The sequence below is a fragment of the Mesorhizobium subarcticum genome, from assembly GCF_055456085.1.
This window is the reverse complement of record NZ_CM144237.1, coordinates 4,016,119-4,129,765: the sequence shown is the minus strand read 5'-3', so window position 1 is coordinate 4,129,765 and position 113,647 is coordinate 4,016,119. Positions and strand designations below refer to the sequence as shown.

The window sequence follows — 113,647 nt, the reverse complement described above, 5'->3', positions numbered from 1 at the left end:
ACGGTCACATCCTTCGTCGACATGCCGGCCTTGTTCAGCACCCAGGCCAGCATGAAATAGGGCGATGTGCCCGGTGCCGAGGAGGCGACATTCTTGCCCTTGAGATCGGCGACGGTCTTGATGTCGTTGCGGGCGACAATACCGTCGGCGCCATAGGATTTGTCGAGCTGGAAGATCTGCTTGGTGGTCACCCCGCTGGCGTTCCACACCAGCCAGGTTTCGACCGTGGTAGCGGCGCATTGCAGGTCGCCGCTGGCAATGGCAAGCGGACGGCTCGCCTGCGGCACCTTCTTCAAGGTCACGTCGAGCCCGTGCTTCTCGAAGAGGCCTGCCTGCTTGGCAAGTGTCAGTGGCGCGAAGCCGGTCCAGCCGCTGATGCCGATGGTGACCGATGTGGCGGCCATCACCGGCACGGACAGACCGGCGGCAAGCGCTAAAGTTGTGGCGAAGACGGTGATCCTGTTCATGTGAGTTCCCCTTTTGTTTTCTCTGGGGAAATTGTTCACAGACGCCAATGGGCTTGTCAATCAACAGGAACGTGTTTGGCGGCGGGAAGCACGCTCACCTCGTCGCCGGCACTCGGCAGGGCCAGCGCCCCGCCTCGTCAATACCCGTCGCAGACGCACTCGGCCGATGAGATGCGGTCGTTCCAGTAGTCTCCGAGCTCACGGGCCCTGCGCCGGATTTCGATCGAACGGCCGCCCATTCGCGTATCCTCATAGGCAACGAGGCTGCAGCCGCGGCGAACGAAGACCGACGACACGCGGTCATTCCAGAACTGGCCGCCGCGAAAACTGACCGAATCGTCGGCCTGCATCTCGATCGAGCGCCCGCGAAAATTCACGTGCTCGAACATGACGCAGGCGGGCTGATCATTGTATTGGGCGCTGGCGCCGTCGGCAAAAAGCACGGACGCGACAGCCGTCAGGATGGCAAGGCGTTTCATCTGATGTTTCCTCGGTTGGACCGCGGCCCCCAGCGGCTGGATAGCGCGATCCAGCCAATTTGCCAATGCTGCGATCGCAAGAAGAGCCTAGCGGCTGTCGCGCATCCAGCTGCGGTTGCGCCACATCTTCTCGCCGATCTGGCAGTCGCTGGCGGGCTTGTCCTGCGCCAGCACCACTGGCGGATGATCAGCCTCTTCCGCCTCCGCCGCCCATTGCGGCGACGCCGAGCCGGCGAGTTCAAGCACCAGCTTGCGGCGTATGGCTTCGGGAAATTGCGTCCAGTCGTTGACCGGGATCATGAAGGCTCCGGGGCCGCCAATGACGCAGTCGCTGTAGTAGCGGTCGAGATTGTTGACGTCGTAGGCGCCGGAAAATCCGCCTCGCGTCATCAGCGGCAGGCCGTTGATGATGATGCCTTGCCTGACCACGCCGTCGCGGACGAGATTGACCGGCGAGCCCTGGTTGTTGGGTCCGTCGCCGGAAATATCGATGACCCGCTTGGTCCCCTGGTAGCCGCTTTCGGCGAACAGATCGGCGCCGAACTCCATCGCTCCGGAGATCGAGGTGCGCCGCGCGCTGTCGGGAGGATGGGCATCGAGCTGCGCCACCACTTTTTCCGCATCGGCCCGGCTGGCAATCACCGTCCAAGGCACGATGACCTTCTGCCAGCCGGTGCCGGCCCATTCGACATAGGTGACGGCGATCTTGCCATAGGCGCCATCGGCGATCGCCTGCAGCACATTGTCATGCGTCAGTGCCGCCGCGTAGCCATGCCGCTGGATCTCGAGCTCATCCGCCGACATCGACAGCGAAACATCGACCGCCAGCACCAGCTCGACATCAACCGGCTCGTCGGCGCGTGATCCCGACGCCAGCCAGAGCATCAGCGCCAGCGCGGCACAGCCGAAAAGGAGATGTCTTGCGCGGGCGAAAGCAGACATGCCGCGAGGGTAAGCGAAAACAGCCCGGTTAAAAAGACAAAAGCCCGGCTCGAAGCCAGGCTTTTGCGATCAGTCCGTTACTCCGCTCGTTGCTCAACTGCGCGGCTTGAGGTTCTCCGGGTCGTAGAGCGGCTTGTAGCCGACGCCGGCGACTTCGACCGGATAGGTCTCGCCGAAATACTCGACATTGAGCTTGCGGCCTTCCTGCGCATAGGCGTGCGGCAGATAGGCAAGCGCGATGTTCTTGCCGATGGTCGGGCCATAGGCGACCGATGTGGTGAAGGAGCGCCGGCCGAGCTCGTCGACCAGCGTCTCGCCGGTGGCGGGATCCAGCACCGGCATGATGCCGACCGGATAACGCGCCACGCCCTTTGAATCGGTGTTTTCGGTCATCACCAGCGTGCACAGGGTCGCCGGCTGGTGCTCGCGGGCACGGTATTCCGTGTGCTTGGCCTTGCCGCAGAAATCGTTCTCCTTGACCTTCGGACGCGCGAGATCGGCTTCCAGCAGATTGTACTCAGTCAGAAGGTCGGCGTTCTGCAACCGCAGGCTCTTTTCCATACGACGCGTATTGGCATAGGTCTCGACGCCGAACGGCATCACGCCAGTCGAGCGCAGCGCATCCCAGACGGCAAGCCCGTCCTCGTAACGCATATGCAGTTCCCAGCCCTGCTCGCCGACATAGGAAATGCGGAAAGCGGTGACGTCCTTGCCGCCGATCCTGACCGGTTTGATTGCCGCGAACGGGAAGTTCTCCAGCGACAGGCCATCCGGATTCTCGACCACCTTCTGCAGCGTCGTGCGAGCGTTCGGCCCCCAGATGCCGATGGTGACGTATTTCTCCGTCACATCGGTGATGGTGACGTTAAAACCTTTGTCCTGCGCGGTGCGTTGCATGTAGCGGAAGTCGCGCGGACCGGCATCGGCGCCGTCGATCAGGCGACAGCGGTCAGCCATGCGGATGACGGTGAAGTCGGCGCGCACCATGCCCTCCTCGTCGAGGAAGTGGGTGTAGATGCCCTTGCCGATGTTGTTGTCGCCGCCGACCTTGGCCGCGCACAGCCATTCCAGCAGCGCGACATGGTCAGGCCCCTCGATGTCATACATCGAGAAGTGCGAGAGATTGACGATGCCGCAATCCTCGCTCATCGCCAGATGCTCGGCATTGGAGACGCGCCAGAAATGGCGGTTGTCCCATTCGTTCTCGCGTACGGGAACCCGGTTGCCATACTTCTCCAGCAGGTGCTCGTTGGCGGCATAGCCATGCGCGCGCTCCCAGCCGCCCAGCTCCATGAAATAGCCGCCAAGTTCCTTCTCGCGCTCCCAGAACGGCGAGCGCCTGATGTTACGGCCCTTGGAGAACGGCTCGCGCGGATGCACAGCCGGATTGTAGACCTTCATCGCCGTCTCGGTGCAGCGATCCCAGATGAACCGCTCCTTGGTCTGGTGCGGATAGAAACGCGCATAGTCGATGGCGTGGTGGTCGATCGCTGTGCGGCCGTCCGTCATCCAGTCGGCGATCAGCTTGCCCATGCCGGGGCCGTCCTTGACCCAGATGGCCACGGCGTACCAGAGGCCCCTCACCTTCTGGCTTTCGCCCATCGACGGGCCGCCATCGGCGGTCACCTGCAGCAAGCCGTTGAAGGAATGGCTCTCATTATAGCCGAGTTCGCCCAGGATCGGCGTCAGTTCCATGGCGCGTTCGAGCGGCGCCAGGATCTGTTCCATGTCGAGGTCGCGTTGCGAGGGCGACAGCCGCGCCTCATGCTTTTCCAAGAGGTCGCGCGGATGGCAAAGCCGCGGGTTGTTTTCTTCGTAATAGCCCCATTCGATCTGGCCACCCTCGGCGGTCTTGGGATCGCCAGTGTCGCGCATATAGGCCGAATTGCCCTGGTCGCGCAGCAGCGGCCAGCCGATCTCCTTGCCGGTGCCGGCAAACTCGTTGTAGGGGCCGAAGAAGGTCAGCGGATGGTCGATCGGCATCACCGGCAGGTCCTCACCCACCATTTCGGCGATCAGCCGGCCCCAGATACCGGCGCAGACGATGACGTAGTCGGCCTCGATCGTGCCGCGATCGGTCACGACACCCGTGATACGGCCGTCCTTGACGACCAACGACCTGGCCGACGTGTTGGCGAAGGGCTTCAGCTTGCCCGACGCTTCCGCCTGGTCGACCAGCTTGCCGGCAACGGTCTGCGAGCGCGGGATGACCAGGCCTGCATCCGGATCCCACAGGCCGCCCTGCACCATCCCCTCTTCGATGAGCGGGAATTTCTCCTTGATCTCGGCCGGCTCGATCAGACGCGCGCGTGTGCCAAAAGCCTTCGCCGACGCGATCTTGCGCTTGATCTCGTCCATGCGGCCGTCGTCGCCGACACGGGCGACTTCGAGGCCGCCGATGCGGGCATAATGGCCCATCTTCTCGTAGAAATCGATGGAATAGAGCGTCGTCCAGCAGGACAGAAAATCATGGCTGGTCGTGTAGCAGAAGTCGGAAGCGTGCGCGGTCGAGCCGATGTCGGTCGGGATGCCCGACTTGTCGATGCCGACGATGTCATCCCATCCGCGTTCGATCAGATGATGGGCGATCGATGCGCCGACGATACCGCCGAGGCCAATGATGACGACCTTCGCCTTTTTCGGAAACTCTGCCATTGCCCGCGACTCCAAAGCGTTTTGCGGGCGGACTATAGGGCGGAGCGACAGGCCTGATGAAGCCTGTTTGCGACATTGGTAAAAAGCCGAGCGACCAGACGGCGGAATGCTTCATGTCCCTGGCCTTGGCTGATGCGGATCTAGCTGGAACACGAGCAGTCTCAGGCGAAGGCCCAGATATCCTCGGCCTGGAAGCCGACCTGGTAGCCCGCCGTCTTCAACTTGACCACGACCTGGCCGATCTCGGCTGCCGGCAGCGCGCCAACCTCGACCTTGATCATGCCCGGACGGTAGCGTTTCAGATCGAGCTGTTCGAAGACGATCCAGTCGGCCCCCTCGCAATCGACGAGGAAGGCATCGATATGGGTGATGCCGTTGCGGTCGAGCAATGATTGCAGCGTCTCCGACGGCACCTCGATGTCTTTCAGGTGCGGCGCGAATTTGTTGAAGTTGGCGTCGGCCTCGCCCCAGGCATTCTTGCCCGACATCAGATTGGTGTCGGTGACCGAGGAGCAGCCGATGAACTCGATCGGCAGCGTGCCGGCCTCAAGTGCTGCGGCGTCGAACGTGTGGACGGTGATCGTGCCCTTGGCCCTGGTCACTGCCACCGGCTCGATGACGAAGCGGTCCGTGTCGGGATAGTTGGCGCGCAGCCGCTTCTGATTGTACGGGATCGGCTCGACCAGCATGGCGCGGGCACCGGGGATTTTATGCAGCCATGGCGTAACGTCGTCGAACAGCGCGCCATCGCAGGCGCCGACATTGACCATCTGGAACCGCTGCCCTGATCCACCGAAGCGCGCTTTCAGCGCCGCCTTGGCCAGGAATTTCGTGCCGCGCAGCGACGGCCCGCGATCGAGCAAGCCTGAGGGAAGACCGAGCGACAAGGCGATGCGCGCCAAGTTGGATAGCGAACTCATGGCTTGTCTCCGGGAATGATATGAAAGGCGGCGCGATGCTGACCGCGCGCCACGGCTGTCCACAGCGCCATGAAGGGCGTCGCCAACAGCAGGAAGAGCGGGATCAGGTGTGGGAAATAAATGCGCGTGTCGTGGATAGGGAAGACCGTGAACTTCGCCAGGGCGCCGAGCACCAGTGCGGCGAACAATATGCCGGCACGGCGGTCGAGGCGGAAGCCGGCCCGGCCAGCCGCAAACCAGCCGGCCAGCGCCAGCACCGAAACGCCGATCCAGCTGTTCAGATTGACGGCGCGCAGCAGCGAGACGGCAAACGCCCTGAGATAGGCGGCGGCCGAAAACGCCGGTTCGAACCCGTCCATATTGTAGTGCTGCTCGATGCTGGAGAACCAAAGATGCGGCCACCAGCCGGGATGATGGGCCCAGTGCGAAATGGCGAAATAGGCGACGAAGGACGCGGCAAAGCCGGCCAGCGCACCCCAGGCCTTCTGCCGGAAAGTGACCAGCAGCACGGCGAAAGCCGCAAGGAAAACAATATTGTCCGGCCGCACCATGAAGGCAAGGAAGAGCAGGATCGCCGTCGCCACCTCGCGGCCTCTGATATAGGCGTAGAGCCCGCCGAGCAGCAGTGCCGACGTCAGCAGATCCGGCGTCGACGCACGCGCCGCATCGCCGAAATCAGCCATGATCAGCAACGCGCCGACCACTGGCGCCAGCGCCAACGCCTTTTCCCTGCGCAGCCAGAGCAAAGTGATCGCGCCAAACAGCAGCACCGAGAACACCTGCACCAGCCGCATCGCCTCCACCGGCGACATCACCGCGCTCAGCGTCGACAGGATCTCGGCATAAAGGAACTTGATTCGGTACATGCCGAGCAGCGAATGGAAATCAGCGGCATTCTCCGTCATGTGGCTGCGGAAGCCGCCGCTATCGTCGGTCAGCGTCTTGTAGTCACGGGCCGAAACGCCCGATTTGACGGTGCTGTAGGCATAGTCATGCAACGCCTGCGCATCGGGATAGGTGCCTTCCTCCGCTATTGCGAGATAGGGCAGCATGTCCCAGTTGGCATCAGGCATCACCCAGGCCGTAAACGCCGTCAGCAGAATGTAGAGCGCGAAGGCCGCGGCACCGATCGGTGCCGCCAGCCGCGCATAGGTCCCCTCGCCCCACGCGAGGCCGGCCTCGGTGAGCCGGTCGAGCGGGTTTTTCGCAGCGGGAGACTTGGTCAGCATCGTGGTGCTCAACGAACTTTCGTTTTAACTTTGCGTTTTAACGAACCTGGCTTTTGACGAAATCCTTGACGATCGACACGATGCCCCGCGACAGCAGGCTGTCGAAGGCATCGACGAAGCGGTCGACATGCTCGCGCTGGCAGATCAGCGGCGGCTCGAGCCGGATGACGTTGCGATTGTATTCGGTGAAGGCGACGAGCACATCATAGTCGCGCAGCAACAACGCGCCGACGAAGCCGGACAGCGAGCCCTTCAGCTTGTCGTCGAGAACGCTGACGATCGGGCGTAGCACCATCGGCAAGGTCTGCGAGAAGTCGTGAAACTCCAGCCCGACCATGAAGCCCTTGCCGCGCACATCCTTGATGATCTTGGGGTACTTGTCCTTGAGCGCCTGCAGACGCGCGAGCAAATAGTCGCCCGTGACGGCGGCGTTGTCGATCAGCCCCTCGTCATAGAGCACGTTGATACCCTCGATCGCGGTGACGCAGGCCTCGCCCATTCCGCCGAAGGTTGCCATGGCATGGATCATCGCCGTTTTCGGCGTGCCATAGGCCTTCATGTAAACCTCGCGGCGCGCAATCATCGCGCCGACCGCCGCCTTGCCGGCGCCAAGCGACTTGGCCAGCGCGGTCACATCAGGCACGACGCCGTAATGCTCGAAGGCATAGAAACGGCCCGAGCGGCCATAACCGCACTGCACTTCGTCGGCCACCCACAGCACCCCAAACTGGTCGCACAGTGCGCGCAGCTTCTGCCAGTATTGCGCTGGAGCCTGGATGATGCCGCCGCCGCCCTGAATGGTTTCGAGCACGATGACGCCGACCTCCGGGTCGGAACGGAACAGGCGCTCGACCGCCTCGATGTCGCCAAAGGGGATGCGCACCGTATTGTCCGCCATCTTGAAGTCGGCGCGGTAGAGCTGGCCGTCGGTGATGCCGAGCACGCCCTTGGTCTTGCCGTGGAAGGAATTCTCGGCATAGACGATTTTCGGCCGCTTCGGGCCGGCGGCGCGCTCCGCAAGCTTCACCGCCGCTTCCATCGCTTCCGAACCGGATGAGCCCAGGAATACCATGTCGAGATCGCCGGGCGAACACTTGGCGATGTTGTGCGCAAGCGCTGCCGCATATTGCGACATGAAGGCGATGGCGATTTCCTGGCGCTTCTCCTCCTGGAACTTTTTGCGCGCTTCGAGGATGCGCGGATGGTTGTGGCCGAAGGCCAGCGAACCGAAACCGCCGAAGAAGTCGAGGATCTTGCGGCCGTTCTGGTCGATATAGAACATGCCTTCGGCGCGCTCGATCTTGATCTTGTGGAAGCCAAGCAGCTTCATGAAATGCAGCTGGCCGGGGTTGAGATGCGCCTTGAACAAATCGGTCATCACAGCGACATCCATCGACTTGGCCTGCTCGACGCTGATCAGATCGGGTTTGGCGATGGTGGCGGGCGACAGCGCCGGCGCGCTGACCATGGTGCGCGCATTCGTCTGTTCGGGCTTGGCCATGACGGTCATTTCAAATCTCCTGTCCGCGCTTACGACCAACGTCGTGCGCCATAAAACTGTTTGGCAGGCCCGCTATTCGGCAGGCACATGTTTGGTGGCCACAGCGGGACCGGCCTTCTTGGCGCAGTACTCGCTGTAGGCGGCGATCAGCATGTCCTCGTCGCGATATTGCGGCACCCAGCCGAGCTGACGCTCGGCCTTGGAGACGTCGAGCACACACTCCTCGTCGGCGATCAGATATTGTTCCGGATCCATAATCGGCATGTTCAAGAGGTCGAGCAGGTCGAGCGTGCGCTTGACAGCCCATCCGGGTGTCGGGATCAGCAGCGATTTCGAACCGGCATGCCGGATCAAGTCGCCGAGCAATTTCTTCACCGGCGGCGGATTGAGCGAGCCGAGATTATAGGCTTCGTTGGGCACGCCGGCTTTCCAGGCGGCGCGGGCAGCTTCTGCACAATCAAAAACAGAGATGAACTGATAGGGGTTGCGGCCCGAACCGATCATCGGCACCGGAAGATTCCAGTCGATCAGCTTGAACAGCTTTTCGAGAATGCCGAGCCGGCCCGGTCCGATGATCAGGCGCGGGCGAAACAGCGAGATCGACATGCCGCGCTTGCGCCATTGCGCGGCCAATTCCTCGGTCTTCTGCTTCGACCAGCCATACTCGCCAAGCGGTGCGACCGGGTGCTCTTCGGTCATCGGCTGGGTGACCGTGTGGCCGTAGATCATGTCGGTCGTGTAATGGACGAGTTTTGGCGCGCCAGCCTTGTCCATGGCCTGCATGATGTGCTCGGTACCGTGGAAATTGACCGGAAAGAAGAAGTCGTGCCGCTTGGCCCGGACCTGGATCGGCGACAGCATCTTGGCCGACAGATTGTAGACCATGTCGTCGGCCTTGAGCCCGACCGCAGCGACCGACGCCGGATCGGTGACGTCGCACTTGATAAAGCGGACGTTGCGATAGTGCGCAAGGTCGCTCTTGACGACGTCGGCAACGACAATGTCTTCGCCATCGGCCACAAGCTTCGGGGCAAGATGACGGCCGACGAAGCCGTCACCGCCGAAAATCACATGTCTCATCGAACGGTCTCGTTTGCAGGGATCTTGTCGGGCGTGATGGAAGCGGTCTGGTCTTCATGCACCCGCCCACTTTGCGCGATCAGCACGGTGCCGACGCAGATGAAGGCGATACCGGCGATGCGCCAGCCATTGAGGTCCTCGCGGAAGACGAAATAGGCGAAGATGGCGACGGCGACATAGGCGAGGCTGAGGAACGGATAGGCAAAGGAAAGCTCGACCTTGGACAGCACATAGAGGTGCGAGGCCATGGAAATCACGAAGGTGCAGAGCCCAAGGAACACCCAGGGGCTGAAGATGATCTGCAGCAGCTTGAGGAGCGGATTGACGCCCTCGAACGAGATCGGTCCAAGCGACATCATGCCTTGCTTCAGCATCAGCTGCGCTGCGGCATTGGTCATGACCGTAAAGAGAATGAAGACGATATATTTCATGCCTGCTCACCCACCCCGTGTCATCAAGTAATACAAACCTGAAAAGATTTCGTGAACTCACAAGAATGTTTTGAGTAAAACTTACGATTAGTCATTTACTAACCACGATTAATTCCAATTTCATCTATTCGCCCTATTTCATCTATTCGGCAGCCTCGGCGCCGCGCCGCCTCAGGTCGATGCTGCTAGCCGTGCGGGCCCAGAAATCGGACATGAATGAGGGGTCGCGCAGCGCCTCCAGCCGCGGCCAGTCGCCAAAGGAGGCGGCGAAGGTCGCAGCACTCATGCGCGCATCCTTGTAAGGGTTGACCGCCCCGCCGGCCGCGACGGTGATGCGGTCGAGCTCACCAAGCAGGGCAAGCGTCGCCGCTCCCCTGTTGGGAAAATCCAGCGTCAGCGTATAGCCCGGGCGCGGGAACGACAGCAGCGCCGGCGAGCGGATTGAACCGAAGCGTTTCAGCACGGTGAGGAAGGACCCCTGCCCGGCCCGCCGGGCCGCCGCGAGCAACTCGGGCACAGCGATGCGCGCAGCCTCTTCCGGCACCACGCTCTGGTGTTGGAAGAGCCCATTGGGGCCATAAAGCCGGTTCCAGTCACGCACGCCGTCGAGCGGGAAGAAAAAACCGAGGTAGCCGGTGTGACGCGGCACGGTCGCACGGCCTTTCTTCCACCGGTAGGCTGCATTGAAAGCGGTCAGGAACGGCCGGTTGAGCACATTGAACGGCGGTTGGAACGGCACCGCGAAATTGCCGCCGGTACGCGAAGCCGCATGCGAGCCATGTTCGGCATGGTTGCCGGTGAACAGCAGCCCTCGCCCGCTGTTGCGGCCGCCGGCGAGTTGGTCGATCCAGGCGACGGCATATTCATTGGCCTCGTCGGCCGTTTCGGCGAGGTCAAAGAATTCGCCGAGGTCGCGAAACGGCGTCGTCTTCTCGACGATGTCAAGCGAATGCACGCGCATCAGCCGGATCGAGGCCGACAGGATCAGGCCGGTCAGCCCCATGCCGCCGATGGTCGCCGCAAACAGGCGTGGATTGTCTGATGCCGAGCAGCGATAGGTCTTTCCATCGGAACGCAGCAGCGTGAAGCTTTCGACATGGCAGCCAAACGTGCCGCGCCGGTGATGGTTCTTGCCGTGCACATCGTTGGCGATGGCGCCGCCAAGCGTGACGAATTGCGTGCCCGGAACCACCGCCGGGAAGAAGCCGTAGGGTGCCGCATGGGCGATGATATCGGACAGCAGCACGCCGGCATCCGCTTCGCACACACCGGTCTCGGCGTTGAAGGCGCGGATATGGTTCAGGGTTCGCATATTCACGACCGCGCCGGCCTGGTTCTGGCAGGAATCGCCATAGGAACGCCCGTTGCCATAGGCCAGCAGCGACGCTTCCTTTGCCCGACCGCCTTTCAGCAGCGCAATGGCATCGTCGGCGTGGATCACCCGTGGCGCAGGCGGCGTGGCAAGGCCAAAGCTCTGGAATCGTCCAGCCATGCCTACCAGCCTCCGATGACCAGCAGCACAGCGCCGATCAGCACCACGATCTGGCTGCGCCAGTCGCGGATGATGAAGACAACCGGGTCGTCATGCATCTCGTCGCGGCGCGCCAGGATCCAGACGCGCATGGTGAGGTAGAGCACGATCGGCGGCAGTGGCCAGATCAGCCATGGATGCGGATAGAGTTCGCGCACCGCGACACTGTCCATGTAGAGCGCCAGCACCAGCGCCGAGGAGAAGGCAGACGCCATGCCGGCCTGGGCGACGATCTCCTGGTCCTCGGTGCGATAGCCGCGGCCGGCAATGCGTTCACCGGGCGGAATGGCAGTAGTGCGCAGTTCGACAAAGCGCTTCACCAGCGCCAGCGACAGGAAGAAGAAGATCGAAAAGGCGAGCAGCCAGAACGACACGGCGACGCCGGTCGCAGCAGCACCGGCGATCACGCGGATCGTGTAAAGGCCGGCAAGCGTCAGCACGTCGACCAGCAGCATGCGTTTGAACGACAGCGAATAGGCCGTCGTGACAACCATGTAGCCGCCGAGGACGGCCAGGAATTCGGGCGAGAGAAAGAGCGCTGTGCAGACACCGATCGCCAGCAGCATCACAATCGCGCCAAGCCCGAACGGGATCGACAGCGCACCGCTGGCGAACGCCCTGTTGCGCTTGGTGGCGTGTTTGCGGTCGAGCGCGAGGTCGAAGAAGTCGTTGAGGATGTAGATCGCCGACGCAACCGCGCTGAACGAGATGAACGCCAGCAGGCATTCCCAGATCATGTCCGAATTGAAATATTCGTGCGACAGCACCATCGGCACGGCGATCAGCGAGTTCTTCAGCCACTGGTGCACGCGCAGCATCTTGACGATGGTCCGCAAGGTCGGCTTCGGCGCCGGCATGGTTTCGGCGCCATGCGCCGCTTGCCAGCGCGCGGCATGACGGTCGGGCGCAACGACAATTGCATTGCGCGCGGCGTCGAAGACCTGGAGGTCATGGCGGCTGTTGCCAGCATAGTCGAAGCCGCCATCGCCATAGGCCGCGACCAGCGAGGCACGCTTCTTGCCGGAGGTGAGATTGTCGAGGCCGTCGGTTGCCAGCACCCGATCGAAAATGCCGAGATGGGCTGATATGGCTTCGGCAAACTTCCGCGGCGTACCCGTCGCCAGCACGATCTTGCGGCCTTCGGCGTGTTCAGCACGGAGCCGGTCGAGCAACGGCGCTCGATAGGGCAGCGTCGCAGGGTCGATGTCGATGCGCTGCGCGATCGCTTGCTTCAGCCGCGCCGGCCCGCCGGCCGCCCAGAAAGGCACCAGGAAAATGTAGAGCGGGTTCTTCTTGAGGAGGAGGAACAAGCCTTCCCACAAAAGGTCGGTCGCGATGAGCGTACCGTCGAGATCGACCGCAAGCGGTATTGCGTTCCTGTCCGACCGCGCATCCATACTCGTCCTGCCCTGCCGCTGTTCAATCCGGGAAACCGGAATCCTGTTGCGCCGTGTTGTCGGCGTCTTGAACGCAGGTATAGCGGGGGATGGCGTAGCGAACGTTAAAACGCCCGGTTGTGGGCGGCTGCCGCAGTGGTATTTCCGGCGTCATTGTTAAGCAACCGCTACCGGAAACGATAAAAGGCCGAGCAAATGCCCGGCCTTTGCAATCATGCCGTCGAGGTTACTTGATGCGGGCGACGCCGCCTGAAATCTCGACGATTTCCGAACCGGTCAGGGCTTCGAGGTCACCGTTGGGCAAGGTGACGAAGCAGCCATTCTGGCAGAACTCGACGGTTTCACCGCCGGCCAGCGCAAGCTCGGTCTTGCTGCCGCCTTCCGTCACGACCAGCGTGCGGGTCTCGGCATCCTTGTTGACCGCGCTGGCGGCATGGGCCGAACCGCTCACGGCAAGCAAGGCCACGGCAGCGACGAGAGACTTCCACATTTTGCAATATCGGTGTTCCCACCGCCTCTGTTGCATTTCGCAAGGCATTTTCGCCTTTGCATGGAGCTTATATGAGATGGAAGCTGAACCGCAACTGAATGCCGCATTCATGCCGCAATTGGCTTTGGGTTCTCCGGTGGCGGCCGCGGGCGCACTCCTTGGCCGCTGTTAATTTCACCGAACGGCACAATATGATGCCGTAGACGGCAAACGCGAAGAATGACCATGCACGACAACTGGCTGGAAACGATCGGCGTTGGGGTTGAGTCGCGAAGGATTACCGCCGGGCTGACCCATTATGTGCCGGCATCGATCAACCATCGGCTCGGCATCCATGTTGGAGCCCCGGTCAACGCGTCGTGCCATTGCGATGGAAAACATCACCGGCGGGTCCAGTCGGACGGCGACATCGATATCGTGCCCGCCGGGCTTGACGGCAACTGGCAGGATGACGCGGACTGCACCATCCTGCGGGTATGGGTCAGTCCGGCTCTCGTTCGGCGTGCCGCCGAGGATCTCGACATTGATCCGGACCGGGTCGTCGTCAATCCGCAGTTCCAGCGCCGCGATCCGAGGATCGAACATATCGCCCATGCACTGGCGACCGGGCTGAGCCCGGACGTGCCATCCGACCGACTGTATTTCGAAAGCCTGGCCAAGGCGCTGGCGGTGCGGATCATCCAGGGTGCTGCGTCAAAGCCGCAGGCTCCAGCCAGGCAAACGCTTTCCTTCGGCCAGAAGCGCCGACTGGCCGATTTCATCGAAGCCAATCTCGACCAGGACCTTTCGCTGGATGAGTTGGCGCAGGTGGCCACCATCAGCGTTTCACACCTGAAAGTGCTGTTTCGCCGCACCTTCGGCATGCCGCCCCATCAATATGTCATCCATCGCCGCGTCGAGCGGGCCAAGGCCTTGTTGCATCAGGCGAAAATGCCGCTCAGCCAGATAGCACTGGAAGCAGGCTTCGCCCATCAGAGCCATATGGCGCAAAGCATGAAGCGCATCCTTGGTGTCACACCTGCCGCACTGATCCGCATGGAGCGATAACGCGTCGAACCCCAATCTAATCATCCGTTCTTGCGCTCCACCGTCCATATCTGAGCGACCTGAGCACACCGATCCGGCACTCCTGGCATTCATCGGTCAGACTGAAGGATACAGCCATGTTTGTTGTCTTGGGCGCTGCTGGAAAGATCGGACGGGCCACCATTGGCGCGCTGCGTAAACGCGATGCTCCGGTCAGAGCCGTGGTGCGAAATTCGTCGCACGCCGAAGAATTCCGAGCGCTCGGCTGCGAGGTAGATGTTGCAGACCTGCGCGACACGCCATCTCTGACACGGGCAACAAAGGGTGCGACTGCTGTGCAAGTCATCTCCCCGACCGGCGCCCGCGCCGACGATGCTTCGGCTGAGATGGAGGCCACCATCCGCTCCATAGTCGACGCACTCGATCAAGTCAGGCCGCAAAGCATTCTGGCGATCTCGGACTATGGTGCCCAGCTTGCCGCCGGAACCGGCATCACGCTGACTTTCCACCATCTGGAATCGCAATTGAAGACGATCCCGGCAGCATTGACGGTGTTGCGCTCCGCCGAGCACATGCAGAACTGGAATCGCCTGGTTGGCCGGGCGATCGACACCGGCGTGCTGCCGAGCCTGCATCATCCCGTCTCCAAATCCTTCCCGACCGTGTCGGCCGGCGATGTCGGCCTGATGGCCGCGGATCTCCTGCTTTCGGGCAATGGCGATGCGCTGCGCGTGATCCATGCCGAAGGGCCTGATCGTTACAGCGCCACCGATGTAGCTCAGACGCTTGGGGAGATTGCCGGCCGCGATATATCAGCCCGCGAACTGCCGAGGCAGGACTGGGTTCCCGCCCTCGTGGGCGGCGGCATCAGCTCGAGTTACGCCGAACTGGTGGCGACGATGTTCGACGCTCACAATGCCGGCCGCATCGATGCGGAACAAGGCGTCGGCGAGATCAGGCGCGGCAAGACCGATCTGCGCGCGGTGCTGACCGCGCTGATCGAGAAGCGCGAAAAGGTCTAGTCGGGATCGGGCTTGCGTATCTTGCGGCCCGATTTGGCGAGCTTCTTCGCCTCGGCCGCGGCATCTGCCTTCGCTTGCTCTTGTTCGACGAAATCGGCCTCGATCTTGTCATCGTCGGTCGGCCAGGCCTTGGGCTTGGACACCTCGACCACGGCGCGCGGCGTCGAGGGGATCTCGATGTGCTCGCCGTTGAATTTTTCCAGCACGGCAAAACGAATGTCGTTCTGCACTGCGCTGCCATTCATGATATCGGCCAGAAACACGCGGATTTCGAATTCCAGCGCAGCGGCACCGAAATTGGAAAACAGCACGAAGGGCTCGGGATTCTTCAGCACCAGCGGATGGCTGCGCGCGATTTCCAGCAGGATGCCATGCACCTGCTTGACGTCGCTGCCATAGGCGACGCCGACCTTGACCTCGATACGGCCGAGCTTGTTGCGATGAGTCCAGTTGCCGACGGCGTTGTTGATCAGGTTCGAATTGGGCAGGATCACCGACTGCCGCTGGAAGGTCTCGATCTCGGTGGCGCGCACGCTGATCTTCTTGACCGTGCCGCTAACGTCGCCGGCCACGATCCAGTCGCCGACCTTGAACGGCCGCTCGGCCAGAAGGATCAGGCCGGAGACGAAATTGGACACCACATTCTGCAGGCCAAAACCGATACCGAGGGAGAGCGCACCGGCGACCAGCGCCAGGCTGGAAAGGTCAATGCCCGCAGCCGATATGCCGACCAGCCCCGCCAACGCCACGCCGGCATAGCCGACCGCCAGCCGGATCGAGTTGCGCACGCCAGTGTCGACCTTGCCGCGCGCCATGACAGAGCCGTCGAGCCAACCCTGGAACCAGCGCGTCAGGAAATAGCCGATGATGAAGACGACGATGCCGGACAGGATACCAGTGACTGAAATCGTCACCGAACCGATATTGATCCCCGTCGCCAGCTTGTAGGCCCAAGCCTCAATGTCGCCGGGCTGAAACCCCCAGGTCAACAGAATCAACGGCAGGAAGACCAGCACGATCATCAGATTGATGGCGACGCTGACGACGAGGCCGAGCTGGTCGAGTGCCGTATCCTCGTAGCTGGAATTGGCCGACAGCCAGCGCCCGACCGAGGTGTCGGCAAAAGCCCCCTCCTCGCCGATCGCCCGCGCCGACAGGAATCCGATATAAGCGGTGATCAACACGGTGCCGGTAACGACGACCTGCGACGAGACGAACAGGCCAAGGCCGATATAGCCGAGCAGCGCCGCGACGATGGTGAACAGGCCAAGTGCAAGCGCTGTATAACGCAGCCATGCCGGCCACCGCCGCCAGCTCCCGTCACGCGCCTTGAACGGCCTCAGCATCGCCATCAGGATCAGGATAACGCCGACAATGATGGTGGCGACAAAACTGCGGGCAATGGTCAGCGACAGCGGCGAGCCCATCTTGTCGTTGACGATCGACAGGAAATAGTTGAAGCCGATGACCACGGCCATAGCGGTCGTCAGCCGCACCAGCCAGCGCGCCGGCCCCGTCTCGACCGGGATGAGTCGCCAGTTCGGCAGGCGCGGCGAGAGTGCCGCATTGGTCAGCCGGTTGACGCAGAACACCACCCCGACGACCCCCGCCAGCGCGTTAAGAAAAAGACCAATGTCACCGCGCAGCACATTGTAATAATTGAAAAAGAAGATCGTCGAGCCGAGGAAGGCGCCGACCGCCAAGGTCGGCAGCAATGTCGACCAGAAGGCCACCGACAGGCGGCTGAGATAGGATGGATCTTCATTTTTGGCCTCGGCTTCGAACACCTTTCCAAACAGCCTTCTGCCGCCGACAAGCAGTACTAGCGCCAGCCCGAGCGCAACGAAGGTTGCCGCCAGAATGGCTTGGAACTTGAACTTGATGGCGAAGCTCAGCCAGGACGACACCGCCTTGTAAAAGTTGGCGTATTCCTCCTGTGCGTCGGAAAACACCTGCGGGCTCAGTGCGTCGGAGAGCACGTAGCGCTTGGTCAAGAAATTGCGGAACAAATCGCTGCGCATCTTGCCGATCTTGTCGATCAGCCCGTTGATACGGATCGACAAGGCCTGCGCCTGCAAGATGACCGCGTTGATCTCAGCTTTTTCCGATGTCAGCCCTTCGCGCTCGCCGCTGACGATGTCGGGTTCCGGCGGCTGGCCGGCGGCTGGTGCCGGCCCGATCTGCTCAAGCCGGCTGTTGATCTCGCCAAGACGTGTGCGGAAGGCCAGAGCGCTGTTCAGCGATTGCCGTGACAATTCCTCGAGCTGCAGGCGGACATCGACGAGGCTGCTGTCGTCATCGGCATTCTGCTGAACCTGTTTCTCGAAATTGTCGGTTTTGGTCGTCAGGGCCTGGATGATCTTCTGCTGGTCGGCGACCAGTCCGGCGGGCGCCTGGCCGACGCCCTGCGCTGCCGCTTCGAACGACAACGGGGCCGACACGACCAGTGAAAGAACAACAATGAGGCGAAGCAATCGAAAAAGCATGACGTATCGGCAACTCACGAACGGAAAAGGCATTCCAAGAGCCTGTCCTTGATAAAGACGGCCATATCATGGGGCAAGTGATCGCTGGCCTATCCGATCACGGGCGTCGGCCAGTCGAAAGGCCATGGCGCAATATTGGCTTTGCCGGTGCGGCCTGCTCTATACCATGCGGCATCGCCCGAACCGGATGACATCAATGGCAGAGTACTCGGCCTTTTCGCTGCTTGCGAACGCGCTCAAGGGAAACAAGGACTGGAAGCCGGCCTGGCGCAAGCCCGACCCGAAGGCATCCTATGACGTCATCATCATCGGCGGCGGCGGTCACGGTCTGGCGACCGCTTACTACCTGGCCAAGGAACACGGCATCGCCAATGTCGCAGTGCTGGAAAAGGGCTGGCTCGGCTCCGGTAATGTCGGCCGCAACACCACGGCCGTGCGCTCGAACTATCTGCTGCCGGCCAACACCCGCTTCTACGAACATTCGATGAAGCTGTGGGAGGGCCTGTCGCACGAGCTCAACTACAACGTCATGTTCTCGCAGCGCGGCTGCCTGAACCTGGCGCACACGCCGGCCCAGTTCGACGACTATGCCAGGCGCGGCAACGCGATGCGCCATCTCGGCGTCGACGCGGAGCTGATGACGCCAGCCCAAATCAAGCGCCTGATCCCGGCGCTCGATATCTCCAGCGATGCACGTTTTCCCGTCCTCGGCGGCCTGATGCAACGCCGCGCCGGCACCGCCCGCCACGATGCGGTGGCCTGGGGCTATGCGCGCGGCGCCGACCGGCGCGGCGTCGACATCATCGAGAACTGCGAAGTCACCGGCTTCCTGCGCGATGGCGACCGCGTCACCGGCGTCAGCACGTCGCGCGGCGATATCAGGGCCAAGAAGGTGGCGGTCGCGGTGGCCGGCAGCACCGGGCGCGTCATGCAGCTGGCAGGCATCGAGACGATGCCGATCGAGAGCCATGTGCTGCAGGCCTTCGTGACGGAATCGCTGAAACCCTTCATCGACACCGTCGTGACCTTCGGCATGGGCCATTTCTACATGTCGCAGTCCGACAAGGGCGGCCTTGTCTATGGCGGCGACATCGACGGCTACAATTCCTACGCCCAGCGCGGCAATCTGCCCATCGTCGACGAGGTGATGAGCGAGATGCTGGCGCTGTTTCCGGGCCTGGCGCGTGTGCGCATGCTGCGCTCCTGGGGCGGCGTCTGCGACATGTCGATGGACGGCTCGCCGATCATCACCACCGGCCCCTTGCCCGGCATGTATCTCAACTGCGGCTGGTGCTATGGCGGCTTCAAGGCGACGCCGGCCTCCGGCTGGACCTTTGCCTGGACCATCGCCAAGGACGAGCCGCACGACTTCAACGCGCCCTTCACGCTCGACCGTTTCCACCGTGGCCTCGTCATCGACGACAAGGGCCAGGGCGCGAACCCCCGACTTCACTAACCAAGGCTTCATTAGGAACATCCTGTGCTCATCACTTGCCCCTATTGCGGCCCGCGCGACGTCATCGAGTTCACCTATCAGGGTGATGGCAATCGTGAGCGTCCCGACCCTGCCTCGCAGAATTTCGAGGCTTGGAACGCCTATGTCTATGACCGGCTGAACCCGGCCGGCGACCATAACGAGATCTGGCAGCATTCCGGCGGTTGCCGCGCGCATCTCAGGGTCGTGCGCAACACGCTGACGCATGAGATTTCCAGTGTCGCTTTCGTGCGCGGCGACCATAGCTCAACCGAGCGCCGCAAGGCGGAGGACAAGGCATGAGCCCGCGCCGCACCGAAAGCGGTGGCCGCGTCGACCGGCTGAAGACGATCCGCTTCACCTTTGATGGCGTTGCCTATACCGGCCATGCCGGCGACACGCTGGCGTCCGCACTGCTGGCCAAGGGTATCACCCTTTTCGGGCGCTCGTTCAAATACCACCGCCCGCGCGGCGTGCTCACCGCTGGCGTCGAAGAGCCCAATGCGCTGGTGACAGTGCTGAAGGGCGAGGTGCGCGAGCCCAACATCCCGGCAACCATGGTCGAGATCCATGACGGGCTGGTGGCCATCAGCCAGAACCGCTTCCCCTCGCTGGCCTGGGACATCAATGCCATCAACCAGCTCGGCGGCAAGATCCTGTCGGCCGGCTTCTATTACAAGACCTTTATGGGGCCGGTGATCGGTCCGCTGAAGGGCACACGTTTCTGGATGTTTTGCGAGCATTTCATCCGCCGCGCCGCCGGCCTCGGCAGCGCCGGATCGGCAAAAGACCCGGCCCGCTACGAGCGCATGAACGCCTTTTGCGACGTGCTGGTGGTGGGCTCCGGTCCGGCCGGCCTGATGGCCGCCAAGGCGGCAGCCGATCAGGGCGCCCGCGTCATGCTGGCCGATCTCGAACCGCGTTTCGGTGGTTCGACCAACTGGTCCGATGAAACCATCGATGGCGCGCCGGCCGCCGATTGGGCGCGCCGCACCGTCGCCCAGCTTGAAGGCCGCGACAATGTCCGGCTTTTGCCGCGCACCACGGTCTGGGGTTACTACGACAACAACACGCTTGCAGCACTCGAACGGGTCAGCGATCACAAGGAACAGCCCGCCAAGGGCGAGCCGCGCCATCGCTACTGGGCGATCCGCGCCAGATCCGTGGTGCTGGCCACAGGCGCCTTCGAGCGGCCGCTGGTCTTTCCGGGCAATGACAGGCCAGGCGTGATGCTGGCGCATGCGGCGAAACGCTACGCCAACGAGTTCGGCGTGCTGCCGGGCGAGCGGATCGCGCTGTTCACCAACAATGACAGCGCCTATCGCGCGGCAGTCGCCTTGAAGAAGGCCGGTGCGGCAATCGTCGCCATCGCCGATGTCAGGTCCGAGCCGTCAGCCGAAATGCGCAAACTGGCGACGGAGGCCGAAGCCGAACTGTTGGCCGGCCACGCGGTCATCGCCACCGAGGGCGGCAAGGCGGTCTCCGGCGTCAAGGTCCAGCGTTTCGACATGGTCACCGGTACGCTGAGCGGCGATGAACGCAGCATCCATGCCGACTGCCTGCTGATGTCGGGCGGCTGGTCGCCGACCATCCATCTCGCCAGCCAGGCCGGCGCCAAGGCGGAATGGAGTGCTGCACGGCAAGCTTTCCTGCCGCCAAAGACAACGCATCACTGGATCGGCGCTGGCGCCTTCACTGGCAGTTTTTCGACGGCCGAAGCTATCGCCGAAGGCCGCGCCGCCGGACTTTCCGCGGCTGGCGGGACGAGCACGCCGGCAGCGCTGCCAACAGTCGAGGCAGTCCCGGGCGATCCCGATCCGGCGCCTGTCTTCGAAATCAGGGCCAAGGGCAAGAGCTTTGTAGATTTCCAGCATGACGTGACGGCCGAGGATGTGCGGCTGGCGCACCGCGAAGGCTTTGTTTCGGTCGAGCATCTGAAGCGCTACACCACGCTTGGCATGGCGACCGACCAGGGCAAGAGCTCTAACGTCCCCGGCCTTGCCATCATGGCCGAAGCCCTGGGCAAGCCGATTCCCGAGGTCGGCACGACGCGCTTCCGCCCGCCTTTCGCGCCGGTGTCGATCGGCTCGCTGGCGGCGGAGCGTTTTGGCGACCTTAAGCCCGAACGGCTGACGCCGATGCACGACTGGCACCTCGCCAATGGCGCGACCATGTATTCCGCCGGCCTTTGGTATCGGCCGATGATCTACGGGCATTCAGGTGAAACCATCGAGCAGGCCTATGTCCGCGAGGCCAAAGCGACGCGCGAAAGCGCCGGCATTGTCGATGTCTCGACGCTGGGCAAGATTGCCGTGCAAGGCCCGGACGCAGCCGCGTTCCTCGACCGTGTATACACCAACATGTTCTCGACGCTCGCCGTCGGCAAGGCACGTTACGGGTTGATGCTGCGCGAGGACGGCCTTGCCTTCGATGACGGCACCACCTGGCGGCTCGGCGAGCAGGATTTCCTGATGACCACCACCACCGCCAATGCCGGCAAGGTGATGCAGCATCTGGAATATTTCCTCGAAGTGATCTGGCCGGAGTTGAAAGTCCATGTCACTTCGGTGACCGACGAATGGGCGGGTGCCGCGATCGGCGGGCCGAAAGCCCGGCAGATCCTGGCTGCTTGCGTCATTGGCACTGCCGTCGACAACGCCACCTTGCCCTTCATGGGCATTGTGCGTGGTGAGATAGCAGGCGTTCCGGTGATGATTTGCCGGCTGTCGTTTTCCGGTGAGATGGCCTTCGAGGTCTATTCCGGCGCCGGCCATGGCACCCATGTCTGGGAAGCGCTTGTGGAAGCCGGCAAGCCGTTCGGGCTGGTCACCTACGGGCTCGAGGCGCTGGGCACGATGCGCATCGAGAAGGGCCATGTCACCGGCGCCGAGATCGACGGGCGCACCACGGCGCGCGACCTGCATCTCGACTGGATGCTGTCGAAGAAAAAGCCGTTCATCGGCTCGGCAATGATGGATCGCGAAGGCCTGATCGCATCCGACCGGCTGGAACTGGTCGGCCTGATCGCGCTCGACAACCGGCCGCTCAATGGCGGCGCGCACATTGTCGAGGCGTTGGACGAGGCCAATCCGCATGATTCGATCGGCCACATCACTGCCTGCTGCTATTCGCCGGCGCTGGGCAAGCACATAGCGCTGGCGCTGGTCGAGGGCGGCAAGGCACGGCACGGCACCCGCGCCCACGTCTCCGATCCGCTGCGCAACCGCTTCGGGCCGGTCGAGATCGTCTCCAACCATTTCTACGATCCGGAAGGGACCCGCATGCATGGTTGAGCGCCAATCACCGCTGGAGCCGGAGTTCCACGTCGGCTCGCATGGCAATTTCGAGCATGGCGTCGAGATTCTTCTCACCGAAACCAGGCCGGGCTCGATCGTCCAGGTCGCCGCCTGGCCGGGCGAGGAGAAGACGCTGATCGCAGCCATCCGCACCGTCACCGGCCTTGCGCTGCCCGATGGCGCCGGCGGCGGCCTGAGCGACGGGGCGAAGTCGGTGTTCGGCTTCGCGCCGGGAAAATTCACCGTGGCTGACGAAGCCGAAGGGTTGGCCGCAGCCTTCGCCAAGGTGGTGACGCCGGCCATCGGCACCGTGACCGACCTTTCGCATGGCCGCACCGCCATCCACATTGCCGGACCGAAGGCCGAATGGGTGCTGGCTAAATTCTTTGCCATCGACTTCGCGTTGCCGGCCTTCCCCATCGGCGCCGGCCGCTCGACCACCCATCACGACGTCTTCGCCCAGATTCAGCGTACAGGCTCCGACCAGTTCGACATTTATGTCTTCCGTTCGTTCGCACGCTCGTTCTGGAAAGCGCTTTGCCATGCCAGCGAGGAAGTCGGCTACGAGGTGCAGTAAGCCCACCTCGCCCGGTGCCGACTATGATTGCTGCGCGACCGCGTGCCAGTCTGCGTTCTGCAGCACAACGCGATAGCCGTCGCAATCCTCGAAGGTGACGCCCTGCCTGTCCCAATAGGGATTGAAGGACGGCACCGTGGCATAGCCGTGTTGCTTCATGCGCTGGATGGCTGCCTCCCAGGCGTCGCGATCCGGCATGTAGAAGACGACCAGATTGTCTGCTGTAGGTGCCCTGCCGGCATCGTGGCCATGCGCGTGGGTGAATTCGAAATGATAGGCGTCACCGGGCCGCCCGAGCATGACACCGTCGAAGCCCTCATGCTCATTGAAGCGAAACAGTTCCTCAAGACCGAGGCCGTCCCGGTAGAAGCGGATGACCGCGGCGAGATCGTTCGTCGGCCGCGCCACGCGCAAGATGAGATGAGGTGTCATTTGCTGTCTCCATTCTGGGCCGGATTCAAGTCGGATTGGGCCGGCTGCGGCGCAGTCGTGCTTGCCCATTGCGTCACGACGAGCCCGGCGATGATGAACGCAAGTCCGGCGAAACGAGCGACGTTTACCGGTCGATGAGCAAAGCTCATCAAGGCGAAATGATCGATGACCAGCGACGCCATGATCTGGCCTGCAATGACGGCGACGATAAAGCTCGCTGCGCCGAGCTTCGGCGCCAGAAGCAGTGCGGCGGTGATGTCGACCACGCCGGCCGCGCCGCCGATCCAGATCCACCACGGGCCTTTCAGTGCCGCCCCGACGGCTGGAACCGGCGCCCTGAAGGCGATCATGACCGGGACGATCAGCACGACGCTGACCCCCAGCGAAACAAAGGTTGCCCAGAGCGGATGACCGAGCAGGCGGCCAAGCATGGCGTTCGCCCCAGCCTGGAAAGGGACGGCGGCCCCCGCCAGCAAGGCGGCGACCAAAAAGGAAAAGGCGCTGGGCATGAGATTGTCTCCATATCGGTCATGACGAATTAGCTCATCAGCTTTTCGTATGGAAATTCCATCTTCATACACGCAGTATGCATGCAATGAATAATCTCGCTGGTATCGATCTGAACCTGCTCGTTGTCCTGGAGGCCTTGCTGACCGAACGCCACGTCTCGCGGGCGGCAATCCGGCTGAACAGAAGCCAGCCCGCCGTCAGCCATGCGCTTGCCAGGCTGCGCCACCTTCTCGATGACCCGCTGCTGGTCAGGCGGCAAGGTGGCCTCGAGCCGACGGCGCGCGCCATGGAAATCGCTCCGGCGCTCACCGAGGCGCTCGATCGCATGCGGCACCTTCTGGCACCGGCCGGCTTCGACCCTGCGACGGAGCGCCGGACGTTTCGGCTCGCCATGTCGGACTATGGCTCTGCGGTCCTCCTGCCTGACCTGTTGCCGCTCTTGCGGACGCGGGCGCCGCATGTCGATCTCGTGGTCAGCCAGGCGAGCCGCGAGGTGATGGTTTCGCAAATCGTGGACGGCGAGATCGATCTGGCCTTTGGCGTCTTTCCCGGCCTGGATCGATCCGTGCGCTCGCATCGGCTGTTCGATGAGCGCTTTGCCTGCCTCGCCGACGCGGCAAGCCTTGGTGGCGGACAGACGATGGATCTTGCTACCTATCTGGAGCGGCCGCACGCGCTGGTCGATTTGCGGCCCGAGCGTCAGAGCGAGGTCGACAAGGCCCTGGCCGAATTGGGCCACAAGCGGCGGCTCTGCCTCACCATCCCGCATTGGGGCGTGGCGCCGCGCGTGATCGCCGGCACCGACCTAGTGCTTACCGTCGCCAGCCGCATACTGCCGCCGCCCGGCGATGGGCTTTGCGTCTTCGCTCCACCTTTCGAAATTCCGGCCTTTCAGTTCACGCAGATCTGGCACAAGCGACGCGATGGCGACCCGGCGCACCAATGGCTGCTGTCGCAGCTTCAGCATCTGCTTGACGGTTGAACAGTCGAGCGGCGCAAAAAGCGTTCTGGCATCAACGCCAAGCTATTCTGCCGCTAGAGAATCCCGCCACAGGCGCCCATCATGGCAAAATGTGGCCACGAAACCGGCCCAAGGGGTGTAAAAATCCCGTCTTTAGAGTCGGCACATTCGTTTGGTTCGAACATCCCCATGACCGCAGAACTATCCGCCGGCGCCACGGATCGCGCCGATGTGTCGGCCAGAGCCTTGCTCCTGCTGCCGCTGACCGTCGCCTGTGGTGTGTTCATGACCAGCCTCGACCAGAATGTCGTGGTGACGGCGCTGCCTGGCATCGGCCAAAGCCTTGGCCGTCCACCCAGCCAGCTCGGCTTGCTGATCACCGTCTATGTCGCCAGCCTGATCATTTCGATGCCGCTCGGCGGCTGGGCCGCTGACCGCTTCGGTCTGCGCAACGTCTACTGCTTTGCCTTGCTGGTGTTTGCCGCCTCGTCGGCGCTGTGCGGGCTGTCCACCGATATCTGGATGCTGGTTGGTGCCCGCGCCCTGCAAGGCTTCGGCGGTGCCCTGATGGGCACGCTTGGCCAGGTCGTGATCCTGTCGACCTTTCCGCGCAACCGCACGCTGAAGGTCAACATGTATATTTCGGTGGCCAGCCAGACCGGCCCGCTGGTCGGCCCGCTCGTCGGCGGCGCGCTGACTACCTACATTTCCTGGCGCTGGATCTTCTTCATCAATGTGCCGTTCGCGCTGGCGGCGGCAATTCTTGCCGCCTCGCTGTTCCCGACTGTGACCAAGCCCGTGCGCACGCGCTTCGATTTTCCCGGCTTCGTGCTGGTTGGCAGCGGCATGGTGCTGCTGGTCTTCGGCATGGATTCGCTTGCGGCCAAAGACGCCGCCGGCGGCATGGTCGCCGGTGAACTGGCAATAGCCGTCATCATCCTGTCGATTGCTTCGCTCTACTGCCTGCGCGTGCCCAATCCCCTGCTCGACCTCAAGCTGCTGCGCATCCGCACCTTCCGCATCTCGTTCCTCACCGGCGGCGGGCTGGACACGATCGGCCTCAGCTCCGTCGCCTTCCTGCTGCCGCTGATGTTCCAGCTCGGCTTTGGCTTGAGCGCCGTGCAGGCGGGATCGCTGACCTTCGTTGCCGCGCTTGGCTCGGTGGTCATGCGCTTCTTCATGCCGCGCGTCCTCAACCGCTTCGGCTTCCGCCGCGTGCTGGTCTTCAACACGCCGTTCGTAGCCGCCATGGTTGCCGGTTTTGCCTTGATGCAGGCGACCACGCCGATCTGGATCGTGCTTGGCTATATCTTCGTTTTCGGTGTTTTCCGTTCCATACAATGGGCTTCGACCGGCAACCTCGCCTATTCCGACATCGCGCCGGAACAGCTCGCCCGCTTCAGCGCGCTCTATTATATCCTTTGGCAACTGGCGGTGGCGATCAGCGTCGGCCTCGCTGCGGCGATGCTTTCGTTCCTGGCCGGTGGTGGGCCGGCCGTGACCAGCGACTTCCGCATCCTGTTCGCAATCGAGGGCGTCATCACGCTCTGCGCGCTGCTAGCCTATCTCAAGCTGACGCCGCAGGACGGCGCCCATGTCAGCGGCCACGGCGCGCAGATCAACATGGACTAGGCCGGCAAGTCGGCCTGTTCGTCTGGCTTATTCGCTGAACGTCACCCACTCTTCCAGCGGCACACGGTCGGTGCGGAAGGCGTTCTCCGGCTTCGACGTGTCTTCATAGCCAAGCGCCATGCCGCAAACGACGATCTCCTCGTCGGGAATGTTGAGCACCGGCCGGATCTGCCGGTGATACGGCGCGAAGGCCGCCTGCGGGCAAGTGTGCAGGCCCCTGCCCCGCGCCGCGACCATGATGTTCTGCAGGAACATGCCGTAGTCGATCCACGAGCCCTGGTTGAGGCGGCGGTCGATGGTGAAGATCATGCCAACCGGCGCGTCGAAGAAGACGAAGTTACGGTCGTGCTGGGCGCGCATCTTGTCGACCTCCCGGCGGCCGATGCCGAGCGCGCCATAGAGACCAAAGCCATTGGCACGGCGGCGGGTGAGATACGGTTCGAAGAACTGGGTCGGATAATATTTGTATTCATCCCAGTCGGCCTTTTCAGCCCGGATACCGGAATTCAGAACAGCATCCGTGATCTGTTGCTTGGTCTCGCCCTTGGTGACGTAGACCCGCCATGGCTGCATGTTGGTGCCGGACGGAGCGCGCGCCGCAACCGCCAGAATGTCGCGGATCGTCGCGTCGTCGATCATGTCGGGCAGAAATGCGCGCACCGAACGGCGCGACATGATCGCCTCGTCGACGATCTCGGCATCGTCAGCGATTCGAGCCTTCTTTTCCAGCATGGGCCGTCCCTTAGCCTTTGTGTCGATCGGACGTCCCCACTCGCCGGTCAAGGCGGAGCCTTTGCATGAACCATCAAAATCCTGCAAGCAAATCTTGAGCATCGGTGAAAATCCACTTGATTTTTTCACGAGCTTGACCTCTCATGAAATTAGGCCGGAAATTTTCACGAAGTGACCGTTTTGTCCTCCACTACCGCACGAACATTGCAGGGACCTGACGAACGGGTGCTTGCCGGCGATATCAGGGCGCTGCGCCGGGCGCGCGGGCTGACGCTGGCCGAGATCGCGCTGAAACTCGGCCGCTCGGTCGGCTGGGTAAGCCAGGTCGAGCGCGGCCTGTCGACGCCATCGCTCAGCGACCTCAGGGCCTTCGCCGAACTGTTCGGCGTGCCGATCAGCCTGTTCTTCAGCCATGACGTGCCGATCGAGAGCGAGCGTGGCGTGGTGGTGCGCGCCGGCAGGCGCCGCACGCTGGGCACCAGCGAAACCGGCCTGGTGGAAGAACTCCTGTCGCCCGATCTTGGAGGTAGCTTCGAGATGGTGCGCTCGATCTTTGCGGCAGGCGCGGAGATGAAGACCGAGCAGCTGCGGCCGACCGAGGAAGCCGGCTATATCGCCTCGGGTATTTTCGAGATCGAGATCGCTGGTATCTGGCACCGGCTCGGCGAAGGAGATTCCTTCCGCTTCGAAGGCAAGCCTTACCGCTGGCGCAATCCCGGCACCGAGCCGGCAGTCATCATCTGGGTGGTTTCACCACCGGTGTATTAAGTTTCAGATTGGGAGAACGATATGGCGGGTTTGCCGAGCACGGCGCACGTGGTGATCATCGGAGGTGGCGTTGTCGGCACCTCCTCGCTCTATCATCTCGCCAAGGCGGGCTGGACCGACTGCGTGCTTTTGGAAAAGAACGAGCTCACCTCAGGCTCGACCTGGCATGCCGCCGGCAATGTGCCGACCTTCTCCTCGTCATGGTCGCTGATGAACATGCAGCGCTATTCGACCGAGCTTTATCGCGGCCTGGGCGCCGAAGTCGACTATCCCATGAACTACCACGTCACCGGTTCGCTGCGGCTCGCCCACTCCTGGGAGCGCATGCAGGAGTTCCAGCGCGCCAAGGGCATGGGCCGCTACCAGGGCATGGACATCGACGTGGTCGGCGTCGACGAGATCAAGCGTCGCTATCCCTTCATCGAAACGCACGACCTGGAAGGCGCGCTCTACGACCCGAGCGACGGCGACATCGACCCGGCCCAGCTCACCCAGGCGCTGGCCAAGGGCGCGCGCGACTTGGGTGCGAAAATCATCCGCTTCTGCCCGGTGACTGGCGTGCGCCGTGAAAAGGACGAATGGGTGGTCGCCACGCCGCAGGGCGAGATCCGCTGCGAAATCGTCGTCAACGCCGCCGGCTACCGCGCCGCTGAAGTGGGCCGGATGTTCGGCCGCGAGGTGCCGATGATGGTGATGAGCCACCAATACATCCTGTTCGAGGAAATCCCCGAACTCGCCGCCTGGTCGAAGGAACAGGGCAAGAAGCTGCCGCTGCTGCGTGATGTCGACACCTCCTACTACCTGCGCCAGGAAAAGGCCGGCATGAATCTTGGCCCCTATGAGCGCAATTGCCGCGCGCATTGGGCCACCCCTGGCGATCCGATGCCGGAGGACTTTTCCTTCCAGCTCTTCCCCGACGATCTCGATCGTCTTGAACATTATCTGGCCGACGCCGTGGCCCGCGTGCCGATCCTCAGCACCGCCGGCCTCTCCAAGGTCATCAATGGCCCGATCCCTTATGCGCCGGACGGCAATCCGTTGATCGGTCCGATGCCAGGTGTGCCCAACGCCTTCGAGGCCTGCGTCTTCACCTTCGGCATCGCCCAGGGCGGCGGCGCCGGCAAGGTGCTGGCCGAATGGGTGACGCAAGGCCAGACCGAATGGGACATGTGGTCGTGCGATCCACGCCGCTTCACGTCCTTTGCCTCGGCGCCGGACTATTGCGTCGCCAAGGGCCTGGAGATCTACGGCAATGAATACGCCATCCAGTTTCCCCGCCATGCCTGGCCGGAAGGGCGTGACCGCAAACTGTCGCCGATCCACGATCGCACCAAGGCGCTCGGCGGCCGCTTCGACGCCTATAATGGCTGGGAGCGCGCCACCTGGTACGCGCAGCCCGGCGACGATGTCTCCGAGGAAGCCACGCTGACCTTCCGCCGGGACGGGCCCTGGCAGCACCGTGTGCGCCAGGAATGTCTGGCCGTCCGCGACGCCGCCGGCATTCTCGACCTGCCCGGCTTCTCGCGCTTCAATCTCGAAGGCCCCGGCGCCGCCGAATGGCTGAGCCTGCAGGTCACCGGGCTGGTGCCGAAGCCCGGCCGCATCGGCCTCATCTATTTCGCCGACGACAAGGGCCGCATCGTTACCGAAATGTCCGTCGTGCGCCATGGCGAGGATCAGATGACGCTGATCACCGCGGCGGTGGCGCAATGGCATGATTTCGAATGGCTGAAGTCACGCATGCCTGCGGATGCGGCATTCTCGCTGACCGACCGCACCGAGGACTATTCCACCCAGATCCTCGCCGGCCCCAACTCGCGAAAAATCCTCGCCGATGTCTGCGGTGCCGACCTCACCCTGCCTTGGCTGACGCATCAGGAAACCGAGATAGCCGATCGCTGGGCGAAGCTCGTTCGCGTTTCCTTCGCCGGCGAACTCGGTTGGGAAATCCACACCAAGATCGAGGACACTGCCGCTATCTTCGACGCCATCTGGGCGGCCGGGCAGAAGCATGGCCTGAAGCCGTTCGGCATGTACGCGCTGGATTCGCTCAGGCTGGAGAAGGGCTACCGTACCTGGAAGGGTGATCTCTCGACCGACTATTCCATCCTGCAGGGCGGGCTCGAGCGCTTCGTCAAATGGGAGAAGCCCGATTTCCGCGGCAAGGCCGCACTGCAGAACGAAAAGCAGCAGGGCGTGAAGAAGCGCTTCGTCACGCTGGTCGTCGAAAACCCCGGCGATTGCGACGCGCCCTACATGTCGACGCTGTGGCATGGCGGCCAGATCGTTGGCGAGACAACGTCAGGCGGCTGGGGTCATCGCATCGACAAGTCGATCGCGCTCGGCATGCTGCGCGTCGATTTGAGCGAGCCCGGCACCTCCGTCGAGGTCGAAATCTTCGGCGACCGTTTCAAGGCAATCGTGCAGAACGACGAACCTTTGTGGGATCCGAAGAACGAAAGACTGAGAGCATGAAGAAAGTCATCCTCACCGATGGAGGCATGGGCCAGGAACTGGTCCGCCGCAGCAAGTCCGAGCCGACGCCGTTGTGGTCGGCCCGGGTGCTGATCGACGAGCCGGATCTGGTGCGCGGCCTGCATGCCGAATTCATCCGCGCCGGCGCTCGCGTCATCACCATCAACACCTATTCGGCGACACCCGAGCGCCTGGCGCGCGAGGGCGCCGAGGACCTGTTCAAGCCGTTGCAGAAGCGTGGCATCGAGCTTGCCCGGCAAGCCTGCGAGCAAGCCGGCGATGCCGCGATCGCTGGCTGCCTGTCGCCACTCTTCGGCAGCTACGCGCCGACGTTGACCATTTCCTACCAGGAGACGCTCGACATCTATCGCCGCATCGTTGCCGAGCAGGCGGATGGGGTCGATCTCTTCCTGTGCGAGACCATGGCCTCGGCCGATGAAGCGCGCGCGGCCGTCACCGCGGCTTCGGAGAGTGGCAAGCCCGTCTGGGTGTCGTGGACGCTCGCCGATCACGGTGCGCCACGGCTGCGCAGCGGCGAAACAATAGCCGCCGCGGCCAGCGCGCTTGATGGCTTGCCGATAGCGGCGCGGCTGCTCAATTGCTGCCGGCCGGAAGCGATCGCCGCCGCCTTGCCTGAACTGATCGATCTTGGCGGCCCGGTCGGCGCCTATGCCAATGGCTTCACCTCCACGGAGGCGCTCAAGCACGGCGGCACCGTCGATGTGCTGCATGCCCGTCACGATCTAGGCCCGGACGCCTACGCCGAGCAGGCGATCGGCTGGGTGGAGGCAGGTGCCGACATCGTCGGCGGCTGCTGCGAAGTCGGACCGCCGCACATTGCCGCGCTGCGCGATCGACTGCAGCAGGATGGTTACGAAATTACGGGAGTTTTGCATGCCTAGACCATCGTCGCGCATTTCCGGCATCGTCCCGTCGGGCAAGGATGGCTGGGAAGTCCATTCCGCCGCCTGGGCCCGCAAGGCGGCTGGCGAGGACATCATCATGCTGTCGGTCGGCGACCATGATTTCGACACGCCTTCGCAAACGATCGAGGCCTGCGTGGCCGCGGTTCGCGGCAGCAATCACCATTACACCCCGCTGCCCGGCCTGCCGCGCCTGCGCCAGGCGATGGCGGCAGCCTCCAGCGCCTGCACCGGCGTCGAGACGACACCGGATCAGGTCATCGCCACGCCGGGCGGCCAGGCCGCCCTTTACGCGGCAGTGCAGGCCGTGCTCGACCAGGGCGACCACGCCATCGTCGTTGCCCCCTATTACGCCACCTACCCCAACACGTTCAGCGCTGCAGGTGCCAGTTTCACCGTCGTCGAGACGCCGGCCGAGGATGGCTTCCAGCCGCACGCCGACATGATCCGCGCCGCACTCAAGCCCAACACACGCGCCATCCTGATCAACACGCCGAACAACCCGACCGGTGCCGTCTATTCGCGCGAGCATCTGGAACAGCTCGCCGAAATCTGCCGCGAGCATGACCTCTGGCTGCTGTCAGACGAGGTCTACTGGACGCTGGGCGGCGGCGAGCATGTCTCGCCACGCTCGCTGCCCGGCATGGCCGAGCGCACGCTTGTCATCAATTCCATGTCCAAGAGCCACGGCATGACCGGCTGGCGCATGGGCTGGCTGACCGGCCCCGAAGCGATGATCACACTGCTCATCAATCTCAATCTGGTGACGACCTACGGCTTGCCGGCCTTCATCTCGGTCGCCTGCGCCGAGGCGCTGGAGAACCATTATGGCGTGAAGGACATCGCCGAGCGCTACGCGGCACGCCGTACCGTCTTTCTCGATGCCGTGCGCGGCATGAACGATGTCAGCGTGCACGGCTCCGAGGGCGGCATGTATGTCATGCTCGACATATCTGCGGTCGAACCCGACGACGAGAAATTCGCCTTTGCCTTCCTCGACAGGGAGAATGTCGGCGTGATGCCCGGCTCCAGCTTCGGCGAAGCCGCCGCCGGCCACATCCGCATCAGCCTCTGCCAGCCGGAGCCCGTGCTGCAAGAAGCAGCACTTCGGCTGCGCCGTTTTGCTTCCACCTATCGCCGCGAGGCCGCATGACCAAGACCATCCCCACCAAAGCCATTCCTACCAAAGCGAGGGCCGTCATCATCGGCGGCGGTGTCTCCGGCTGTTCAGTCGCGTATCACCTGGCCAAGCTCGGCTGGACCGACATCGTGCTGCTGGAACGCAAGCAGTTGACCTCGGGCACGACATGGCACGCCGCCGGCCTGATCGGCCAGTTGCGCGGCTCGCAGAACATGACGCGGCTGGCGAAATATTCGGCCGACCTCTACGTCAAGCTGGAAGCCGAGACCGAAGTCGGCACCGGCATGCGCCAGGTCGGCTCGATCACGGTGGCGCTGACCGAGGAGCGCAAGCACGAAATCTACCGGCAGGCGTCGCTGGCGCGTGCGTTCGATGTCGATGTCCGCGAGATTTCGCCCAATGAAGTCAAGCAGATGTATCCACATCTCAACGTGTCCGACGTCGTCGGCGCCGTGCACCTGCCGCTCGACGGCCAGTGCGACCCAGCCAACATCGCCATGGCGCTGGCCAAGGGCGCCCGCCTGCGCGGCGCCACCATCGTCGAGAATGTGAAGGTGACGAAGGTTCACACCAAGGCCGGCCGCGTCACCGGCGTGTCCTGGGCACAGGGCGAAGACCAAGGCACGATCGAGGCCGACATCGTCGTCAACTGCGCCGGCATGTGGGCGCGTGAACTCGGCGCACAGAACGGTGTCACCATCCCGCTGCATGCCTGCGAGCATTTTTATCTCGTCACCGAGCCGATCGCCGGTCTCGGCCGGCTGCCGGTGCTGCGCGTGCCGGACGAGTGCGCCTACTACAAGGAAGACGCCGGCAAGATGATGCTCGGCGCCTTCGAGCCGGTGGCCAAGCCGTGGGGCATGGACGGCATCCGCGAGGATTTCTGCTTCGATCAATTGCCGGAGGATATGGATCATTTCGAGCCTATCCTCGAAATGGGCGTCAACCGCATGCCGATGCTGGCCACCGCCGGCATCCATACTTTCTTCAATGGACCCGAAAGTTTTACCCCAGACGACCGCTACTACCTCGGCGAGGCGCCGGAACTCCGTGGCTACTGGATGGCAACCGGCTACAATTCGATCGGCATCGTCTCCTCCGGCGGCGCGGGCATGGCGCTGGCGCAATGGATCAACGATGGCGAAGCGCCCTTCGACCTGTGGGAAGTCGACATCCGTCGCGCCCAGCCGTTCCAGAAGAACCGCCGTTATCTCAAGGAGCGCGTCTCGGAAACGCTCGGCCTGCTCTACGCCGACCATTTCCCCTACCGACAGATGGCAACGTCGAGGAATGTCCGCCGCTCGCCTCTGCATGAGCATCTGAAGGCGCGCGGCGCCGTATTCGGCGAGGTCGCCGGCTGGGAGCGCGCCAACTGGTTCGCTCGCGAAGGACAGGAGCGCGAATACCGCTATTCCTGGAAGCGACAGAACTGGTTCGACAACCAGCGCGAGGAACATCTGGCGGTCCGCAACAAGGTCGGCCTGTTCGACATGACCTCGTTCGGCAAGATCCGCGTCGAGGGCCGCGACGCCTGCGCCTTCCTGCAGAAACTGTGCGCCAACGATATGGACGTGGCGCCGGGCAAGATCGTCTACACGCAGATGCTCAACCAGCGCGGCGGCATAGAGAGCGACCTCACCGTGTCCAGGCTCTCGGACACGGCCTACTTCCTCGTCGTACCGGGCGCCACGCTGCAGCGCGATCTCGCCTGGCTGCGCCGGCATGTCGGCGAGGAGTTCGTTGTCGTCACCGACGTCACTGCGGCCGAAAGCGTGCTTTGCCTGATGGGCCCGGATGCGCGAAAGCTGATCCAGAAGGTCAGCCCCAACGACTTCTCCAACGAGAACAACCCGTTCGGCACGTTCCAGGAGATCGAGATCGGCATGGGTCTCGCCCGCGCCCACCGCGTCACCTATGTCGGCGAACTCGGCTGGGAGCTCTATGTCTCGACCGATCAGGCAGCCCATGTCTTCGAGGCGATCGACGAGGCCGGCATTGACGTCGGCCTGAAACTCTGCGGCTTGCATACGCTGGATTCCTGCCGCATCGAAAAAGCCTTCCGGCATTTCGGCCACGACATCACCGACGAGGACAATGTGCTGGAAGCCGGCCTCGGCTTTGCGGTGAAGACGGCCAAGGGCGACTTCATCGGCCGCGATGCGGTGCTGAAGAAGAAGGAGGCTGGATTGAGCCGCCGGCTTGTGCAATTCCGCCTGAAAGATCCGCAGCCCCTGCTCTTCCACAACGAAGCGATCCTGCGCGACGGCAAGATCGTCGGCCCGATCACCTCAGGCAATTACGGCCACCATCTCGGTGGCGCGATCGGGCTGGGCTATGTGCCGTGCCAGGGCGAGAGCGAGGCGGATGTGCTGGCCTCGTCCTACGAGATCGAAATCGCCGGCGAGCGTTTCGCGGCGGAGGCGTCGCTGAAGCCGATGTACGATCCGAAGGCCGAGCGGGTGAAGATGTAGCGCCCTCTTCTTCTCCCCGTTTACGCGGAGAAGGTGCCCGAAGGGCGGATGAGGGGCGGCGCCAGCGCCTCAGAATAAGGCAAACGTTAGCGCTGCCCCTCATCTGGCTGCCGCCATCTTCTCCCCGTAAACGGGGCGAAGAAAGCTAAAACCTTTCCAGCTTCACCCGCACCTTCGCCAAAAACGCCGCTCTCGTCTTTGGCGTCGAGGCGTCCATCAGATAATGCGCCAGGAAGAACGTCTTGCAGCGTGTTGCGCACAGCGCTCGCATGCCGCGCAGCAGCGTCTTGCGTCCGGGCTGGCCGACAACAACGCTCCACCAGGTCGGCGCGCCGCAGGTGGTGATGACGCCGACCTTGGTGACGTGCGTCATCAGCGACTTGATCCGCCCCTTGCCGGCCGGCAACTTGAAGGCAACGTCCGTCGCCCACACCCGGTCGAGCCAGCCCTTCAGCATCGCCGGCAGCCCGTACCACCAGGTCGGATAGACAAACAGGATCGCCTCGGCCCAGCTGAGCAATTCGAAATGCGGCTTCAGCGCCGGGTCCTGCGGCGCCTGGTCATTGTAGCTGCGCCGTTCCTCGCAGCCCATCACCGGATCGAATTTTTCCGCATAAAGGTCGAGCAGCCGCACTTGCCAGCCCCTCGCCTTCAGAACCTCCATGGCGGTGTCGCGGATCGACGCACAGAAGCTTTCGGGCACGGGATGGCAATAGACCACGAGGACCCGCATCAGAACACATCCATACTGGCCGCAACCTTCGTCATGAAGGCCTTGCGTGTTTCGTCGGTCGACAGATTCATCGCGTAATGCGCGAGGTAAGTCACCGGTGCGCCCGGCTTTACCGTGGCGCGCAGCATGCGCTTGATCAGTTTGCGCGGCGGATCGCCCATCACCATGGCGCGGAACCGGCTGCCGCCATAGGTGGTGACCGCCGCGACCTTCCTGATGTTGTGCAGCGACGGCTGCACCTTGCCGTCAACCAGCTTGAACGACACGCCGGGCAGGAAGACGCGATCGAAAAAACCTTTCAGGATCGCCGGGAAGCCGTAGTTCCAGACCGGATAGGAAAGCACCAGCGCATCGGCGCGCAACAGGCGCTCGACATACGGTGCCGCGGGATCGGCGCAGCCGCGCGGGTTGTGATAGTTCAGCCTCTCCTCGCGCGTCAGCCTGGGATCGAAACCCTCGGCGTAGAGGTCGCAGTCATCGACCATATGCCCCGCCGCCGTCAGCCGCTCGACGATCAACCGGTGCAGGCCGGCATTGAAGCTGGTCTCGACCGGATGCGCGTAGAGGATGAGGATGTTCATCAGCCTGCCTTTTGCAGCCCGTTGAACAGAAAAGTCCGGCCAGAGCGAAAGTCGTAGTCCGGATTTTCCCACGCGATCATCTTGCCGGGGTTGAGCAGCCCCTGCGGATCGGTCTCGCGCTTGAAGGCAAGCTGCACGGCATCCGTCTGCTTCATGCCGCCTTCTTCCAGCGTGTAGCGGTGCGGGTTGAAGATCGGGCAGCCATTCTCCTCATGCAGGCGCACGATCTCGTCGAGCCGCGCCTCGCTGGTGAATTTTACCAGCGGCAGGCCAAAGCAGGTGATGTTGCCGTCCAGCCGCACGAATTCGAGATGCGAGAAGACCTCGCCCGGAAACATCGCGTCCATCTTCTCGACCAAAGCCAGCTGGTTGGGAAAGGGATAGAGCGATTGCAGATAGGTGATCGAAGGGTCCACGCGCAGCGCTCTCAGCGTCGTGTGGTTCCAGGCCAGCTCATAGGCCGGCGGCAGGCCCTTTTTCTCGTCCGGCGTCGCTGTAGCAGCGTTGAAAATGACTTCACCGCCGGCACGCCGGGTGAACGCTAGAAAGGCATCCAGCCCATGCTGCGCGACCATGACGACGCAGATGCTTTGCCCTTCCCTGAAAAACTTCTGGTGCCGCTTGAAGTAGAGCTGCGGCACGGGCGCGGCAATCGGCGTGATCAGCTTGGTCAGGATGCCGTCCTGGCAGGCCAGCGCATTGCCGTAGCGCGCTGCATCCATGAAGGCATCGAAGCCGACGATGACATCGACCCATTCATAGGCCGCGGTCAGCGGCATCTCGACTTCCGAAATGATGCCGTTGGTGCCGTAGGCATGGGTGACCTTGTGCAGATCCTCGCCGGTGAGTTCGAGCACTTTCGGCTCGGCTTCCATCGTCACCACGCGCAGGCGCAGTACATTGCCGAAGTCGCGCAACCCGCCGAAATTGATCGAGCCGACGCCGCCCGAGCCGCCGGCAATGAAGCCGCCGATCGAAGCGGTGTTGTAGGTGGACGGCGACAGCCGCAGCTCCTGACCGGAATGCGCCCGCGTTGCCTTGTCGATATCGGCCAGAACCGCGCCCGGCCCAGTCACCACGCGCCCCGGCGCGATCAACTTGACCTCGTTCATTTCGGCCAGATTGAGCACGACGCCACCCGAAAGCGGCATCGCCTGGCCATAATTGCCGGTGCCGCTGCCGCGCGGGGTCACCGGCACTCCATGCCGATGGCAAGCGGCAAGCACACGGATCAGTTCAGCTTCGTCCTTCGGTGTCACGATCAAATCGCCGGTGACATGGTCGAGCTGCTTTTTCAGCACTGGGCTGTACCAGTAGAAATCACGGCTCTTCTGCTGGACGATGGCCGGATTGTCGTCGAGTTTTATCCCGTCGAGATCGCGTTTGAGCGCCGAAACATCCATCATTCCACCATCAGTTCATCGAGTTCGGCGTAGTCGGGCAATTGCCGGTCGATGGCACGGCCGGCGCGCACGACGATGCGATCCGATTCGGGCCGCGACAGCAATTCGGTCCAGCTTCGACCTTTGAATAGGATGAAATCGGCATCCCCGCCGGCGGCAAGCGTGCCGAAACCATCGAGCCGCATCACCTTGGCCGGCGTCGCGGTGACCGCTTGCGGCCAGTCGGCGACCGGATGGTCGAAATGCAGGATGCGCGTCGCCATGCGGTAGACCTCCAGCATGTCGAGATCGCCATAGGCATAAAAGGGATCGCGCGTGTTGTCGGAAGCGACAGCGACCGGAATGCCCCTCGCCTTCATCTCGTGCAGCAACGTCACGCCGCGCCAGCGCGGCGTGGTCTGGTTCCCGCGCCGATCCTGCAGATAGAGATTGCACATCGGCAGTGACACCACCGCCAGTCCTGCCTTAGCCACCTTGTCCAGCGTGTCCAACACCTCGAGGTCGGGCTGGCGCGCCAGCGAGCAACAATGGCCGACGAAGATGTTGCCCTCGAAGCCGCTCCACAGGGCCGCCTCGGCGATCTTCTTCAGCGAGATCGCGGCAATATCGTCGGTCTCGTCGGCATGGAAATCGAGGTCGAGCCCATGCTTGATCGCCTGCGCAAAGACGTGGTCGAGCAGTTCTTCCAGGTCCGGCACCATATAGGTGACGACGCCAAGCACGCCCTTGGCGGCGGCGACCCGTTTCGCCAGCCTGTCGAACCATTTCTTGTCGCGCACGCCCTCGATGCCGAGCAGGCAGGCGCCCTGCAATTCGATGCGGCCGCGCCATGTCTCGCGCATCGTTTCGAACACCGGCCAGGAGATTTCCTCCTGCGGCGCGACGCTGTCGAGATGGGTGCGCAGCGCCCTGGTGCCATGCGCATAGGCCGAGCGCAGCGAGAAATCCATGCGTTTGGCAAGATCCTCAGCGCTCCAGCGCGCGACGCGGTCGGCGCCCGCGGCGTTAAGCGCCCCCATGAAAGTGCCGTCGGGATTGGGTTTTCGCGGCCAGATGTGGCCCTTGTCGATATGGGTGTGGCAGTCGACGAAACAGGGCAAGATTACGCGGCCGGCGAGATCGATAACATCGCTGGATACGACTGCACGACCATGCCCTGCGATGGCGGAAATCTTGCCATCTGCGACAGAGATATCAGCGAGTGCAAACCCGTCGCCGTCATAGGTCGCGGCGAGCTCCGGCGTCAGGGACGCGTGAAGCCGAGCGTTGGCGAGCCAATATGAACCTGCCTTGGGTATCAAGGGCCTAGCGCTCCTGCTTCAGCGCGCTTTCATGCCAGCGCCTGAGAATGAGATGCGAAATCAGCGACAGCACGAGGAAGATCAGGATGCCGGTGAGCGAGATCAGGAACAGCGCCGCGAACAGCCGCGGCGCGTTGAGCCGGTAGCCGGCCTCGATGATGCGCGAGGCAAGTCCCGACGACTGGCCGGTGGTGCCGGCAACGAACTCGGCCACCACTGCACCGATCAGCGACAGGCCGCCGGCGATCTTCAAGCCGCCGAGGAAATACGGCATCGCCGCCGGCAGCCTGAGATAGCGCAGCTGTTGCCAGCGCGTCGCGCCATTGAGTTTGAACAGGTCGCGCAGATTGCGGTCGACCGAGTTCAGGCCAAGCGTCGTGTTGGACAGGATCGGAAAGAAGGCGACGATCCAGGCGCAGAGCAGAAGCTTGGTCGTCTGGTTGTTCACATAGATGTTGATCAGCGGAAAGATCGCCACGATCGGCGTCACCTGCAGCACGATCGCGAACGGGAAGAACGACATCTCGACCCATTTCGACTGCGCAAACAGCACCGACAGGCCAACGCCGCCGATGACAGCCAAAGCCAAGCTGAGGAAAGTGATGCGCAAGGTGACCAGCAGCGAGGAGAACAGCAGCCCGGCATCGTTGTAGAGCGTCTGCAAGACCACGCCGGGGCGTGGCAGGATGTATTGCGGAATCTCGTTCCACACGCAGATGCGGTCCCAGAGCCAGATCGCCAGGATCATGATCGCCATCGGCAGCACCCAGCGGCCAATCCGCTCGAACCGCTCCTGGCGCACCCGGCGCGCTTCCTCGGGATCGAGTTTGAGCGTGGGCTCGTCAATGGCCGTCATGATGCGCGCCTGCTGTTGAATTGATGGCATTGACCAGCACGTCGGAAGCTTGCCGGCAAAGCGCCGCATAGTCGGGCGAGGTGCGAAACACCTCGTCGCGCGGATAAGAGGCCCCGATGGCGAGTTCATCGAACACCCTGCCCGGCCGCGCCGCCATGACGACGACGCGGTTGGAGAGAAAGACGCTTTCAAAGACGCTGTGCGTGACGAAGACCACGGTGAAGCGTTCGTCCTGCCACAGCTCCAGAAGGTCATTGTTGAGCTTGAAGCGGGTGATCTCGTCGAGCGCTGCGAACGGCTCGTCCATCAACAGCACGCGCGGCTTGGTTACCATGGCGCGCGCGATCGAGACGCGCATCTTCATGCCGCCCGACAGTTCACGCGGCACTGCGTCCTCGAAGCCGGTCAGGTGGACCCGCGCCAGCATCTCCGTGATCGCCGGTGCCGCCTTGGCGCGCGAAATGCCTTTCAGCCTGAGCGGCAGCCACACATTGTCGAAGACGCTGGCCCAGGGCAGCAGCGTCGGCTCCTGGAAGACGAAGCCGATATTGGCGCGGTCGAGCGAGCCGCCGCCGCGCCAGTCGAGCACGCCGGAGGTCGGCGTCGACAGGCCCGCAATCAGCCGCAGCGCCGTCGACTTGCCGCAGCCGGACGGCCCGAGCAGGCTGAGGAAATCGGCTTCCCGGATCGTCAGGTCGACGTCGCTCAGCGCCGTCACGCCATTGGAAAACACCTTGCCAACGCCACGCAACGCCAGCAAGGCCGGAGTGACGTCCGGCGCTTGCGCCACCTTTTCTCTCATCATGCCGGGCTGGCCTATTTCTTCAGGTCGAGCCCGACGCCCTTGTTGACGAAGGCCAGCGTGTAGCCCTTGGTGATGTCGATGCCGGCGGGTGTGACCTTGGCCTTGACCATCTTGTCGTAAAAACTCTTGATCCGCGCGTCGGTCATGGCGCCGATGCCGAGTTTTTCGGTGTCGCCCGAATCGGCAAGGCCGAACTTCTTCATCTGCTCGATCGAGAAGGCGATCTGGTCGTCCGTCATGTCAGGATTGTCTTTCTTGATCATGTCGTTAGCCGCCTTGTTGTCGCCGTAGAGGTACTTGTACCAGCCCTTGGCCGAGCCATCGACGAAGCACTGGACCACCTCCGGCTTCTTGTCGATCGTGTCCTGCATCACCTCGACCGTCGTCGAGTAAGTATCCCAGCCATAGTCGGCGAGCAGGAACTGGTTGGGCACGAAGCCGCCTTCCTTCTTGACCGCGAACGGCTCCGAGGTGACGTAGCCCTGCTGGATCGACTTCTTGTTGGCGAGGAAAGGAGCGGTGTTGTAGGTGTAGGGCGCGCGCTTGGCGGCGTCGAAGCCGAGCGCCGTGACCATCCACTGGAAGAAGGTCTGCACGCCCTCGTCACCCAGAATGTACTGGTCGGCGTTCTTCAGGTCTTCCCACTTGTCCAGCCCCTCGCCGGGGTGGGACATGATGACCTGCGGGTCCTTCTGGAAGTCAGCCGCCACCACGCGCATCGGAATGCCTTGCTGGACTGCGTCGAAAGCCGACAGCAGATTGCCGCCCATGTAGAAATCGATCTTGCCGGCCAGCAACATCGGCCGGCCGCTTACCTGCGGGCCGCCCTGCATAATGGTGACGTCGAGGCCGCAGGCGGCATAGGTGCCGTCAGCCACGGCCTGGTAATAGCCGCCATGCTCCGGCTCGGCCAACCAGTTGGTGCCGAAAGTGACTTTTTCATTCGCCGCGGCACCCAGCGTGCTGGCGGCAAGCAAGGCCACCATCGCCACCGAGATCTTCTGTTTTACGTACATCGACACCACCCTTTGTTTGCTCCGGCGCGTCACGCGCCAGGCTCGACACCAAAGATTCAAGAAGCAAGACACATGCCACCGGCGTCTCGCGCCGGGACCCGCCCGCCTGCACCACAGCCATCTGCGAAAGCCGGAAAGGTCGTGCTGCACCGGAGGCATCGTGCCTATTTTTTAAACGCCTGTCCACAATCGCACCGGGAACTTGCACCGCCATCTTGAAGCTGCAACACATACCGCCCTAGGCTGGCGGCATCCAGGAGACTGTCATGTTTAAATTCCTCACCCCCAAGTCGATCAAGCCGCCCTTTGCCCGTTACAGCCATGGTGTCGAGGTGGCCCCAGGCAAGCGGCTGGTGCTGTGCTCAGGCCAGGTCGCCATCACGGCGGACGACCAGATACCCGAAGACGCTGGTGCCCAGGCCGAGCTCTGTTTCCGCAACATCGAGGCAGTGCTTGGCGAGGCCGGGCTGGCACTTGGGGATATCGTGCGCATAAACGCCTATGTCACCGACCGCGCGCATCTGCGCCCCTATATGGACGTTCGCGACCGGCTGTTTTCGAGCCCGGCGCCCGCCTCGACGTTGATGATCGTTTCCGGCTTTGCCCGGCCCGAATTCAAGGTCGAGGTCGAGGCCATCGCAGCCGGATGATCGACAGACAAGTTCTGTCGCGCTAGGTCTGGCTCATCCATTCAAGAGGCATGACATGACCGTAGCCAAAAGACGCGTGTGGTGGGGCGACTACCGAACCACCGAATATGCCTCGATCGATCCCGAGGCGACGATCGCCGTGCTGCCGGTGGCGGCGATCGAGCAGCATGGGCCGCATTTGCCGGTCTCGACCGATACCTCGATCATGAACGGCATGCTCGATACGGTCATTTCGCGCCTGCCCGACGATCTCGACATCCGCATCCTGCCGGTACAGGCGGTGGGCAAGTCCAACGAGCATCTGCACGCGCCGGGCACCCTCACCTTGCCGGCAACGACGCTGGTCGAAGCCTGGACCGAGCTTGGCGTGTCGATCGCGCGCGCTGGCGTGCGCAAGCTCATCGTCGTCAACTCACATGGCGGCAATGAGGAGATCATGGGCATCATCACGCGCGAATTGCGCGTGCGCGAAAAGATGCTGGCCGTGAAAACCAGTTGGCAGCGCTTCGGCCGCCAGGCCGGCATGTACACCGAGATCGAGGACCGCCACGGCATCCATGGCGGCGATGTCGAGACGTCGCTGATGCTGCATTTCCGGCCCGACCTAGTGGACATGGGCAAGGCCGACAATTTCGTTTCCAACGTCGACAAGGCCGAGAAGGAATTTTCGCTGCTGCGCCACACCGGCACCCACGCCTTCGCCTGGATCGCCAGCGATCTCAACCCCAACGGCGTGGTCGGCGACGCCAGCATCGCAACGGCCGAAAAGGGCCGGCTGACGGCGGAATATCAGGCCGACGGGTTCATCAGCCTGCTCAGGGATGTGCGCAAGGCAAAGCTTGCCGAGTGGCTTAAGTAAGTAGCCGTCTAGCCACAATCGTACCTTCGCAAAAAACCCCCGCGTATGAGATTTTGACAAACTTTGCCAAAATGGAGAATATTGGACGGGATATGGAGGCCGATATGGCAACAATGAACGTGTCATTGCCCAATGCGATGAAGGATTGGGTTGAGGCGCAGACCGAGACGGGTCGCTACGCCAACGCGAGCGACTATGTGCGTGATTTGATCCGTCGAGATCAGGAGCGAAACGACAACATTGCCGCCATGCAGCGCTTTGTCGATGACGGCTTGAAGAGTGGCATCGGCAATCGATCCAGGGACGCGCTTTTTACGGAGGCGGTCAAGCGCGCTGGAAAGTCACCCGGCAACGGGTAATGGGATTTCGCCTTTCTTTAGCCGCGGAAGAGGACATCGTCGGTATTGCCGAGCAAGGGGTACGCCTGTTCGGCGCTGTGCAGGCCAGACAGTATCATGAGGAGTTGTTCGCGATCTTTGACCTGATCGCTGCCAGTCCCCGAATGGCGCGGGAGCGGCTTGAATTGTCGCCACCAATGCGTATCCATCCCTTCAAGGCCCATCTTGTCGTCTACCGGATCGAAGCCGACGGCGACGTGTTGATTGTCCGGATACGCCACGGGCACGAAGATTGGGCGCATGAAGGCACTCGATAGTTCAGCAACGATGGATGGGCGCGGCTAGCTGTCGATCTTCAGCCCAAACGGCGTCCCCTCGAACGCATCGGCGCCGCGCCCGATCGACTGGATAGCCTCGATCATGCGGCCATTGCGCTCAAGCAGCGCGTCGGCCACCGCGATCAGCCGCGGATTGGGTGTCGCCGATGGCGACAGCGCCCGCAATGTCCGGGCCAGCTCTGCTTCGTCGCGATTCGGCGCCAGTGCGGCAGCGATGATGTAGGCCGAAGCGGTCGAACGGCTGATGCCGGCATAACAATGCACGACCATCGGCTTGGCTCGGTCCCAGCGGCGCGAGAAATCGAGCAGATTGCGCACATGCTCCTCGCCCGGCATGGTCATGCCGTCCTGCGCCACCGCGATATCATGCATGACGAGATGCAGATGGTTTTCCCTCGGTATCGAGGCAGGACGCGTCACATCGGTGCCGACGGAAAGCAGCGACAGCATGCGGTCGGCGCCGGTCCTGGCCACCGTTTCCTCAATTCTAGCCAGCGAGCAGACATGGATCATTGTTTGGAACCCTTCGATCGATCCTCGCGCCGCCCCGCCCATTCGGCAAGGCCGGAGTCCAGCCGCTGCCATTCCTCCTGACTCCCCGGCAGACCGGCGCGCAAGACATCAGGTCGATCGTTGAAATGCCGAAGCAGGATGCCGCGCTCGCCAAGGGCGGAAAACAGGCCGGCGGCATCCGGTAGGCTGAGATAGCGAAACAGCGTGGTGCCGCCCGCGACAGGCACGCCAAAGCATCCGAACAGCGCGTCGAGCCGCGCCGCCGCCTCAGCAAGGGATGCCCGCATGGCGTTCTGCCAGCCGATATCGCCTAGCGCCCGAATACCATATTCCAGCGCCGGACCGGCGACGGCCCATGGCCCGAACTGCGTTTCCAGCTGTTGAACCGTCGGTGCATCGGAAAGCGCGAAGCCAAGCCGCAGGCCAGCCAGCCCAAAGAACTTGCCAAACGAGCGCAGCACGACGATGCCACCCAGACCGACTTCACCGGCGAGGCTGTGCTCGCGCGGGCCGACATCCATGAATGCCTCGTCGACGACCAGCAGCCCGCCCTTGGCGCGCAGCCTTGCGGCCAGCGCCAGCAGCCGGTCGCGCGCGATGACGCGCCCATCGGGGTTGTTAGGATTGACGATGATGGCGAGGTCAGCGTCAGCCAGCGCCGTGAAATCGCTGACTTCGCTCACCTCGTGCCCGGCGATCGCCGCTGCGCGGGCATGTTCGGCATAGGTCGGCCCCAGCACCAGTGCCTTGCCGGGCCTCACCAGCGAGGCCACGCGCGGCAGCAGGATTTGTGTGCCCGGAGCCGCCACGACGTTGGCAGGCGACGGCGCGCCGTAGGTTCTGGCTGCGATTTCTGTCAGCTCACGCCCGCGTCCCGCTTCCGGCAATCGCGATAGCGAGGTGGCGGGCAGGTCGAAAAGCGGGTAGGAGTGCGGATTGATACCAGTCGAGAGGTCGACGAAAGGCAGCACGGCGTTGGGGAAAAGCACCCTCGCCCGGCCAAGACTTCCACCATGGTCCACCGCTCCATCAAGAAGCTTCATGTCAGTCCTGATCGCTTTCCTGTCTTTGGCCGTCGAATTCGTCCTGGGTTATCCGGACTGGCTGTTCCGCGCCATCGGCCATCCCGTAACATGGTTCGGCAGGCTGATATCCTTTCTCGACATCAGGCTCAACCGCGCCACTGATCCCGACGCGCTGCGTCGCCAAAATGGTGTCCAGGCGCTGCTGGTCATCGTGCTGGTGCCGGCGGTGATTGGTCTCTGCGTGCAGCTTGTTCTGCTCTGGTTCGTTCCGTTCGGGCTGTTCATTGCCGCCCTTCTGGCGACATCGCTGCTGTCGCAGAAAAGCCTCTACGACCATGTCGAGGCCGTGGCTGACGCGCTTGACTCGGGCGGCCTGGCCATGGGCCGCGTCGCCGTCTCGCGCATCGTCGGCCGCGATCCCGAAGCGCTTGACCGTGCTGCCGTCTGCCGCGCGGCGATCGAAAGCCTGGCCGAGAATTTTTCCGACGGCATCGTCGCCCCAGCCTTCTGGACCGGTGTCGGCGGTCTGGCCGGCGGCGCTGCCTACAAGGCCGCCAACACCGCCGATTCGATGATCGGCCACCGCACCCCGCGCCACGAGGCCTTCGGCTGGGCCGCGGCGCGCTTCGACGATTGGATCAACCTGCCGGCCTCGCGGCTGACCGCGCTGCTGATCGTGCTGGCGGCTTTCCTCGTCAAGGGAGCCGATCCCCGCAGCGCCCAGCAAGCGGTGTGGCGCGACGCGAAGAAGCACCGCTCGCCCAATGCCGGCTGGCCGGAAGCGGCGATGGCCGGTGCGCTTGGCCTGGCACTCGCCGGACCACGCAGCTATGGCGGCATCGTGGTCGACGATGTCTTCATGGGCGAAGGCGGCCGGCGTGACGTCGACAGCGGAGACATCAGGCGGGCGCTGAAACTCTACCGCGTCGCCGACTATCTGCTGATCGTGCTGTTCGGTTTGGTCTCGGCGATCACGGTTCTGGTGTTCTAGAACTCAATCCCCTGCTGCGCTTTCACGCCTGCCGAAAAGTGGTGTTTGGTCACGCCCATCTCGGTGACCAGGTCGGCCGCCTCGACCAGCGCCGGCTTGGCGCTGCGGCCGGTGACGACGACATGCAGCCCTTCGCGACGCGCCTTGAGCGCGCCAACCACCTTGTCAAGATCGAGATAATCGTAGCGCAGCGCGATGTTGAGTTCGTCGAGCACGACAAGGCTGATCAATGGATCGGCGATCAACTCCAATGCCTTGGCCCAGGCAGCTTCCGCCGCCGCGATGTCGCGCTTCAAATCCTGTGTCTCCCAGGTAAAACCCTCGCCCATCGCGTGCCAGACGACGCGGTCGCCGAAGGCGGCGAAAGCATCCTTCTCGCCAGTGTGCCATTTGCCCTTGATGAACTGGACGACGCCGACGCGCTTGCCATAGCCGAGCATCCGCAACGCCAGGCCAAAGGCGGCCGTCGTCTTGCCTTTGCCCGGACCGGTGTTGACGATCAGCAGCCCCTTCTCGACCGTCTTGCTCGCCACCTCGGCATCCTGCACCGCCTTGCGCTTGGCCATCTTGGCGCGATGGCGTTCTTCGTCCTTGCCGTCGATGTCGGTCATCTCATTTCACCTTGAGCGGCAGCCCCGCCACCATCAGCAGCACCGTATCGGCGATCGCCGCGACCTGCTGGTTGAGCCGTCCGGCGTCGTCGCGAAACCGGCGCGCCAGGGCATTGTCGGGCACGATGCCTTGGCCGACTTCATTCGACACCACGAACCACGGCCCGCGCGGCCGCGACAGCACGTTCGTCAGCCGCCGGCATTCGAGCTCAAGATCGTGATCGGCCAGCATGTGATTGGTCAGCCACAGCGTCAGGCAGTCGACAAGCACCGGCTGGTTGTCGGGCAAGGCCTCGAGCGCGCCGGCGAGATCGAGCGGTGCGTCGACGGTTATCCAGCCCTCGCCGCGCCGCGAGCGATGCAGTGCGATGCGCTCGCGCATCTCGTCGTCATAGGCTTGCGCTGTGGCTATATAGGCCCATGGTGAGCGCGAGGCCGTCACAAGAATTTCGGCGTGCGCGCTCTTTCCGGAGCGCGCGCCACCGATGATGAAGGTCAGCTTGCCGCGATCAGGCAAAGCTGTCGCGCAGGCTGCTCGCGGTGCCGGTGAAGCGTCCACGCACCACGCCGACGACAGCGCCGAGCACCAGCCAGAAAACCAGATTGGTCAATGTCACCGCCACCACGAACTGGTGGTGCAGGCCTTCCGGGATCGGCGTTTCGAAGCTGTCGGGCTGTGGTGCGCCGACGATGTGCGGTGCGATGATCAACGCCACTGCCAGGATCACCAGCGGCAGCGATCTGCGGAAAGCAATCAAAGCGAGACCGATCGCTGTCGCCGCTGCCGTTGCCGTCCACCAGATCTGGCGCGGCAAGAGATCGGCCGCAGGCATCGCCGGCAGTTCGGGCTGCAGCCCAAGACCGGGCGCCAGCGTGAACACGGCGAAACCAGCCAACCCCCAGAACACGCCCTGGCGCCAATTGCCGATGCCGCCAGCAAATTCGGAAACCGCAACCAGGATCAGCGCAAAGCCGATGCCGGTGGCGACATTGAAAACCGCACTGTATGCGTGACGCTCGAAGCCGTCGGCAGGCTCCCAGCCCTCATCCTCATGTTCGGGCGCAGTCGCGGCGGCTGGCGCCATGCTCATGGTGTTTGCGGCGGGCGCGGTGCTGCTGGCGGCATTGGTGCCAGCCGCGTTCTCGGCCGGTGCCGCGGCATGGTCGTGCTGATGGCCGGCGCCGGCCTTTTCGTAAACTTCGGCCTGGAGGATGAGAGGGTCGGTTGCGAAGGCCTGCATGCAGGCGAGAACAACCCCGGCCACGAGCCCTGCGATCGCCGCGATGAACACGACGTTGCGAAACAGATTCATGATGTCCGATCCTCGTCAGTGGCAGGGAAACGCCATCGAATGGCGGTTGTCATGACCGGCATTGTGGACCGCATCGATATGCGAGAAGCCGACAAACCCGATGATGAACGTGCCGAGCAGCGCGGCGAGCGCCAGCTGCATGAAGCGCGACTGCGAGGAGACGGAGGCGCCGAGGGAGACCGAAGCAGTAGTCATATCTTGTCCTTTCGCCCTCCACCCGAGGGCCTGTCAGTTTTGCCGTCGTCGGCAGGTCTCCTGGCTCGCGGATCAGCGCCCTTCTCCACCTTCCCGAAGACGAATCTTCAGTGGCATATGGAGAGGACTACCGCACACAGTTGCGGGGGCAGCCACGGCATTGGGCAACAATTCAGCCCGCACCGCATTCCCTCTTGGCTCCAAAACGGAACCGACGACTGTGTGACTATAGGGAAAATCACGACACGCGGCAAACCAAATTCCGCCGGCAATCAGCGCGATTGCGCCATGCCAGAGGGATCATCGGCGCGACAATTGACAATTGTCATGGCCGGGTGTCGGCTGGCCTCTTCACAGGAAGCCAGCCATGCAGCCCAATGCCAGCGAGCGCGATCCCTATAACGGCCTGACCCGGGCCGAAGCGACGCTGCCTTCCTCGGCATATTGGGATGCAGCGGCCTATCAGCGCGACCTCGATGCCATCTGGTACAAAAACTGGCTGCTGGTCTGTCGCGAGGCCGATCTCGCCCAGCCGCTGGCCTTCCGCCGATTCCGCATCGGCACGCAGGACATCGTCGTGCTGCGCGATGACACTGGCGAGCTGCGCGCCTTCCACAACACCTGCCGGCATCGCGGCTCGCAGCTGTGCCAGGAGAGCGAAGGCCGCCTGAAGGCACGATTGATCACCTGCCCCTACCATGCCTGGTCCTATTCGCTGCGCGGCGACCTCGTGCGCGTACCGTCGAAATCGCTGCCTGATGGTTTCGACAAGGCCGACCATCCGCTCTATCGCGTCGCCCTTTCGGTGTGGCGGGGCTTCGTCTTCATCAATTTGCAGGAAGACGCGGCAGGCTCCGCGCAGGCATCCTTCGACCCTGCCTCCGGCAATCTCGGCAACTGGCCGCTGGAAGCGCTGGTCTCAGGCCATGTGCTGCGCAAGGTGATGAACTGCAACTGGAAGATTTTTTGGGAAAACTTCAACGAGTGCCTGCATTGCCCGGGCGTCCACAAGGACCTTTCGCGGCTGGTGCCGATCTATGGCCGCGGCCTGATGAGCCGGCATGATGATCCTGAATGGGTGCGCCATGCCGACAATGACGCGCCGGAGTTTTCCGGCGGCCTGCGCACCGGCGCCGAGACCTGGTCGCGCGATGGCCAGGCCCATGGACCGGTTTTCCCGGGGCTGACACCAGCCGAACGTGCCGCCGGCCAGACCTACGCCACCAGCCTGCCCTCGATGTTCATTGTCGGTCATGTCGATTATGTCAGGACCGTGCGGCTGGTGCCGCTCGGTCCCGAACAGACGGAGCTTGTCGCCGAATGGCTGTTCACGCCCGAGGCGCTCAGCGACCCGGCAACCGACATCGACAACATCGTCGCCTTCGGCACGCAGGTGCTGGAAGAGGATGCCGGTATCTGCGAGGTCAACCAGAGGGGCCTGCGCTCGATGCGCCACGAAGCCGGCGTGCTGATGCCCGAGGAGTATGAGTTGCACCGCTTCCACAACTGGGTGCGTGAGCGGCACGCAGCGCTTTCTGCCTGATCCTCACAGGGACTTCGGCAGATAGCGCCACGTCACGAAGCCGCACACCGCCGCGAGCAGGCTGAGCGTGATGAACACCGAGCCCAGCCCGAAGAAGATCAGCACGACGGAATAGACCAGCGGCGGCGTCAGCTCGGAAAAATCGAGATAGGTGCGGTAGACCGCCGCCATCTGCGCCCGCTCATAGGAGCGCACCGAGCGCATGAAGGCGGTCGAACCCAATGCGTCCAGCGCGATGGTAAAGAACGCGCCACCAAGCAGGAAAGCCCCGGTCAACAACGGCGCAGTCGCTCCCACCGTGCCCGCGGCCAGCAGCATGGCCGACATGGCGAAATAGGCAAAGGTCATGGTGCGCCGGCCGCCAAACCGTTTTCCGGCCTTGCCCCAGAAGATGGCCATGAACAACAGTGCGTTGCCGGCCGAGACCAAGAGGCCGCCGACAATAGCGCCCTGCCCGGTGATGACCATGAACAGCGGCCCATAGACGAAGAACGTCGACCAGAAACAGGAGCGGCCGAAGGCGATCAGCCACGCCAGCCTCAGCCTCGGCTGTGCGACGAAACGGCCGATATTGGCGAGCGGATTGGCCGGTCGTGTCTTGCCAGGCTGGATCGACTGGTTGTCGCTCAGCCTATAGAACCAGAACAGCGCCAGCAAAGCCATCGCAAACACGGCCACCGCGCCATGCGCGGCATAGATGCCGAAATGCGCGTAGAGAAAAATGCCGAGCGTCGGCCCCCCGGTCCAGGCAAACATCGACCACGCCATGCGCAGCGATTCGGCCTGCATGAAGTCGGTCTTGCGGATGTGATCCATGATGTAGAGGTTGAGCGTGATCGAGAGCGCGCTGGCGCCCATGACACGGCACAGCATGCCGGCGATTTGCCCGGCAAGCGTGTGGGTGACGAAGAACAGCGAGCCGATGGCGAGCAGGCAGGCGCCTGCCGTATAGACCCAACGCCGGGCGAAACGGCGGATCAGCATCGGCATGAACAAGGTCACCGACAGGCCCATCATCGCCACAACCGTGTAGAGGATCGAGACGATCTGCTCGTTGTGGAGGATTTCGTAGGCCTGAATCGGGATGACGCTCGACACCGTGGCGCGGGCAAAGGATTCGACCGCGTAGAGCGAGGCGAAGGTGCGCGCATCCGCGGCCTTGAGGGCCGGGAGCCAGATCGGATGGCGCACATGGGTGGACATTGCTTCCCCAAAGCAGAATCACCGGTCAAATCTGCCGTGGCCATTCCCCGGCGATTAAGAGGAAACCGACGCGTAACCGGCAAAAAGCGAAACCGGTCAAAGGCTTCCCGGCTCTGGCCCAAAGTGTCGTTTGATCCGATGCCCCGGCCTTCTTCTGTCCCGCCCAACCGTGATAGTCCTCAGGCAGGGCTGAATCAGATCGCGAGACCATGACCATCCATACGCCGACCCCACCCGTTCCGGAGCCATCCAGGCGCATCGTCGCCATCGACATCGTGCGCGGCATCGCACTGCTGGCCATGGCGAGCTACCATTTCACCTGGGACCTGGAGAATTTTCACTACACCGATCCCGGCCTGACCGCTTTCGGCGGGTGGAAGATCTACGCGCGCTGCATCGCCTCAACCTTCCTGTTCCTGGTCGGCGTCAGCCTGTTCCTCGCTCACGGCAGACAGATCCGCTGGACCGGCTTCTGGAAACGCTTCGCCATGGTCGCCGTGGCGGCGATTGCCATATCTGCAGTCACCTGGTTCGTTACGCCGGGCGGTTTCATCTTCTTCGGCATCCTGCACGAGATAGCGCTGGCAAGCCTGCTCGGCCTCGCCTTCCTGCGCCTGCCGGCACTGCTCACCTTGCTGGTAGCGGCGGCGATTATCGTGGTGCCCTTCTATGTCAGCCTGGAATCCTTCGATCATCCCTGGCTGTGGTGGGTCGGCCTCTCGGCCATCAATCCGCGCTCCAACGACTACGTGCCGCTGTTCCCGTGGTTCGGCGTGGTGCTTGCCGGCCTCGCAGTGGCCGAGCTTGCCTCCACCTCGGGTCTGCTGGAGCGGCTGGCGAGCCTTAAGCCCGGCCGCTGGGCCAATCCATTGCTCTTCATCGGCCGGCACAGCCTTGCCTTCTACCTGATCCACCAACCGATACTGTTCGGCTGCGTCTGGCTGTTTTCGCAGGTGATGCCCGCCCCCGCCGAAACCCCGCAGGTGGAGTTTCTGAAAACCTGCCAAGTGTCGTGCGAACAGACGCGCAACGCGACCTTCTGTTCGAGCTATTGCGGCTGCATGCTGACGACGCTGCAGGGCGAAGGCTCTCTTGATCGGCTCTACAACAACGACCAGACTGCGGAATTCCGGGCGCATCTGGGCGATCTGGCCGCCAGTTGCACGGCCCAGACCGAAGACAAGGTGGACGAGGGAGGAACGCAATGACCGAAACCCAGCCGAAGCCCGGGGTAATACCTTGGCCACCGGTGATCTACGCCGCGGCAATCGCCATCAGCGTCATCCTCGGCATGCTCTATCCCCTGCCCTGGATCGGCGACCTGCTGGGCGACCTGCTGTTCGCCGCCGGCTGGGTGGTGCTGTTCGGCGCAGCGGCACTCTGGGTCACCGCCATCCGCACCATGATGCGGGCAAAGACCACGCTCAGTCCGACCGCCTTGCCCGACCACCTCGTCACCTCAGGCCCATTCGGCATCACCCGCAACCCGATCTATCTGGGGTTGACGCTGATGCTGATCGGTGTCGCCTTTGTCTCGGGGATAGCCTGGTTCTTCCTGTTTGCCTTCATTGCCGCCTTCGTCACGCAGAAGGTCGCCATCGAGGGCGAGGAAAAGATCCTGGCGGCGAAGTTCGGCAAGAAATACCGGGACTACGCCAAACGGGTGCGGCGCTGGATTTGAACAGCGGCTCAGGTGTTGACGCCGAGCTCCACCAGCCGCTCGACGCAGGATTCCTCGGCCTGGTCGAGTTCGGCCAGCGTCTCCTCGAGGTCGCGACGCTTTTGCCTTAAATCCTCACGCTTTTCCTCGATGCGCTTGATCATCAGCTTGAGTTGACCGACCTCGCCGGGCGGTTCCTTGTACATCTGGATGATTTCGCGGATCTCGTTGATCGAGAAGCCGAGCCTCTTTCCCCGCATGATCTGCCGGATGAGATGGCGGTCGGACGGGCGAAACAGCCGCGTGCGGCCACGCCGCACCGGCTGCACCAGCCCCTCGTCCTCATAGAAACGCAGCGTCCGCGTCGACACGTCGAATTCGCGGGTCAGCTCGGTGATCGAATAATATTCCCGCATTGTCACTCCCGCACGCCGGAATTCAAGGCGATCGCCAATGCGGCGCGCCCTTCCGTCCCGAACCAAACCCGTGCCATGGCGGAATTGACATGGCACCCCCCGCAAGCCTCGCACGGCATTTACGTAAAAGTCAATCGAGGTGCTACCGCGCCTTCACGGCACGGCGAACCACCATGTGGCGAGACCGAGGAAGGCAAAGAAGCCGACGACATCGGTGACCGTGGTGACGAAGACAGCCGAAGCAACCGCCGGATCGATCTTGAACCGGTCGAGCAGCAGCGGGATCAGGATGCCGGCAAGTGCTGCCACGAACATGTTGATGATCATCGCCACCGCGATGATGCCGCCCAGATTGCGATCTTGGAACCAGGCCGCCGCGACGATGCCGATCAGGACAGCGAAGATGATGCCGTTGATGAAGCCGACGCCCATTTCGCGGCGGATGATGCGGCCGACATTGTAGATGTCGATATTCCTGGTCGCCAGCGCCCGCACGGTGACGGTCATGGTCTGCGAGCCGGCATTGCCGCCCATGCCGGCGACGATCGGCATCAGCACGGCAAGCGCCACGATGTGCTCGATCGTGCGGTCGAACAGGCTGATCACCGAAGCCGCCAGGAATGCCGTCAACAGATTGATCAGCAGCCAGGGAACGCGCGAGCGCGAGGTCGAAAAAATGCTGTCGGAAAGCTCTTCGTCGCCGACGCCGCCCATGCGCAGCAGATCCTCTTCGGCCTCCTGCTGGATGACGTCGACGACATCGTCGATGGTCAGCACGCCGACGAGCCGCTCATTCTCGTCGACGACGGCAGCGGAGAGAAGATCGTACTGTTCGAATTCGCGCGCCGCCTCTTCCTGGTCCATGGTGGCCGGAATGAGATGGCGCGTCTCGTGCATGACCTCTCCAACCTTGACCGTGCGCTTGGTGCGCAGGATCTGGTCAAGGTCGATCGCCCCGAGCAGCTTGAAGGTCGGATCGATGACGAAGATCTGGCTGAAGCGCTCAGGCAGGTTCTTGTCCTCGCGCATATAGTCGATGGTCTGGCCGATGGTCCAGAACGGCGGCACCGCGACGAACTCCGTCTGCATGCGCCGCCCGGCGGTCTCTTCGGGATAGTCAAGCGAACGGCGCAGCCTGATCCGTTCGGTGAACGGCAGCTGCGACAGGATCTCGTCCTGGTCTTCCTTTTCAAGGTCTTCGAGAATGTAGACCGCGTCGTCGGTATCGAGCTCCTGCACGCCCTGGGCGATCTGCGCGTTGGGCAGATGATCGACGATGTCGCGGCGGATCGCCTCGTCGACCTCGGTGAGCGCCGAAAAGTCGAAATCGGCGCCCAGAAGCTCGACCAGGGCGCGACGCTGTTCGGGATGTAGCGCCTCGATGAGATCGCCGAGTTCCGACTGGTGCAGATCGTCGACTTCGCGCTTCAGCGCCAGCGTGTCGCGATCGGCAATGGCCGCGCCGATCTGCGCCAGGAAGGACGACAGGAGCGCACCGTCCTCGCCATAGATGTCGGCGTGGGCGTCGTCAGCCGCCTTGGCGGAGGTCGTCTGCTTGTCCTCCACCAGCGCCTCCCGCCGTCAGAATTCCGAAAAGGTACCTGTCTGGTCTAGACCATGATCCCGAAAAGGGGAAACCGGTTTTGGGTCCGGTGCGCAAAACAGAAGAAAGATAGAGACAGGGGACGATTCGACTTCGCAGCCCGCCGCTACAACTCAATGGTTTCCCGAGCAAAAAGCGCCCTCACCCATCGGTGCCGGTTCCGCCGCCGCTGCGTTGCCTGACGATCCCGAAACGAGTCGATTTCGTCAAAAGATGATGCAACGCCAGCCTCAGGCGGCGCGACAGCTGATGTCGCTGGGGAAAGAGCACCCCTGCACGGTTGAGGCAGAATTGTCATGATGCAGGTCCAGGCAGTTGTTGGACCCGCCTAACCGTAAACCAGAACAGCCGGAAAGCCTTGAAGATCAGGTCGCAGACAGCGAACAAGGACATCGAGGAGCGGCGCGTTCGCGTGGTCGTCGCCGAACGCAATCCGCTCGTCATATCGGCTCTGCGCGAAATGCTGGAATGTGACGGGCGCTTCGAACTGCTGGCTTCGGTGCAAAGTGGCAGGCATTTCCTGGAACTGGCAATGGCGGGCGAATTCGACGTCGCCGTGATCGGCTGGAAGCTCGCCGACATGGATGGCGCGGACGTCCTGGCCGAGGTCCATAGCCGCAAGCTCAATGTGCGCATCGCGGTGTTTTCAAACGATCATGACATCGGCATCCTGAAACAGTGCGTGCGGCTTGGAGCCCAGGGTTACTGCTTCCAGTTCGACGACCCGTCGATCATCTTCGAGACGATCCTGGCGGTCGCGCACGGACGCATCTGCATCCCCTACATCGACATCAACAAGGTCAATGACACGCCCCTGGCGCTGCTCACGGTGCGCGAGCGCGAGTTGCTGGCGGTGCTTTCCGACGGCTGGACCAATCTGCAGATCGCGACGCGGACCGGCATTTCCGAGAACACGGTGAAGTACCATCTCAAGAATCTCTACGACAAGCTCGACGTCCGCAACCGGGCGATGGCCGTCGCGCTCTATTCGCGGGAGCGGCGTACCCAAAAGCAGCCTTTCGGGTAGGGCAACCGGGTAGGACTGCCCCACCCGCGCGCGGCGAGATGTTACCCGGCAAGGTGTTGTTGGCGTTAGCCGTCGAAACGAAACTCCCCACCACCGCTTTGCTGGATCAGGAGGAGTTCGCACCATGGCCGGTTTCACCCATCTTTTCATTCCCGGGCCGACCAACATCCCCGAACAAGTCCGGCAGGCGATGAACCTGCCTATGGAGGACATGCGCGCCGCATCCTTCCCCGATCTCACTTTGCCGCTGTTCGAAGACATCAAACGGGTCTTCAAGAACGAGACCGGCCGCGTCTTCATCTACCCGTCCTCCGGCACCGGCGCCTGGGAAGCGGCGATGACCAATGTGCTGAGCCCCGGCGACCGCGTGCTGATGTCGCGCTTCGGCCAGTTCTCGCATCTATGGGTCGACATGGCCGAGCGGCTTGGCTTCGAGGTCGATGTCATCGACTGCGAATGGGGTACCGGCGTCCCGCTCGAGCTCTACGCCGAGCGGCTGAAGGCCGACAAGGCGCACCGCATCAAGGCAATCTTCTGCACCCAGAACGAGACGGCGACCGGCGTGACCAGCGACGTCGCTGGCTGCCGCGCCGCACTCGACGACGCCAACCACCCTGCCCTGCTGTTCGTCGACGGCGTGTCGTCGATCGGCTCGATCGACTTCCGCCAGGAGGAATGGGGCGTCGACTGCGCTGTCAGCGGCTCGCAGAAGGGCTTCATGCTGCCCGCCGGCCTCGGCTTCCTCTCGGTCAGCAAAAAGGCGGTTGTCGCGTCGCGGAGTGCCAGCCACCGGCGCTGCTTCTTCTCCTTCGAGGATATGATCCGCGCCAACGATGCCGGCTATTTTCCTTATACGCCGGCTACACAGCTGTTGCGCGGCCTGCGCGCCTCGCTCGACCTGATCGCCGAGGAAGGACTGGAGAACATCTTCGCCCGCCACCATCGCCTCGCCGAAGGCGTGCGCAAGGCGGTCGATGCCTGGGGCCTGAAGCTGTGCGCCAAGGCGCCGAAGTGGCACTCCGATACGGTCAGCGCCATCCTGGTGCCTGATGGCATCGACAGCGGCGACGTCGTCAAGCGCGCCTACGGCACCTACCAGACATCGCTCGGCGGCGGCCTCAACAAGGTGTTCGGCAAGGTGTTCCGCATCGGCCATCTCGGCTGGCTGAACGAGGTGATGGTTCTGGCCTCGCTGTCGGCGGCCGAACTGGCGCTGCTCGATTGTGGCGTGCGGCTGGCGCCGGGCTCCGGCGTCGGCGCCGCCATCCAGCATTTCCGCGCTTCGGCCGCCGTGCCGGTCGCCGAAGCGGCCTGAGGGGGAGCCGACGATGAGCCACACCATCAACCATTTGAAAAAACTGAGGCTGCAGCGCAGCGAACTGGCGGTTCCAGGCTCCAGCCCGGAGATGATCGACAAGGCGGCCAACAGCGCCGCCGACTTCGTCTTCCTCGACATCGAGGACGCGGTCGCCCCACCCGACAAGGAACGCGCCCGCAAGAACATTATCCAGGCGCTGAACGACATCGACTGGCGCGCCAAGGGCAAGACCGTCTCGGTGCGCATCAACGGGCTGGACACCCATTACATGTACCGCGACGTGGTCGACGTGATGGAACAGGCCGGCGACCGGCTGGACACCATCCTCGTGCCGAAGGTCGGCGTGCCGGCCGATCTCTATATGGTCGAAGCCATGGTCAACCAGATCGAGATGGCCAAGGCTTTCAAGACCCGTGTCGGCCTGGAGGCGCTGATCGAGACCGCGCTCGGCATGGCCAATGTCGAGGCCATTGCCGCCACATCAGGACGGCTGGAAGCCATGCATTTCGGCGTCGCCGACTATGCCGCGAGCTGCAAGGCGCGCACTGTCAACATTGGCGGCCTCAACCCCGATTATCCCGGTGACCAGTGGCATTTCGCGCTGTCGCGCATGACCGTCGCCTGCCGCGCCTATGGTCTGCGCGCCATCGACGGGCCGTTCGGCGATTTCTCCGACCCGGAAGGCTACAAGGCAGCCGCAAGGCGCGCCGCGGCGCTTGGCATCGAAGGCAAATGGGCAATCCACCCCTCGCAGATTGCGCTCGCCAACGACGTGTTCTCGCCGCCGGAAAAGGAGGTCACCCGCGCCAGACGCATTCTCGAAGTGCTGAAGGAGGCCGAGGCGCAGGGCAAGGGAGCGGCCGCGCTCGACGGCAAGATGATCGACGCCGCGTCGGAGCGCATGGCGAGGAATGTCTTGGTGGTCAACGAGGCCATCGAACGCGCCGGCCAGCCGCACGCCACGCACTGACGGATTTTGGGAGGACAAAATGGACATCCACGAATATCAGGCCAAGGAACTGCTTGCCCGCCACGGCGTGCATGTGCCGCGCGGCGGACTGGCCTACAGCCCCGAGCAGGCGACTTACCGGGCGCGCGAGATCGGCGGCAGCAAATGGGTCTTGAAGGCGCAGGTGCACTCCGGCGCCCGTGGCAAGGCCGGCGGCATAAAACTGTGCGCCAATGACGAGGAGATCTCGAATGCCGCCGAAGCGATGCTCGGCCGCAAGCTGGTGACGCAGCAGACCGGTCCGCGCGGCAAGCTGATCTCCAGGCTCTATCTCGAGGAAGCCGTCGACATTGCGCAGGAGCTCTATGTCGGCTTCGTCCTCGACCGCAAGGAAGAGCGCGTGATGATCGTGGCGTCGGCCGCCGGCGGCATGGAAATCGAGGACATTGTCGAAAAGGCGCCCGATTCCATCCTGCGCACATCGGTCGATCCCGGCGTCGGCATGCAACGTTTCCAGGCACGCGAGATCGCCTTCGGGCTTGGCCTCGACCACAATCTGATCGGCAAGGCGACCGAAACCATCTTCAGCTGCTACCAGGTGTTCCGCGATTACGACGCCTCGATGCTGGAGATCAATCCGCTGGTGGTGACCCGCGACGGCAGCCTGATCGCGCTCGACGCCAAAATGTCGTTCGATGAGAACGCCCTGTTCCGCCGCCCGGAAATCTCCGAGCTGCGCGACAAGAGCCAGGAGGATCCGCGCGAAACCTTCGCTAGCGACAGAGGCCTCTCCTATGTCGGCCTCGACGGCAACATCGGCTGCATCATCAACGGCGCCGGGCTCGCCATGGCGACGATGGACATGATCAAGATCGCCGGCGGCGAGCCGGCCAATTTCCTCGACATTGGCGGCGGCGCGTCGCCCGAGCGGGTGGCGAAATCCTTCCGTGCCGTGCTCGGCGACAAGAATGTCGAGACTATCCTGGTCAACATCTTCGCCGGCATCAACCGCTGCGACTGGGTCGCCGAAGGCGTCATCAAGGCGATCCGCGAGGTCGGCGTCAACGTGCCGCTGGTGGTGCGACTGTCCGGCACCAAGGCCGAGGAAGGGCGCCGCATCCTGGCCGATTCCGGCGAGGCGGTGATCGTCGCCGACACGCTGGCCGAAGCCGCCGAAAAAGCCGTCGCCGCCTGGCGTGCGGCCACCAAGAAAAAAGCAGCCTGAGGGAGGTCGAAAAAATGGCAATCCTGCTCAATCGCAGCACCCGGGTCATCGTCCAGGGTTTTACCGGTAAGATCGGCAGCTTCCATGCCGAGGACATGAAACGTTATGGCACCAAGCTCGTCGGCGGCGTCACGCCCGGCAAGGGCGGCCAGAAGCATCTCGGCCTGCCCGTCTTCAACACGGTGAAGGGCGCGGTGCGCGAGACCCGCGCCGAGGCCAGCATCGTCTTCGTGCCGCCGCCCTTTGCTGCGGATTCGATCATGGAGGCGGCGGATGCGGGGATAAAGCTCTGCGTCTGCATCACCGACGGCATCCCCTCGCAGGACATGATGCAGGTCAAGCGCTACATGCTGCGCTATCGCTACGAAGACCGCATGCGGCTGATCGGCCCGAACTGCGCCGGCGTCATCACGCCCGGACAGGCGCTGATGGGCATCATGCCCGGCAGCATCTATCTGCCCGGCCGCGTCGGCATCGTCGGCCGCTCGGGCACGCTCGGCTACGAGGCCGCCTCGCAGATGAAGGCGCTCGGCATCGGCGTGTCGACCAGCGTCGGCATCGGCGGCGATCCGATCAACGGCTCCTCCTTCAAGGACATGCTGAAGCTGTTCGAGCAGGACGACGACACCGACGCCGTGGTGATGATCGGCGAGATCGGCGGGCCGCAGGAAGCCGAAGCCGCGATCTGGGCGCGCGACAACATGCGCAAGCCCCTGATCGCCTATATCGCCGGCCTTTCCGCTCCGAAAGGCCGCCGCATGGGCCACGCCGGCGCCATCATTTCGGCCTTCGGCGAGTCGGCACAGGAAAAGGTCGAGATCCTGAAGGAGGCCGGGGTGATCATCGTGCCGACGCCGTCGTCTTTTGGCGAGGTCGTGGCGGATACGTTGTCGCGGATGAAGAAGGCGGCGTGATTTCCGCGCCTCTCCACTCTGGAGGCCTCACATACGCCCGCGTGAGCCTTCCGGGTCATAGGAGAAGTCGGCGATCGGCGATCACCCTTGCCGGGCGCCGCTCGCCAGAACTGAAACCTCCAGCGCCGTGCCGGGCGCACCAAGCACCAGCGCCAATGCTATGTCATGGCCAAACCTACCGCCTGAAGCGTCATCATGCGTTTAGTGCGCATTCGCGTAACAAGGTTGTGATTTTCGCATCAAGATCGCGAGCGACGCTAAGAGCCTCCAAACTGCAATAAGGGAGCAGACAACTCTCCATTTTGTCGTAGGAGACATGCACGCCATCGGGACGTTCATCAACGAGGACTGTGACCGGAGCGTAAGATCCAGCATCCGGAACGTGCTTGACCATTTCTTTCATGATGAGTGGATTGCCCACCAGAAACCGCATGCTCTTGCGAGTCTCGGTTCCAGTTTCGCGGCGCAGAATGGCGCCCAGGTCGAATTCCGCGAAAAGCATGAGACCTGTGCGGCCAAGGCCGCTTTGCACAACGCGCTCCAATTCCGGAAAGGAGCTTGCAGCCCTCGTCGCCTTGAAAAATTCAACCATGTCAGGTTGCCCAACCGCTGACTTGAGCGCGGCCACAACGGCGTCAAATGGCTTGGAACACGTCAGGCTGAAACGCTCAACCTCGACTTTTGCGACTGTCATTTCTTTCTCCGCAACAGCTCTTGTGAATAAAGGCGCGGCCGATTGCGCCGGGATGAGGCAACGCCGGTTAAGCTTCCAGGAAGGTACGGACGTGGTTGGCAAACAATTCGTGATACTGAAACAGGGCGCCGTGGCCGGAATCGGGATAGAGGACCAGCTGGGCGTTGCTTAGAGCCTTGAACATTACGTAGGCGTTGTCCGCCGGCAGCATGGTGTCGTGGCTGCCGCTGACCACAAGGGCGGGCTGGTGGATGGCGCGCAGAATGGCGTGCTCGGGATCAGGTGTGGCGCACCAGGTAATTAGCGCCTTGGCCTGCGGATCTGTCACCGTGCTGCCGTTATCGGTATCCCTATCTTCCTTACGCACCGTCGCCCGCTTCAGAAACGCCAGGCCGGCCGACTGGCTGGCGGACGACTTCGTGAAGAACAGCGGAAGGCGGGGGTCAGGCGCTTCGGTTTGTGAGAACGCGTCCTGGAGCACCGTCAACAGATGTTCCTCTCCGCCTTTCGGAGCGGTGCCGACGAGGATTAACTTTCGGACCAAACGTCCGTGCTTGGCAGCGATCTGCTGGGCGACGCATCCGCCGAGAGAAAAGCCCAGAAGGTCGACTTCGGAGAGGTCGAGCAGATTAATAAAGGCGACGGCGTCTCGGGCCATCGCCTCGATACTGTCCGGCGTTTGTCCTGTCGAGCGGCCGACCCCGGCGTTGTCAAAAGCGATCACCGGGCGATCGGCGGCCAGGACATTCACGACGGCGGGGTCCCACGCGTCGATGTTGCCCGAGAAATGCTGCAGGAGAACCAGCGGCGTTCCGGTCGATGGGCCGAGGCGGCGATAGGCAAAGCGGATTCCGCTGCCTTCAATGTAACGTGTGCGCGCTGTTTCTAGCATGGCGTCGTCCTGTCGCGCGGTGTCGAACTCAGTCATGTCATCCTCCGGATGCTTGGCATAAAATAATTGAGTGAGAGTAGCTGGTGCGGTTCTGGCCAGGTCTGAACCGCTCGCGGTCAAGGCATTCCGTAGTCCGCCGAGAACACGCGGTGCTCCCGGCACGAAAGTGCCGGGAGCACCATCGTCACTTCACGAGTGCGGCCTTTTCTATCACCGTGGCGACTTCCTTAGCGTGGACGACCAGCGACGCATGGCTGCCGGCGACCTCCGTCGTCTGTGCCTTCATCCTGTTGGCGAAGATCTTTTGGACCTCGGGTGCGATGACCTTGTCCTTCGTGCTGATGACATAGAACGTCGGCTTGTCGTGCCAAGCTGCCGTGTCGACGGGAGCCTCGAACGCCGTGTGGTTTAACGGCAGCTGATGGTTTGCCAAGGATTCGGCGATCTCCCGAGGAAGGTCAGCCGCGACTGCCGAAGGAAATACTTTGGGATCGATGTAGAGATCGCCCTTTTCGTCGGGACGAATCGCCGCACCGCCTTCGGTTACCGGGCCGCTCTTTGCCAGAGTGGCTAGAGATTCTCCCACTTCGGGCGCGAATGCCGAGACATAGACGAGCGCCGAGACCTTCGGGTCGTTACCTGCCTGCGTGATGACAACGCCGCCCCAGGAGTGGCCAACGAGGACGGTCTTGCCGTTCTGTTTCGCGAGCGCCTGTTTGGTGGCATCGACGTCCGCTTCGAGGGAGGTGAGCGGGTTTTCGACGAGCGTTACGTTGTAGCCCTTCTTCGTGAGGATATCGGCAACCGGCTTCCAGCTCGTCTGGTCGACGAAAGCGCCATGGACGAGCACGATATTATGAGCCGCTCCCTTGGGCAGTTGAGCTGATTGGGCGGGGGCGCCAATTGTTGCTCCGGCCATGAGGACGGTGGCGACTGAGAGTAGAAGATTTCGCATTGGTTGCTCCTGTTGAGATGACGGACGACGCGGGTCCGAGGAAAGGCAGGCGTGTCGGCAACAGTCGCGGTTCTCCCATCTGCCGTTCGGGTGATGGTTGCCGCGCGCCCTGTTGGCTCGACTTGCGATCAATTAGTACGTGTAGCGGTTGGACGTTAGGCCTCAATCGTCCGAATATTGTGTCTGACCGTCCGCCGTATTAACATCGGGAAGATGGACATCCTCGCTGAAGTGCTCGATCGCGTTCGCCTTGGCGGAACCTTGCTGTTCCACTTCGAGCTCGGCCATCCCTGGAATCTCGCGTTGCCAAAGCGCCCCTACGCTCTGTTCCACTATCTCAGCCGTGGTTCGGCTACCCTCGCGCTCGAACAGGGACGAGAGCTCCACATGACCGAGGGCGACTTTGTTGTCGTCACGCGTGGCGAGCCCCATGTGATCTACTCGGATAGCCAGACGGAGCCGGTACCGATTGTCGACATCGATCGATTAGCCGGGCGTCTTGGCCTTGTTCGTCACGGAGGCGGCGAGCAGCCGCTCGCGACGATGATCTGCGGCAATTTCACCGTGGCGCGGCCCTCGCGCGGTAGCTTGTTGGAATTGCTTCCGCCCCTGCTTCTCCTGAAGCCGACGGAAGACGGAGGATGGCTCGAGGCGATTCTGCAACGCATGGTGAGCGAGGCGGCGTTCGAGCGTCCCGGACAAGGCGTCGCGCTCTCACGTCTGACTGAAGTGCTCTTCGTCGAGGTGTTGCGGAGCTGGATCAAGTCGCTCGGCCCCGGAGAAGGCGGCTGGCTAGGGGCGATGGCAGACCCGCACATAGGACCAGCCCTTCAGTTAATCCACGAACGACCGGATCGGCCTTGGACGCTTGGTGACCTCGGGCAAAGCGTGGGACTTGGTCGTTCGGCGTTTTCGGCTCGCTTCACCAAGCTCGTTGGCGAGTCCATGTACCGCTATCTGATCGCACGCCGGATGTCGGAGGCCGCGTTTCTGCTCGAAACAAGCGACGAAGGGATTGCACGGATTGCGACCCGTGTCGGCTACGAGACCGCGACCGCGTTTTCGAAGCTGTTCCATCGACATCATGGCCTATCGCCTGGCCGCTATCGAGCAGTTCGCCTGTCTGACGGTGGCCGAAGGCCAGGGGGCGTCTTGGAAGCAGAAGTCGCCGATTGACCTCCGCCCTTGTCGCCAGGCGGTGATCGACAACGACGTGGAGGGCACGGAAATCTGTACCCTTCCTAAGGCGGACAGTTCTGAAAATCTGGTGATGGCAGCGGAGCGGCTCCGGCAGGGAGTGCCCAGTTTTGTACCGAAATGGCGCGGTCGAGAAGAATCGACTTCCACGTATTGCCCCACAGCGACCTAAACGCCGCGCTTTGCCAGCTCCAAAAGGTTGCAACAGGCCGGCGGCTACTCGACCTCAAGATACGGCTGGACGTCGAGGCCTAATCTCTGTTTGGGCTTCGGATGGCGGCAATCACAATGCCTACGGATCGAGAGTTGGTGCGGTCGAGAAGACTCGATTTTCGAACGCGACCAGCGGAAGTTCACCATAACATATTGATTCAGAACGAAAAATTGACCCATTAACCGAACTGCAAATTAGGTCACCAAACCCCGCTTTTAGGTCACCTTTTAGGTCACTGTTTAGGTCACCTGACACGTACTTCTCTGCTCTCAACCCTGTGATCCCGCGCGGATCGGAAGGTTACTGCACCGAAGCCGCGACCAATATGTCAAGCACGGCCATGTGGGCGATTGCCCGCGCGCCGACGTTGGCCCCGATGACGTACCTGTCCAGAAGCAGGGTGATCTCCTTGTCAACGCGGGTGTTGATCATTCGCTCGCGAATCTTCTTGCGCACGTTAATTGGGCGGCGGTTGAACGGCATTGTAGACTCCTGTGGTTGGGAAGGCGGGGGTTAGAGAAGGGTTGAGTGCAGAAATTTAGCCGTTTCGCATCGCCGATCGGTGCATCGCGCCCAGCATCTGAGACTGAATTTGCTGCTTCGACTGCCGGAAAGAGTTGGCGTCCTTGACCCCGTTGAAGATGAAGTTATTCGTGGCTGCACCGCCGCGCGCGCGCCCCGCGCCCGTACCATGCATCGGTTCCCGGTTGTCGTTGTTCATCTCAACCGGAATCTTCCGACCGCGAGACAGCGGGATCACTGCTTCATTATCGTGCAAAACCGCAGGCATGCCACCGCCAGAGGTGTTTGCAGTACCCTCACGAAAATGTGGTGCGCTAGCCCATGCAGAGATCGGCAGCGCAGCCCGAGCAACCGGGGAATTGGCGTAGCCGCCTTCGGAGAACAACCCGCCAAGCAGCCCGCCTCCCATGCCGCCGCCCGAGAGCAGCGAAGAAGCAAGCTGCATGATCATGCCACCGAACTGACCAAGGCCGGGGATCGCCGACGCCAACGGGCCAAGCAACTGAGAGATGCCCGAGCCGAAGCCGCCGACGCCTGCCGTGGCCGTCTGTGCCGTCTGGCCGGCCGTAGCCGCCGACTGGCCAGCGGAGGCCAGCGCCTGCCCTGCCGTCTGGAAATTTGGAGCGGCCGTGGTTGCCATTGCTCCCGCCGACGCGACGTTAGTGCCTGCCAAGGTGGATGCCGTGGCGAGGTTCTGATTGGCCGCGCGGAACTGGTCGAGCGGCGCGCTTGCCGCCTGTGCCACCTGCCCGATGCTGGACATCTTGGCGTTCAGCGCGTCGATCGAGTTGGTCGTCGTCGGATCGATGCCGGCTGGAATCGTCTGCTTAGGACGGCCAACCCCGAAGTCAGCATTCGGCCCGGAGATCAGAGTTTCCCTGCCAGCGCGGAAGCCTTCGACGGACTCCTGTTTCATCATCAAGGCGCGGCGCTGCTGCTCGGTCATGGTCGACATGATCGTGTCCTTCGACACGCCAGCGGCAGCGGCAAGCTGATCCGTGTAACTCTTGGTGTTGTTTTCGAACGGCGGGGCGTATCGCTTGATCGCCTGCTCCAAGGTCTTGTCCTTGTACGCAGGAGAATTGAAAAGAAGGTTCTCACGAGCCTGACGACCATGCTCCAATGTGTCGAACGCGGCGAAGCGTCCACCGCCCGGCAGATAGCCCGGCTGCGATGCGGTATACCGGCCAGCCTCCAGATTCCCCGGATTCTGGTTTCGCCACGCGAATGTACCGGTGCGCTTGACGATCGAACCGTCAGAGTTCTGGAACGAGGTGAAACCAGCGCCAGCGGCAATGACCTTCTGGAAGCCAGTGCCCATGGCCTCACCTGCCTTGGTCATGGCAGCGGCCGGTGCGATCGTCCCCCGCAAGCCAAGATCACCCATTGCGCCAAAACTACCGCGAAGCCCCATACCGGCCGGCGAAGTCTCGAAAGCGGCCTTGTTGGCGGCTTCCTGTGCCGCTCGTGCAGCAAGGGAGTTCTGAGTCTGCGCAGCACTAGCCGCAATGGTGGCGTCAAGGCTCGGGCGAGCCGTGGGAGCCGCAACGCTAGTGCCAGGAATGTCAGCGAGAGGCGAGCGGGTAACCTTGTCCAGCGGGCCAAGGCCTGCGCTGGTCGCGCCGAGACCGTCGATCGTCAGACCGTTGGTGTACACGCTGGTCATCTGCGTGGTGATCGTCTTGCCGATCTCACTGAGGTTAGCCAGAGCGCTCTCAGCCTGAGACTGGCCATTCTTAGCGCCGTCCATGCCGATCGATCCGAACATGTCTTTGAGCATGCTATCAAGGCTGATCTTGACGAACGACGCGAGGATCGAGCGCGCCAGTCCGGCGAAGTCGGCATTGGCACCCGTCACGAAGTTAGCGATCTGGTCAGACAAACCGCCAATGCCGTCCGAAATTGCATTCTGGATATTTTCGTTGAAGTCGCCAACCTTGGCGGACCAGCGCTCGATGCCGTTTCCGACCTCCCCATTCATCTTGGCGAGTCCGACCTGATAATCTGTCAGTGCCTTGGCCTGTGCATTGGTTAGGTCGATGCCCTGCTTAAGCAGGTCGTTACGCGCGGCTACGGCGGCGTTGACGGCCTTCTCATAGCCAGTGCGCGCCGAAGCGGCGTTGAGTTCCTGTTGGTAATCGCGGACCAGAGCGCCAACCGGATTGCGCTTGTCGAGCGACTGGGCGTCCAACACCTTCTTGTACGGCGTTGCGTCGATGCCCTTCTTCGCGGCGATGGCGTCCAAAAGAGCGAGCTGTTTCTTGAACTCGTCGTTTGCCTTTCCGATGCCGTTGACCTGATCCCAGACCTTCTGCTGTTCATCGGTCAGGGCAGAGAGCTTCGCGGCCGAATTGGCAGCCTCACGCGCTGCATTGGCCGTGAGCAGGTTTTCGTTGAGCAGGCTGGCATCCTGAATGGCCTTGGCGTAGTCATCGGTCTGCCGCATCGCCGAAGCGAACGCTTTCTCCACGCCATCACTGAGCCCCGCGCCAAAGCCTACGAGCTTATCTGACAGGGCTTGGAAAACGGACCCAACGCCGTCGATGAGAGCCTTAGTGGCGCGGCTGTTATTGAACACGGCATCAAGACCAGCCGCAAACAAAGTGATCGCGGCAACCCCCAACATGATTTTTCCGGTCAGCGAACCGAAAGCCTTCCCGATGTCAGCAATGGCGCTGAACGCCTTGCCCGTGGCAAGGAATACCAAGGCCGTCTTCAAGGCACCGAACGCACCGGCAGCGCCGTTTGCCAGCGGTGCCAAGAGCCCGAGCGGAAGAAGGAGCAGACGGAACGCGCCGGCAGCGGCGGCTACCACCGCGTAGCCGGCAAATGCTTTGAAGAACATCGAAACGGTCGCGGTATTGTCAGACAGGATGCGAACCGTGGCACCGATGACTCGGAAAGCCTGCCCGAGATAATTGCCAACATCGGCGGCGAACTTCTTTACCGGATCGCTGTTCATCGCGTCGGCCAACTGCCGGGCGAGCGCGCCAAGGCCTGCATTGAAACCCGAATTGAAGACGATCTTTTGGAGGTTAGTCCAAGCGTTTTGGAAGCCCACAATCTGAGCCTGAGACGAGTTCATAGCCGATGCTACGGCGGGTCCGAACTGGCTCTGGAGGCGATCGGCCATCTTGATCAGGGCATCGCTGCCCACGGCTCCAGCCTGCATAAGCTTTTGCAATTTAGCCGTGCTGACTCCAAGGCTGTCAGCAAGAATCTGTGTCGCTCCGGGGAGAGCTTCCGCCAACTGCTGGCGCAATTCCTCTGCGCTGATCTTGCCTTTCGACATCATCTGGGTAAGCGCCAGAAAGCCGTTCTTCTGCTGTTCGGTGCCGACACCCATGGCTGCGAAAGCGGTGGAAAAGCCTTCAAAAACCTTTTGAGTGTCAGCGACTGAGACGCCGGAAAGACGTGCCGCCGTTGCGAACTGGCCATAGCTGGAGGCGACCGCGTCAAGGGACACGGGCATGCGCTGAGTCAGGTTTTGAAGGAAACCCATCTGCGCTTTGACTTCGTCAGACGACGACGCCACGGAACCGAGCGTGCGCTCCAGATTCATGAACGCGGAACCGGTCTGATAGACTCCGCGCGCAAGGGCAACAGCAGAGATGCCAGCCAAGGCGCTGCGCAATAGATTAGCCATCGACGAGGTCGACGCCATCTGATCGGACAGGCCTTTCAGGGAAGACGTTGTTTTGGAGAAGTTGGGAAGAGAGCCGCGACCGACTTTGAGGCTAAGGCCATTCAGGCGCTGGAGCGCAGCAGCGGCGGCATTTACGTGGGACGGGTTGACAGTATTCAGGCTGGCAGAAATTGCGGCCAAGTTGCGTGCGGCAGCGGCCGGAGGCGACTTGAATCCGACCATCGCGGCCTTCAGCATCTGAAGCTGAGTTACAACTCGGCCGTCGATTTTTACCTGCGAAAGCGCTGCCATTGCCAGCGGCACCTTCTTTAGAGCGTCCGCGTTGAAGCGGAAGCTCGCGAGCGTGCGCTGGAGCATCTGAAGGTTGTTAACGAGGGTCTTCGAAAGCTTGACCCGGTTCAAGACTTCGATCGCCTGCGCGGTTCCGCGCAGCGAACGGCTAAGGCTGCCGGAGTCAAGGGAGGTAAGTTTCTTGAGGCTGTCGAACGTCGAACGGGAACGCTGGTCGAACGCCTTAAGCGCCTTCATCGAGTCCGTAAGCGAGCCGGTGAACTGCTTGACGCCCTTCTCGGCTGCGGAGCCGTCGACGGCAATCTTAATCTGATACTGGTCTGCCATTGCGGCGTGCTCCTACGCGATTATCGCGCGGCTTGAGTCAAGGGCGTCGGGGTTTTGGAGAAAGGGGCCGATCGGCGTGTCGGGCGCGCGATCGGTAAAGGTCAGCCCCGGCCGTCTAGCAGTCGGAGTGCAGCGACATGGTCGCGTTCAGCCTTGGCCAGCATGTTGGCCAACCGGGCGTGATCGAGGCTACCGGCCGGAAGGTTCTCGACTTGAAATCGAAGCCGACGAATCTCTATTTCGATGAGAGCGGCTAAGCTACTCAGTCCCATGGAAAGGCACCTGCCGTTTTTGCGGCACGCTCGCGTTCAAGTACGCGGATCGAGTCCACAAGACTCGCCCTTTGGGCCGGGTCGCGCGATTTTTCGAAGCTGGAATGCAGCACTCGAAGCCGCGACTCGATATAGGCGAGTTCACGCTCGGATCGTTCGTCCAGCAAAGTCACTTCGCTGCCTCCAGCGGCAGTTCGGACAGTTCACGCCGCAACTGTTTAATCACCGTCGACAGGTTGGCGCGGACATAGGGATCGCGGGTCGTGTCAAATCTGAATTGCAGAGCTTCGATGCGTCTTTCGAGCCCAGAACGGATGGAGGTCAGCATTGATGTTTTCTCTCGAAAAAGCCCGCCAGCGCTCGCTGCCCGTGAGTGTCGAAGCGCTGGCGGGGATCGCCTCGGAGAGGCGTTTTCGGCGGGGCCTGAAACCGCCGAAATTCGGGATAGTTAAATGAGGTAAGGGCTAACCAGATCGGACGCGCGAACGATTTCGTGGCGAGACCCCCGAAGTTCGGGCGATACGCCGGCCGCCGCTTCTTTGCGATCCTGCAAAACAGTGTCCCAAGCGTAGGCAATCGTGAGGCGCTGGGTCGGGCTGTTCGGATAGGCAGCATTGAGCTTTTCATGGTCGAGGTTTCGAGGGCCGGCGCTGGCGTGCGAGGCTCCCGCAGCGGTTTCGGTCGGAGTTCCCATGCGGTTGAAGATTTCCCGCTGGATATCGTCGAGGCCATCGACCGACCCGCCGCCCGCACCCGCCGCAAGATACAGCCGCTGGCCTTCGGTCAAAGTCGGTTCAGTATGCTCCGGCGCAGCGTCGGGCTCATCATGAAGATTGGCCCAATTGAGTCGAAGCATGGGGTCGAGCAGTTCCGAAGGGTGCTTCACGTTGTGCTGACGAAGGAAGTCGGCCTGTGCCTGATTCATGACGATTACGCCTCTGCCTTCGCGTTGAAGGTAGTCGGCTGGCGCAAGCGGGCGCGATCGGCCGAAATGGCAACAAGGGCTGCGTCGGCGCTGACCCACGAAGCACCGTAGAGGCGAACCTGTTCTTCTGCGTTCTGGTAGTCGAGATGGTCCACGATAGTGCCATCGGGTCGTTTGATTGCGAAGGCTGTCATTCTGAGTTTTCTTTTTGAAGTTCAAGTGTGGCCCGCCGTTGGATTACCGACAGGCGAATTAGTTCCGAAACCGTGCGGCCTGTTCGCTCTTGCTCTCCGCAGAGAAAGGCGAATAGTTCATCCGAGAGCGATGTACTTACGCGAGGCATCGCTCAATCTCGCTGCGAACCTCATCGGCGCGCATTTCAGCATCAAGAATCGCCCGAATCTCCGACGATACGGAGGTCTCATTGGCGCGTGCGCGCCGTTGCAGCCAGTCGACCTGCTTAAGGGAGACGTAGGATGACAGTTGTGTGCCCTGCTTGATGCGCATTTCGGATGTCCAATCTGCGCTCTTCTTAACATAGGAATCCGTTCCTAGTCAATATAACGGGCGGCTCACTCTGACATAACATACTGAAATCATTATATAATTTAGTTAGGAACGTTTGGCCAGCAATGGCTCTGCACTCATCTCTAGCACCCGGAATGCGGGGCAGCGGCTGGAATACTGGGCTGGCTTGCCCCGATGGAATGACTTGTTGGGGATGAGTGCAGATTAGGTAACCCTTTGAAAAAGTTCAGACTCTATAGTTTTACACCGTACGTCACAACTATGGCGGGTATACAATACCCCGTTTGGGTCCACGGTTGTATTGCTGGTGGGAACATCGAAGGGGGGTGGGGCATGCCGAACGGGCGCGCCTTCAGAACTCAACCGCGAGGCCTGCTCTATCTAATAACGTGACGCGCATCGTCACGCGCTGCCCCGCAAATAGAGAAGGCCCGGCGACATGGCCGGGCCTTCTGCACTCAACCCCAATCGATCGGCTGGCTACGCGGCGCGCCTCAGTATCCGCGCCACGGTCACGTCGTTCCACTTGCCGCCGCGCGCAGTCGGTATGTTCATCGTGGTCATAGCTTCCGCGATCTCTGCCAGCGTTTTGCCTGCACCGCGCATCGGTCCAATGACGGTGATGCACTTGACCGCAAAGGCGTCGGCAACAGCCTTCAACGCTTCGTTGCGCTGCTCGGTCTTCGGGCGGACGCCGCCTAGCTTCGTACCGCGTGCCTTGGCAGCGCCAAGGGCTGCGATCGTGCGACGGGAAATGAACTCACGTTCCTGCTCTGCCAAGGCCGCATAGATATGCAGTTGAAAGGCATCCGCATGGGGCATGGATGCAACGCGAAACCGTGCGCGCTTGTCTTCCAAGAGCTTCGCAATGAAGCTCACGCGGCGCGACAGGCGGTCCAGTTTGGCCACCAATAGTTCGCAGTCGGGAGTGCTGCGGACCAGCGCCAGCGCCTTTGCAAGCTCTGGGCGGTCATCATCGGCACCGGACTGAACTTCGGTGAACGAGGCGATCAGTTCGGGATCATTCGCATAGGTCGACAGGAAGATGTCGATGTCGCGTTGCTGGGCTTCGATACCAAGGCCGGACTTACCCTGACTTCTGGCGCGAGACGCGAAGGTAAACCACAAACTTTGTCATGACCGACTTACTCCGAACTCTGATCCGGAGAATAGCACGGAATCTGCAAATGGCAACGGCCGTTGTGCCTGTAAGGCATTGAATGGACTCGGTTTTTATCCGCACAAGGTTAACGAAATTTGGCTTGGATTTACCTTACTGAGAAGGGTTAAGGGTTGAGTGCAGACGCGCTGGTGCCTTTTTCATCGGAGGCTTTCCAGTGATACACGGCGGACCGCATTCAGCGGCGCACTGGCGCGCGCTTTTTGTTGGTCGAGGTTGCATTGATACAGCCCGTGCCGCCACCAGAGTTGCAGGATCGTGAAGGAACGCCCGATATACAGGCGCATCGACTTTTCTGTGTGCAGAAAAATTTTGTAAAGCGCGACCTTTTCCCTCCGTCGATGAGGGCGGGCGTGATAGGCTGTAATGCTGCGAGAGACCACTTTTTCGATGGGAAAAATATCGAAAAGCCGCGCATGGTCATGTTTCTGATGAAGAGAACCATCGCTTTCTGAACGCAGCAATCTCAGCGTTGTAGTAGTCGATAAATGACCGCGTTCGCTTGAGCATCGATTCAGCGGCACGTTCTTTTTCTAGATGGGACAATCGTTGCTCCCAGGTCTCACTTGCCTTGATCATCTCCGTCAAGATTTGGACAGGAGCCTTTTTGGACCCAAACCGAAAGCGCTGGCTGTAGACACCACTCACGACATAGGGGCGTCGCGGACTGTCCTTGTAGACAGTGTTCAGAGCCGACCAGATCGCGTGCGGAAGGTCCTTTTCAAACTGCTTTTCGATTGTTGCCATGATAACAGCATCAGCTTCAACCGGGACTATCGGATATAGTGTTCCAATGTATGCTCGGCAGTTGGCGAACATGAAGCGTTTGGCCAGTTCATGCCACGAGACGCAAGCGTTGTTGATGATAATGGGCGTAGCTTGGTTTCCTAATTCGCGCGGCATCGCCAAATAATTATGGTCAAACATTTTCATTGCTGCTGATCCGGTTACACGATCTATCTCTTCTTTTTTCACCGGCTCTATTTTGTCTTGAGCGCGCATATCGACAAAATATCGTACGGCGCTCCCTATGTTGATCTTCTCGGTCTTTTTTGGGTCGGTCCAACTTACACCGTCGAGTGAATGAAACCGCATGTATTGCATAACATCGAGCATCTCTTCTTCGTCGGTCTGACCAACACCCAAGGCAATATCGACGACAAAGGTTCGAGGAACACCTTCATAGTCTTTGTACTCGTAGGTCCACCGAAAGCCGTCAGCGTCGCCGCAATGCGTTGCGAATATGAGCAGATCATACGGGAAAAGCTCGACCGCCTCAGTGATCGAGCGGACGGTTGCCTTACGACCGCTGTAACCGCGAACGAATACGCTTCGCTTGGCAAGGACCTTCGCGGACGCCTCAATTTCGGGAGCCGGAGTGGTCTCCGGATCGACCAGAACCGCAATCTCGACGCCGGGATTTCGAGGTTGTTCGGCAGCAAAGCCGTTAATGACAGAAATGCCTAGATCAGGGTACGTAAACAAATGGGTCGTCGGAACTTGCCGAAAGGCAACGCCAAAAGGCAGCTGTCTGGTTACAAAGGTGATGGAACCGCCATTTGGAACTACCACGTCCGGGCAAAGTTCCGAGACGCGACGTGTAAGACCTTCAAGGCGTTCGGTTGGGGACAAGTCGCCGGGGTCTTGCAGGCCGTAGAAACCCTCAAGAATTTCGTCGGCTGCTTCCCTAGGAACAGGGGGAATGAGGGCTAAGCCCGCGCCGAGAGCAAACGCGTAGTTTGCAGCAATCACTTCCGAAAGCGGTTCATGTATTTCGCAGACGACGAGATGATCGGAGGCGGGCACGTTCTCAACGGGGGATGCCTCATTCACAAATTCGATGCGGCGTCCTTCCTTCAAGGCCTTAAGCGTACCGATCCCGATCCGGTCCCGACCCCAAACGAGTGGTTCCCGTTCAAGTCTCTGAAAGCCGCCGACCTGATCTCGGGCATCAGCCCAACTATCTACGGTACGACAAAATCCCTTGGGTAACGTGGCCAACATTGCATCCATCGCCTCGGGAGCGACGCCGCCCATTAGCGCAGACTTGGCCTTGGAGCGAGCAAGAGCATTTTGGCGACGTGTAACCTCTGCTTGGCGATCATCGCGTCCCATCCGAGGCGCATCCATGACAGCAACGTATGCGCCACGCGTTGCGACCAGACACGACAGTTGAGCCGCAAATTGTGCGTCATCTGAGACAATAGCGATCGGATGAATTGAGGGGACTTTCAGGGGCATGTGGAGAGCTTTGCCCAATCCGGGCACCGTTGGCTAGTCCCGCCACTTTCTGCACTCATCCCGGCCGTCCTCTGCACTCAACCGTCGATCTATTCACCTTTCGTGTGTCGGCATGCGGGACAATCGTGCGGTACTGGGCGCGCGATGGCTGATCGGACGCCGGACGCCACCGGCAGGGATCAAATCGGTCGAGTGCAGACGGGGAGACGGGGAGTGATTCCACCCTACCCACCATTCAGAAAAAAAAAGAATGGTGGAAATCCAGTCGAGTTCCAGAGAAGCGTACTCATTATTTTTTTTTCCGTACACGCGGGGTAAGGAAAAGTCTCCCCGTCTCCCCGTTTCACGGTGTTTCACACGCTTCGGCGGGCGTGGCGGACGCACTCGCCGCTCGGATCAGGGCAAAGCGATAGGTATTCGACCCGTCACGCATGCCGGCCTTCTCAAAACGGTAGTCTCCGGCTGCGAGCCGATAGGAGTTCAGGCGCTTTTCCAGACGCGTGCCAAGGACGCGGTTCTGTAGATGCTCATCATCTCGATCGGCTGTGATATTCAATCCAGCGAACATGCAAACGCCAGACGACTCAAACACTGCACTGTGCGCCTCAGCTGCCGTGAATGCTCCCCTGCCTTCCTTTGCGGGACCATCGAAAAGTGCCTGCATGAGGTCGCTGTCTTCAAGGTTCTCGGTCTTCTTCGATGCTCGGAAAGAGTTGACGTTCTGCATGAACCCTTCGATACCTGCCGCGTCGAGAATGCCGCCCATGACCTTGGCGAAGCTCTCATAGCTCTTGAAACCCTGTCGGGCCGGATGCCGGCCCTTCGCGATCCAGTTCTGGATCATCGTGAGACAGGCCCAGACCAGTTCCCCACGATTCTCCATCACCCATCCGCTAAGATCGGGCTTGCTGAATGTACGATCTTCAAGTGCCGCTTCCGGGATTCGCGCATCCAGACGGATCGGCAGCAAACGCCGCACAAGCTCATCGGAGATCGATGCATTGTTGGCAGTTACGACCATGACGCCAAGGTTCGGATACTCTGCAATCCGCGTCTCACCAAGAATGCGGTCCCGCCACGTTTCAGCGGTCAGAAGGGCTGCTACGGCGCTGCCGCCGAACTTGCGCCGCACGTTGTCGTAGAAGATCATACTGACCCCCGCTCGCAGCTTGGCAGTAGTGCCCTTGCGAACCTCATCCTCGGTCTCGGGGAACGCTTCGGCAGCAGCAGACCGGCCGTGAGCGACGCGGTGAATCATGTCGACCAGATAGGTAGCGCCCGTGCCCGGCGCGGGCTTGTCGATGAGAAAGCCCGGCGTGCAGCCAGTATAGAGTTCGCGAGCGAAATGCTGGAGCAGAAGGGCGACCGCATGCGCCTTCGACGCGATGCCATCGCGTGGTTCGCCGCCGAAGTCGTCGGCAAAGCACCAGTCCCCCAAGAGGTCGATCAGGATCAGGTTCTTGGCGCGGTCCAGTTCCTCGGGCGTCGGACAATCGCTGACCGGAGGAATGGGAAGGTCGCCGATATCCACCAATGCACAAACGTCGCGTGCATAGCCGGCCGTCTGGCAAAGCGACCCATTGGCGGCATGAATGGGCGTGGCAACGATCCGGCGAAGGGGGAGTAGATAATCGCGGATCGCCATATTCCAAGTCTTCTTTACAACGACAAGCGGGAGAGCTTCCTTTCGCTCTTCGCCTTCCTTGAGGTCGAAGACAAAGGTGAGCGTGTCGTTGCACTCGCTTTCAAATTCGTCGCGGTTCATGGGAGCCAGGACCATTCGCGGTCCCTTGTCGTCTACCGTATCAATCAGCCGTGATGCCGCCCCACCAAAATTATAGTGCGAAGGGTCATGCTCGTTTCGCTGCAACAGCGCAGACTCCAGAGCCTCGCACTGCACGTCGAAATCGTCGCTCGCATAAATCGTGCCCTTGGCGCGATCGTTCTTACGCTCCTTGCGGAGTACCTTTTTGCGATCGGCAACCTTTTTGCCGAACTCGGTTGCGCCAATCTTTGCTCGCGCCTTCAACAAATCCATCGCATTGGAGGGCGCGCGCCCCGAAGCGCAGCATTCGATAAGCGCATCCTTGGTTGCCGCCGCAATAACACCGTCGCCCTCCCTTTCCGCGACGGCGCGCTGCAACAAGGCATCGAAGTTGAAAAGGGCAGTGCCGCCGTCCTCGTCGTCGATGCCGGCGAGATCGTAGGTCGGGTCGGTCAGGATCGAGTCAGGGAACCAGCCATCCTGCATCGCCTTCTGCATGTGCGTGAGGCGGTCGCGGCCGGAGCAGCCAGCGTGCGAGCAATGAAAGGAAAAGGTCTCAGCGTCAGCGCCGGCCGACTGGATGAAGCAGCCCTGATCGTCAGGATCGCCGGGGTTGCTATGGTCGTCATCGAAGGGGCACTCGATGGTGTATTTGGTATCAGACTGCTCGGTGCGAATCTTGTCTTCGCAATGATCCTTGAAGACCTGCGTGATGTCGAAGCCATGGCTACGATCGCGCGCCCACTGACGCAGTTCGACACCCAGCGTCGGCGACACGATCTGGCCGCGCGCCGTCGCGCCCATGATGTAGGCTGCCTGATCAAATGGATCGGACGAGACCTTGGTCGACGTGCTGGCGCTGGGAATGTCCTCGAACTTAAGCAGCCGGCCGCAGGTCAGCATGACCCGATAGTTCTGATGGTCCTTCGAGTGGCGCGGCAGATAGAACAGACGCGACGGATCACGCGCGGCCGGGTCTGGATCGACGCCGAACGACCGGCCGAGTTCGAGCACCTTCTGCGACCAAGAATTAATCACGTCTTTGTGGGCACCATCCTGCTCCATGTACACGAACGGGACGGCAAGCGGGAACAACATGCGGAACTTGTCGATGGGCCGCGTCTGGATGATCAGCTTCATGCCGTCTTCCTGACGCTTCTCAATGAACTCGGCTGCTTCGATCACGTCTTCGACGTATTTCTTTTCTTCCTCGCGCATGTAGCGGCGAATCGATTCAGTCGTAGGCGTGGTGTCGATCTGGTTCTTCTCGGCCCAGCGGTGGAAACGATCCTGAGCGATCTCGATGCCGGTCGATTCGTGGGAGTGGGTCGTGTAGAAGATGCACGTCAGCCCGGCCGCGCGAACGCGCTGGAAGCAATCCTCCAGAGACGCGCCCGAGTCCACGTCGATGCCCATCATGTAGTTGTGGGTGACGTTGTTCTTGGTCCGGCGCTTGGACTTGCCGAGGGTGCCAGTGACGAAGCAGCGACCTTCCTTCTTGCCGATATTGTGCTGAGAGAACAAGCGCTCGAACACCGCCTTGAACGGTGCCTCTGGGACCGACTTCCATTCCTTCTCGAAACGATTCTCGGCGACCGAAATAGCGATCGGCAGCGCGGCGACTTCCGGCGACATTTCGCCCCAAATCTCGGCATCGTTGAAGCAACTGGTCGGTTCATCCGGAGCCGCGTCGGGTGCAATCACAGACTCATCATCGGCAATCCGATTCAGGGCAGCAGCGGCTTCTTCGAAGTTGATGATTTCAGCCGTGATCTGGTCAGCGCCAGAGGGCTTGCGGGCGGGTTTCGCCATTTGAAAATCTCCAGAATTTGGGTGCACGAAGCACCCGCAAGCAACTGTGTTGCTTGCGTCAAAAATTCAGCGGATTTCGGGAGATTTTGTGGGACTTCCCAAAAGTCAGCGCTGGTGAAGTGATGTCTGCGCCGGCCCCGCCATGCGCCCATCTGGTGGGTGGTAAGTGACCGTCACCCCGTGGGGCAACGGCCACTCGCTTCTTTTGGAAGACCCACGGGCGCACCGTTGCACGGCTGGCGGGACGGGTCCAGAAATTCGAAAAAACGGCCCAAAGTTAGGGACGATGGCAGGGCGCGCCATCCTTCTCTCGCGCGAGACTCACCCTGCCGCCATTGCTGCGGCTTCCTCGCGAAGCTCGATTTCATCCAGCACGAGGCCTGCCAGTCGGCAGGGATTCCCCACGAGGAACAGGACGCGGCCAAAGGTGGATTCCGTGTCGGTCGCATCCAGTCGGAAGCACTTGTCGCGAGGGCGCATTACCGAGATTTCGTAGTCGATCGCACATTCGACCGTCTCGCCAGACGTGTCCTCGCGAACGTCGAAAAGGGTCATGTCAAGGACGACGTTTCGTCCGCGCGAGCGCAAATCGGCGGCGGCAGTCTTGCATGCGGCAGACCACTGGAAATGATGGTCGATCCACGCCCGCTTAATCTCAGGCGAGGCATGAAACAGTTCTCGCCACGCTACCGTGCCGAAAGGATCGTTGGCGGGATCGTAGAGGCCAAGGACGGCCTTTGAAATCTTCGGAGCATCAAACACATTGTCTCTCTTCGCGCGGCGGCCGGCTGCGCTGACTGGCGTTTCGGGAATGGGGATTGCCGCGCACCGCGCGTTGGATGCTGGCCCCGCCAGCATGTAAATCGGGGGAGTTGACGCGGCCATGCCACCGTCAATTTCGCATTATGGTCAAACCGCGATGGCTTTTTAATGGCAACCGACCACTCCGGCTCAAGTATCGGAGTGATTCAGCACTCCGCCCAGAGTTACATTCGTCCAGAACTACTTAACAAAAACAATGACTTGACTCTTATAGTTGTTCTGCCAACATTAATGCTGTCGAAAACATGGAGAAAGTTTAATGTTGAACATGTGGGAAGAGACATCGGCGTCGGCTTTGGCGCTTGCCGATACCATCCGCGATCTGGCGTCCGCACCGATCGAATGCGAGGACGATGCAGAAGAAATCGGCCGCGCGCTACAGGCTGCCGCCGCTGTTGTCTCGGCAAAAGGCGCGAGTCTGATCCGATTGAACGAACACCCGGCGATGAGGCGCGGGCGTGCGCCCTTCGGCCGTCGTTGCATCTCTGGAGAACGCTAATGCAGATCGAGAATTTCGAGGACTTCGAAGACATCATGGCAACGGCCCTCCGCCTTCGCGATGTTCTGGACGATCTGGGGTCGCGAAGGGTCGAGACCGTTGAAGATAGTCGGGCCTCTGGCTTGCAATTCAAGCTGCTGGCATCGTGCCTTGATGATGTCGGCAACGCCCTGTGCGAGGGCGTCTTTCTCGCTGCCAATTAATCTCTGCACTCAACCTGCACTGTCAAATCCGGCACGCCCGATCTCTCGCGGCGTGCCGCAACATTCGATCTATTATGCAGCAACCGCGTCGACAGACTCGCCCTGATCGGACGCCTTCTCTCGCGCGGGCTGCACAGTGGTTTTCAGCGGGTCTACCCTTGCAAGGTGCTCCAGAAGAACGTCCATGCTGTAGCCGTCTCCGTAGCCCTTTTCAGAGCTTCGCAGGGCCTCGTCGGACTTCCCGTCCCCTTCCGTCTCCCGCCCCGCCAGCGCTGCTCTAATTTCAAACTGCACACCTGCATTGCGTGCGGCGTCGGTCCACGTGTGGCGGAAGGAATGGAAGACAAGCCTCTCGTCGGTGATTTCTGCCTTCTCCCGCAGAATGCGCGCGAACCTCTTGCCGTAGGGGCCTCCGAAACGGCCTCGCTGGTCGGGCTGGCAAGAGGTAAAGAGCTTCGGTCCCTTGGACTGGCGTCTGGCAAGTTGGACAAATTTCAAGAAGCCCATTGCGATCAAAGCAGGATGAATTGGAATGGTCCTAACGCTTGCCTTGTTCTTAAGCTTCTTGCCGGTGTCGCCATGAGTTCTCGTTTATCGCGTCGGTGATGCGAATAGAGGGAATGCCCGCCTCATCCCGAATGTCGTTCTCATCAAGTTGACAGATTTCCTCCAAACGCGCGCCCTGATAGAGGGCGATATGCGGAATCCAGAAGTCATCATCCTTTGGCGACTTTTCCGTTTCGAGGGCGGCAAGGAGAGTCTGTAGCTGGACGACTGAAAACGGCTTGCGTCCGTCTTCTTTTGCGTCTGATTTCTTGCCCTTGACCTTTAGATTCCTGAACCCGTCGAAGGGGTTTGAATCGAGGAAGCCGCGCGCCACAGCGTGATTAACGATCACGCGCATTCCTTGCAGGTGCTTGGCGACCGTGGCCTCAGATACGGTCTTCCAATCCTTCCGTTGCCCAAGGAACACGATCTGGTCAAAGGTGAGTTCAAGCTTTGCGACTGGAATGTTGGCAGGGAGTTCGGGAAGGCGATCAGCAAAGATTCGAAGGTGATCTTTTGTCAGCGACTTCACCGGGAGGTCGCCGTTGATCTCGCAGAACCGACGAGCGGCGTAACTGAACTGGCGGACAGTCTGGTCGGGCTGTTTCGTCTTCTCTGCCCAATCCGCAACGATCTCATGCAGACCGGGGTCGGTGATGACGCTGGTCATGCCCTTCATCTCATCGACCACGACGCCCAGCTTATGCAAGCTGCGAGCCTTCTCGCGGATGATCTGTGCCAGTTCGGCAAGCTGGGCAGCGTCGGCCTTTCCTTCGAGTCGCTGGAGTTGTGCGGCAATGCGATCGACGAGCATGTCGTCGGGAACGATGGCAGACATGATTGAACCGGTATCGAGGAACCGGTGCTGAGAAACGTCGCTCACGATCTCTCGGCGAAGAGACGGGACGCCTCCCGCATTCTCCAATTCGCGGCTCTCGGCAGGTGTCAGGCGGGTCGAGTAGTCCGGCACGTTCGTCAGCGCCTTGGCGCGGTCGATCGCATCGTCTGTTTTGACGATATAGGGCCTGACCAGCTTCTCCGCGACTTTCTCGTCTGTCGTTTCTAGCGACCTATCGAGAAAGAGCGTTGGGTCGATCTTGCCTTTTAGTTCGGGAGGAATTGCACGCTGGAAATACCAGATGCCACGTTTGCCACGCTTCTTGAGATATTTTGCCATGGCCGGGCAATTTGGCCGGATTTGATGGCGAGTCAACAAGAGGTTAGGAACGTTTTAGGTCAGTTTTTAGGGCACCTGTCAGGTCAGGTGGGGTAAGAAACCTTGCATTTACAAGGGATTTAAGGGTTTGGCTAAGAGAGCCATTGGTGCGGTCGAGAAGACTCGAACTTCCACGGGTTGCCCCACAGCGACCTCAACGCTGCGCGTCTACCAATTCCGCCACGACCGCACGTGGTAGGAGCCGGAACCGACCGGCTCGCGGCGTGTAGCAAATCGTTTCCGGCGAAACAAGTGCGCGGCAAGCAATAATCTCAGGCAATTGGCATAACGCTCCACAGGATTGGAATACGGGGCCGGAACTGGACGTTTTGGGCGATTGACGCCATATGGGAGGCGTTGCATGTCGCCCAAAAGTGCAAGGCGGTTTTGGGGCCATGACATGCATGAGCAAAAAGCGACAAATCATGCCAGAACGCAGCCAGATCGCCACGTCGTTCCTGCCGCTCCCCGGTTCAGCGCCGGTCGAATGGCGCGTCGAGCCGGGCCTTACCGCCTATCCCGATGCGATCGCCTTCATGGAGGCGCGCGCCGAGGCGGTCCGCAGCGGGGCTGCCGGCGAAATGGTCTGGCTGGTCGAACATCCGCCGCTCTACACCGCCGGCACCAGCGCCCGCATCGAGGATTTGATCGAGCCTGACCGGTTTCCGGTCTTCGCGGCCGGTCGCGGCGGCGAATACACCTACCATGGGCCTGGCCAGCGGGTCGCCTATGTCATGCTCGACCTGAAGCGAAGACGCGAGGATGTGCGCGCCTTCGTCGCCGCGCTCGAACAGTGGATCATCGGCACGCTCGCCGCCTTCAACGTCCATGGCGAACGCCGCGAGGACCGGGTTGGCGTGTGGGTGGTGCGGCCCGACCGCCCTGCTTTGCCGGACGGTTCGCCGGCCGAGGACAAGATTGCGGCAATAGGCATAAGACTGCGGCGCTGGGTAAGCTTTCACGGCATCGCCATTAATGTAGAGCCAAATCTCAGCCATTTCGGCGGCATCGTGCCGTGCGGCGTGCAGGATCACGGCGTCACCAGCCTCGTCGACCTTGGCTTGCCCGTTGGCATGGCCGACCTTGATCTGGCGCTGAAATCCGCTTTCGAGGATGTGTTCGGCCCCGCCACGGCTTTGCCAGCCGAAGCGGCCCGCAAGGCCGGCTGAACCTTTTGGGACGAAGGCCAGCTCAGATCAGTTGCGCCGCCGCCCACAACACACCGCAGCCATGGATGGCGAACACCGCAAGCAGCGCGCCGGCCATGGCGAAGCGGTCGACGGTGCGGATCGGCTTCAGCTCGTAACGTGGCTTTACCCCGCTGCCCATGGTCAGCAGGCTGAGGATTGAAAAGACCGCGCCCGTCGCGAGCAGAAAGCCGGAGGAGAAGCCGGCCTGCCAGCCCACGGCCAGGAAAGCCGAGAGCAGGAAGAATGAGGCCAGCGCCAGCGCGATCGGCCCCGGACAGATCTGGCGCAGCACCTGGCCGCCGTCGAACTTCCACACCGGCACCAGATTGGCGATGTTGAACAGGGCGACAAACCCTGCCAGCGTCGCCAGCAGCACCGCCGCCAGCCGGTGTCCCTCCGCGCCCGCAAACGTGCTGGCGGCGATGGCGATCGGCACCAGGAAGGCGGAGAAACCTGCCCCCATCAGCGCCACGAAGGCCACTTCGAAACGGCTGTTGTAGGGCCGGCCGCCAATGGCGATGCCGCCAAGCAGCGGGATGAAGATCATCCGCGCCTTGCGGTGGCCCATCAAGCGGAATGCCGCCATGTGGCCAAGCTCGTGCAGGGCCACGACCGAGGTCAGGATCGAGGCCAGCGCCAGCCCGCCGAGGTGGAGGCCGAAGAACGGCCACAGGATCAAGGCCGACAGCGCGGCAAAGCCGACCTGGCTCAGCGGATGCTCGAACCAACCGCCCTTGCGGTACTGCCCGGTTACAGCCCAACGCTGCAGCTTGGAGAGCTCGCGGCGCATGGCAAAGTACCGGAACACCAGGAAGGCAACGCCACGATAGCGGTCAGTCCGGCTGAGCGCTACGCGCGTGCCGCTGCCTTCGGAGACCAGTTCTGTGGTTTCGCGATAGTCTTTCCAGAACGAGGCATCGAGCGCGGTATCCTCGATGACGCGCATCGCGAAGCGGCTGCCCTCGACAATGTCCTCGAACCGCGCCCGACGCTCGATCGGCTTGCCGTCGCGGCCTTCCCACGAAAGCATGATGCGGGCCACGCCCTCCCCGTCCAGCGGCTGCGCCGACAGGATCTCGCCCGACCAGCCGGCATCGCTGCCAAGCGGCCACAGCGCCTGCCAGAGGCGCTGACGGTCCGCGGGAATCACGCGGCTGGAGCTGACCGTGCGCAAACCGAGCGGCACGGTCATCAAGAGAAAGATCAGCCCGAGATTGCTGGCCACCAGAATGGCCGTGACGATGGGCGACACCTGGACGTTGCTCCTGCCTTGGAGACGCACCCTAGCGTCGCTGCGGCAAGAAAGGCTTAACGGCAATACGGTCTCTTTGACCGCCGGAAGCGAAGGCGGCGAGAGCCGCCAGATCACATGGCGCCGATCCAGATCGCCATGGAAATGAGGAATGTGCTCATGCAAACCAGCGAGATGACATCCTGAACCAGATCGGTCATAACTCTCTCCTGTTGTTGGTATGTTCTTAATTTGTTCTAATTTTGTTTCAATGTCAACGGACAGAATCCGGCCGTGGCCGGAATCTTCGAGCGATCAAATCGGCAGGGTTAAGAAAAGGTTGACGGCCCGGGCCTATCAACAGGTCAGGAAGATTTCGGGCGACGCCATCTTCCCGTAGGGTAATGGATGAGCCTTTTGCTGCTCTTGGCGCGCTTCAAGCCATTGCGATTGCTCGCCTGGGGTAAGCTATATTAACGCCCGCTTAATCTCAGTCGAGACAATAGTGGGTAAGCTGAACGACTAGCGAGTGATGGACGTGGGGCAACACCAAGGCGCCAATCAAGCTGATCGTTGGCGAAAGCGCATGAGGCAAGGCCGCCGGTGGCGCCTCCCGCGCAACTTTGTAACCTGGCTGCTCATCCTGGTGATGATCACGATCTCTTCCACACTGATCGCACTGAAGGCTCATTGGCGGTTCTGAGCCTGAGCGACTCTCGGAGAGACCAGAACCCCTGTAAGCAACCTACATTCGCGGAAATCTCGCTGGAGGTCCATGTTGGCCCTACTCCTGCGGCGAACATCGTCGTTCCCTACAGCGGCACGACTTTGCCGTCGGCGAGCGTGATGCGGCGATCCATGCGCGATGCCAGTTCGTGATTGTGGGTGGCGATCAGCGCCGCGAGGCCCGATTGCTTGACCAGTGCTCCCAGCGCGTCGAACACATAGGAAGCGGTGACCGGGTCGAGATTGCCGGTCGGCTCGTCGGCCAGAAGCACCAGCGGCGCATTGGCGACCGCGCGCGCGATGGCGACGCGCTGCTGCTCACCACCGGAGAGTTCGGATGGCCGGTGCGACGCCCGCTTGCCGATCTGCATGTAGTCGAGCAGCTGCGCCGCGCGCTCGGATGCCTCCTTGCGGCTCAACCCTTTGATGAGCTGCGGCATCATGATGTTTTCCAGCGCCGTGAATTCCGGCAAGAGGTGATGGAACTGATAGACGAAGCCGATATCGTTGCGGCGGATCGACGTGCGCTCGTCGTCGGACAGCCGGCCGCAGGCACGACCCGCCAGAATGACATCGCCGGCGTCGGGACGCTCCAGCAGGCCGGCGGTATGCAGGAGCGTCGACTTGCCGGTGCCGGATGGCGCCACCAGCGCCACCATCTCGCCTCGCTTCAGCGCAAAATCGGCGCCGTTGAGGATGGTGAGCTTGCGCGGCCCCTGGACATAGTGCCGCTCGACGCTCTTCAGCTCGATAATGACCTCAGCCACTATTCGTACCTCAAGGCTTCGACGGGATCGAGCCGAGCCGCCCGCCATGCCGGAAACACCGTCGCCAGGAAGGACAGGCCGAGCGCCATGATGATGACATAGGTGGTCTCGCGCGGATCCATCTTCGCCGGCAGCTGGCTGAGGAAATAGAGTTCGGGGTTGAACAGCACCTTGCCGGTCATCCACGAGAAGAACTGGCGGATCGATTCGATGTTGGTGCAGATGACGACGCCGAGCAGCACGCCGGCCAGCGTGCCGGTGACGCCGATCGCCGCCCCCGTCATCAGGAAGATGCGCAGGATGGCGCCGCGCGAGGCGCCCATGGTGCGCAGGATGGCGATGTCGTGCCCCTTGTCCTTCACCAGCATGATCAGTCCCGAAATGATGTTGAGCGCCGCCACCAGCACGATCAGCGTCAGGATCATGAACATGACGTTGCGCTCGACCTGCAGCGCCGAAAAGAAGGTCTCGTTGCGCTGTCGCCAGTCGACCATGTCGATCGGCCGCTGCGCCGCCTCTTCGACTTTCGATTTCAGCGCGTCGACATCGTCGGGATTGTCGACATAGATCTCGATGGTCTGCGCACGCCCGTCCATGTTGAAATAGAGCTGGGCTTCAGAGAACGGCATGTAGACGATGGAGGTGTCGTATTCCGACATGCCGACTTCGAAGATCGCCGCGATCTTGTAGCCCTTCATGCGTGGCGTCGTGCCAATCGGCGTTACGTCGCCATCGGGCGAGATCAGCGTAATGGTGTCGCCCAGCGTCAGCCCGAGATTTTCGGCCATGCGCTTGCCGATGGCGACGCCCTCGCCCGTATCGAAATTGGCGAGCGTGCCTTGCTTGATGTTGTTGGCGACGATGGAAATCTTGCCGAGATCATCGCCCCTGATACCGCGCACCAGCGCGCCGGTGCCGCCGCCGACATTGCCTTGCGCCAGCACCTGGCCGTCGATCAGCGGAATGGCGTATTTGACGCCGGGCACGCCGTTGATGCGGCCGGCGACCTGGGCGTAGTCCTCAAGCGGCGAATCGAGCGGCTGCACGATCAGATGGCCGTTGACGCCGAGGATGCGCGTCAACAACTCGGCGCGGAACCCGTTCATCACAGCCATGACCACGATCAGCGTCGCCACCCCCAGCATGATGCCGAGGAACGAGATCGAGGCGATGACGGAAATCACCGTCTCCTTGCGCCGCGAGCGCAGATAGCGCCACGCCACCATGCGTTCGAAGATGGAGAACGGGCCGGCGCCCGCCGATCTTGTCGCCGCCGCCTCGGTCATGCAGCAGCACCGAAGCGCTTTTTCGCGTCGGCCAGCGGCAGCGTCTCACGCTCGCCGGTCTTGCGATTCTTGATCTCGATTTCACCGGCGGCGACGCCGCGCGGCCCCACGATCACTTGCCAGGGCAGACCGATCAGGTCGGCGGTGGCGAACTTGCCACCCGGCCGCTGGTCGGTGTCGTCGTAAAGCACATCCTTGCCTGCGGCTGCGAAGGCGGCATAGAGCTCGTCGCAGACGCGGTCGCACTCGGCGTCGCCCACCTTCATGTTGATCAGGCCGATGTCGAACGGCGCCACGCTGTCCGGCCAGATGATGCCGTTCTCGTCATGGCTGGCTTCGATGATCGCCGCGACAAGCCGCGACGGGCCGATGCCGTAGGAGCCACCGGAGACGAAATGATCCTTGCCGTCGGGCCCGGTCACCTTGGCGCCCATGGGCTTGGAATATTTGTCACCGAAATGGAAGATGTGGCCAACCTCGATGCCCCGCGCGGAGACACGGTCCGCTTCGCCGAGCTTCTCCCACGCCGCCTCGTCATGCATCTCGTCGGTGGCGGCGTAAGGCGTCGTCCACGTTTTGACGATGTCCGATATCTCGGCGTCATTGGCGAAGTCGGTGTTCTCGCCGGGCACCTGGAGCGACAGATAATCGCGATCGCAATAGACCTGGCTTTCGCCGGTTTCGGCCAGGATGATGAATTCATGGCTGAGGTCGCCGCCGATCGGCCCGGTGTCGGCCCGCATTGGGATCGCCTGCAGGCCCATGCGCGTAAACGTCCGGAGATAGGAGACGAACATCCTGTTATAGGCGGCTCTCGCACCTTCGAAATCGAGGTCGAAGGAATAGGCATCCTTCATCAGGAATTCGCGTGAACGCATCACGCCGAAGCGCGGCCGAACCTCGTCACGGAATTTCCACTGGATGTGGTAGAGGTTGAGCGGCAAATCCTTGTAGGACCTGACGTAAGCGCGGACGATTTCGGTGACCACTTCCTCATTGGTCGGACCGTAGAGCATGTCGCGGTCCTGGCGGTCCTTGATGCGCAGCATCTCCTTGCCGTAGTCGTCATAGCGGCCGCTTTCGCGCCACAGGTCGGCCGACTGGATGGTCGGCATCAGGATTTCCAGCGCGCCGGCGCGGTTCTGCTCCTCGCGAATGATCTGGCAGACCTTGTCCAGCACCCGCTTGCCGAGTGGCAACCAGGAAAAACTGCCCTGCCCTTGCTGGCGGATCATGCCGGCTCGCAGCATCAGCCGGTGCGAGACGATCTCGGCCTCGCGCGGATTTTCTTTGAGGATGGGCAGGAAATAGCGCGACAAACGCATGGACTGGTCCGTGAATGAGGAACGGCCACGCCAGAATCGGCGCGACGCAGGCTTGCTTGACCCGGCTTCATAGCCATTTCAAGGCGCAATGGAAACCCGGCCATGGCGGCACATTGACGCCGTGGTGCCCGCAATCCTCCGGTTTCCGGGTCACTTCGCGCCGGCTTGCCTGAACCGTAAAGCCGTGGGACGCTGTCGGCTTGGGGCGGATTGGGGCATTGCGCTTTTTCCTGGCAGTCATGGTGGCGCTCTTTTTCGTCTCGGCGGCACACGCCGAGCGGCGGGTTGCGCTGATTATTGCGGCCGACGAGTACCGCAACGTACGTCCGCTGAAGAATGCGGTGAACGACAGCCGCACGATCGAAAACGCGCTGAAAAAACTCGGCTTCGACGTCACCACCGAAGCGAACCGCGACCTGAAGCGCATGCGCCGCGCGCTGGAGGATTTTCGCGATGATGCGGCCGGCGCCGATGTCGCGCTGATCTATTTCTCCGGCCATGGCGTCGAGATCGCGGGCGACAACCGCCTTCTGCCGGTCGATGCCGATCCGTCTTCGCTGGACCGATTGAAGGCCACAACCCTTCCACTCGAAGAGGTGCGCGAGACGGTGACCGCGGTCGGCAAGATCGGCCTAGTGGTGCTCGACGCTTGCCGCAACGATCCCTTTGGCCAGTCCGGGGGCAGCGAATCCGGAGACAGCCAGTCTGGTGAAGGACGCGGCGTGGTGTCCATCGCGCCCGACGTGAAAGCCGAGGCCAAGCCGGGGCTCGGACGCATGGGCGCAGCGGAAAACGTGTTGTTCGCCTTCTCCGCGGCGCCCGGACACACGGCGTCCGACGGCGCATCCGGCAACTCCGAATTCTCCGCCGCATTGGCCAGGTTCCTGCCCACGGACGGGCTGGAAATACGCTCGGTGCTGACCCTGGTGCAGCAGCAGGTTTACGATCTGTCGCGCGGCAAACAGCTTCCCTATGTCGAGAGCGGTTTGCCCCGACTTTTCTTCGCCGCGCAGGCCAGCAAGGATGCCCTGCCCGAGCGCGATCGGCTGCTGCTTGCCATGGCCGATGTCACGCCGGACCTGCGTGTCGAGGTCGAGACTGCGGCGGCCAATGCCGACATGCCGCTGGCGCCGCTATACGCCGCGCTCATCACCTCTGATGGCAAGGCGATGGCGCCAGGGCAGCGCCAGCAGAAACTCAGGGAAGCAGCCGAAGCCTTTATCAAGGTGCGGGCCGATTTGCGCAACTTCGCCTCCTCTGATCCGCAGGTCACGGCGCTGCGTCAACAGGCCGAGGTGCAATTGGCCCTCGGCTCCTTCGACGAGGCACGGGCGCTGCTTGGCAAGGCCGCTGACATCGACGGCAAATCTCGCGACGATCTGAAAACCCGTTTCATCGAGCGCACGCTGTCGGAGGCAACGACACACTATTTAGCCGGCGGCGCCTCGCGGGCGCAATTGCGCTACGACCTCGCCATCGAGGACTACCGCAAGGCTGTGGCGCTCTATGCCGATGTCGAGGGTTTCCCGATACCGGACGACGCGCGCTACCAGCAGACACTGTCATGGGAACTGATCGGCACACTGGAAACGACCGTCGGCCATTTGCAGGAAGCCGGCAAAGCCTACGATTCGATGGTCCGGTCCGCTGAGAAACGTGCGGCCGCGGAGCCCGACAAGATCGATCACCAGCGCGACCTTGCCGTGGCGCAGAACAAGGTGGCCGACGTCAAGGAGGCGATGGGCGATAGCGCCGGCGCGATCGCGCTTTACCAGCAGGCTCTCGCGACGATGAAGGCGATCCTCGAAAAGGAGCCTACCTTTGGCTATCTGCGCGACTACGCCATCTGCTTCAACCGCATCGGCGACGCCATGCGGACTGCGGGCGACGGACCCGGCGCGCTGGCCAATTACCGTTCAGCGCTCAAGGTTGCCGAGTTCCTGGTCGAGCAAGCGCCGGATGATGACGGCTTCCGGCGCGACCTTGCCGTCAGCCATTCCAAGATCGGGCTCGCGCTCCGGCTGACCAACGATTTGGAAGGCTCGATCGCGGAATATGATGTATCCCTGCAGATTACCGAGGCGCTGGCGAAGAAGCTGCTTGACGACACCGAACTGCAGCGTGACATCACCGTCAGCCTCACCGCTATCGGCGACCTGCAGCGGCTGACGGGGCACAACGAAAAGGCTTTCGAACCCTACAAGCGCAGCGTCGATATCGCGCAAAAGCTGGTGGCGCGGGATCCCGGCAACACACTATGGCGGCGTGACCTCGAGCTTGCGCTGGGCAAGATATCCGACGCCCGCGCCGAGGCCGGAGATATTGATGGAGCGCTTGCCGACCGCCGTTCGTCGCAAGCCATTGCGGAATATCTGGCCGAGCTCGACCACGACAATGCCGAATGGCAGCGCGACCTTGCGGTCGGCCACAACCGCATCGGCGATATGCTGATGAGCAAGGGCGACAAGACCGGCGCGGCTGCGCAATACCTGGCTGGTTTCGTCATCGCCAAGGCGCAGTTGCAAGCCGACCCGGGCAATGTACAGCGCACGGTCGATGCCGCCTTCAGCCGCTACAAGCTTGCCGTGGCTGGCGTCGACCCTTCGACAAATTTCAAGGCCGCGCTGGCCATGCTGACGGACCTGAAATCGCAAGGACGGCTGCCGGGTGCCAACGAGGTCTGGATCGGCATGGTCGAAAAGGCAATGGCGGAAGCCGGCGTCGCCAAATAGCATTCAGCCGATTGTGTGGAGGAGGCCGAATGTCTTCTGATTTGGCCGCGAATTCTTTGCGCGCGTCAATTCAGGACATGCCGTAAAAGCCTGCTGGTTGTTTCGAAAGCAAAGCATGCCATTCTATTGTGCAGTGCAGCACGAGAATGCCTGTTTCGAGGCAAAATTCTTCGTGACATTTTCATTCGGCTTAGGCTAGTGTGCCGCGATAACCGAGAGGGTTGAGAAAAATCAGCTCTCCTACGCGGTCAAAGTCTTGGGAGGATGCGATCTAGGCGCGGTTACTCGCTGCCGCCGGAAAACGGAAACAGATCGGACGCGTTTAATTGCAAGGCCTTGTGCCTTGCATTTTTTTTGTGCAATCACCTGGTTAGCGCGGCGAGTTCACGGACTACATGACCTTGCGTCAGCAAGCTTACGGCCGCGCGATCTGACGGCATCGCGATCCCCACCCGCATTGCACCGATGGCGTCGGAGCGCCCTTGCCGAGAGGTCTATTTCGCGGGGCCGAAATCCGGCATGATGCGCGCGAGGTCGTCGACGCTGTATCCCAGCCCGTGCGTCAGGCCATAGAAAATGCCCATCAGGATCGCCGTGACGATGGTGGTCCGGATCACGGCGCGCAACATATGCGGGCCACGCGGCGCGCTCGCGACCGTGCCCAACGTCACGTCATGATCGTCATCCTGCGTCCTGACGCTGAACGGCAGCACGACAAACAGCACCACCCACCAGGTCGCGAAAAACAGGGCGGTGAACGAAATCCAGCTCATGATTGTTCCAGTTCGATCAGCGTGCCGAAGAAATCCTTCGGATGCAGGAACAGCACCGGCTTGCCATGCGCGCCAATCTTCGGGTTGCCGTCGCCCAGCACGCGGGCACCGGCAGCCTTGAGCTGATCGCGCGCGGCGACGATGTCGTCGACCTCATAACAGAGGTGATGCATGCCGCCGGACGGGTTTTTCGCAAGGAACGCTGCGATCGGCGAGCCCTCGCCCAAAGGCTCCAGCAATTCGATCTTGGTGTTGCCGACATTGACGAACACCACGGTGACACCATGCTCCGGCAAAGCCTGCGGCTCCGTCACTTCGGCGCCGAGCGTGCCGCGATAGGTAGCAATGGCCGCCGCCAGATCCGGCACGGCAAGCGCGACATGGTTCAGCCGTCCAAGCATGGGTTTTCCTCAGGGGAGTATGGCAATAGGGCAGTATGGCAGTAGGGGAAAAGTTGAAGTGTACTCGTATCGAAACCCTACTGCCCTACCCCCTTACTGCCCTACTCCCCTCATCTCGTAACAAACACCGTCACCAGCGGCTTCTTGCCCCAGGCTTCGTTGGCCGCACCGCGCACCGCGCGCCGCACCGCCTCCTGCACCAGGTCGAGGTCTTTGCGGCGCTGACGGGGGATCGAGTCCACAGCACCGACGGCCGCGTCGATCATCAAATCTTCCAGCGCCTCGCCGCTGGCATCGGCCTCGGCAACGCCGATCGCGACCAGGTCGGGGTCGCCGGCCAACTCATATTTGTCGTCGAGCACGACATTGACCGCGACATGGCCGGCAAAGGACAATTTGCGCCGGTCGCGAATGCCCATCGCCTGGTCGGTGCCGATCAGCCTGCCGTCCTTGTAGATGCGGCCGAACGGCACCTGGTCGATGATGGTGGCCGGGCCGGGCGCGAGCCTCAGCATGTCACCGTCGCGCACCTGCGCCACCTGGCCGATGCCGGAGGTCGACATCAGCGAGCCCTGCGCCACCAGATGCGCCGCCTCGCCATGCACGGGAACGCCGATCTGCGGGCGCACCCATTCATACATCTTGCGCAATTCGCTGCGCCGGGGATGGCCGGAGACATGCACCAGCGCATCGCCGTCCTCGATGATCTTGATGCCGAGATCGATCAGGCGGTTCTTGATCTCGAGGATCGCCTTCTCGTTGCCGGGAATGGTGCGCGAGGAAAACACCACCGTGTCGCCCGCCGTCAGCGACACCGATTTCATCTCGTCGCGGGACAGTTTGGCCAGTGCCGCCAGTGGCTCGCCCTGGCTGCCGGTGCAGATGATGACGAGGTTTTCGCGCGGGATGAAGCCGAAATCTTCCTCGGCGATGAATTCCGGCAGTCCGTCCATGTAGCCGAGTTCGCCGGCGACATCGATGACGCGCTTCAGCGAGCGTCCCAGCACCAGGCACTGGCGGCCGGCATCGCGTGCCGCCCTGGCGATGGAGACGATGCGTCCGACATTGGAGGAGAAAGTGGTGACGGCGACGCGGCCGACGGCACTCTGGATGACGCCCCTCAGGCCCTCGCCGACGGCGACTTCCGAAGGCGACTCGCCTTCGCGCAGCGCATTGGTCGAATCGCAGATCAGCGCCAGCACGCCCTTGTCGCCATAGGCACGAAAGCGCGCCTCGTCGGTCTTGGGTCCGATCGTCGGCTCCGGATCGATCTTCCAGTCGCCGGTGTGGATGACGGTGCCGGCCGGCGTGGTGATGGCCAGCGACATCGGCTCGGGAATGGAATGCGCCACCGGAATGGCTTCGATCTCGAACGGGCCGACGGTGAATTTTTCGCCGGCCCGATAGATTGTCACCGGGATTTTCGGCGCGCCTTGTTCGCCCTGCCGCTTGGCATCCAGCAGTCCGGCGCTGAACGGCGTCATCCAGACCGGTGCTTTCAGCCTCGGCCAGGTGTCGAGCAGCGCGCCGTAATGATCTTCATGCGCATGGGTGATGATGACACCGCGCAGATTGGCGAGGTTCTCCTCGATGAAGCGCGTGTCGGGCAGCACCAGGTCGACGCCGGGCAGGCTGGCATCTGGAAAGGTGACGCCGACATCGATGACGATCCATTCGCGCGCACTCGGCGGGCCGTAGCCATAGAGAGCGAAGTTCATACCGATCTCGCCAACGCCGCCAAGCGGCACGAAGACGAGTTCAGCGTTTTCGGCTTTCGCCATGATTTTTTCCTTCCTGGCCCTCAGGCCAAGCCGTTGGAGCAATTCCAGGAAAAGCGTGTAATGGCTTCCCCACAGGAATTGCGCATAAACAAACAGTTATAGCCGTCATTGTTCATATCGAACAATGAGCCGCTCTAGACCCGGGCGGATGCAACCGCGCCGAAATGCACGTCGCCGGCTGCGACTATCACAACAGATCCCTCATCGTCGCGGATCACGAAACGACAGTCTTCGTCAATGGTCTCGAACACCCCACGCACGACATTACCGTCAATTCTGACAGCAACCTCGCCGCCAAGCCCCGCCGCGTGCGCCAGCCAGCGCCGCCTGACGGCGGCAAGACCGCGCCCTTCATCCCACAGGCGGGCATTCTCGCTCCAGGCATCCGACAGCGCCAGGAACAGGGTCTCCGCATCGCAGGTGGCGCCGAGTGCTTGAAGCGACGTCGCGGGATACGGCAAATCCGGTGGGTGCGCCACCACATTGACGCCGATGCCGACGGCGACCGCGAAGCGGCCGCCATCCAGTATCGCGGACTCCAGCAGGATGCCGGCGAGCTTTGCACCGGAAGCAAGCACATCGTTCGGCCATTTCAGTTCGAAACGGTTTTGCCCCTGGCTTGCACCATCGAGCCCGATGGCGATGCGGCCCTTCGGCACCACCGCATCGAGCGCGTCGGCAAGCGAGAGGCCAGCGACGAAACCGAGCGTCGCGGCAAGGCGAAGTTCACCGCCGGTGAGGACGAGCAAGGTCGCCGCCAGATTGCCTTCGGGCGATACCCAAGCGCGGCCGCGCCGGCCACGCCCGCTTTCCTGCTTCTTGGAAACGACCCACAATTTACCAAGGTCGCCTGCCCTTGCGTGGTCCAGCGCCACCGTATTGGTCGAGCCGACGCTGTCATGGGCCTCGAGCCGGAACCCTTCCGACGCCGAGGTTGGGGCCAGCCGAAATGCCATTCCGTCTAGAAAAACGTCTTGGCGGCGGCTTCGGCATAGGTGCCGATCGGACCGCCGATCAGCACATAGAACAGCACGAAGGCGCCGCTGACGCCGAGCACGACACGCAATTCGCTGGCCATCGGCACGAAGCCACCGACCGGTTCGTCGAACCACATGATCTTGATGATGCGCAGGTAGTAGTAAGCACCCACCACGGAGGCCAGCACGCCAATGATCGCCAGCGCGTAGAGGTGGGCGTTGATGGCGGCCAGGAAGACGTACCACTTCCCCCAGAAGCCGGCGAGCGGCGGAATGCCGGCCAGCGAGAACATCAGGATGGTGAGGATCGTCGCCATGATCGGGTTGGTCGAGGAAAGCCCGGCCAGATCGCTGATCTGCTCGACATTGCCTTCCTTGCGCCGCATGGCGAGGATGAAGGCGAAGGTGCCGAGCGTCATCACCAGGTAGATCAGCATGTAGATTGCGACGCCGCGCACGCCGGCCTGGCTGTTGGCGGCAAGGCCGACCAGTGCGTAGCCCATGTGGCCGATCGAGGAATAAGCCATCAGGCGCTTGATGTTGGTCTGGCCGATCGCGGCGAAGGCACCGAGCGCCATCGAGGCGATCGAGATGAAGACGATGATCTGCTGCCAGTCGGCGGCAATCGGCTTGAACGCGCCCATCGTGACGCGCACGATCAGCGCCATCGCCGCCATCTTGGGGGCCGCCGCCAGGAAGGCCGTCACCGGCGTCGGCGCGCCTTCATAGACGTCGGGTGTCCACATGTGGAACGGCACCGCCGAGATCTTGAAGGCAAGGCCGGCCAGCACGAAAACCAGACCGAAGACGAGGCCAAGCTGGCGCTCGCCGCTGCCAAGCGCGGTCGCGATCTCCTGGAAGCCGGTGTTGCCGGTGTAGCCGTAGACCAGGCTGATGCCATAGAGCAGCATGCCCGACGACAGCGCGCCGAGGACGAAATATTTCAGGCCCGCTTCCGTCGAACGCAGATTGTCGCGGTTGATCGCGCACAGCACATAGATCGCCAGCGACTGCAGTTCGAGGCCGAGATAGAGCCCGATCATGCTGTTGGCCGAGATCATCAGCATCATGCCCAGCGTGCAAAGCAGGATCAGCACCGGATATTCAAACTTGTCGAAATGTTCCGCCTTGGCAAAGCGCCCCGACATGATCAGCGTCACCGCCGAGCCGACCAGCGCCAGCACCTTCATGAAGCGGGAAAACGAATCCTGGATAAAGGCGTGCCCATAGGCGTTGCCGTCCCCGGTATGGAAGATCAGCCATGCGCCCGCGACGACCAGCACGGCCACGGCGAGGCCGGTCACCAGCGTGCTGGTATTGGCGCGCGAATAGGCGCCGACCATGAGCAGCACCAAGGCGCCGATGGCAAGGATCAGCTCGGGCGTCGAGAGCGACAGGCTGGAGAGAAGGTCCGGCGTCATGGTTCGCAAAACCTCTGGTCAGTTCGCCGCCGCGGTCTGCGCGGCGCCGATGGATGCGGTGACATTGGTGACGAGCGACTTGACCGATTGGGCCGTCGCGTCGAAGACGGGAGCGGGATAGACGCCGAAGAAGATGACCAGCACCACCAGCGGGTAGATGATGACCTTCTCGCGCGCCGAAAGATCGAGCAACCCCTTCAGGCTGTCCTTGGTCAGCGCGCCGAAGATCACCCGGCGGTAGAGCCAGAGCGCATAGGCCGCTGACAGGATGACGCCGGTGGCGGCGAAGAACGCCACCCAGGTGTTGACCCGGAACACGCCGAGCATGGTCAGGAACTCGCCGATGAAGCCTGAGGTGCCGGGCAGGCCGACATTGGCCATGGTGAAGATCAGGAACACGGTGGCGTATTTCGGCATGTTGTTGACCAGGCCACCATAGGCATCGATCTCACGTGTGTGCATGCGGTCGTAGATGACGCCGACGCACAGGAACAGCGCGCCCGAGACCAGGCCGTGGCTGAGCATCTGGAAGATCGCGCCCTGCACGCCTTCCTGGTTCATGGCGAAGATGCCCATGGTGACGAAGCCCATATGGGCGACCGACGAATAGGCGATCAGCTTCTTCATGTCCTGCTGCATCAGCGCCACCAGCGAGGTGTAGATGATGGCGACGACCGAGAGCGTGAACACCAGCGGCGCGAACATTTCGGATGCCAGCGGGAACATCGGCAACGAGAAGCGCAGGAAGCCGTACCCGCCCATCTTCAGGAGAATGCCGGCCAGGATGACCGAGCCTGCCGTTGGCGCTTCGACGTGAGCATCGGGGAGCCAGGTGTGCACCGGCCACATCGGCATCTTCACCGCGAAAGAGGCGAAGAACGCGAGGAATAGCCACGTCTGCATGTTGGCCGGGAAGCTGTGGGTCAACAGCGTCGGGATGTCGGTCGTGCCGGACTGATAGAACATCGCCATGATGGCAAGTAGCATCAGCACCGAGCCGGCCAGCGTGTAGAGGAAGAACTTGAACGAGGCGTAGACGCGCCGCTTGCCGCCCCAGACGCCGATGATGATGAACATCGGGATCAGGCCGGCCTCGAAGAAGACGTAGAACAGCACGATGTCCAGCGCGCAGAACACGCCGATCATCAGCGTCTCGAGCAGCAGGAAGGCGATCATGTAGGCCTTGACGCGCTTCTCGATCAATTCCCACGAGGCCAGGATGCAGAGCGGCATCAGGAAGGTCGTCAGGATGACGAACAGCATGGAAATGCCGTCGACCCCCATATGGTAGGAGATGCCGGAGTCGAGCCAGGCCACCTTTTCGACGAACTGGAAGCCGGCCTGCGAATTGTCGAAGCCGGTCCAGATGAACAGCGAGATGATGAAGGTGAAGGTCGTCGTCAGCAGCGCGATGGCGCGGATGTTGCGGCGTGCGTTTTCGCTGTCATCGTTGATGAACAGGATCAGCAGCACACCAACCAGCGGCAGGAAGGTGACCAGCGAGAGGATTGGCCAGGCGGTCATCAGAGCATCATCCAGGTGACGAGTGCGGCAACGCCGATCAGCATGGCGAAGGCATAGTGGTAGAGGTAGCCGGTCTGCAGCTTGACGACGCGGTTGGTGACATCGACGACGCGCGCCGAAATGCCATCCGGCCCGAGCCCGTCGATGATGGTGCCATCACCGGTCTTCCACAGGAAGTAGCCGAGACGCTTGGCCGGCCGCACGAACAGGAAGTCGTAGAGCTCGTCGAAATACCACTTGTTGAGCAGGAAGGCGTAGAGCCCGCGATTCTGCTTGGCCAGGTTCACCGGCATTTCCGGCGAGCGGATGTAGAATTTCCACGCCAGCGCGAAGCCGATCAGCATGGCGATGAAGGGCGACAGCTCGACCCACAGCGGCAGTTCTTCGATCTGGTGCAGAATGTGGTTGTCCGGCAGCGTGAACAGCGATGCCTTCCAGAACTCGGCATAGCCTTCGCCGATGAAGGAATTGTGGAAGATGATGCCCGCAAACAGCGCGCCGGCAGCCAGAATGAACAGCGGCACCAGCATCACCGGCGGCGATTCATGGACATGGTGCATCACCTCATGGCTCGCCCGCGGCTTGCCGTGGAAAGTCATGAAGATCAGGCGCCAGGAGTAGAAGGAGGTGAAGCAGGCCGCGATCACGAGCAGCACGAAGGCGAAGCCGGCGACCGAGTTATGGCCGGCAAAGGCGCTCTCGATGATGGCATCCTTGGAGAAGAAGCCGGCGGTGCCGATGACGGTCACCGGAATGCCGACGCCGGTCAGCGCCAGCGTGCCGATCACCATCATCCAGTAGGTGGTCGGGATCAGCTTCCGCAGGCCGCCCATCTTGCGCATGTCCTGCTCGTCGGAGACGGCATGGATGACCGAGCCGGAGCCGAGGAACAGCAGCGCCTTGAAGAAGGCGTGCGTGAACAGATGGAAGATCGCGGCACCATAGGCGCCGACGCCGAGCGCCACGAACATGTAGCCGAGCTGTGAGCAGGTCGAATAGGCGATGACGCGCTTGATGTCGTTCTGGACGAGGCCGACGGTCGCCGCGAAGAAGGCGGTGAAGGCGCCGATGAAGGTGACCACCGTCAGCGCCGAATGCGACAGTTCGAACAGCGGCGAAAGCCGTGCCAGCATGAACACGCCGGCCGTCACCATGGTGGCGGCATGGATGAGCGCGGAAACGGGCGTCGGGCCTTCCATGGCGTCCGGCAACCATGTGTGCAGCGGCACCTGTGCCGACTTGCCCATGGCGCCCATGAAGAGCAGCAGGCAGACGATGGTCATCGCCGACTGTTTGTCCAGCGCATGGCTAAGGAAAGTCAGCACGGCGGGACCTTGCGGTGCGCCTTCAGCGGGAATGAACGTTGCTGCGTTGGCGAAGATGGTGCCGAGATTGACCGAGCCGAACAGCACGAACAAGCCGAAGATGCCAAGCGCGAAGCCGAAATCGCCGACGCGGTTGACGACGAAGGCCTTGATGGCCGCGGCATTGGCCGAGGGCTTCTTGTACCAGAAGCCGATCAGCAGATAGGACGCGAGACCGACCCCTTCCCAGCCAAAGAACATCTGCACAAGATTGTCGGCTGTCACCAGCATCAGCATGGCGAAGGTAAACAGCGACAGGTAGGCGAAGAAACGCGGCCGGATCGGATCGTGGTGCATGTAGCCGATCGAATAGATGTGAACCAGCGCCGACACCGTGTTGACCACCACCAGCATCACCACCGTCAGCGTATCGATGCGCAGCGCCCAGGAGACGTCGAGGCCGCCGGACTGGATCCAGTGCAGCACCGGCACGACGAACACCTCGCCATGGCCGAAGCCGACGCTGAAGAAGGCAACCCACGACAAAACAGCCGAAATCACCAGGAAACCGGACGTGATGTATTCGGACGCCTTGGCTCCAAGCGAATTGCCGAACAGGCCGACGATCAGGAAGCCGAGCAGGGGAAGGAAGACGATGGCCTGATACATGGTGGTTCCGTCAACCCTTCATCATGTTCACGTCTTCGACCGCGATCGAGCCGCGGTTGCGGAAGAAGACGACGAGAATGGCAAGTCCGATGGCGGCCTCGGCCGCGGCGACCGTCAGCACGAACAGCGCGAACACCTGGCCGACGAGATCGCCGAGCGCCGCCGAAAAGGCGACGAAATTGATGTTGACCGCCAGCAGGATCAGCTCGACCGACATCAGGATGACGATGACGTTCTTGCGGTTCAGGAAGATGCCGAACACGCCGAGCGTGAACAGGATCGCCGATACGGTCAGATAATGTGCGATGCCGACGACCATCTCGAACTCCTTCGCCCGACTTGACCTTGCGGATTTCCATGCCGGTGGCCGGCGTGCGGCCGACCTGGGCTGCGATCGACTGCCGCTTGACCCCTTCCTTGTGGCGCAGCGTCAACACGATGGCGCCGATCATCGCAACCAGCAGGATGAGGCCCGAAACCTGGAAGTAGTAGAGGTAGTCGGTATAGAGGATGTCGCCGAGCGCAGCCGTGTTCGAGCGCGCCGCGAGATCGGGAATAGGCTTCGAAACAGTCGCGGCCAGTTTTGGCGCGAAGGTGTAGCCGCCGAGCACCACGATCAGCTCCGCCGCCAGGATCAGCCCGACCAGCGCGCCGATCGGCGCGTATTGCAGGGCGCCGCTCTTCAGTTCGGCGAAGTCGACGTCGAGCATCATGACGACGAACAGGAACAGCACCATGACCGCGCCGACATAGACGACGAGCAGGATCATCGCCAGGAACTCGGCGCCGGTCAGCATGAAGAGGCCCGCGGCGTTGAAGAAGGTCAGGATCAGGAACAGCACCGAATGCACGGGGTTGCGCGACGAAATGACCATGAACGCCGACGCCACCGCGACAAAGGCGAAGAGGTAGAAAAAGGCCGCCTCTAGTCCACTCAACATTGGGGATCCCCCGGGTTTCCTGTCCGGACACGACGCCTGCGCCTTGCCCGATCTCGCTTGCCACCGCCTCCGGTCAGCAAGTTTCGTTGTGTCCTTAGACGAGGCCCCTCGCCCCGTCCATGCGTCAAATATCAGCGGTAGGGCGAGTCCAGCGAGATGTTGCGCGCCAGTTCGCGCTCCCACCGGTCGCCATTCGCCAACAGCCTGTCCTTGTCGTAGTAGAGTTCCTCGCGCGTCTCCGTCGCGAACTCGAAATTCGGCCCTTCGACGATGGCGTCGACCGGGCACGCTTCCTGGCAGAAGCCGCAATAGATGCACTTCACCATGTCGATGTCATAACGCACCGTGCGGCGCGTGCCGTCATTGCGGCGCGGGCCGGCCTCGATGGTGATGGCCTGCGCCGGGCAGATCGCCTCGCACAATTTGCAGGCAATGCAGCGTTCCTCGCCATTGGGATAGCGGCGCAGCGCATGCTCGCCCCGGAAGCGCGGGCTGGTCGGCCCCTTCTCGTGCGGATAGTTGATCGTCTCCTTCGGCGCGAAGAACTGGCGCATCGACAGGAAGAAGGCGCTGACGAAATCCTGCAGCAGCAGCGATTTGGCGGCTTGGCCGAGAGCGGACATCACGCAAACCCCGTGATCTTGAGGAAGGCTGCGGTGGCGACCACCATGAACAGCGAGATCGGCAGGAACACTTTCCAGCCAAGACGCATCAGCTGGTCGTAGCGGTAGCGCGGCACGAAGGCCTTCACCATCGAGATGCCGAAGAACACGAAGCAGACCTTCAGCACGAACCAGATGACGCCGGGCACCCAGGTGAAGGGGGCGAAGTCGAAGGGTGGCAGCCAGCCGCCAAGGAACAGGATGGTGGCCAGCGCGCACATCAGCACGATGGCGACATACTCGCCGAGGAAGAACAGCAGGAACGGCGTCGACGAATATTCGACCATGTGGCCGGCGACCAATTCCGATTCGGCCTCGACCAGGTCGAAGGGCGGCCGGTTCGTCTCGGCCAGCGCCGAGATGAAGAAGATGATGAACATCGGGAACAGGCACAGCCAGTTCCAGTCGAGGAAGGTGTTGGGCAGGCCAAGCCGCGTGCCAATCCCGTCATGCTGCGACAGCACGATATCGGTCAAATTGAGCGAGCCGGCGGTGAGCAGCACGGTGACGATGACGAAACCGATCGAGACTTCGTAGGACACCATCTGCGCCGCCGAGCGCAGCGCGCCGAGGAACGGATATTTCGAATTGGACGCCCAGCCGCCCATGATCACGCCATAGACCTCGAGCGAGGAGATGGCGAAGACATAGAGGATGCCGACATTGACGTTGGCGATCGCCCAGCCCTGGTTGACCGGAATGACCGCCCATGCCGAGATCGCCAGCACGGCCGACACCAGCGGCGCCAAAAGGAAGACGCCCTTGTTGGCGCCTGACGGGATCACCGGCTCCTTGAAGACGAACTTCAACAGATCGGCGAAGGCCTGCAGCGTGCCCCAGGGGCCGACCACGTTCGGCCCACGGCGCAGTTGCACCGCCGCCCAGATCTTGCGGTCGGCATAGAGGATATACGCCACAAAAATCAGCAGGATAACGATCAGCACGACCGATTTCAGCAGGATGATCAGCGCCGGCAGCACGTAGAAGGAGAAGAAGGTTTCCATGCTTATTCCGCCGCCTGCTTGAAGCCGCTCTTGGCCAGTGCCGAGCATTCCGCCATCACGGCGGACGCCCGCGCGATCGGGTTCGTCAGGTAGAAATCGTGAACCGGCGAGGTGAAGGTGCCCTTGTTCAGCTGCCCGCCGAGCTTCGCCACGTTGGCGATATCCTCGGCATTGCCCGGCTCAACGTGGTCGATGCGGGCCAGATGCGGGTATTCGCCATAGAGCTTGGCACGCAGTTGCGGCAGCGAATCGAACGGCAGCTTCTTGCCCAGCACATCGGACAGTGCCCTGAGAATCGCCCAGTCTTCGCGGGCATCGCCCGGCGCGAAGCCGGCGCGGTTGGTCTGCTGCACGCGGCCTTCCGTGTTGACGTAGGTGGCCGACTTTTCGGTGTAGGCGGCTGCCGGCAGGATGACATTGGCGCGGTGCGCGCCCTGGTCGCCATGGGTGCCGATATAGACGACGAAGGCGCCGCCGGTCCTGCCCATGTCAATCTCGTCGGCGCCGAGCAGGAACAGCACATCCGTCTCGCCCAGCATGCCGGCAACGTCCTTGCCGCCCTCACCCGGCACGAAGCCGAGATCGAGGCCGCCGACGCGGCCGGCTGCAGTGTGCAGCACGGCAAAGCCGTTCCAATCCGCGCGAGCGGCATTCACGGCAGCCGCGATCTTCGCTGCCTGACCGAGCACCGCCGCACCGTCGGCACGCGCCAGCGCGCCCTGGCCAACGATAATCAGCGGGTGCGTCGCCTTCTGCAGCACCTGGAAGAACTTGCCCTTGCCGTCGGCCAAATCTTTCAGCGAATCCGGTCCGGCGCCGAGCAATTCATACTCGTAGCGCGTGTCGCCGACATCGCCGATGACGCCGACCGGCAGATTACCGACCCGCCAGCGCTTGCGGATGCGGGCATTGAGCACCGAGGCTTCGTAGCGAGGATTGGCGCCGATGATCAGCACCGCGTCGGCCTGCTCGATGCCTTCGATGGTCGGGTTGAAGATGTAGCTGGCACGGCCGAGCGCCGGATCGAGTGCGGCGCCATCCTGGCGGCAGTCGGTGTTCTTCGAACCGAGTGACGCCATCAGCTGCTTCAGCGCGTAGATTTCCTCGACAGCGGCGAGATCGCCTGCAATGGCGCCGATCTTCTCGGGCGCCGCCTTCGACACCGCGTCCTTGATCGCGGCAAACGCCTCGGCCCAGCTTGCTGGAACCAGCTTGCCATCCTTGCGCACATAGGGGCGATCGAGGCGCTGCGTGCGCAGGCCGTCCCAGATGAAGCGGGTCTTGTCGGAGATCCACTCCTCGTTCACCTGCTCGTTGACGCGCGGCAGGATGCGCATCACCTCGCGGCCACGGCTATCGACGCGGATCGCCGAGCCGACGGCGTCCATCACGTCGATCAATTCGGTCTTGGTCAGCTCCCACGGCCGCGCCTGGAAGGCGAAGGGCTTGGAGGTCAGCGCGCCGACCGGGCACAGGTCAATGACATTGCCCTGCAATTCCGAGGTCATGGCGCTTTCGAGATAGGTGGTGATCTCGGCATCCTCGCCACGGCCGATCAGGCCGAGTTCGGAAATGCCGGCGACTTCGGTGGTGAAGCGGACGCAACGCGTGCAGTGGATGCAGCGGTTCATCACCGTCTTGACCAGCGGGCCGATATACTTGTCTTCGACGGCGCGCTTGTTCTCGTGATAGCGCGAGGAATCGACGCCGAAGGCCATCGCCTGGTCCTGCAGGTCGCATTCGCCGCCCTGGTCGCAGATCGGGCAGTCCAGCGGATGGTTGATCAGCAGGAATTCCATCACGCCTTCCCTGGCCTTCTTGACCATCGGCGTGTTGGTGAAGATTTCAGGCGCCTCGCCATTGGGACCCGGGCGAAGGTCACGCACATTCATGGCGCAGGAGGCCTGCGGCTTGGGCGGTCCGCCCTTCACCTCGATCAGGCACATGCGGCAATTGCCGGCGATCGACAGCCGCTCATGGAAGCAGAAGCGCGGCACTTCCGCGCCCGCGTCTTCCGCCGCCTGCAGCAGCGTATAGTGGTCGGGTACAGTGATCTCTTTCCCGTCGACCTTGAGCTTTGCCATTCGCCTCAAACCTCTGCGGATTTCCCGCAATCTCATTTCCCGGGCGCGACTTCAGCCGCGCCCGACAGTTCATTCACTTCTTCGCGGCCAAAGCCGCCGCCTGGGCAGTCCAGTCGTCACGGCCGATGCGGCCCTTGAACGACAGATAGTCGTCAACCCAGGCGATCTCTTGCGGCGACCATGCGGCGATCTGGGCATATGTCCAGATACCCAGCCCGTTGAGAACCTTCTCCAGCTTCGGGCCTATGCCCGATATCGCCTTGAAGTCCGACGGTTTCGCCGGCCTGTCCATCGCCTTGGGCTGCCTGAAATCCTCGGGCAGCAGCACATCGGCGGTCTCACCCGTTGCCGGGGCGGCATTTGCGGCCGGCGCAATGACGGCGCTTTCCTTGGCGGCGATATCGGTGACTTCCTGCGCAAAGGACTGCGCCTCGGCGATCACGGTTTTGGCCGTCGCCCGCGCCTTGGTGGCGGAGACGCTCGTGTCGTCGAAGGTCGCGACGCGCGCCTCGAAATCATCCACGATCGGCTGCATGAGCCGCTGCGAGGCTTCGGCCGCGCCCGAAATCGCGCCAAGCCAGACGCCGAACGCATGGTTGGCGAGCCCGATGCCAAGCGCCGACATCGCCGCCGCACCCGCGACAGGGTGCACGAAAAGGTTGACGGCGCTGGCCATCTCCTTCGGCATCATCCTGGTCAGGTCCTGGTTCATCTTCTCGAGCTGGTCCAAATTGGGCATCATTGGGTAGGGTGTCGAATACGGCGCCATAGAGTTCTCCTGGTCGTTTTTTTCGTTCGCCCCGCCCCGCACTTCTCACTTCGGGCTTTCGCCCGCATTCACAACTTTCTCTATTCCGCCGCCACCATCACCGGTTCGGCCCGGTGCGCGTTGCGCGAAAACTCGTCGATGCGCCGCTCCACCTCGCCGCGGAAATGCCGCATCAGACCCTGGATCGGCCATGCCGCCGCATCGCCCAGCGCGCAGATCGTGTGGCCTTCGATCTGCTTGGTGACGTCGAGCAACATGTCGATCTCGCGCTTCTGCGCCTCGCCACGCACCAGCCGCTCCATCACCCGCCACATCCAGCCGGTGCCTTCGCGGCACGGCGTGCACTGGCCGCAGCTCTCATGCTTGTAGAAATAGGACAGCCGCGCGATCGCCTTCACGACATCGGTCGACTTGTCCATGACGATGACGGCCGCCGTGCCAAGGCCCGATTTGAGGTCGCGCAGCGCATCGAAATCCATCGGCGCGTCGATGATCTGCTCCGCCGGCACCAGCGGCACCGAAGCGCCGCCCGGAATGACCGCGAGCAGATTGTCCCAGCCGCCGCGAATACCGCCGCAATGCGTTTCGATCAGCTCGCGGAACGGGATCGACATCGCCTCTTCGACGGTGCACGGATTGTTGACGTGGCCAGAGATGCAGAACAGCTTGGTGCCGACATTGTTGGGCCGCCCGAAGGACGAGAACCAGGCCGCGCCCCGACGCAGGATGGTCGGCGCCACCGCGATGGACTCGACATTGTTGACCGTTGTCGGACAACCGTACAAGCCGACATTGGCCGGGAATGGCGGCTTCAGCCGCGGCTGGCCCTTTTTGCCTTCAAGGCTTTCGAGCAGCGCCGTCTCCTCGCCGCAAATATAGGCGCCGGCGCCGTGATGCATGTAGACGTCGAAATCATAGCCTGATGTGTTGCCCTTACCGATCAGCTTGGCCTCATAGGCCTCCTCGATGGCCCGCTGCAGCGCCTCGCGCTCGCGGATGAACTCGCCGCGCACATAGATATAGGCGGCGACCGCGCCCATCGCGAAGCCGGCGAGCAAGGCGCCCTCGACCAGCGTGTGCGGGTCGTTGCGCAGGATGTCGCGGTCCTTGCAAGTGCCGGGCTCGGATTCGTCGGCATTGATGACCAGGTAGCTCGGTCGGCCGTCGCTCTGCTTGGGCATGAACGACCATTTGAGGCCCGTCGGGAAGCCGGCGCCGCCACGGCCACGCAGGCCCGACGCCTTCATCTCGTTGACGATCCAGTCACGCCCCTTGGCGACGATGCCGGGCGTGTTGTCCCAGGCGCCGCGCGCCATGGCGCCGGCCAGCGACTTGTCGAAGAGGCCGTAGATGTTGGTGAAGATGCGGTCTTTGTCCTGAAGCATTTTTCGTCCCTCAGACCGGCTTCTTGCCGAAAACGCGGATGTATTCGGCGACACCGCCCTTGGCGAGCGCCTTGGCCTGCTTGACCCAGTCATCGCGATCGATGCGGCCGTTGAAGGAGAGATAGCCGTCCACCCACTCGCGCTCGGCCTTCTTCCACGAAGCGACCTGCGCGAAGGTGAAAATACCAAGCGTATGCAGGATGCCCTCGATCTTCGGGCCGACGCCGGAGATCAGCTTGAGGTCGTCGACCGCGGCCGGCCTGTCGATACCGGCCGGACGGTTCTTGTCGTCCAACGACGGCTTTGCCGACTTTGCACTTGCCGTGACCGAAGCTTTCGCCGCCGGCGCGGTTGCGGCCGGGGCCTGGGCTTCCGGCGCCTTGAACGCAGCGGCCGGTTCGGCCTTGGCCGTCGGCCCATTGCGCTGCTTGGCGACCTTCTCGACTTCGGGCGCCGCCGTATTGGCGTTGGCGGCCGAAAGCGGCGGTGCCGAAACGCTCGCCGCCGTCTCAGCTGCCGGCGCCACCTTGGTCGCCGAAGGCGTCTTCAGGGCCGGGCTGGTTTCAGGCGCGTCGGTTTTCGGCTTGCTGGCATTGGACGGCGCTACAGAGGCAGCCGGCGCCACAGGGGCGGCCGGCGCGGCTGCGACTGGCGCGGCGGCAGCGGTCGGCGCCGCATTCTGGGCGGCCTTGGTCGCCGCCTTGGCTTCCTTGTCGCGCGTGGTCTTGAGGATCGCCTTTTCGCTCTTCAGCGTCGTCAGGCCAGAGGCCGGCTCCGAGCCGGTGCGACCGTTCTGCGGTCCCGGCGCCACCGAGGCACCCTTGCCCGCGTCATAAAGATCGATGATTTCGGCCAGCCGTTCCGGCGTCAGATCCTCGAACGTGTCCTTGAACACCATCACCATCGGCGCGTTGACGCAGGCGCCAAGGCACTCGACCTCTTCCCACGACAAAGTGCCCTTGTCATTGGTGTGGAACTGGTCGTGGTGGATTTTCGAGCGGCAGACATCCATCAGCGCTTCCGAGCCGCGCAGCATGCAAGGCGTGGTGCCGCAAACCTGGATATGCGCGCGGGTGCCGACCGGATTGAGCTGGTACTGCGTGTAGAAGGTCGCGACCTCGAGCCCGCGGATACGCGGCATGCCCAGCATGTCCGAAATCGTCTCGATCGCGGCCTTGGTGACCCAGCCTTCCTGCTCCTGCGCAATCATCAGCAACGGGATGATCGCCGACTGCTCGCGGCCCTTCGGGTATTTCTTGATCCATTGCTTCGCCGCTGCCGCGTTCGCCCGGTTGAAGGCGAAGGATGCTGGCTGGACGCTGGCTTCTGCGAGACGGCGGACTGACATTTAGCGATCGACCTCACCAAACACGATGTCGAGGGAGCCGAGAACGGCGGTGACGTCGGCCAGCATGTGGCCGCGGCAGAGGAAATCCATCGCCTGCAGATGCGCGAAACCGGGCGCGCGCAGCTTGCAACGGTAAGGCTTGTTGGAGCCGTCGGAGACGAGATAGACGCCGAACTCGCCTTTCGGCGCCTCGACGGCCGCATAGACCTCGCCGGCCGGCACGCGATAGCCCTCGGTGTAGAGCTTGAAGTGATGGATCAGCGCTTCCATCGAGCGTTTCATCGCCTGGCGCTTCGGCGGCACGATCTTGCCGTCGAGGTTCGAGACCGGGCCGGTGCTTTCCTTGCCGAGCAGCAGATCAATGCACTGGCGCATGATCCTGGCCGACTGGCGCATTTCTTCCATGCGCACGAGGTAACGGTCGTAGCAGTCGCCGTTCTTGCCGATCGGGATGTCGAAATCCATTTCCGAATAGCATTCATAAGGCTGCGACTTGCGCAGGTCCCACGGCGCGCCCGAACCGCGCACCATGACGCCGGAAAAGCCCCAGGCCCAAGCATCGGCCAATGAGACGATGCCGATATCGACATTGCGCTGCTTGAAGATGCGGTTGCCGGTCAGCAGACGATCGAGGTCGTCGATCGACTTCAGGAACGGGTCGATCCACTTGCCGATATCCTCGACCAGCTGGCGCGGCAGGTCCTGGTGGACGCCGCCGGGACGGAAATAAGCGGCATGCATGCGCGAACCGGAGGCACGCTCATAGAACACCATCAGCTTTTCGCGTTCGACGAAGCCCCACAGCGGCGGCGTCAGCGCGCCGACGTCCATGGCCTGCGTCGTCACATTGAGGATGTGCGACATGATGCGGCCGATCTCGCAATAAAGCACGCGGATCAGCTGGCCGCGCCTCGGCACCTCGATGCCGAGTAAGCGCTCGACGGCCAGAGCAAAGGCATGCTCCTGGTTCATCGGCGCGCAATAATCGAGCCGGTCGAGATAAGGCACCGCCTGCAGATAGGTTTTTGCCTCGATCAGCTTTTCCGTGCCGCGATGCAGCAGGCCAATATGCGGATCGACGCGATCGACGACTTCGCCGTCGAGTTCCAGAACCAACCTCAAAACACCATGCGCCGCAGGGTGTTGCGGCCCGAAATTGATGTTGAAATTGCGGACGGAGGTTTCAGCCATTCTGGCGCCTCAATTCGTCTTGGCTTTTTCGTCCCCGGGCAGCACGTAGTCCGTGCCTTCCCAAGGCGAGAGAAAATCGAAATTGCGGAATTCCTGCTTCAGTTCCACAGGCTCGTAGATGACGCGCTTGGCTTCGTCGTCGTAACGCACCTCGACGAAGCCGGTCAGCGGGAAATCCTTGCGCAGCGGATGGCCTTCGAAGCCGTAATCGGTCAGCAGGCGGCGCAAATCGGGATGGCCCGAAAACAGCACGCCATAGAGATCGTAGGTCTCGCGCTCGAACCAGTCGGCACCCGGGAACACGCCGGTGATCGACGGCACCATCGTCTCCTCGTCGGCCAGAACCTTGACGCGGATGCGCACATTCTGTTTCGGCGAGAGCAGGTGATAGACGACGTCGAAGCGCTTGGCCCGCGATGGATAATCGGCGCCGCAGACATCGATGATGGAGATGAACTGGCAACGCGCATCGTCGCGCAGGAAGGTCATCACTTCGACCAGGTCGCGCGGCTCGACATGAACGGTGAGTTCGCCAAAGGCGATCGCCGCGTCGTTGACGCGGCCGATCAGCTTCTCGCCGAGATAGGTCGACAGTTCGCTAAGGGATGCGGCCATGGATTTACCGTTCGATCGTGCCGGTGCGGCGGATCTTCTTCTGCAAGAGAAGAATGCCGTAGAGCAGGGCTTCGGCGCTCGGCGGGCAGCCGGGCACATAGATGTCGACCGGCACCACACGGTCGCAGCCGCGCACCACCGAATAGGAATAGTGGTAGTAGCCGCCGCCATTGGCGCACGAGCCCATCGAGATGACGTAGCGCGGCTCCGGCATCTGGTCGTAGACCTTGCGCAGCGCCGGGGCCATCTTGTTGGTGAGCGTGCCGGCGACGATCATGATATCGGACTGGCGCGGTGACGCGCGCGGCGCGACACCGAACCGCTCCGAATCGTAGCGCGGCATCGAGGTGTGGATCATCTCGACCGCGCAGCAGGCCAGACCAAAGGTCATGAACATCAGCGAACCGCTGCGTGCCCAGGTGATCAGCGCCTCGGTCGAGGTGACCAGAAAGCCCTTGTCGGCAAGCTCATTGTTGATTTCGAGGAAGAAGGGATCGTCCTCCCCCACCGGCCTGCCGGTGTTGGGATCGATGAGGCCCTTGGGCTTCGGCGCGACCAGGGTACCTGAACTGTCGTTCAATCCCATTCCAGCGCTCCTTTTTTCCATTCATAGGCAAAGCCGATGGTCAGCACTGCCAAAAACACCATCATCGACCAGAAGCCGAGCATGCCGATCTTCGAGAAGGACACGGCCCAGGGAAACAGGAAGGCCACTTCCAGATCGAAGATGATGAACAGGATCGACACCAGGTAGAAGCGGATGTCGAATTTCATGCGGGCGTCGTCGAACGAGTTGAAACCGCACTCGTAGGCGGACAGCTTTTCGGGATCGGGATTGCGGTACGCCACCAGGAACGGTGCGGCCAGCAGCGCCAAGCCGACGACCAGCGCCACGCCGATGAACAAGACAATGGGCAGGTACGAACTGAGAAGTGCGTTCATGCTCGGCTTTCCGTTGGAGCCAATCCACTTTGATTACAGCACCGGACCTTAATGCGGAAGCGTGACAGTTTAACCGCTGAACCGTTTTAAGGGGCCTATGTTGCAACGCGGCGAGGGTTAGCGCAGCACTTCCAGCGAAGCAAGTCAAACCTTGTTCAAAACACCGTCCTGGACGGCATGTCGCGCTAAACTGGTCCGATCGGCTCCTGTTTGATTTCCTTCATTTTTTACTCCACTTTTGTCTCCTGACACGGTTGCCGCCAAAACCCTGCTAGCATGGCTTGGAATCATCCGTCAGAACCGCCTCAGAGTCGCATCCGAATGAAGGAAAAGATCTCGCTCCCCATGGCTCGGCGCATCGCGCTCGCCGCGCAAGGGTTTCTCGATCCCCGGCCAAGTGGCACGCCCGACCGCCGCCACTTCGCCCGCGTGCTCTCCCGCACCGGCCTGCTGCAGATCGATTCCGTAAGCGCGGTGGTACGCGCTCACTACATGCCGCTCTATTCGCGGCTTGGCCCCTACCCGCTCGCTCTGCTCGACAATGCCGCCATCACCCGCAAGCGCACAATCTTCGAATACTGGGCGCATGAGGCTTCGTTCCTGCCGGTCGAGACCTACCCGCTGATGCGCTGGCGCATGCAGCGCGCCGAACAAGGCGATGAAATGTATCTCGGCCTGGCCAAATGGGGTCGCGAGCACGCCGCCTATATAGAAGAGATCTACCGCGAGGTTGTCGCGCGCGGCCCGATTGCCGCTTCGGCGCTGGAAGGCCAGAAGGGTTCGGGCGGCTGGTGGGGCTGGAGCCACGCCAAGCACGCCTTCGAATGGCTGTTCTGGGCCGGTCGTATCACCACGGCGCACCGCCGCGGCTTCGAGCGCTTCTATGACCTGCCGGAACGCGTGCTGCCGCAGGCGATCCTCGATCTGCCGGTGCCGGCTGCCGAGGACGCGCATCGCGAATTGCTGCGCATCTCGGCCCGCGCCCACGGCATCGCGACATCAGGCGATTTGCGCGACTATTTCCGCCTGTCGCCGGCCGACATGAAGGGCCGGCTGGAGGAACTGGTCGAGTTGGGCGAACTGCTGCCGGTGCGTGTCGAGGGCTGGGACAAGCCGGCTTACCTTGACAAGGACGCCCGCCTGCCCCGGAAAATCGAGGCCCGCGCCTTGCTGGCGCCGTTCGACCCGGTGGTCTTCGAACGGTCGCGCTCTGAACGCCTCTTCAATTTCCACTACCGCATCGAAATCTACACGCCCGCCGAAAAGCGCCAATACGGCTATTACGTCCTGCCCTTCCTGCTCGGCGACAAGATCGTGGCGCGCGTCGACCTGAGGGCTGACCGGCCGGGCAGCGTCCTGCGCGTCCATGCCGCCTACCCCGAACCCGGCGCACCGCCTGAAACCGCTGCGCAACTGTTCGAGGAATTGAAGCAGATGCAGGGCTGGCTTGGCCTTGAACGCATGGACGTGACGCCGGCCGGTGGTCTGGGTCCGGCGCTGGCCGACATCGCCATGTCGTAACCCCGCGTTGACACCGCCACCCGCAAAAGCCTAAATCCGATCCAGACGGTCCCCTGCCCGCAACGGCAAGGGCTAAGAGGGAATGCGGTGCGGGACGAAATCCCAAATCCGCGGCTGTCCCCGCAACTGTAAGCGAAGAGCCAAGGCCGAAAGCCACTGGGAGTTCCCGGGAAGGCGGCTATCCAAGGCGATGACCCGCGAGCCAGGAGACCTGCCGTCTGCGACAGAAGAATCCGATCGCCCGGCGGGTTTCCGGGCAAGGAGCCCGGCTTTTTGGACCAGAACAGCAGTTTTTCGGCTGGCACAGCGGATATCTCGTCCGCCGACAACGATGCCTTGGCGGGCGTCACCGTCATCGTCTGTGCTTCCTGCCGCAATGAGGCCGGCTCCGACGCGCATCCCCGCGCCGGCGAACTTTTGGCCGAAGATACGCGCCGCGCCGCAGCGGCCGACAATATCCGCGTCCGCACGGTCGAATGCCTTGGCAATTGCAAGCGCCGTCTCAGCGCCGCGATCCTGCGCGATGGCTGCTGGAGCTATGTCTTCGGCGACCTGACCCCGACCAGCGGCCCCGACCTCATCACCTGCGCAAAACTCTTCGCCACCTCGACCGATGGCCTCATCCCATGGCGCGGCCGGCCTGATTCCCTCAAGCGCGGCCTCGTGGCCCGTATTCCACCTCTCGACATGCTGAAGGACCAACCATGAGCGCTCCAAATCCGGCCGGCAATCTCTCCCGTGTACCCTGCACCGTTGTCACCGGCTTCCTCGGCGCCGGCAAGACAACGCTGGTCCGCCATCTCCTCGAAAACGCCGGCGGCAAGCGCATAGCGATCATCGTCAACGAATTTGGCGACATCGGCATCGACGGCGAAATCCTCAAAGGCTGCGGCATCGACACCTGCCCGGAGGAAAACATCGTCGAACTGGCCAATGGCTGCATCTGCTGCACCGTGGCCGACGATTTCGTTCCGGCGCTGGACAAGATCCTGTCGCTGACGCCGAAAGTCGACCACATCCTGATCGAAACCTCGGGCCTCGCTTTGCCCAAGCCGCTGGTCCAGGCCTTCCAATGGCCGAGCGTAAAGAGCCGGGTGACGGTCGATGGCGTCATCGCCGTGGTCGACGGCCCGGCGCTGGCCGAGGGCCGTGTCGCCAACGACATGGACGCCCTGCAGGCGCAGCGTGCTCAGGACGACAGCCTCGACCATGACGACCCGGTCGAGGAAGTGTTCGAGGATCAGATCGCCTGCGCCGACCTGATCATCCTGTCGAAGAGCGACCTGATGGACGCCGCCGGTTCGGCCCGCGCCAACGCCATCATCAATGAACATTCCGCCCGCGCGGTAAAAATCGTGCCGACGTCGCATGGCAAGGTCGATCCCTCCGTGCTGCTCGGCCTCGGGCTCGCCGTCGAGGACGACATCGAGAACCGCAAGTCCCATCATGACGGCGCCTTCGACCACGAGCATGACGACTTCGACACCTTCATCGTCGACATTCCCTCGATCGCCAATCCCGATGATCTGGCAAAGCGCGTCGCCACCGCCGCCGAACAGGAAAATGTGCTGCGCGTGAAGGGTTTCGTCGAAGTCGGCGGCAAGCCGATGCGGCTTTTGCTGCAGGCCGTCGGGCCGCGCGTCAATCATTACTATGACCGCGCCTGGACGGCGCAAGACGATCGCCGCTCGCGCCTCGTCGTCATTGGCCTGAAGGGGCTGAACCGCCCGGCAATCGAAGCTATACTCGCCGGCTGACGCCAACCGCCCTAGCAATTCCAGGAAAAGTGTTTCACGGGCTTCCCACAGGAATTGCGTAAAAACAAGGAGATAGAGCGGTTCGCCGTTTCCGTGAAACGGATAACCGCGCTAGACCGCGATGCATATCCTCACCACGA

At 62.1% G+C, this 113,647-nt stretch carries 106 protein-coding genes, 1 tRNA gene, 1 pseudogene and 2 riboswitches (2 of these 110 running past the window's edge); of the genes and pseudogenes, 35 read left to right on the top strand and 73 right to left on the bottom strand.

The window, feature by feature from the left end; all coding sequences use genetic code 11:
* The 12 genes from ACZYHG_RS20155 to ACZYHG_RS20100 form a co-directional block, all read right to left on the bottom strand.
* On the bottom strand, positions 1-467 hold the 5' end (the start) of the coding sequence (locus ACZYHG_RS20155; protein WP_464610065.1) for an ABC transporter substrate-binding protein. 484 nt of this gene lie to the left of the window's left edge; 467 of the gene's 951 nt are visible here — the first part of the coding sequence; the start codon lies at positions 465-467; its stop codon lies beyond the left edge, outside the window.
* A gap of 137 nt (positions 468-604) precedes the next feature.
* On the bottom strand, positions 605-946 hold the full coding sequence (locus tag ACZYHG_RS20150) for a peptidase inhibitor family I36 protein (protein WP_464610064.1): 342 nt from the start codon (positions 944-946) through the stop codon (positions 605-607).
* A gap of 87 nt (positions 947-1,033) precedes the next feature.
* The gene (locus ACZYHG_RS20145; protein WP_464610063.1) at positions 1,034-1,888 is read right to left on the bottom strand and encodes a DUF1194 domain-containing protein; all 855 of its coding nucleotides are present in this window, start codon (positions 1,886-1,888) and stop codon (positions 1,034-1,036) included.
* Positions 1,889-1,981: 93 nt separating this feature from the next.
* Positions 1,982-4,543: a GcvT family protein gene (locus ACZYHG_RS20140; protein ID WP_464610062.1), complete on the bottom strand. Its 2,562-nt coding sequence runs from the start codon at positions 4,541-4,543 to the stop codon at positions 1,982-1,984.
* 161 nt (positions 4,544-4,704) lie between these two features.
* Positions 4,705-5,463 carry an FkbM family methyltransferase gene (locus ACZYHG_RS20135; RefSeq protein ID WP_464610061.1) on the bottom strand — a complete coding sequence of 253 codons (759 nt, stop codon included), beginning with the start codon at positions 5,461-5,463 and terminating at the stop codon, positions 4,705-4,707.
* Positions 5,460-6,692 carry a hypothetical protein gene (locus tag ACZYHG_RS20130; RefSeq protein WP_464614746.1) on the bottom strand — a complete coding sequence of 411 codons (1,233 nt, stop codon included), beginning with the start codon at positions 6,690-6,692 and terminating at the stop codon, positions 5,460-5,462. The genes ACZYHG_RS20135 and ACZYHG_RS20130 overlap by 4 nt, the downstream gene beginning before the upstream one ends.
* Before the next feature lie 37 nt (positions 6,693-6,729).
* Positions 6,730-8,160 carry an aspartate aminotransferase family protein gene (locus ACZYHG_RS20125; protein WP_464614745.1) on the bottom strand — a complete coding sequence of 477 codons (1,431 nt, stop codon included), beginning with the start codon at positions 8,158-8,160 and terminating at the stop codon, positions 6,730-6,732.
* 105 nt (positions 8,161-8,265) lie between these two features.
* Positions 8,266-9,273, bottom strand: a complete 1,008-nt coding sequence (locus ACZYHG_RS20120; RefSeq protein ID WP_464610060.1) for an NAD-dependent epimerase/dehydratase family protein — start codon at positions 9,271-9,273, stop codon at positions 8,266-8,268.
* On the bottom strand, positions 9,270-9,704 hold the full coding sequence (locus ACZYHG_RS20115) for an EamA family transporter (protein ID WP_464610059.1): 435 nt from the start codon (positions 9,702-9,704) through the stop codon (positions 9,270-9,272). The genes ACZYHG_RS20120 and ACZYHG_RS20115 overlap by 4 nt, the downstream gene beginning before the upstream one ends.
* Positions 9,705-9,846: 142 nt before the next feature.
* Positions 9,847-11,196: an FAD-binding oxidoreductase gene (locus ACZYHG_RS20110; protein WP_464610058.1), complete on the bottom strand. Its 1,350-nt coding sequence runs from the start codon at positions 11,194-11,196 to the stop codon at positions 9,847-9,849.
* 2 nt (positions 11,197-11,198) lie between these two features.
* Complete coding sequence (locus ACZYHG_RS20105; RefSeq protein ID WP_464610057.1) at positions 11,199-12,632, bottom strand: UbiA family prenyltransferase; 1,434 nt, start codon at positions 12,630-12,632, stop codon at positions 11,199-11,201.
* Positions 12,633-12,858: 226 nt separating this feature from the next.
* The gene (locus ACZYHG_RS20100) at positions 12,859-13,122 is read right to left on the bottom strand and encodes a hypothetical protein (protein ID WP_027029501.1); all 264 of its coding nucleotides are present in this window, start codon (positions 13,120-13,122) and stop codon (positions 12,859-12,861) included.
* A gap of 219 nt (positions 13,123-13,341) precedes the next feature.
* On the opposite strand from ACZYHG_RS20100, the gene ACZYHG_RS20095 reads away from it, so the two are divergent.
* Together ACZYHG_RS20095 and ACZYHG_RS20090 are read left to right on the top strand one after the other, a co-directional pair.
* Positions 13,342-14,169, top strand: coding sequence for a helix-turn-helix domain-containing protein (locus tag ACZYHG_RS20095; protein ID WP_464610056.1), 828 nt, complete (start codon positions 13,342-13,344; stop codon positions 14,167-14,169).
* Positions 14,170-14,285: 116 nt separating this feature from the next.
* Positions 14,286-15,170, top strand: a complete 885-nt coding sequence (locus ACZYHG_RS20090) for an NAD(P)H-binding protein (RefSeq protein WP_464610055.1) — start codon at positions 14,286-14,288, stop codon at positions 15,168-15,170.
* Here the strand turns inward: ACZYHG_RS20090 and ACZYHG_RS20085 are convergent.
* On the bottom strand, positions 15,167-17,656 hold the full coding sequence (locus tag ACZYHG_RS20085; RefSeq protein ID WP_464610054.1) for a mechanosensitive ion channel family protein: 2,490 nt from the start codon (positions 17,654-17,656) through the stop codon (positions 15,167-15,169). The genes ACZYHG_RS20090 and ACZYHG_RS20085 overlap by 4 nt on opposite strands.
* Positions 17,657-17,852: 196 nt before the next feature.
* Between ACZYHG_RS20085 and ACZYHG_RS20080 the strand changes: the two genes are divergently transcribed.
* From ACZYHG_RS20080 to ACZYHG_RS20065, 4 genes are read left to right on the top strand one after another with little or no spacing between them, the layout of a single operon-like run.
* Complete coding sequence (locus tag ACZYHG_RS20080; RefSeq protein WP_464610053.1) at positions 17,853-19,112, top strand: sarcosine oxidase subunit beta; 1,260 nt, start codon at positions 17,853-17,855, stop codon at positions 19,110-19,112.
* A gap of 24 nt (positions 19,113-19,136) precedes the next feature.
* On the top strand, positions 19,137-19,433 hold the full coding sequence (locus tag ACZYHG_RS20075) for a sarcosine oxidase subunit delta (protein WP_464610052.1): 297 nt from the start codon (positions 19,137-19,139) through the stop codon (positions 19,431-19,433).
* Entirely contained in the window at positions 19,430-22,423 is a 2,994-nt protein-coding gene (locus ACZYHG_RS20070) for a sarcosine oxidase subunit alpha (protein WP_464610051.1), read from the top strand. Before ACZYHG_RS20075 ends, ACZYHG_RS20070 begins: the two co-directional genes overlap by 4 nt.
* Positions 22,416-23,003: a sarcosine oxidase subunit gamma gene (locus tag ACZYHG_RS20065; protein WP_464610050.1), complete on the top strand. Its 588-nt coding sequence runs from the start codon at positions 22,416-22,418 to the stop codon at positions 23,001-23,003. The genes ACZYHG_RS20070 and ACZYHG_RS20065 overlap by 8 nt, the downstream gene beginning before the upstream one ends.
* Positions 23,004-23,024: 21 nt before the next feature.
* On the opposite strand, the gene ACZYHG_RS20060 is transcribed toward ACZYHG_RS20065, so the two are convergent.
* Positions 23,025-23,435, bottom strand: coding sequence for a VOC family protein (locus ACZYHG_RS20060; RefSeq protein ID WP_464610049.1), 411 nt, complete (start codon positions 23,433-23,435; stop codon positions 23,025-23,027).
* On the bottom strand, positions 23,432-23,866 hold the full coding sequence (locus tag ACZYHG_RS20055) for a DMT family transporter (protein ID WP_464610048.1): 435 nt from the start codon (positions 23,864-23,866) through the stop codon (positions 23,432-23,434). Before ACZYHG_RS20055 ends, ACZYHG_RS20060 begins: the two co-directional genes overlap by 4 nt.
* Positions 23,867-24,030: 164 nt before the next feature.
* Here ACZYHG_RS20055 and ACZYHG_RS20050 point away from each other — a divergent pair, with 164 nt between their 5' ends.
* On the top strand, positions 24,031-24,927 hold the full coding sequence (locus ACZYHG_RS20050; RefSeq protein ID WP_464610047.1) for a LysR family transcriptional regulator: 897 nt from the start codon (positions 24,031-24,033) through the stop codon (positions 24,925-24,927).
* 168 nt (positions 24,928-25,095) lie between these two features.
* The gene (locus tag ACZYHG_RS20045) at positions 25,096-26,538 is read left to right on the top strand and encodes an MFS transporter (RefSeq protein ID WP_464610046.1); all 1,443 of its coding nucleotides are present in this window, start codon (positions 25,096-25,098) and stop codon (positions 26,536-26,538) included.
* A gap of 27 nt (positions 26,539-26,565) precedes the next feature.
* Here ACZYHG_RS20045 and ACZYHG_RS20040 read toward each other — a convergent pair whose 3' ends face one another.
* Complete coding sequence (locus ACZYHG_RS20040) at positions 26,566-27,270, bottom strand: nitroreductase (RefSeq protein WP_464610045.1); 705 nt, start codon at positions 27,268-27,270, stop codon at positions 26,566-26,568.
* A 225-nt stretch (positions 27,271-27,495) separates the two neighbouring features.
* Here ACZYHG_RS20040 and ACZYHG_RS20035 point away from each other — a divergent pair, with 225 nt between their 5' ends.
* Genes ACZYHG_RS20035 through ACZYHG_RS20015 form a run of 5 tightly spaced genes read left to right on the top strand, consistent with a single transcriptional unit; the run spans position 27,496 to position 35,048 of the window.
* Positions 27,496-28,038 carry a helix-turn-helix domain-containing protein gene (locus ACZYHG_RS20035; RefSeq protein WP_464614744.1) on the top strand — a complete coding sequence of 181 codons (543 nt, stop codon included), beginning with the start codon at positions 27,496-27,498 and terminating at the stop codon, positions 28,036-28,038.
* Between the two features lie 21 nt (positions 28,039-28,059).
* Positions 28,060-30,513 carry a GcvT family protein gene (locus ACZYHG_RS20030; protein WP_464610044.1) on the top strand — a complete coding sequence of 818 codons (2,454 nt, stop codon included), beginning with the start codon at positions 28,060-28,062 and terminating at the stop codon, positions 30,511-30,513.
* Positions 30,510-31,415 carry a homocysteine S-methyltransferase family protein gene (locus ACZYHG_RS20025; protein WP_464610043.1) on the top strand — a complete coding sequence of 302 codons (906 nt, stop codon included), beginning with the start codon at positions 30,510-30,512 and terminating at the stop codon, positions 31,413-31,415. Before ACZYHG_RS20030 ends, ACZYHG_RS20025 begins: the two co-directional genes overlap by 4 nt.
* On the top strand, positions 31,408-32,589 hold the full coding sequence (locus ACZYHG_RS20020) for a pyridoxal phosphate-dependent aminotransferase (RefSeq protein WP_464610042.1): 1,182 nt from the start codon (positions 31,408-31,410) through the stop codon (positions 32,587-32,589). The genes ACZYHG_RS20025 and ACZYHG_RS20020 overlap by 8 nt, the downstream gene beginning before the upstream one ends.
* A complete protein-coding gene (locus ACZYHG_RS20015) occupies positions 32,586-35,048 on the top strand; it encodes a GcvT family protein (RefSeq protein WP_464610041.1) in 2,463 nt (820 codons plus the stop codon). The genes ACZYHG_RS20020 and ACZYHG_RS20015 overlap by 4 nt, the downstream gene beginning before the upstream one ends.
* Positions 35,049-35,193: 145 nt before the next feature.
* On the opposite strand, the gene ACZYHG_RS20010 is transcribed toward ACZYHG_RS20015, so the two are convergent.
* From ACZYHG_RS20010 to ACZYHG_RS19980, 7 genes are read right to left on the bottom strand one after another with little or no spacing between them, the layout of a single operon-like run.
* Positions 35,194-35,781, bottom strand: a complete 588-nt coding sequence (locus tag ACZYHG_RS20010; protein ID WP_464610040.1) for an NAD(P)H-dependent oxidoreductase — start codon at positions 35,779-35,781, stop codon at positions 35,194-35,196.
* Positions 35,781-36,362: an NAD(P)H-dependent oxidoreductase gene (locus ACZYHG_RS20005; RefSeq protein WP_464610039.1), complete on the bottom strand. Its 582-nt coding sequence runs from the start codon at positions 36,360-36,362 to the stop codon at positions 35,781-35,783. The genes ACZYHG_RS20010 and ACZYHG_RS20005 overlap by 1 nt, the downstream gene beginning before the upstream one ends.
* The gene (locus ACZYHG_RS20000) at positions 36,362-37,765 is read right to left on the bottom strand and encodes an FAD-binding oxidoreductase (RefSeq protein ID WP_464614743.1); all 1,404 of its coding nucleotides are present in this window, start codon (positions 37,763-37,765) and stop codon (positions 36,362-36,364) included. Before ACZYHG_RS20000 ends, ACZYHG_RS20005 begins: the two co-directional genes overlap by 1 nt.
* Entirely contained in the window at positions 37,765-39,066 is a 1,302-nt protein-coding gene (locus tag ACZYHG_RS19995) for a cytosine deaminase (protein ID WP_464610038.1), read from the bottom strand. The genes ACZYHG_RS20000 and ACZYHG_RS19995 overlap by 1 nt, the downstream gene beginning before the upstream one ends.
* Positions 39,067-39,070: 4 nt before the next feature.
* Positions 39,071-39,922, bottom strand: coding sequence for an ABC transporter permease (locus ACZYHG_RS19990; protein ID WP_464610037.1), 852 nt, complete (start codon positions 39,920-39,922; stop codon positions 39,071-39,073).
* Entirely contained in the window at positions 39,909-40,727 is an 819-nt protein-coding gene (locus ACZYHG_RS19985) for an ABC transporter ATP-binding protein (RefSeq protein WP_464610036.1), read from the bottom strand. The genes ACZYHG_RS19990 and ACZYHG_RS19985 overlap by 14 nt, the downstream gene beginning before the upstream one ends.
* A gap of 11 nt (positions 40,728-40,738) precedes the next feature.
* A complete protein-coding gene (locus tag ACZYHG_RS19980) occupies positions 40,739-41,743 on the bottom strand; it encodes an ABC transporter substrate-binding protein (protein ID WP_464610035.1) in 1,005 nt (334 codons plus the stop codon).
* Positions 41,744-42,009: 266 nt separating this feature from the next.
* Between ACZYHG_RS19980 and ACZYHG_RS19975 the strand changes: the two genes are divergently transcribed.
* The 4 genes from ACZYHG_RS19975 to ACZYHG_RS19960 all read left to right on the top strand — a co-directional run bounded on the left by ACZYHG_RS19975 (position 42,010) and on the right by ACZYHG_RS19960 (position 43,907).
* Complete coding sequence (locus ACZYHG_RS19975; RefSeq protein WP_464610034.1) at positions 42,010-42,393, top strand: RidA family protein; 384 nt, start codon at positions 42,010-42,012, stop codon at positions 42,391-42,393.
* A 55-nt stretch (positions 42,394-42,448) separates the two neighbouring features.
* Entirely contained in the window at positions 42,449-43,252 is an 804-nt protein-coding gene (locus ACZYHG_RS19970; protein ID WP_464610033.1) for a creatininase family protein, read from the top strand.
* 104 nt (positions 43,253-43,356) lie between these two features.
* Positions 43,357-43,611, top strand: coding sequence for a type II toxin-antitoxin system ParD family antitoxin (locus ACZYHG_RS19965; RefSeq protein ID WP_464614742.1), 255 nt, complete (start codon positions 43,357-43,359; stop codon positions 43,609-43,611).
* Positions 43,611-43,907: a type II toxin-antitoxin system RelE/ParE family toxin gene (locus ACZYHG_RS19960; RefSeq protein WP_464610032.1), complete on the top strand. Its 297-nt coding sequence runs from the start codon at positions 43,611-43,613 to the stop codon at positions 43,905-43,907. The genes ACZYHG_RS19965 and ACZYHG_RS19960 overlap by 1 nt, the downstream gene beginning before the upstream one ends.
* A gap of 24 nt (positions 43,908-43,931) precedes the next feature.
* Here ACZYHG_RS19960 and ACZYHG_RS19955 read toward each other — a convergent pair whose 3' ends face one another.
* Both ACZYHG_RS19955 and cobD read right to left on the bottom strand, forming a co-directional pair.
* Entirely contained in the window at positions 43,932-44,441 is a 510-nt protein-coding gene (locus ACZYHG_RS19955) for a tyrosine phosphatase family protein (protein ID WP_464610031.1), read from the bottom strand.
* Entirely contained in the window at positions 44,438-45,484 is a 1,047-nt protein-coding gene (cobD, locus tag ACZYHG_RS19950; protein WP_464610030.1) for a threonine-phosphate decarboxylase CobD, read from the bottom strand. The genes ACZYHG_RS19955 and cobD overlap by 4 nt, the downstream gene beginning before the upstream one ends.
* On the opposite strand from cobD, the gene cbiB reads away from it, so the two are divergent.
* Complete coding sequence (cbiB, locus tag ACZYHG_RS19945) at positions 45,483-46,457, top strand: adenosylcobinamide-phosphate synthase CbiB (RefSeq protein ID WP_464610029.1); 975 nt, start codon at positions 45,483-45,485, stop codon at positions 46,455-46,457. The two genes, cobD and cbiB, sit on opposite strands and share 2 nt — an antisense overlap.
* Here the strand turns inward: cbiB and cobO are convergent.
* From cobO to ACZYHG_RS19925, 4 genes are read right to left on the bottom strand one after another with little or no spacing between them, the layout of a single operon-like run.
* The gene (cobO, locus tag ACZYHG_RS19940; RefSeq protein ID WP_464610028.1) at positions 46,454-47,068 is read right to left on the bottom strand and encodes a cob(I)yrinic acid a,c-diamide adenosyltransferase; all 615 of its coding nucleotides are present in this window, start codon (positions 47,066-47,068) and stop codon (positions 46,454-46,456) included. The genes cbiB and cobO overlap by 4 nt on opposite strands.
* Before the next feature lies 1 nt (position 47,069).
* Complete coding sequence (gene cobU / locus ACZYHG_RS19935) at positions 47,070-47,585, bottom strand: bifunctional adenosylcobinamide kinase/adenosylcobinamide-phosphate guanylyltransferase (protein WP_464610027.1); 516 nt, start codon at positions 47,583-47,585, stop codon at positions 47,070-47,072.
* Entirely contained in the window at positions 47,578-48,381 is an 804-nt protein-coding gene (locus ACZYHG_RS19930) for a CbtA family protein (protein WP_464610026.1), read from the bottom strand. The genes cobU and ACZYHG_RS19930 overlap by 8 nt, the downstream gene beginning before the upstream one ends.
* 15 nt (positions 48,382-48,396) lie before the next feature.
* A complete protein-coding gene (locus ACZYHG_RS19925) occupies positions 48,397-48,576 on the bottom strand; it encodes a CbtB domain-containing protein (protein WP_027029535.1) in 180 nt (59 codons plus the stop codon).
* A 33-nt stretch (positions 48,577-48,609) separates the two neighbouring features.
* A riboswitch (cobalamin riboswitch) is annotated at positions 48,610-48,807 on the bottom strand.
* Between the two features lie 136 nt (positions 48,808-48,943).
* Between ACZYHG_RS19925 and ACZYHG_RS19920 the strand changes: the two genes are divergently transcribed.
* On the top strand, positions 48,944-50,119 hold the full coding sequence (locus ACZYHG_RS19920; RefSeq protein ID WP_464610025.1) for an aromatic ring-hydroxylating oxygenase subunit alpha: 1,176 nt from the start codon (positions 48,944-48,946) through the stop codon (positions 50,117-50,119).
* A 3-nt stretch (positions 50,120-50,122) separates the two neighbouring features.
* On the opposite strand, the gene ACZYHG_RS19915 is transcribed toward ACZYHG_RS19920, so the two are convergent.
* Positions 50,123-51,322 carry an MFS transporter gene (locus ACZYHG_RS19915; RefSeq protein WP_027029537.1) on the bottom strand — a complete coding sequence of 400 codons (1,200 nt, stop codon included), beginning with the start codon at positions 51,320-51,322 and terminating at the stop codon, positions 50,123-50,125.
* Between the two features lie 209 nt (positions 51,323-51,531).
* Between ACZYHG_RS19915 and ACZYHG_RS19910 the strand changes: the two genes are divergently transcribed.
* Together ACZYHG_RS19910 and ACZYHG_RS19905 are read left to right on the top strand one after the other, a co-directional pair.
* Entirely contained in the window at positions 51,532-52,530 is a 999-nt protein-coding gene (locus ACZYHG_RS19910; protein ID WP_464610024.1) for an acetyltransferase domain-containing protein, read from the top strand.
* Positions 52,527-53,003 carry a methyltransferase family protein gene (locus tag ACZYHG_RS19905; RefSeq protein ID WP_464610023.1) on the top strand — a complete coding sequence of 159 codons (477 nt, stop codon included), beginning with the start codon at positions 52,527-52,529 and terminating at the stop codon, positions 53,001-53,003. The genes ACZYHG_RS19910 and ACZYHG_RS19905 overlap by 4 nt, the downstream gene beginning before the upstream one ends.
* Before the next feature lie 8 nt (positions 53,004-53,011).
* Here the strand turns inward: ACZYHG_RS19905 and ACZYHG_RS19900 are convergent, their stop codons facing one another.
* Entirely contained in the window at positions 53,012-53,398 is a 387-nt protein-coding gene (locus ACZYHG_RS19900; protein ID WP_006203215.1) for a MerR family transcriptional regulator, read from the bottom strand.
* A 153-nt stretch (positions 53,399-53,551) separates the two neighbouring features.
* Positions 53,552-54,964 carry a magnesium transporter gene (mgtE, locus tag ACZYHG_RS19895; protein WP_464610022.1) on the bottom strand — a complete coding sequence of 471 codons (1,413 nt, stop codon included), beginning with the start codon at positions 54,962-54,964 and terminating at the stop codon, positions 53,552-53,554.
* A gap of 395 nt (positions 54,965-55,359) precedes the next feature.
* Here mgtE and ACZYHG_RS19890 point away from each other — a divergent pair, with 395 nt between their 5' ends.
* The 5 genes from ACZYHG_RS19890 to sucD all read left to right on the top strand — a co-directional run bounded on the left by ACZYHG_RS19890 (position 55,360) and on the right by sucD (position 60,434).
* Entirely contained in the window at positions 55,360-56,028 is a 669-nt protein-coding gene (locus ACZYHG_RS19890; protein ID WP_464610021.1) for a LuxR C-terminal-related transcriptional regulator, read from the top strand.
* Between the two features lie 124 nt (positions 56,029-56,152).
* A complete protein-coding gene (locus ACZYHG_RS19885; RefSeq protein ID WP_464610020.1) occupies positions 56,153-57,343 on the top strand; it encodes an aminotransferase class V-fold PLP-dependent enzyme in 1,191 nt (396 codons plus the stop codon).
* 13 nt (positions 57,344-57,356) lie between these two features.
* Positions 57,357-58,316 (top strand): HpcH/HpaI aldolase/citrate lyase family protein, encoded by a 960-nt coding sequence (locus ACZYHG_RS19880; protein WP_464610019.1) that lies wholly within the window; start codon positions 57,357-57,359, stop codon positions 58,314-58,316.
* A gap of 19 nt (positions 58,317-58,335) precedes the next feature.
* A complete protein-coding gene (locus tag ACZYHG_RS19875; protein WP_464610018.1) occupies positions 58,336-59,520 on the top strand; it encodes a malate--CoA ligase subunit beta in 1,185 nt (394 codons plus the stop codon).
* A gap of 14 nt (positions 59,521-59,534) precedes the next feature.
* Complete coding sequence (gene sucD, locus ACZYHG_RS19870) at positions 59,535-60,434, top strand: succinate--CoA ligase subunit alpha (protein WP_464610017.1); 900 nt, start codon at positions 59,535-59,537, stop codon at positions 60,432-60,434.
* Between the two features lie 193 nt (positions 60,435-60,627).
* Here sucD and ACZYHG_RS19865 read toward each other — a convergent pair whose 3' ends face one another.
* The 3 genes from ACZYHG_RS19865 to ACZYHG_RS19855 form a co-directional block, all read right to left on the bottom strand.
* Positions 60,628-61,128 carry a DUF302 domain-containing protein gene (locus ACZYHG_RS19865; protein WP_464610016.1) on the bottom strand — a complete coding sequence of 167 codons (501 nt, stop codon included), beginning with the start codon at positions 61,126-61,128 and terminating at the stop codon, positions 60,628-60,630.
* 67 nt (positions 61,129-61,195) lie between these two features.
* Positions 61,196-62,056: an alpha/beta fold hydrolase gene (locus tag ACZYHG_RS19860; protein ID WP_464610015.1), complete on the bottom strand. Its 861-nt coding sequence runs from the start codon at positions 62,054-62,056 to the stop codon at positions 61,196-61,198.
* Between the two features lie 148 nt (positions 62,057-62,204).
* A complete protein-coding gene (locus ACZYHG_RS19855; RefSeq protein WP_464610014.1) occupies positions 62,205-62,975 on the bottom strand; it encodes an alpha/beta fold hydrolase in 771 nt (256 codons plus the stop codon).
* Between the two features lie 213 nt (positions 62,976-63,188).
* On the opposite strand from ACZYHG_RS19855, the gene ACZYHG_RS19850 reads away from it, so the two are divergent.
* Positions 63,189-64,151, top strand: coding sequence for a cupin domain-containing protein (locus ACZYHG_RS19850; RefSeq protein ID WP_464610013.1), 963 nt, complete (start codon positions 63,189-63,191; stop codon positions 64,149-64,151).
* A gap of 535 nt (positions 64,152-64,686) precedes the next feature.
* Here the strand turns inward: ACZYHG_RS19850 and ACZYHG_RS19845 are convergent.
* From ACZYHG_RS19845 to ACZYHG_RS19790, 12 genes are all read right to left on the bottom strand, one after another.
* The gene (locus ACZYHG_RS19845; protein WP_464610012.1) at positions 64,687-64,869 is read right to left on the bottom strand and encodes a hypothetical protein; all 183 of its coding nucleotides are present in this window, start codon (positions 64,867-64,869) and stop codon (positions 64,687-64,689) included.
* A 55-nt stretch (positions 64,870-64,924) separates the two neighbouring features.
* Entirely contained in the window at positions 64,925-69,172 is a 4,248-nt protein-coding gene (locus tag ACZYHG_RS19840) for a tape measure protein (RefSeq protein WP_464610011.1), read from the bottom strand.
* 262 nt (positions 69,173-69,434) lie between these two features.
* On the bottom strand, positions 69,435-69,617 hold the full coding sequence (locus ACZYHG_RS19835) for a hypothetical protein (RefSeq protein WP_464610010.1): 183 nt from the start codon (positions 69,615-69,617) through the stop codon (positions 69,435-69,437).
* Entirely contained in the window at positions 69,614-69,772 is a 159-nt protein-coding gene (locus tag ACZYHG_RS19830; protein ID WP_464610009.1) for a hypothetical protein, read from the bottom strand. The genes ACZYHG_RS19835 and ACZYHG_RS19830 overlap by 4 nt, the downstream gene beginning before the upstream one ends.
* A gap of 120 nt (positions 69,773-69,892) precedes the next feature.
* Positions 69,893-70,369, bottom strand: coding sequence for a hypothetical protein (locus tag ACZYHG_RS19825; RefSeq protein ID WP_464610008.1), 477 nt, complete (start codon positions 70,367-70,369; stop codon positions 69,893-69,895).
* A gap of 5 nt (positions 70,370-70,374) precedes the next feature.
* Positions 70,375-70,563, bottom strand: coding sequence for a hypothetical protein (locus tag ACZYHG_RS19820; protein ID WP_464610007.1), 189 nt, complete (start codon positions 70,561-70,563; stop codon positions 70,375-70,377).
* 136 nt (positions 70,564-70,699) lie between these two features.
* Positions 70,700-70,876: a hypothetical protein gene (locus tag ACZYHG_RS19815; protein ID WP_464610006.1), complete on the bottom strand. Its 177-nt coding sequence runs from the start codon at positions 70,874-70,876 to the stop codon at positions 70,700-70,702.
* Positions 70,877-71,377: 501 nt separating this feature from the next.
* Positions 71,378-72,025: a recombinase family protein gene (locus tag ACZYHG_RS19810; protein ID WP_464610005.1), complete on the bottom strand. Its 648-nt coding sequence runs from the start codon at positions 72,023-72,025 to the stop codon at positions 71,378-71,380.
* 192 nt (positions 72,026-72,217) lie between these two features.
* Positions 72,218-72,541: a hypothetical protein gene (locus ACZYHG_RS19805; RefSeq protein ID WP_464610004.1), complete on the bottom strand. Its 324-nt coding sequence runs from the start codon at positions 72,539-72,541 to the stop codon at positions 72,218-72,220.
* Positions 72,498-74,318, bottom strand: coding sequence for a hypothetical protein (locus ACZYHG_RS19800; protein WP_464610003.1), 1,821 nt, complete (start codon positions 74,316-74,318; stop codon positions 72,498-72,500). The genes ACZYHG_RS19805 and ACZYHG_RS19800 overlap by 44 nt, the downstream gene beginning before the upstream one ends.
* A gap of 343 nt (positions 74,319-74,661) precedes the next feature.
* The gene (locus ACZYHG_RS19795; RefSeq protein ID WP_464610002.1) at positions 74,662-77,895 is read right to left on the bottom strand and encodes a hypothetical protein; all 3,234 of its coding nucleotides are present in this window, start codon (positions 77,893-77,895) and stop codon (positions 74,662-74,664) included.
* 321 nt (positions 77,896-78,216) lie between these two features.
* Positions 78,217-78,780, bottom strand: a complete 564-nt coding sequence (locus ACZYHG_RS19790) for a hypothetical protein (RefSeq protein WP_464610001.1) — start codon at positions 78,778-78,780, stop codon at positions 78,217-78,219.
* A gap of 199 nt (positions 78,781-78,979) precedes the next feature.
* Here ACZYHG_RS19790 and ACZYHG_RS19785 point away from each other — a divergent pair, with 199 nt between their 5' ends.
* Together ACZYHG_RS19785 and ACZYHG_RS19780 are read left to right on the top strand one after the other, a co-directional pair.
* Positions 78,980-79,216, top strand: coding sequence for a hypothetical protein (locus tag ACZYHG_RS19785; RefSeq protein WP_464610000.1), 237 nt, complete (start codon positions 78,980-78,982; stop codon positions 79,214-79,216).
* Positions 79,216-79,419, top strand: a complete 204-nt coding sequence (locus tag ACZYHG_RS19780) for a hypothetical protein (RefSeq protein ID WP_464609999.1) — start codon at positions 79,216-79,218, stop codon at positions 79,417-79,419. The genes ACZYHG_RS19785 and ACZYHG_RS19780 overlap by 1 nt, the downstream gene beginning before the upstream one ends.
* A 72-nt stretch (positions 79,420-79,491) precedes the next feature.
* Here the strand turns inward: ACZYHG_RS19780 and ACZYHG_RS19775 are convergent, their stop codons facing one another.
* The 3 genes from ACZYHG_RS19775 to ACZYHG_RS19765 form a co-directional block, all read right to left on the bottom strand.
* On the bottom strand, positions 79,492-79,926 hold the full coding sequence (locus tag ACZYHG_RS19775) for a site-specific integrase (protein ID WP_464609998.1): 435 nt from the start codon (positions 79,924-79,926) through the stop codon (positions 79,492-79,494).
* A gap of 49 nt (positions 79,927-79,975) precedes the next feature.
* Positions 79,976-81,142 carry a DUF6538 domain-containing protein gene (locus tag ACZYHG_RS19770; protein ID WP_464609997.1) on the bottom strand — a complete coding sequence of 389 codons (1,167 nt, stop codon included), beginning with the start codon at positions 81,140-81,142 and terminating at the stop codon, positions 79,976-79,978.
* A 144-nt stretch (positions 81,143-81,286) separates the two neighbouring features.
* Positions 81,287-81,371, bottom strand: a tRNA-Leu gene (locus ACZYHG_RS19765).
* Positions 81,372-81,606: 235 nt separating this feature from the next.
* On the opposite strand from ACZYHG_RS19765, the gene lipB reads away from it, so the two are divergent.
* A complete protein-coding gene (lipB, locus tag ACZYHG_RS19760; protein WP_464609996.1) occupies positions 81,607-82,350 on the top strand; it encodes a lipoyl(octanoyl) transferase LipB in 744 nt (247 codons plus the stop codon).
* 22 nt (positions 82,351-82,372) lie between these two features.
* On the opposite strand, the gene ACZYHG_RS19755 is transcribed toward lipB, so the two are convergent.
* The 4 genes from ACZYHG_RS19755 to proS form a co-directional block, all read right to left on the bottom strand.
* Positions 82,373-83,623, bottom strand: a complete 1,251-nt coding sequence (locus ACZYHG_RS19755; protein ID WP_464609995.1) for a site-2 protease family protein — start codon at positions 83,621-83,623, stop codon at positions 82,373-82,375.
* A gap of 791 nt (positions 83,624-84,414) precedes the next feature.
* Entirely contained in the window at positions 84,415-85,098 is a 684-nt protein-coding gene (locus tag ACZYHG_RS19750) for an ABC transporter ATP-binding protein (protein WP_464614741.1), read from the bottom strand.
* Entirely contained in the window at positions 85,095-86,381 is a 1,287-nt protein-coding gene (locus ACZYHG_RS19745) for a lipoprotein-releasing ABC transporter permease subunit (RefSeq protein ID WP_464609994.1), read from the bottom strand. Before ACZYHG_RS19745 ends, ACZYHG_RS19750 begins: the two co-directional genes overlap by 4 nt.
* Complete coding sequence (gene proS / locus ACZYHG_RS19740) at positions 86,378-87,706, bottom strand: proline--tRNA ligase (protein ID WP_464609993.1); 1,329 nt, start codon at positions 87,704-87,706, stop codon at positions 86,378-86,380. The genes ACZYHG_RS19745 and proS overlap by 4 nt, the downstream gene beginning before the upstream one ends.
* A gap of 218 nt (positions 87,707-87,924) precedes the next feature.
* Between proS and ACZYHG_RS19735 the strand changes: the two genes are divergently transcribed.
* Positions 87,925-90,438: a caspase family protein gene (locus tag ACZYHG_RS19735; RefSeq protein WP_464609992.1), complete on the top strand. Its 2,514-nt coding sequence runs from the start codon at positions 87,925-87,927 to the stop codon at positions 90,436-90,438.
* 494 nt (positions 90,439-90,932) lie between these two features.
* Here the strand turns inward: ACZYHG_RS19735 and ACZYHG_RS19730 are convergent, their stop codons facing one another.
* The 19 genes and pseudogenes from ACZYHG_RS19730 to ACZYHG_RS19640 all read right to left on the bottom strand — a co-directional run bounded on the left by ACZYHG_RS19730 (position 90,933) and on the right by ACZYHG_RS19640 (position 110,229).
* Entirely contained in the window at positions 90,933-91,211 is a 279-nt protein-coding gene (locus tag ACZYHG_RS19730) for a DUF1467 family protein (RefSeq protein WP_027029553.1), read from the bottom strand.
* The gene (gene mce / locus ACZYHG_RS19725) at positions 91,208-91,612 is read right to left on the bottom strand and encodes a methylmalonyl-CoA epimerase (protein WP_464609991.1); all 405 of its coding nucleotides are present in this window, start codon (positions 91,610-91,612) and stop codon (positions 91,208-91,210) included. The genes ACZYHG_RS19730 and mce overlap by 4 nt, the downstream gene beginning before the upstream one ends.
* A gap of 110 nt (positions 91,613-91,722) precedes the next feature.
* Positions 91,723-93,393, bottom strand: a complete 1,671-nt coding sequence (locus tag ACZYHG_RS19720; RefSeq protein WP_464609990.1) for a ribonuclease J — start codon at positions 93,391-93,393, stop codon at positions 91,723-91,725.
* 134 nt (positions 93,394-93,527) lie between these two features.
* Positions 93,528-94,349 carry a biotin--[acetyl-CoA-carboxylase] ligase gene (locus ACZYHG_RS19715; RefSeq protein ID WP_464609989.1) on the bottom strand — a complete coding sequence of 274 codons (822 nt, stop codon included), beginning with the start codon at positions 94,347-94,349 and terminating at the stop codon, positions 93,528-93,530.
* Between the two features lie 5 nt (positions 94,350-94,354).
* The gene (gene nuoN / locus ACZYHG_RS19710; protein ID WP_464609988.1) at positions 94,355-95,791 is read right to left on the bottom strand and encodes an NADH-quinone oxidoreductase subunit NuoN; all 1,437 of its coding nucleotides are present in this window, start codon (positions 95,789-95,791) and stop codon (positions 94,355-94,357) included.
* Positions 95,792-95,809: 18 nt separating this feature from the next.
* On the bottom strand, positions 95,810-97,315 hold the full coding sequence (locus ACZYHG_RS19705; RefSeq protein WP_464609987.1) for an NADH-quinone oxidoreductase subunit M: 1,506 nt from the start codon (positions 97,313-97,315) through the stop codon (positions 95,810-95,812).
* Positions 97,315-99,288, bottom strand: a complete 1,974-nt coding sequence (gene nuoL / locus ACZYHG_RS19700; RefSeq protein WP_464609986.1) for an NADH-quinone oxidoreductase subunit L — start codon at positions 99,286-99,288, stop codon at positions 97,315-97,317. Before nuoL ends, ACZYHG_RS19705 begins: the two co-directional genes overlap by 1 nt.
* A gap of 10 nt (positions 99,289-99,298) precedes the next feature.
* Complete coding sequence (nuoK, locus tag ACZYHG_RS19695; protein ID WP_019858930.1) at positions 99,299-99,607, bottom strand: NADH-quinone oxidoreductase subunit NuoK; 309 nt, start codon at positions 99,605-99,607, stop codon at positions 99,299-99,301.
* Positions 99,608-99,611: 4 nt separating this feature from the next.
* Positions 99,612-100,229, bottom strand: a pseudogene (locus ACZYHG_RS19690) (NADH-quinone oxidoreductase subunit J); the annotation flags it as partial.
* Positions 100,230-100,360: 131 nt separating this feature from the next.
* Positions 100,361-100,852, bottom strand: a complete 492-nt coding sequence (nuoI, locus tag ACZYHG_RS19685) for an NADH-quinone oxidoreductase subunit NuoI (RefSeq protein WP_023690956.1) — start codon at positions 100,850-100,852, stop codon at positions 100,361-100,363.
* Positions 100,852-101,895 (bottom strand): NADH-quinone oxidoreductase subunit NuoH, encoded by a 1,044-nt coding sequence (nuoH, locus tag ACZYHG_RS19680; protein WP_464609985.1) that lies wholly within the window; start codon positions 101,893-101,895, stop codon positions 100,852-100,854. Before nuoH ends, nuoI begins: the two co-directional genes overlap by 1 nt.
* 2 nt (positions 101,896-101,897) lie before the next feature.
* Entirely contained in the window at positions 101,898-103,979 is a 2,082-nt protein-coding gene (gene nuoG, locus ACZYHG_RS19675; protein ID WP_464609984.1) for an NADH-quinone oxidoreductase subunit NuoG, read from the bottom strand.
* A gap of 73 nt (positions 103,980-104,052) precedes the next feature.
* Complete coding sequence (locus tag ACZYHG_RS19670; protein WP_464609983.1) at positions 104,053-104,748, bottom strand: NADH-ubiquinone dehydrogenase; 696 nt, start codon at positions 104,746-104,748, stop codon at positions 104,053-104,055.
* 80 nt (positions 104,749-104,828) lie between these two features.
* Positions 104,829-106,133, bottom strand: coding sequence for an NADH-quinone oxidoreductase subunit NuoF (gene nuoF, locus ACZYHG_RS19665; protein WP_464609982.1), 1,305 nt, complete (start codon positions 106,131-106,133; stop codon positions 104,829-104,831).
* A 10-nt stretch (positions 106,134-106,143) separates the two neighbouring features.
* Positions 106,144-107,481 carry an NADH-quinone oxidoreductase subunit E gene (locus ACZYHG_RS19660; RefSeq protein WP_464609981.1) on the bottom strand — a complete coding sequence of 446 codons (1,338 nt, stop codon included), beginning with the start codon at positions 107,479-107,481 and terminating at the stop codon, positions 106,144-106,146.
* Positions 107,482-108,672: an NADH-quinone oxidoreductase subunit D gene (locus ACZYHG_RS19655; RefSeq protein ID WP_027029569.1), complete on the bottom strand. Its 1,191-nt coding sequence runs from the start codon at positions 108,670-108,672 to the stop codon at positions 107,482-107,484.
* A 9-nt stretch (positions 108,673-108,681) separates the two neighbouring features.
* Positions 108,682-109,287 carry an NADH-quinone oxidoreductase subunit C gene (locus ACZYHG_RS19650; protein WP_464609980.1) on the bottom strand — a complete coding sequence of 202 codons (606 nt, stop codon included), beginning with the start codon at positions 109,285-109,287 and terminating at the stop codon, positions 108,682-108,684.
* A gap of 4 nt (positions 109,288-109,291) precedes the next feature.
* Positions 109,292-109,873 (bottom strand): NuoB/complex I 20 kDa subunit family protein, encoded by a 582-nt coding sequence (locus ACZYHG_RS19645; protein WP_027029571.1) that lies wholly within the window; start codon positions 109,871-109,873, stop codon positions 109,292-109,294.
* Entirely contained in the window at positions 109,864-110,229 is a 366-nt protein-coding gene (locus tag ACZYHG_RS19640) for an NADH-quinone oxidoreductase subunit A (protein WP_010910112.1), read from the bottom strand. Before ACZYHG_RS19640 ends, ACZYHG_RS19645 begins: the two co-directional genes overlap by 10 nt.
* Before the next feature lie 321 nt (positions 110,230-110,550).
* Between ACZYHG_RS19640 and ACZYHG_RS19635 the strand changes: the two genes are divergently transcribed.
* From ACZYHG_RS19635 to ACZYHG_RS19620, 4 genes are all read left to right on the top strand, one after another.
* A complete protein-coding gene (locus ACZYHG_RS19635; RefSeq protein ID WP_464609979.1) occupies positions 110,551-111,750 on the top strand; it encodes a winged helix-turn-helix domain-containing protein in 1,200 nt (399 codons plus the stop codon).
* A 29-nt stretch (positions 111,751-111,779) separates the two neighbouring features.
* Positions 111,780-111,983: riboswitch (cobalamin riboswitch) on the top strand.
* A 40-nt stretch (positions 111,984-112,023) separates the two neighbouring features.
* On the top strand, positions 112,024-112,458 hold the full coding sequence (locus ACZYHG_RS19630) for a DUF1636 family protein (protein ID WP_464609978.1): 435 nt from the start codon (positions 112,024-112,026) through the stop codon (positions 112,456-112,458).
* Positions 112,455-113,507 (top strand): cobalamin biosynthesis protein CobW, encoded by a 1,053-nt coding sequence (cobW, locus tag ACZYHG_RS19625; protein WP_464609977.1) that lies wholly within the window; start codon positions 112,455-112,457, stop codon positions 113,505-113,507. Before ACZYHG_RS19630 ends, cobW begins: the two co-directional genes overlap by 4 nt.
* Before the next feature lie 121 nt (positions 113,508-113,628).
* Positions 113,629-113,647, top strand: the start of a protein-coding gene (locus tag ACZYHG_RS19620; protein WP_464609976.1) for a cobaltochelatase subunit CobN. It continues 3,698 nt past the right edge of the window; the window shows 19 of its 3,717 coding nt (coding positions 1-19); the start codon lies at positions 113,629-113,631; its stop codon lies off the right edge, out of view.

Excerpts from the sequence above, each read along its gene's own strand:
- ACZYHG_RS20050 (WP_464610047.1), top strand. The coding sequence starts at position 24,031 with ATGAATAATCTCGCTGGTATCGATCTGAACCTGCTCGTTGTCCTGGAG.
- ACZYHG_RS20150 (WP_464610064.1), bottom strand. The coding sequence starts at position 946 with ATGAAACGCCTTGCCATCCTGACGGCTGTCGCGTCCGTGCTTTTTGCC.
- ACZYHG_RS20135 (WP_464610061.1), bottom strand. The coding sequence starts at position 5,463 with ATGAGTTCGCTATCCAACTTGGCGCGCATCGCCTTGTCGCTCGGTCTT.
- ACZYHG_RS19915 (WP_027029537.1), bottom strand. The coding sequence starts at position 51,322 with ATGTCCACCCATGTGCGCCATCCGATCTGGCTCCCGGCCCTCAAGGCC.
- ACZYHG_RS19900 (WP_006203215.1), bottom strand. The coding sequence starts at position 53,398 with ATGCGGGAATATTATTCGATCACCGAGCTGACCCGCGAATTCGACGTG.
- ACZYHG_RS19850 (WP_464610013.1), top strand. The coding sequence starts at position 63,189 with ATGGACATCCTCGCTGAAGTGCTCGATCGCGTTCGCCTTGGCGGAACC.
- ACZYHG_RS19720 (WP_464609990.1), bottom strand. The coding sequence starts at position 93,393 with ATGGCGAAAGCCGAAAACGCTGAACTCGTCTTCGTGCCGCTTGGCGGC.
- cbiB (WP_464610029.1), top strand. The coding sequence starts at position 45,483 with ATGTCAGTCCTGATCGCTTTCCTGTCTTTGGCCGTCGAATTCGTCCTG.
- ACZYHG_RS20070 (WP_464610051.1), top strand. The coding sequence starts at position 19,430 with ATGAGCCCGCGCCGCACCGAAAGCGGTGGCCGCGTCGACCGGCTGAAG.
- ACZYHG_RS20040 (WP_464610045.1), bottom strand. The coding sequence starts at position 27,270 with ATGCTGGAAAAGAAGGCTCGAATCGCTGACGATGCCGAGATCGTCGAC.
- ACZYHG_RS19970 (WP_464610033.1), top strand. The coding sequence starts at position 42,449 with ATGACCGTAGCCAAAAGACGCGTGTGGTGGGGCGACTACCGAACCACC.
- ACZYHG_RS20020 (WP_464610042.1), top strand. The coding sequence starts at position 31,408 with ATGCCTAGACCATCGTCGCGCATTTCCGGCATCGTCCCGTCGGGCAAG.
- mce (WP_464609991.1), bottom strand. The coding sequence starts at position 91,612 with ATGCTTGGACGGCTGAACCATGTCGCGCTTGCCGTGCCGGATCTGGCG.
- ACZYHG_RS20030 (WP_464610044.1), top strand. The coding sequence starts at position 28,060 with ATGGCGGGTTTGCCGAGCACGGCGCACGTGGTGATCATCGGAGGTGGC.
- ACZYHG_RS19980 (WP_464610035.1), bottom strand. The coding sequence starts at position 41,743 with ATGTACGTAAAACAGAAGATCTCGGTGGCGATGGTGGCCTTGCTTGCC.
- ACZYHG_RS20015 (WP_464610041.1), top strand. The coding sequence starts at position 32,586 with ATGACCAAGACCATCCCCACCAAAGCCATTCCTACCAAAGCGAGGGCC.
- ACZYHG_RS20120 (WP_464610060.1), bottom strand. The coding sequence starts at position 9,273 with ATGAGACATGTGATTTTCGGCGGTGACGGCTTCGTCGGCCGTCATCTT.
- ACZYHG_RS19745 (WP_464609994.1), bottom strand. The coding sequence starts at position 86,381 with ATGACCGAGGCGGCGGCGACAAGATCGGCGGGCGCCGGCCCGTTCTCC.
- ACZYHG_RS19855 (WP_464610014.1), bottom strand. The coding sequence starts at position 62,975 with ATGCGAAATCTTCTACTCTCAGTCGCCACCGTCCTCATGGCCGGAGCA.
- ACZYHG_RS19875 (WP_464610018.1), top strand. The coding sequence starts at position 58,336 with ATGGACATCCACGAATATCAGGCCAAGGAACTGCTTGCCCGCCACGGC.
- ACZYHG_RS19990 (WP_464610037.1), bottom strand. The coding sequence starts at position 39,922 with ATGACGGCCATTGACGAGCCCACGCTCAAACTCGATCCCGAGGAAGCG.
- nuoI (WP_023690956.1), bottom strand. The coding sequence starts at position 100,852 with ATGTCCGCTCTCGGCCAAGCCGCCAAATCGCTGCTGCTGCAGGATTTC.
- ACZYHG_RS20090 (WP_464610055.1), top strand. The coding sequence starts at position 14,286 with ATGTTTGTTGTCTTGGGCGCTGCTGGAAAGATCGGACGGGCCACCATT.
- cobW (WP_464609977.1), top strand. The coding sequence starts at position 112,455 with ATGAGCGCTCCAAATCCGGCCGGCAATCTCTCCCGTGTACCCTGCACC.
- ACZYHG_RS20065 (WP_464610050.1), top strand. The coding sequence starts at position 22,416 with ATGGTTGAGCGCCAATCACCGCTGGAGCCGGAGTTCCACGTCGGCTCG.
- ACZYHG_RS19905 (WP_464610023.1), top strand. The coding sequence starts at position 52,527 with ATGACCGAAACCCAGCCGAAGCCCGGGGTAATACCTTGGCCACCGGTG.
- ACZYHG_RS20100 (WP_027029501.1), bottom strand. The coding sequence starts at position 13,122 with ATGTGGAAGTCTCTCGTCGCTGCCGTGGCCTTGCTTGCCGTGAGCGGT.
- ACZYHG_RS19825 (WP_464610008.1), bottom strand. The coding sequence starts at position 70,369 with ATGAATCAGGCACAGGCCGACTTCCTTCGTCAGCACAACGTGAAGCAC.
- ACZYHG_RS20125 (WP_464614745.1), bottom strand. The coding sequence starts at position 8,160 with ATGGTCAGCGCGCCGGCGCTGTCGCCCGCCACCATCGCCAAACCCGAT.
- ACZYHG_RS20095 (WP_464610056.1), top strand. The coding sequence starts at position 13,342 with ATGACCATGCACGACAACTGGCTGGAAACGATCGGCGTTGGGGTTGAG.
- ACZYHG_RS19955 (WP_464610031.1), bottom strand. The coding sequence starts at position 44,441 with ATGATCCATGTCTGCTCGCTGGCTAGAATTGAGGAAACGGTGGCCAGG.
- ACZYHG_RS20105 (WP_464610057.1), bottom strand. The coding sequence starts at position 12,632 with ATGGATGCGCGGTCGGACAGGAACGCAATACCGCTTGCGGTCGATCTC.
- ACZYHG_RS19910 (WP_464610024.1), top strand. The coding sequence starts at position 51,532 with ATGACCATCCATACGCCGACCCCACCCGTTCCGGAGCCATCCAGGCGC.
- ACZYHG_RS19775 (WP_464609998.1), bottom strand. The coding sequence starts at position 79,926 with ATGGGCTTCTTGAAATTTGTCCAACTTGCCAGACGCCAGTCCAAGGGA.
- ACZYHG_RS19640 (WP_010910112.1), bottom strand. The coding sequence starts at position 110,229 with ATGAACGCACTTCTCAGTTCGTACCTGCCCATTGTCTTGTTCATCGGC.
- ACZYHG_RS19965 (WP_464614742.1), top strand. The coding sequence starts at position 43,357 with ATGGCAACAATGAACGTGTCATTGCCCAATGCGATGAAGGATTGGGTT.
- ACZYHG_RS20110 (WP_464610058.1), bottom strand. The coding sequence starts at position 11,196 with ATGGCTGGACGATTCCAGAGCTTTGGCCTTGCCACGCCGCCTGCGCCA.
- ACZYHG_RS19715 (WP_464609989.1), bottom strand. The coding sequence starts at position 94,349 with ATGGCATTTCGGCTGGCCCCAACCTCGGCGTCGGAAGGGTTCCGGCTC.
- ACZYHG_RS20025 (WP_464610043.1), top strand. The coding sequence starts at position 30,510 with ATGAAGAAAGTCATCCTCACCGATGGAGGCATGGGCCAGGAACTGGTC.
- ACZYHG_RS19830 (WP_464610009.1), bottom strand. The coding sequence starts at position 69,772 with ATGCTGACCTCCATCCGTTCTGGGCTCGAAAGACGCATCGAAGCTCTG.
- ACZYHG_RS19820 (WP_464610007.1), bottom strand. The coding sequence starts at position 70,563 with ATGACAGCCTTCGCAATCAAACGACCCGATGGCACTATCGTGGACCAT.
- proS (WP_464609993.1), bottom strand. The coding sequence starts at position 87,706 with ATGCGTTTGTCGCGCTATTTCCTGCCCATCCTCAAAGAAAATCCGCGC.
- ACZYHG_RS19780 (WP_464609999.1), top strand. The coding sequence starts at position 79,216 with ATGCAGATCGAGAATTTCGAGGACTTCGAAGACATCATGGCAACGGCC.
- nuoF (WP_464609982.1), bottom strand. The coding sequence starts at position 106,133 with ATGCTTCAGGACAAAGACCGCATCTTCACCAACATCTACGGCCTCTTC.
- ACZYHG_RS20080 (WP_464610053.1), top strand. The coding sequence starts at position 17,853 with ATGGCAGAGTACTCGGCCTTTTCGCTGCTTGCGAACGCGCTCAAGGGA.
- ACZYHG_RS19660 (WP_464609981.1), bottom strand. The coding sequence starts at position 107,481 with ATGTCAGTCCGCCGTCTCGCAGAAGCCAGCGTCCAGCCAGCATCCTTC.
- ACZYHG_RS20005 (WP_464610039.1), bottom strand. The coding sequence starts at position 36,362 with ATGAACATCCTCATCCTCTACGCGCATCCGGTCGAGACCAGCTTCAAT.
- ACZYHG_RS20115 (WP_464610059.1), bottom strand. The coding sequence starts at position 9,704 with ATGAAATATATCGTCTTCATTCTCTTTACGGTCATGACCAATGCCGCA.
- ACZYHG_RS19880 (WP_464610019.1), top strand. The coding sequence starts at position 57,357 with ATGAGCCACACCATCAACCATTTGAAAAAACTGAGGCTGCAGCGCAGC.
- ACZYHG_RS20055 (WP_464610048.1), bottom strand. The coding sequence starts at position 23,866 with ATGCTTGGCCGCCTGCTCGGTCATCCGCTCTGGGCAACCTTTGTTTCG.
- ACZYHG_RS19655 (WP_027029569.1), bottom strand. The coding sequence starts at position 108,672 with ATGGCTGAAACCTCCGTCCGCAATTTCAACATCAATTTCGGGCCGCAA.
- ACZYHG_RS20000 (WP_464614743.1), bottom strand. The coding sequence starts at position 37,765 with ATGGATGTTTCGGCGCTCAAACGCGATCTCGACGGGATAAAACTCGAC.
- ACZYHG_RS19885 (WP_464610020.1), top strand. The coding sequence starts at position 56,153 with ATGGCCGGTTTCACCCATCTTTTCATTCCCGGGCCGACCAACATCCCC.
- ACZYHG_RS19975 (WP_464610034.1), top strand. The coding sequence starts at position 42,010 with ATGTTTAAATTCCTCACCCCCAAGTCGATCAAGCCGCCCTTTGCCCGT.
- ACZYHG_RS20085 (WP_464610054.1), bottom strand. The coding sequence starts at position 17,656 with ATGCTTTTTCGATTGCTTCGCCTCATTGTTGTTCTTTCACTGGTCGTG.
- ACZYHG_RS19730 (WP_027029553.1), bottom strand. The coding sequence starts at position 91,211 with ATGAGCTGGATTTCGTTCACCGCCCTGTTTTTCGCGACCTGGTGGGTG.
- ACZYHG_RS19635 (WP_464609979.1), top strand. The coding sequence starts at position 110,551 with ATGAAGGAAAAGATCTCGCTCCCCATGGCTCGGCGCATCGCGCTCGCC.
- nuoG (WP_464609984.1), bottom strand. The coding sequence starts at position 103,979 with ATGGCAAAGCTCAAGGTCGACGGGAAAGAGATCACTGTACCCGACCAC.
- ACZYHG_RS19860 (WP_464610015.1), bottom strand. The coding sequence starts at position 62,056 with ATGACTGAGTTCGACACCGCGCGACAGGACGACGCCATGCTAGAAACA.
- cobD (WP_464610030.1), bottom strand. The coding sequence starts at position 45,484 with ATGAAGCTTCTTGATGGAGCGGTGGACCATGGTGGAAGTCTTGGCCGG.
- ACZYHG_RS19845 (WP_464610012.1), bottom strand. The coding sequence starts at position 64,869 with ATGCCGTTCAACCGCCGCCCAATTAACGTGCGCAAGAAGATTCGCGAG.
- ACZYHG_RS19670 (WP_464609983.1), bottom strand. The coding sequence starts at position 104,748 with ATGGCGCCGTATTCGACACCCTACCCAATGATGCCCAATTTGGACCAG.
- ACZYHG_RS19865 (WP_464610016.1), bottom strand. The coding sequence starts at position 61,128 with ATGACAGTCGCAAAAGTCGAGGTTGAGCGTTTCAGCCTGACGTGTTCC.
- cobO (WP_464610028.1), bottom strand. The coding sequence starts at position 47,068 with ATGACCGACATCGACGGCAAGGACGAAGAACGCCATCGCGCCAAGATG.
- ACZYHG_RS19815 (WP_464610006.1), bottom strand. The coding sequence starts at position 70,876 with ATGCGCATCAAGCAGGGCACACAACTGTCATCCTACGTCTCCCTTAAG.
- ACZYHG_RS20045 (WP_464610046.1), top strand. The coding sequence starts at position 25,096 with ATGACCGCAGAACTATCCGCCGGCGCCACGGATCGCGCCGATGTGTCG.
- ACZYHG_RS19930 (WP_464610026.1), bottom strand. The coding sequence starts at position 48,381 with ATGAATCTGTTTCGCAACGTCGTGTTCATCGCGGCGATCGCAGGGCTC.
- nuoH (WP_464609985.1), bottom strand. The coding sequence starts at position 101,895 with ATGGAAACCTTCTTCTCCTTCTACGTGCTGCCGGCGCTGATCATCCTG.
- ACZYHG_RS19925 (WP_027029535.1), bottom strand. The coding sequence starts at position 48,576 with ATGACTACTGCTTCGGTCTCCCTCGGCGCCTCCGTCTCCTCGCAGTCG.
- lipB (WP_464609996.1), top strand. The coding sequence starts at position 81,607 with ATGCCAGAACGCAGCCAGATCGCCACGTCGTTCCTGCCGCTCCCCGGT.
- ACZYHG_RS19840 (WP_464610011.1), bottom strand. The coding sequence starts at position 69,172 with ATGGCAGACCAGTATCAGATTAAGATTGCCGTCGACGGCTCCGCAGCC.
- sucD (WP_464610017.1), top strand. The coding sequence starts at position 59,535 with ATGGCAATCCTGCTCAATCGCAGCACCCGGGTCATCGTCCAGGGTTTT.
- ACZYHG_RS19800 (WP_464610003.1), bottom strand. The coding sequence starts at position 74,318 with ATGCCCCTGAAAGTCCCCTCAATTCATCCGATCGCTATTGTCTCAGAT.
- ACZYHG_RS19790 (WP_464610001.1), bottom strand. The coding sequence starts at position 78,780 with ATGGCCGCGTCAACTCCCCCGATTTACATGCTGGCGGGGCCAGCATCC.
- nuoK (WP_019858930.1), bottom strand. The coding sequence starts at position 99,607 with ATGGTCGTCGGCATCGCACATTATCTGACCGTATCGGCGATCCTGTTC.
- ACZYHG_RS19920 (WP_464610025.1), top strand. The coding sequence starts at position 48,944 with ATGCAGCCCAATGCCAGCGAGCGCGATCCCTATAACGGCCTGACCCGG.
- ACZYHG_RS20130 (WP_464614746.1), bottom strand. The coding sequence starts at position 6,692 with ATGCTGACCAAGTCTCCCGCTGCGAAAAACCCGCTCGACCGGCTCACC.
- ACZYHG_RS20140 (WP_464610062.1), bottom strand. The coding sequence starts at position 4,543 with ATGGCAGAGTTTCCGAAAAAGGCGAAGGTCGTCATCATTGGCCTCGGC.
- ACZYHG_RS19985 (WP_464610036.1), bottom strand. The coding sequence starts at position 40,727 with ATGATGAGAGAAAAGGTGGCGCAAGCGCCGGACGTCACTCCGGCCTTG.
- ACZYHG_RS19960 (WP_464610032.1), top strand. The coding sequence starts at position 43,611 with ATGGGATTTCGCCTTTCTTTAGCCGCGGAAGAGGACATCGTCGGTATT.
- nuoL (WP_464609986.1), bottom strand. The coding sequence starts at position 99,288 with ATGTATCAGGCCATCGTCTTCCTTCCCCTGCTCGGCTTCCTGATCGTC.
- ACZYHG_RS19650 (WP_464609980.1), bottom strand. The coding sequence starts at position 109,287 with ATGGCCGCATCCCTTAGCGAACTGTCGACCTATCTCGGCGAGAAGCTG.
- ACZYHG_RS20145 (WP_464610063.1), bottom strand. The coding sequence starts at position 1,888 with ATGTCTGCTTTCGCCCGCGCAAGACATCTCCTTTTCGGCTGTGCCGCG.
- ACZYHG_RS19770 (WP_464609997.1), bottom strand. The coding sequence starts at position 81,142 with ATGGCAAAATATCTCAAGAAGCGTGGCAAACGTGGCATCTGGTATTTC.
- ACZYHG_RS20010 (WP_464610040.1), bottom strand. The coding sequence starts at position 35,781 with ATGCGGGTCCTCGTGGTCTATTGCCATCCCGTGCCCGAAAGCTTCTGT.
- ACZYHG_RS20060 (WP_464610049.1), bottom strand. The coding sequence starts at position 23,435 with ATGACACCTCATCTCATCTTGCGCGTGGCGCGGCCGACGAACGATCTC.
- ACZYHG_RS19645 (WP_027029571.1), bottom strand. The coding sequence starts at position 109,873 with ATGGGATTGAACGACAGTTCAGGTACCCTGGTCGCGCCGAAGCCCAAG.
- ACZYHG_RS19795 (WP_464610002.1), bottom strand. The coding sequence starts at position 77,895 with ATGGCGAAACCCGCCCGCAAGCCCTCTGGCGCTGACCAGATCACGGCT.
- ACZYHG_RS19705 (WP_464609987.1), bottom strand. The coding sequence starts at position 97,315 with ATGACCGCCTGGCCAATCCTCTCGCTGGTCACCTTCCTGCCGCTGGTT.
- nuoN (WP_464609988.1), bottom strand. The coding sequence starts at position 95,791 with ATGACGCCGGACCTTCTCTCCAGCCTGTCGCTCTCGACGCCCGAGCTG.